This window comes from Pseudomonas synxantha (assembly GCF_900105675.1).
In the GTDB taxonomy this organism is placed as follows: domain Bacteria; phylum Pseudomonadota; class Gammaproteobacteria; order Pseudomonadales; family Pseudomonadaceae; genus Aquipseudomonas; species Aquipseudomonas synxantha.
Genome location: NZ_LT629786.1, coordinates 2,493,908 through 2,609,250 on the forward strand (window position 1 = coordinate 2,493,908; position 115,343 = coordinate 2,609,250).

At 60.5% G+C, this 115,343-nt stretch carries 86 protein-coding genes, 1 pseudogene and 2 riboswitches (2 of these 89 running past the window's edge); of the genes and pseudogenes, 42 read left to right on the plus strand and 45 right to left on the minus strand.

Features of this window, described 5'->3' with window-relative positions; genetic code table 11:
• Positions 1–4,987, plus strand: the 3' portion of a protein-coding gene (locus BLU48_RS11820) for a dermonecrotic toxin domain-containing protein (protein ID WP_057022491.1). Its footprint begins 152 nt before the window's first position; the window shows 4,987 of its 5,139 coding nt (coding positions 153–5,139); its start codon lies beyond the left edge, outside the window; the stop codon is at positions 4,985–4,987.
• Between the two features lie 20 nt (positions 4,988–5,007).
• Here the strand turns inward: BLU48_RS11820 and BLU48_RS11825 are convergent, their stop codons facing one another.
• Positions 5,008–5,277 (minus strand): PepSY domain-containing protein, encoded by a 270-nt coding sequence (locus BLU48_RS11825; RefSeq protein WP_057011113.1) that lies wholly within the window; start codon positions 5,275–5,277, stop codon positions 5,008–5,010.
• A 152-nt stretch (positions 5,278–5,429) separates the two neighbouring features.
• Here BLU48_RS11825 and BLU48_RS11830 point away from each other — a divergent pair, with 152 nt between their 5' ends.
• The 7 genes from BLU48_RS11830 to BLU48_RS11860 all read left to right on the plus strand — a co-directional run bounded on the left by BLU48_RS11830 (position 5,430) and on the right by BLU48_RS11860 (position 11,421).
• A complete protein-coding gene (locus BLU48_RS11830) occupies positions 5,430–6,425 on the plus strand; it encodes a FecR family protein (RefSeq protein ID WP_057022492.1) in 996 nt (331 codons plus the stop codon).
• A 338-nt stretch (positions 6,426–6,763) separates the two neighbouring features.
• Positions 6,764–7,192, plus strand: coding sequence for a hypothetical protein (locus BLU48_RS11835; protein ID WP_232923755.1), 429 nt, complete (start codon positions 6,764–6,766; stop codon positions 7,190–7,192).
• Complete coding sequence (locus BLU48_RS11840) at positions 7,192–7,743, plus strand: hypothetical protein (RefSeq protein ID WP_057022494.1); 552 nt, start codon at positions 7,192–7,194, stop codon at positions 7,741–7,743. The genes BLU48_RS11835 and BLU48_RS11840 overlap by 1 nt, the downstream gene beginning before the upstream one ends.
• Positions 7,744–7,811: 68 nt before the next feature.
• Entirely contained in the window at positions 7,812–8,549 is a 738-nt protein-coding gene (locus tag BLU48_RS11845; RefSeq protein WP_057022495.1) for a hypothetical protein, read from the plus strand.
• A gap of 61 nt (positions 8,550–8,610) precedes the next feature.
• Positions 8,611–9,291, plus strand: a complete 681-nt coding sequence (locus BLU48_RS11850; protein WP_057022496.1) for a C39 family peptidase — start codon at positions 8,611–8,613, stop codon at positions 9,289–9,291.
• A gap of 37 nt (positions 9,292–9,328) precedes the next feature.
• Positions 9,329–10,072 carry a hypothetical protein gene (locus tag BLU48_RS11855; protein WP_057022497.1) on the plus strand — a complete coding sequence of 248 codons (744 nt, stop codon included), beginning with the start codon at positions 9,329–9,331 and terminating at the stop codon, positions 10,070–10,072.
• Between the two features lie 50 nt (positions 10,073–10,122).
• Positions 10,123–11,421, plus strand: coding sequence for a coiled-coil domain-containing protein (locus BLU48_RS11860; RefSeq protein ID WP_057022498.1), 1,299 nt, complete (start codon positions 10,123–10,125; stop codon positions 11,419–11,421).
• Between the two features lie 232 nt (positions 11,422–11,653).
• Here BLU48_RS11860 and BLU48_RS11865 read toward each other — a convergent pair whose 3' ends face one another.
• Positions 11,654–12,976: a sigma-54 dependent transcriptional regulator gene (locus BLU48_RS11865; RefSeq protein WP_057022499.1), complete on the minus strand. Its 1,323-nt coding sequence runs from the start codon at positions 12,974–12,976 to the stop codon at positions 11,654–11,656.
• Positions 12,977–13,310: 334 nt separating this feature from the next.
• Here BLU48_RS11865 and BLU48_RS11870 point away from each other — a divergent pair, with 334 nt between their 5' ends.
• Positions 13,311–13,571, plus strand: coding sequence for a hypothetical protein (locus tag BLU48_RS11870; RefSeq protein WP_043051608.1), 261 nt, complete (start codon positions 13,311–13,313; stop codon positions 13,569–13,571).
• A 65-nt stretch (positions 13,572–13,636) separates the two neighbouring features.
• Here the strand turns inward: BLU48_RS11870 and BLU48_RS11875 are convergent, their stop codons facing one another.
• From BLU48_RS11875 to gnd, 3 genes are read right to left on the minus strand one after another with little or no spacing between them, the layout of a single operon-like run.
• The gene (locus BLU48_RS11875) at positions 13,637–14,461 is read right to left on the minus strand and encodes a Cof-type HAD-IIB family hydrolase (RefSeq protein WP_057022500.1); all 825 of its coding nucleotides are present in this window, start codon (positions 14,459–14,461) and stop codon (positions 13,637–13,639) included.
• Positions 14,458–15,981: a glucose-6-phosphate dehydrogenase gene (gene zwf, locus BLU48_RS11880; protein WP_057022501.1), complete on the minus strand. Its 1,524-nt coding sequence runs from the start codon at positions 15,979–15,981 to the stop codon at positions 14,458–14,460. Before zwf ends, BLU48_RS11875 begins: the two co-directional genes overlap by 4 nt.
• Complete coding sequence (gene gnd, locus BLU48_RS11885) at positions 15,978–16,961, minus strand: phosphogluconate dehydrogenase (NAD(+)-dependent, decarboxylating) (RefSeq protein ID WP_046072353.1); 984 nt, start codon at positions 16,959–16,961, stop codon at positions 15,978–15,980. Before gnd ends, zwf begins: the two co-directional genes overlap by 4 nt.
• 274 nt (positions 16,962–17,235) lie before the next feature.
• Here gnd and BLU48_RS31705 point away from each other — a divergent pair, with 274 nt between their 5' ends.
• The 3 genes from BLU48_RS31705 to BLU48_RS11895 all read left to right on the plus strand — a co-directional run bounded on the left by BLU48_RS31705 (position 17,236) and on the right by BLU48_RS11895 (position 19,737).
• Positions 17,236–17,397: a DUF6026 family protein gene (locus tag BLU48_RS31705; RefSeq protein ID WP_231984824.1), complete on the plus strand. Its 162-nt coding sequence runs from the start codon at positions 17,236–17,238 to the stop codon at positions 17,395–17,397.
• Positions 17,398–17,554: 157 nt separating this feature from the next.
• Positions 17,555–19,297 (plus strand): phosphoethanolamine transferase CptA, encoded by a 1,743-nt coding sequence (locus BLU48_RS11890; protein ID WP_057022502.1) that lies wholly within the window; start codon positions 17,555–17,557, stop codon positions 19,295–19,297.
• A 227-nt stretch (positions 19,298–19,524) separates the two neighbouring features.
• The gene (locus BLU48_RS11895) at positions 19,525–19,737 is read left to right on the plus strand and encodes a hypothetical protein (protein ID WP_057011126.1); all 213 of its coding nucleotides are present in this window, start codon (positions 19,525–19,527) and stop codon (positions 19,735–19,737) included.
• Between the two features lie 100 nt (positions 19,738–19,837).
• On the opposite strand, the gene BLU48_RS11900 is transcribed toward BLU48_RS11895, so the two are convergent.
• The 4 genes from BLU48_RS11900 to BLU48_RS11915 form a co-directional block, all read right to left on the minus strand.
• Complete coding sequence (locus BLU48_RS11900; protein ID WP_057022503.1) at positions 19,838–20,329, minus strand: GNAT family N-acetyltransferase; 492 nt, start codon at positions 20,327–20,329, stop codon at positions 19,838–19,840.
• 165 nt (positions 20,330–20,494) lie between these two features.
• The gene (gene zapE / locus BLU48_RS11905; RefSeq protein ID WP_057022504.1) at positions 20,495–21,601 is read right to left on the minus strand and encodes a cell division protein ZapE; all 1,107 of its coding nucleotides are present in this window, start codon (positions 21,599–21,601) and stop codon (positions 20,495–20,497) included.
• 15 nt (positions 21,602–21,616) lie between these two features.
• Positions 21,617–21,952 (minus strand): nuclear transport factor 2 family protein, encoded by a 336-nt coding sequence (locus BLU48_RS11910; protein ID WP_057022505.1) that lies wholly within the window; start codon positions 21,950–21,952, stop codon positions 21,617–21,619.
• A 53-nt stretch (positions 21,953–22,005) separates the two neighbouring features.
• Entirely contained in the window at positions 22,006–22,722 is a 717-nt protein-coding gene (locus BLU48_RS11915) for a helix-turn-helix transcriptional regulator (RefSeq protein ID WP_057022506.1), read from the minus strand.
• A 508-nt stretch (positions 22,723–23,230) separates the two neighbouring features.
• Between BLU48_RS11915 and BLU48_RS11925 the strand changes: the two are divergent.
• Positions 23,231–23,716, plus strand: a pseudogene (locus BLU48_RS11925) (IS110 family RNA-guided transposase); the annotation flags it as partial.
• A 359-nt stretch (positions 23,717–24,075) separates the two neighbouring features.
• Here BLU48_RS11925 and pepN read toward each other — a convergent pair.
• The 6 genes from pepN to BLU48_RS11955 are packed head-to-tail and all read right to left on the minus strand — an operon-like array spanning position 24,076 to position 30,576.
• Entirely contained in the window at positions 24,076–26,733 is a 2,658-nt protein-coding gene (pepN, locus tag BLU48_RS11930) for an aminopeptidase N (protein ID WP_057022507.1), read from the minus strand.
• 13 nt (positions 26,734–26,746) lie between these two features.
• Positions 26,747–27,577 carry a DUF2797 domain-containing protein gene (locus BLU48_RS11935; protein ID WP_057022508.1) on the minus strand — a complete coding sequence of 277 codons (831 nt, stop codon included), beginning with the start codon at positions 27,575–27,577 and terminating at the stop codon, positions 26,747–26,749.
• A complete protein-coding gene (locus BLU48_RS11940) occupies positions 27,574–27,834 on the minus strand; it encodes a YeaC family protein (RefSeq protein WP_043051201.1) in 261 nt (86 codons plus the stop codon). Before BLU48_RS11940 ends, BLU48_RS11935 begins: the two co-directional genes overlap by 4 nt.
• A gap of 14 nt (positions 27,835–27,848) precedes the next feature.
• Positions 27,849–28,718: a rhomboid family intramembrane serine protease gene (locus tag BLU48_RS11945; RefSeq protein ID WP_057011131.1), complete on the minus strand. Its 870-nt coding sequence runs from the start codon at positions 28,716–28,718 to the stop codon at positions 27,849–27,851.
• The gene (locus BLU48_RS11950) at positions 28,715–29,689 is read right to left on the minus strand and encodes a metallophosphoesterase (protein ID WP_162252748.1); all 975 of its coding nucleotides are present in this window, start codon (positions 29,687–29,689) and stop codon (positions 28,715–28,717) included. Before BLU48_RS11950 ends, BLU48_RS11945 begins: the two co-directional genes overlap by 4 nt.
• Positions 29,686–30,576 carry an NAD(+) kinase gene (locus BLU48_RS11955; RefSeq protein ID WP_003217892.1) on the minus strand — a complete coding sequence of 297 codons (891 nt, stop codon included), beginning with the start codon at positions 30,574–30,576 and terminating at the stop codon, positions 29,686–29,688. The genes BLU48_RS11950 and BLU48_RS11955 overlap by 4 nt, the downstream gene beginning before the upstream one ends.
• 146 nt (positions 30,577–30,722) lie before the next feature.
• Between BLU48_RS11955 and BLU48_RS11960 the strand changes: the two genes are divergently transcribed.
• Positions 30,723–31,670, plus strand: a complete 948-nt coding sequence (locus tag BLU48_RS11960; RefSeq protein ID WP_057022509.1) for a DUF1853 family protein — start codon at positions 30,723–30,725, stop codon at positions 31,668–31,670.
• 113 nt (positions 31,671–31,783) lie between these two features.
• Here the strand turns inward: BLU48_RS11960 and BLU48_RS11965 are convergent, their stop codons facing one another.
• The 5 genes from BLU48_RS11965 to BLU48_RS11985 form a co-directional block, all read right to left on the minus strand.
• Positions 31,784–32,386, minus strand: a complete 603-nt coding sequence (locus tag BLU48_RS11965) for a vWA domain-containing protein (RefSeq protein ID WP_057022689.1) — start codon at positions 32,384–32,386, stop codon at positions 31,784–31,786.
• 53 nt (positions 32,387–32,439) lie between these two features.
• Positions 32,440–33,438 (minus strand): ATP-binding protein, encoded by a 999-nt coding sequence (locus BLU48_RS11970; protein ID WP_057022510.1) that lies wholly within the window; start codon positions 33,436–33,438, stop codon positions 32,440–32,442.
• Positions 33,435–37,199 carry a cobaltochelatase subunit CobN gene (gene cobN / locus BLU48_RS11975; RefSeq protein ID WP_057022511.1) on the minus strand — a complete coding sequence of 1,255 codons (3,765 nt, stop codon included), beginning with the start codon at positions 37,197–37,199 and terminating at the stop codon, positions 33,435–33,437. Before cobN ends, BLU48_RS11970 begins: the two co-directional genes overlap by 4 nt.
• 2 nt (positions 37,200–37,201) lie before the next feature.
• Positions 37,202–38,263: a cobalamin biosynthesis protein CobW gene (gene cobW, locus BLU48_RS11980; RefSeq protein WP_057022512.1), complete on the minus strand. Its 1,062-nt coding sequence runs from the start codon at positions 38,261–38,263 to the stop codon at positions 37,202–37,204.
• A gap of 93 nt (positions 38,264–38,356) precedes the next feature.
• A riboswitch (cobalamin riboswitch) is annotated at positions 38,357–38,556 on the minus strand.
• Positions 38,557–38,679: 123 nt separating this feature from the next.
• Positions 38,680–40,068 carry a M10 family metallopeptidase C-terminal domain-containing protein gene (locus BLU48_RS11985; RefSeq protein ID WP_057022690.1) on the minus strand — a complete coding sequence of 463 codons (1,389 nt, stop codon included), beginning with the start codon at positions 40,066–40,068 and terminating at the stop codon, positions 38,680–38,682.
• Between the two features lie 411 nt (positions 40,069–40,479).
• Positions 40,480–40,693, plus strand: a riboswitch (cobalamin riboswitch).
• Between the two features lie 98 nt (positions 40,694–40,791).
• On the opposite strand from BLU48_RS11985, the gene BLU48_RS11990 reads away from it, so the two are divergent.
• The 4 genes from BLU48_RS11990 to cobM all read left to right on the plus strand — a co-directional run bounded on the left by BLU48_RS11990 (position 40,792) and on the right by cobM (position 42,898).
• On the plus strand, positions 40,792–40,980 hold the full coding sequence (locus tag BLU48_RS11990; RefSeq protein WP_057022513.1) for a CbtB domain-containing protein: 189 nt from the start codon (positions 40,792–40,794) through the stop codon (positions 40,978–40,980).
• An 11-nt stretch (positions 40,981–40,991) separates the two neighbouring features.
• Positions 40,992–41,693 (plus strand): CbtA family protein, encoded by a 702-nt coding sequence (locus BLU48_RS11995; protein WP_057022514.1) that lies wholly within the window; start codon positions 40,992–40,994, stop codon positions 41,691–41,693.
• Positions 41,690–42,082: a cobalamin biosynthesis protein gene (locus BLU48_RS12000; protein ID WP_057022515.1), complete on the plus strand. Its 393-nt coding sequence runs from the start codon at positions 41,690–41,692 to the stop codon at positions 42,080–42,082. The genes BLU48_RS11995 and BLU48_RS12000 overlap by 4 nt, the downstream gene beginning before the upstream one ends.
• Positions 42,083–42,151: 69 nt before the next feature.
• Positions 42,152–42,898, plus strand: a complete 747-nt coding sequence (cobM, locus tag BLU48_RS12005; RefSeq protein ID WP_057022691.1) for a precorrin-4 C(11)-methyltransferase — start codon at positions 42,152–42,154, stop codon at positions 42,896–42,898.
• Positions 42,899–43,497: 599 nt separating this feature from the next.
• On the opposite strand, the gene nfuA is transcribed toward cobM, so the two are convergent.
• The 3 genes from nfuA to BLU48_RS12025 all read right to left on the minus strand — a co-directional run bounded on the left by nfuA (position 43,498) and on the right by BLU48_RS12025 (position 47,546).
• The gene (gene nfuA / locus BLU48_RS12015) at positions 43,498–44,082 is read right to left on the minus strand and encodes a Fe-S biogenesis protein NfuA (protein WP_003190728.1); all 585 of its coding nucleotides are present in this window, start codon (positions 44,080–44,082) and stop codon (positions 43,498–43,500) included.
• Positions 44,083–44,141: 59 nt separating this feature from the next.
• Positions 44,142–45,167 (minus strand): acyltransferase family protein, encoded by a 1,026-nt coding sequence (locus BLU48_RS12020; RefSeq protein ID WP_057022692.1) that lies wholly within the window; start codon positions 45,165–45,167, stop codon positions 44,142–44,144.
• Between the two features lie 87 nt (positions 45,168–45,254).
• A complete protein-coding gene (locus BLU48_RS12025; RefSeq protein ID WP_057022516.1) occupies positions 45,255–47,546 on the minus strand; it encodes a fatty acid cis/trans isomerase in 2,292 nt (763 codons plus the stop codon).
• Between the two features lie 162 nt (positions 47,547–47,708).
• Here BLU48_RS12025 and metH point away from each other — a divergent pair, with 162 nt between their 5' ends.
• Entirely contained in the window at positions 47,709–51,419 is a 3,711-nt protein-coding gene (gene metH / locus BLU48_RS12030) for a methionine synthase (protein ID WP_057022517.1), read from the plus strand.
• A 136-nt stretch (positions 51,420–51,555) separates the two neighbouring features.
• Positions 51,556–56,346, plus strand: coding sequence for a hypothetical protein (locus BLU48_RS12035; RefSeq protein WP_057022518.1), 4,791 nt, complete (start codon positions 51,556–51,558; stop codon positions 56,344–56,346).
• A gap of 59 nt (positions 56,347–56,405) precedes the next feature.
• On the opposite strand, the gene BLU48_RS12040 is transcribed toward BLU48_RS12035, so the two are convergent.
• The gene (locus tag BLU48_RS12040) at positions 56,406–63,626 is read right to left on the minus strand and encodes an NEL-type E3 ubiquitin ligase domain-containing protein (protein WP_057022519.1); all 7,221 of its coding nucleotides are present in this window, start codon (positions 63,624–63,626) and stop codon (positions 56,406–56,408) included.
• A gap of 158 nt (positions 63,627–63,784) precedes the next feature.
• Here BLU48_RS12040 and BLU48_RS12045 point away from each other — a divergent pair, with 158 nt between their 5' ends.
• Complete coding sequence (locus tag BLU48_RS12045) at positions 63,785–64,003, plus strand: DUF2970 domain-containing protein (RefSeq protein WP_057022520.1); 219 nt, start codon at positions 63,785–63,787, stop codon at positions 64,001–64,003.
• Here the strand turns inward: BLU48_RS12045 and BLU48_RS12050 are convergent.
• Entirely contained in the window at positions 64,000–65,067 is a 1,068-nt protein-coding gene (locus tag BLU48_RS12050; RefSeq protein ID WP_057022521.1) for an ABC transporter substrate-binding protein, read from the minus strand. The genes BLU48_RS12045 and BLU48_RS12050 overlap by 4 nt on opposite strands.
• Before the next feature lie 425 nt (positions 65,068–65,492).
• On the opposite strand from BLU48_RS12050, the gene BLU48_RS12055 reads away from it, so the two are divergent.
• Together BLU48_RS12055 and BLU48_RS12060 are read left to right on the plus strand one after the other, a co-directional pair.
• Positions 65,493–67,151 (plus strand): nitrite/sulfite reductase, encoded by a 1,659-nt coding sequence (locus BLU48_RS12055; protein ID WP_046072328.1) that lies wholly within the window; start codon positions 65,493–65,495, stop codon positions 67,149–67,151.
• The gene (locus tag BLU48_RS12060; protein ID WP_057022522.1) at positions 67,135–67,629 is read left to right on the plus strand and encodes a DUF934 domain-containing protein; all 495 of its coding nucleotides are present in this window, start codon (positions 67,135–67,137) and stop codon (positions 67,627–67,629) included. Before BLU48_RS12055 ends, BLU48_RS12060 begins: the two co-directional genes overlap by 17 nt.
• A gap of 102 nt (positions 67,630–67,731) precedes the next feature.
• Here BLU48_RS12060 and BLU48_RS12065 read toward each other — a convergent pair whose 3' ends face one another.
• Positions 67,732–68,136, minus strand: coding sequence for a MerR family transcriptional regulator (locus BLU48_RS12065; RefSeq protein ID WP_057022523.1), 405 nt, complete (start codon positions 68,134–68,136; stop codon positions 67,732–67,734).
• Between the two features lie 71 nt (positions 68,137–68,207).
• On the opposite strand from BLU48_RS12065, the gene BLU48_RS12070 reads away from it, so the two are divergent.
• From BLU48_RS12070 to poxB, 6 genes are all read left to right on the plus strand, one after another.
• A complete protein-coding gene (locus tag BLU48_RS12070) occupies positions 68,208–69,431 on the plus strand; it encodes an NADH:flavin oxidoreductase/NADH oxidase family protein (protein ID WP_057022524.1) in 1,224 nt (407 codons plus the stop codon).
• Between the two features lie 288 nt (positions 69,432–69,719).
• Positions 69,720–70,436 (plus strand): type IVB secretion system protein IcmH/DotU, encoded by a 717-nt coding sequence (gene icmH / locus BLU48_RS12075; RefSeq protein ID WP_371851104.1) that lies wholly within the window; start codon positions 69,720–69,722, stop codon positions 70,434–70,436.
• A 35-nt stretch (positions 70,437–70,471) separates the two neighbouring features.
• Positions 70,472–72,838 (plus strand): type VI secretion system Vgr family protein, encoded by a 2,367-nt coding sequence (locus BLU48_RS12080; RefSeq protein WP_057022525.1) that lies wholly within the window; start codon positions 70,472–70,474, stop codon positions 72,836–72,838.
• The gene (locus BLU48_RS12085; RefSeq protein ID WP_057022526.1) at positions 72,838–73,716 is read left to right on the plus strand and encodes a hypothetical protein; all 879 of its coding nucleotides are present in this window, start codon (positions 72,838–72,840) and stop codon (positions 73,714–73,716) included. Before BLU48_RS12080 ends, BLU48_RS12085 begins: the two co-directional genes overlap by 1 nt.
• Before the next feature lie 2 nt (positions 73,717–73,718).
• Entirely contained in the window at positions 73,719–75,272 is a 1,554-nt protein-coding gene (locus tag BLU48_RS12090; RefSeq protein WP_057022527.1) for a type VI immunity family protein, read from the plus strand.
• 118 nt (positions 75,273–75,390) lie between these two features.
• A complete protein-coding gene (gene poxB, locus BLU48_RS12095; RefSeq protein WP_057022528.1) occupies positions 75,391–77,115 on the plus strand; it encodes a ubiquinone-dependent pyruvate dehydrogenase in 1,725 nt (574 codons plus the stop codon).
• 112 nt (positions 77,116–77,227) lie between these two features.
• Here the strand turns inward: poxB and BLU48_RS12100 are convergent, their stop codons facing one another.
• Positions 77,228–77,785 (minus strand): NADPH-dependent FMN reductase, encoded by a 558-nt coding sequence (locus BLU48_RS12100; protein ID WP_057022529.1) that lies wholly within the window; start codon positions 77,783–77,785, stop codon positions 77,228–77,230.
• 228 nt (positions 77,786–78,013) lie between these two features.
• Between BLU48_RS12100 and BLU48_RS12105 the strand changes: the two genes are divergently transcribed.
• The gene (locus BLU48_RS12105) at positions 78,014–78,250 is read left to right on the plus strand and encodes a hypothetical protein (protein ID WP_057022530.1); all 237 of its coding nucleotides are present in this window, start codon (positions 78,014–78,016) and stop codon (positions 78,248–78,250) included.
• Between the two features lie 60 nt (positions 78,251–78,310).
• On the opposite strand, the gene BLU48_RS12110 is transcribed toward BLU48_RS12105, so the two are convergent.
• Positions 78,311–78,649 carry a hypothetical protein gene (locus BLU48_RS12110; protein WP_057022531.1) on the minus strand — a complete coding sequence of 113 codons (339 nt, stop codon included), beginning with the start codon at positions 78,647–78,649 and terminating at the stop codon, positions 78,311–78,313.
• A gap of 184 nt (positions 78,650–78,833) precedes the next feature.
• Between BLU48_RS12110 and BLU48_RS12115 the strand changes: the two genes are divergently transcribed.
• Both BLU48_RS12115 and BLU48_RS12120 read left to right on the plus strand, forming a co-directional pair.
• Positions 78,834–79,751: a LysR substrate-binding domain-containing protein gene (locus tag BLU48_RS12115; RefSeq protein ID WP_057022532.1), complete on the plus strand. Its 918-nt coding sequence runs from the start codon at positions 78,834–78,836 to the stop codon at positions 79,749–79,751.
• A gap of 153 nt (positions 79,752–79,904) precedes the next feature.
• Positions 79,905–84,140: a glycosyltransferase family 32 protein gene (locus BLU48_RS12120; protein WP_057022533.1), complete on the plus strand. Its 4,236-nt coding sequence runs from the start codon at positions 79,905–79,907 to the stop codon at positions 84,138–84,140.
• A gap of 10 nt (positions 84,141–84,150) precedes the next feature.
• Here BLU48_RS12120 and BLU48_RS12125 read toward each other — a convergent pair whose 3' ends face one another.
• The 5 genes from BLU48_RS12125 to BLU48_RS12145 form a co-directional block, all read right to left on the minus strand.
• The gene (locus BLU48_RS12125; RefSeq protein WP_057022534.1) at positions 84,151–84,732 is read right to left on the minus strand and encodes a GNAT family N-acetyltransferase; all 582 of its coding nucleotides are present in this window, start codon (positions 84,730–84,732) and stop codon (positions 84,151–84,153) included.
• 8 nt (positions 84,733–84,740) lie between these two features.
• Complete coding sequence (locus BLU48_RS12130; protein WP_057022535.1) at positions 84,741–86,996, minus strand: Orn/Lys/Arg family decarboxylase; 2,256 nt, start codon at positions 86,994–86,996, stop codon at positions 84,741–84,743.
• A 182-nt stretch (positions 86,997–87,178) separates the two neighbouring features.
• Positions 87,179–87,937: a DNA polymerase III subunit epsilon gene (dnaQ, locus tag BLU48_RS12135; RefSeq protein WP_164484850.1), complete on the minus strand. Its 759-nt coding sequence runs from the start codon at positions 87,935–87,937 to the stop codon at positions 87,179–87,181.
• 70 nt (positions 87,938–88,007) lie between these two features.
• Positions 88,008–88,460 carry a ribonuclease HI gene (gene rnhA / locus BLU48_RS12140; protein WP_003173571.1) on the minus strand — a complete coding sequence of 151 codons (453 nt, stop codon included), beginning with the start codon at positions 88,458–88,460 and terminating at the stop codon, positions 88,008–88,010.
• 85 nt (positions 88,461–88,545) lie between these two features.
• Complete coding sequence (locus BLU48_RS12145; RefSeq protein WP_057011155.1) at positions 88,546–89,304, minus strand: class I SAM-dependent methyltransferase; 759 nt, start codon at positions 89,302–89,304, stop codon at positions 88,546–88,548.
• A 65-nt stretch (positions 89,305–89,369) separates the two neighbouring features.
• On the opposite strand from BLU48_RS12145, the gene gloB reads away from it, so the two are divergent.
• The 9 genes from gloB (at position 89,370) to BLU48_RS12190 (ending at position 103,863) form a co-directional block, all read left to right on the plus strand.
• A complete protein-coding gene (gene gloB / locus BLU48_RS12150) occupies positions 89,370–90,137 on the plus strand; it encodes a hydroxyacylglutathione hydrolase (RefSeq protein WP_057022537.1) in 768 nt (255 codons plus the stop codon).
• A gap of 98 nt (positions 90,138–90,235) precedes the next feature.
• Positions 90,236–91,636: a transglycosylase SLT domain-containing protein gene (locus BLU48_RS12155; protein ID WP_057011157.1), complete on the plus strand. Its 1,401-nt coding sequence runs from the start codon at positions 90,236–90,238 to the stop codon at positions 91,634–91,636.
• A gap of 207 nt (positions 91,637–91,843) precedes the next feature.
• Positions 91,844–93,679, plus strand: coding sequence for an extracellular solute-binding protein (locus BLU48_RS12160; RefSeq protein WP_057022538.1), 1,836 nt, complete (start codon positions 91,844–91,846; stop codon positions 93,677–93,679).
• The gene (locus tag BLU48_RS12165) at positions 93,676–95,514 is read left to right on the plus strand and encodes an extracellular solute-binding protein (protein ID WP_057022539.1); all 1,839 of its coding nucleotides are present in this window, start codon (positions 93,676–93,678) and stop codon (positions 95,512–95,514) included. The genes BLU48_RS12160 and BLU48_RS12165 overlap by 4 nt, the downstream gene beginning before the upstream one ends.
• Positions 95,515–96,588, plus strand: coding sequence for a microcin C ABC transporter permease YejB (locus BLU48_RS12170; protein WP_046072314.1), 1,074 nt, complete (start codon positions 95,515–95,517; stop codon positions 96,586–96,588).
• Between the two features lies 1 nt (position 96,589).
• Positions 96,590–97,609 (plus strand): ABC transporter permease, encoded by a 1,020-nt coding sequence (locus tag BLU48_RS12175; protein ID WP_057022540.1) that lies wholly within the window; start codon positions 96,590–96,592, stop codon positions 97,607–97,609.
• A gap of 1 nt (position 97,610) precedes the next feature.
• On the plus strand, positions 97,611–99,212 hold the full coding sequence (locus tag BLU48_RS12180; RefSeq protein ID WP_057022541.1) for an ABC transporter ATP-binding protein: 1,602 nt from the start codon (positions 97,611–97,613) through the stop codon (positions 99,210–99,212).
• Positions 99,213–99,429: 217 nt separating this feature from the next.
• On the plus strand, positions 99,430–102,918 hold the full coding sequence (locus BLU48_RS12185) for a hypothetical protein (protein WP_057022542.1): 3,489 nt from the start codon (positions 99,430–99,432) through the stop codon (positions 102,916–102,918).
• A gap of 69 nt (positions 102,919–102,987) precedes the next feature.
• Entirely contained in the window at positions 102,988–103,863 is an 876-nt protein-coding gene (locus BLU48_RS12190) for a helix-turn-helix transcriptional regulator (protein WP_057022543.1), read from the plus strand.
• On the opposite strand, the gene BLU48_RS12195 is transcribed toward BLU48_RS12190, so the two are convergent.
• From BLU48_RS12195 to BLU48_RS12205, 3 genes are all read right to left on the minus strand, one after another.
• Positions 103,805–104,392, minus strand: a complete 588-nt coding sequence (locus BLU48_RS12195) for a LysE family translocator (RefSeq protein WP_057022544.1) — start codon at positions 104,390–104,392, stop codon at positions 103,805–103,807. The genes BLU48_RS12190 and BLU48_RS12195 overlap by 59 nt on opposite strands.
• 117 nt (positions 104,393–104,509) lie before the next feature.
• Complete coding sequence (locus tag BLU48_RS12200) at positions 104,510–105,139, minus strand: ribonuclease T2 family protein (RefSeq protein ID WP_057022545.1); 630 nt, start codon at positions 105,137–105,139, stop codon at positions 104,510–104,512.
• 46 nt (positions 105,140–105,185) lie between these two features.
• Entirely contained in the window at positions 105,186–106,163 is a 978-nt protein-coding gene (locus tag BLU48_RS12205) for a Gfo/Idh/MocA family protein (protein ID WP_057022546.1), read from the minus strand.
• 128 nt (positions 106,164–106,291) lie between these two features.
• Here BLU48_RS12205 and BLU48_RS12210 point away from each other — a divergent pair, with 128 nt between their 5' ends.
• Positions 106,292–106,654 carry an NUDIX hydrolase gene (locus tag BLU48_RS12210; RefSeq protein ID WP_057022694.1) on the plus strand — a complete coding sequence of 121 codons (363 nt, stop codon included), beginning with the start codon at positions 106,292–106,294 and terminating at the stop codon, positions 106,652–106,654.
• A 303-nt stretch (positions 106,655–106,957) separates the two neighbouring features.
• On the opposite strand, the gene BLU48_RS12215 is transcribed toward BLU48_RS12210, so the two are convergent.
• The 9 genes from BLU48_RS12215 to BLU48_RS12255 all read right to left on the minus strand — a co-directional run.
• The gene (locus BLU48_RS12215) at positions 106,958–107,218 is read right to left on the minus strand and encodes a hypothetical protein (protein ID WP_057022547.1); all 261 of its coding nucleotides are present in this window, start codon (positions 107,216–107,218) and stop codon (positions 106,958–106,960) included.
• 3 nt (positions 107,219–107,221) lie between these two features.
• Complete coding sequence (locus tag BLU48_RS12220) at positions 107,222–107,668, minus strand: GNAT family N-acetyltransferase (protein ID WP_057022548.1); 447 nt, start codon at positions 107,666–107,668, stop codon at positions 107,222–107,224.
• A gap of 89 nt (positions 107,669–107,757) precedes the next feature.
• The gene (locus tag BLU48_RS12225) at positions 107,758–108,087 is read right to left on the minus strand and encodes a hypothetical protein (RefSeq protein WP_057022695.1); all 330 of its coding nucleotides are present in this window, start codon (positions 108,085–108,087) and stop codon (positions 107,758–107,760) included.
• 120 nt (positions 108,088–108,207) lie between these two features.
• Complete coding sequence (locus BLU48_RS12230; protein ID WP_057022549.1) at positions 108,208–109,281, minus strand: class I SAM-dependent methyltransferase; 1,074 nt, start codon at positions 109,279–109,281, stop codon at positions 108,208–108,210.
• Positions 109,282–109,318: 37 nt separating this feature from the next.
• Entirely contained in the window at positions 109,319–110,767 is a 1,449-nt protein-coding gene (locus tag BLU48_RS12235) for a class-II fumarase/aspartase family protein (protein ID WP_057022550.1), read from the minus strand.
• A complete protein-coding gene (purB, locus tag BLU48_RS12240) occupies positions 110,767–112,185 on the minus strand; it encodes an adenylosuccinate lyase (protein ID WP_057022551.1) in 1,419 nt (472 codons plus the stop codon). The genes BLU48_RS12235 and purB overlap by 1 nt, the downstream gene beginning before the upstream one ends.
• A gap of 30 nt (positions 112,186–112,215) precedes the next feature.
• Positions 112,216–113,202, minus strand: coding sequence for an HOASN domain-containing protein (locus BLU48_RS12245; protein WP_043051409.1), 987 nt, complete (start codon positions 113,200–113,202; stop codon positions 112,216–112,218).
• 40 nt (positions 113,203–113,242) lie between these two features.
• Positions 113,243–114,238 carry an HOASN domain-containing protein gene (locus tag BLU48_RS12250; RefSeq protein ID WP_057022552.1) on the minus strand — a complete coding sequence of 332 codons (996 nt, stop codon included), beginning with the start codon at positions 114,236–114,238 and terminating at the stop codon, positions 113,243–113,245.
• A 261-nt stretch (positions 114,239–114,499) separates the two neighbouring features.
• Positions 114,500–115,343 carry the 3' portion of an efflux transporter outer membrane subunit gene (locus tag BLU48_RS12255; protein ID WP_057022553.1) on the minus strand. 608 nt of this gene lie beyond the right edge of the window, so 844 of the gene's 1,452 nt are visible here — the last part of the coding sequence; its start codon lies off the right edge, out of view; its stop codon occupies positions 114,500–114,502.

A 115,343-nucleotide genomic window follows, 5' to 3' on the forward strand; every position in this document is an offset into this window, starting at 1 on the left:
GGATACGCGTCTGCAAAGCCACCCCATGCGTGTCGAAAAACTGCTGGTTACGGTAACGGGCAAAGCCGCGATCCCACTGGCCGGCGCGTTCCTGATGAGCCCCAGCCCGGACGGTAAAAAAGCCCTGTTGTATACGCCCTACGGCGGTATCCAGGTGTACGACAACCATGCAGCACTGCTTGCCGAGGTCAGCCAGGCACTGGCCGACCCGGTGCAGCGCGTGGATTTGCTCAGTTTCCTGTCGATCGCCCAGCGCAACAGCCTGCCGGCGGGTACGGCCATGACGCTGACGACCACGCTGGTCGAAGGTGCCGTCATGGAGGACCAGGAACAAACCCTGCAGGCCTGCCAGCAGGCCAACGTACACGCCATGCTGGCGCACTTGCAGAAAACCCCGACCCTGTCCGGTATGCTCGACACACTGCTCGGCATCATGGCCCACCCGTACTTCCCCGGCCTGGATCAACGGGACACGCGGGTCAATTGCTTTATGCAAAGCCCGATGGATACCGACCGGCGCTGGATCGACTCGCTGCCGCTACGTGAAGCGCTCCTGCTGTTCTACGTGAAACACGCCTGGCCTGCGGGGCAAACCCGCGAATTCTTCAACCCCAAGCATGTCACCACCGACTTCACCCCGACCCAGTTGCAACAAGACCGGGAACACTGGGAACGCCTCGTCGAACAAACCTCCGGTACGCTGTCCAAACTGCTCGACAGCCTGCTGCAGACCTACTGGAACGAGGACATCGACGGTGGCACCTCGCGCCTGGAACTGTTTGCGCAAGTCATGGCCGACAAATTTCGCCTTGATGTACTGCTCAAGCGCCAGGCCGGCATCCTCAGCGCCGACGAGAGTCATATGCTCCAGGCCATGTTCCTCAGCGACCAGGGTGCTCGCAGCGCCTACGCCGCCAACCTGAGCGTGGAAAAAGTGCGTGTCTATGCGCCCTACCAGCACTACGTGGAACTGGCCAGTACCCTGATGCTGCATGAAACCCACGCCTATCTTTACACCCAGTCCCGTGGCCTGCAGGTACTCGAAGACCTGGATGATCTCAAAGACACGCTGTTGAGCATGCTCAAGGCTGCCGGGCACGAAGACGAATTGCTCAACTTCCTGTCCTTGGACGAGCGCAACACTTTTATAGGTCTTGATCAGGTAAATATTGCCGCGCATCCCGTCACCGGGCATGTGTTTACCGGCATGATCGAAGACATTGCCGCCAAACAGATCAGTAATATGAACCACGCCCTGGGCCTCTATCGCAGCAGCGCCGGCCAGGTGGACGCGGATGCCTTGCTCGATTACGCCCTGGACGTGCGCACCATGCTCGACAGCCGCCTGGGCGACCTGGAAACCGACGGGCGCTGGAGCGTGCACCCCGTGACCAGCGGTAATGGCCGCCCCTCCACCGTGCAGGCCGAGCTGGCCAGGTTGCACCTGCAGCGCCTGCAAGCTGCCGAGCAAGGGCTGAACATCGAACGTGTCCGACACCCCACATTGCGCAGCATGGTTGCCCTGGCCATGGACACGGAGCTGCAAAAGCAACGCCTGGATCTCAAGGCCGATGAGGTTTATGTCAATACCTATGCCTCCCGTGCCCAGCAACGCGAAGAGCGCCTGCCCCTTTCGTCCCTGAGCATGACTGAACACTTCATCGAACGCCTGGCCCGGGAAAGCGGCCCGCTGCCGGTGTCGTCCAGGACCGGCTTCTACAAAAAACGCGACCAAGGGGTGGCCCAACAGCTCAATAACATCAGCCAGAAAATCTTTAACAGCCTCATCGAACAGGTGTTGAATTACTTTGCCGGCCACGAGATGCGTGAGCTCCCCCGCCTGTTCCTGGAAAACACCCGGGATAAACATGCGCACTCGATGCTGCTCGGCCTGCGCAGCGAGGCTGAACTGCGACTGCTGGGCAAGACTCTGCCGGCGCGCGGCCACGCTATCCTTGACGCGGTATTGCGCACCGACAGCCTGGTACGCCTGACCCGTCACGGAATCAACGGCTTTCTCCCGGATGCGTTTGCAGTGGCCTTGCATCAGGGTACATCCCAGGCGCTGCTGGCACTGCCCAACCTGTTTGTACTGACCGAACGTGGCGGCCTCGACACCAGAAACTCGGGCCAGGTCACCCTATGGACGCCCCGGCGTGGTCATGAGGTGTTCCCCTCGGTCACGGCCCTGCGCGAGGCGCTCACCCAGCGCCTGGCGCATCCGATCAAGCGCCTCTCGCTGCTGGAGAACCTGCCGTTTTCCCAGCGCGTGCCTCACCAGGTGTATCGCCTGGCCCCCCTGCAACGCATTGACGATAACCTGCTGGACAATCGCCTGAACAGCTACGGCGACTTCGTGATGGATGCGGTGGATCATCTGCTGGCCATGGACTTGCCGGCACGTGCGGTGCAGGACCGCCTGGATGCGTTGCTGGAGACCCCGGCGCCGACCAACCTGGCACGTGCCAAGGCGCTGGCCGAGGCCATGGTCAACCAGCAGGTCCTGCCTGTCTGGCTGGCAATGGCGCCGGCGAAGGAGCAGATCCACCATGCCGAACTGTTGGAGCAATACCACAACAGCGCCCCGGAGGAAGAAGACTACCTGCATGGCATCCCCACCATTGGCGAGCACACCTTTGCCGCCCTGCTGGAGCTGCTCCAGGCACGCTTTCCAAAGCAGACCATCAGCCCCGATGATGTACTGATCCCCGTACACCAGGCCCTCGACATCCACGACTACAGCCTGACCGACTTTGCGTTGCGCCACTGGCCGGACCTGAACAGCCAGATTATCCGCCCGCGCTCACGCACCGCCCAACGCCTGCCGGACACTCTGGATGCCAACGCGGTGATCCAGATGGTGCGGCAACTGGACTTGAAATCGGTCTATCAGAAGCAGTTGCAAACCGCGCTGGACACCAGCACCGAGGCAGGCCGCATACGCCGGCGCCGGTTCTGCCAGCAATTGCCTTGGCAGGTGCTGCAATTGGCCCACGAGCAACAGCTGCAAGAACGCCTGTCGAGCCAGGCCCTGGGCTTGGTCCGGCAGGTATTCGACATGCCTGACGCCCTGGCACGCGCGGCGCTGCAGGGCGCGTCGGCGCTGATCCGGCCGGTGGAACTGGTGGCGACCGAAGGTGCCACTGCCGCCAAGGTACTGGGCATGTACCTGATCAGCGCTGAAAGCCAGGATGCCGGGCCCGTGGTGTTATATACGCCCTACAGTGAACACCATGTGCTCAAGCAATACGCCAGCGAACAAGCGCTGCTGGACGAATTGGAGCGACCGGGCGAACTGCAGGACTGGGTCCTCCAGCACCTGGAAGACCCGCACCAGGCCATTTACCGCAACTTGCTGCAAAATAACCGTCATCGTCCGTCAGATCTCCAACTGGCTTTCTCTCCAATCACCGGCAACCTGCTGCACTACCTGTTCAGTGAAAACACGCTGATCCTGCTCAAGATGCTCGCCTGCCAATTCGAACACGGCACCCAGCTGCTCTGGGACAAGGTGGTCGGCCTACTCGGCAAGGGTATTCCCACGGCGGTGCACTTCATGGCAGGCAAGCTCGCCTATCCGCTGGTGGTGTGGCGCAGCTACAAGCTGGTCAAACGCTCGATGGAAGCACTGCAACTGCACCATTGGAAAGCCGCGATGAAGTACTTCATCCTGGCCGTGGTGCAAATGGCCTCGCTGTACAGCGAGCTTGACGGCAGCGAAACCCCGCCGCCCGATGAGGCAGAGGTGGTCGACCTGCCTGAGGGCAAACTGCCGGCGGCCACCACCCTCGACACCCTGGACATCACCGCCGCTTCACGTACGCGGTTGCAGCCTTTCGAGACCCACGACGTCGCCCTGCAGGACCTTGCGCTGGACACGTCCACCCATGTCTACACGGACAAGACCAACGTCGATGGCTATGTGCCGATGGCCGGCAAGGTATACCCGGTGAAGAAAGCCAAGGACCAGTGGCGCCTGGACAGCGACGATCAACAGGGCCCCTATGTTGGCCGCAACTCGGAGGGCAGATGGGTGTTGGACCTGAGCGTGCATAAACCGCGCTTCGGCCAAGCCTGGACGCGCCACAAGACACTACGGGCCGAACGACGCGACATCAACATTCAAGCACGGGGCATAAGGGAGATTGCCGCCGTGTCCAGCTGGAAAGCCCAGGCTATCGACGAAGCCTTGAATGTGGCGACGTACTACGCCGTCAACTGCAAGCGCAACCTCCAGCAGTTTGCCGCCCTGCGCTCCCCTGAGAGCCGGGTCGGCCTGTTTTTGTGCGAGCTGTTCGGCGCTGTCAACCTGAACCCGGATCACGTCAAGAAAATCGACAACATCATCGACGGGATACTCGATGAGTTAAGTGATCCCACGTTGACCGGCCCTGACTCGATGCGCTTCGTCAGCGGGGACAGCCTGACGGATGCCATAAATGAATACGCCATGGTTCTGGTCAACGACAGCGAACGCAAAGTGTATTTGTTCGAGCGTTTCTTCGATCCGAACCTGACCGATTACGTGGACAAGCTGAGCGTACCCTTCGACATGATGGCCCACGCCAGGGCCGCTACCCTGATTCATGAGCTGACGCACCTGCGTTTCAAGACGGCAGACATCGCCTACCTGCACAGCTTCGAGCCGTTCCGCGACCTGATCGACACGGCCAAGCCCGGCGCCCAGGCAGTGAAGACCCGCCAGGATGATTTGCAAACCACCGCGCTGTCCACCCTGACGCCCGAACGGATGCTGTTCAAGACCTGGGATGACGTTTCGGAAACCTGGGAGGATTACGGCTTTTTCACCACGACCCATTACCTCAAGCGCAAAGTACTGAGTACCACCGGGGCCAAAACCCTGGTTGAGGCGCGTCAGATTTTCATGAGTAATATCGACAAACGCATCGACGTCATTCTCTCCAACGCCGATTCAGTCACGTACTTGATTACACACCTGGGACGCATGCTGGATGTGGGAGCCTGAGCAGGCCCCCAGCGGGCAAATCAGTCTTTCTGGTCGCGCAGGACATTGCCGGAGGCGCCGTCGATACGGGCTTCATAGACAGTGCCGTCGGACTTGCGACCTTTGACTTCCCAGTAACCGTCATTGTCGGCTTCAGCCGAATAGACCTCGATATACCCAGCCTTGGTCTTCGCCACTTCAATGGCCTTCTCAATAGGGATCCAGCCGGCGCCCGGCTTATCGGCCAGGGCGGCGCCAGCGCTGAGCAGCGCGGTGGTTGCACACAGGGCGACTAAGGTTTTCTTCAACATATTCGTACTCCATTGTGGGAATGCCGGACACTTGTCCTGATATTTTAGGTATTACCAAATAAGAATAAGTTCCAATTGATGTGCAATCGCCATGATGGCGGTTCTCGCCGCCTGCCTCGGGGGGTTAGAATGCGGCAAACCAGGATGAGTCAATGAGCGAAAAGCCCCTTTCAGACGCCGAATACGATGCGATCACCGACGCCGCCGCGCATTGGTGCATGCGCCTGCACGCCGCCGATTGCACGGCGAGCGAACGTCAGGCTTTTACGCAATGGCACGACGCCCATCCGCTGCACGCCTTCGAATATGCGGCCATGCTGGAAATCTGGGAGGTGGCCGAGCACCTGCCCCGCCTCCCACCTGCCCCAACGGTGGCCCCCGTCAAGCCACGCAGCCGGTTACGCAACTACGCAGTGGCCGCAGCGGTCTGCCTTGGCGCATTGCCGCTTGCGGCCTTTACCGGCTGGGAAGCCGGTTGGTTGCCCAGTTCTTATGAACATTTCGAAGCAACCAATGGCCTGGAAAAAATCACCCTCGGCGATGGCAGCCAAGTGGAGTTGAACCTGGGCACCGAGCTGGTCTACAGCCACTACAAGGACCAGCGCCGGGTCACCTTGAAAAAGGGCGAAGCGTTCTTCAAGGTGACCCACGACCGCGAACACCCGTTTATCGTGCGGGCCGGCGAAGGCCAGGTGCGGGTAACCGGCACCCAGTTCAACGTCTGGGAATACGACGAACAGGTACGGGTGATATTGCTGGAAGGCTCGGTGCAGGTTTCCAGCGACGCGGAGCACGCCAGTGTACCGCTGAGCCCAGGCATGCAGGCCAGCTTTCGCCAGGGTGACGACACCCCGCAAGTCACCGCCATCAGCCCCGATGACAGCGCGCTGGCATGGCGCCACGGCAAGCTGGTGCTCGACAACCTGCCCCTGGCGGATGCGCTGCCGCTGATCAACCGTTACCTGAAAACGCCGGTCATGCTGGCAGACGCCGGTACCGGCAAGATCCGCATCGGCGGTATCTACAATATCAACGAAGTCAGCAACCTCGTTCCCTCCCTGCCCAAGGTGCTGCCGGTCTACCTGACCCAGAACCAGGACGGCAACCCCGTACTCAATTCCATCCCAGGTAAAACGCCCAAGGGTTGAGCCCTCATGCGGGCGTGGGTTCGCTCACGCCCGCAGTCTCAGTTTTGAAACACCTCACGCCCCTGAATCGCCCGCTTTGTGCGGATTCATCTATTTGTCATGGGCGGTGTTACATCGCTGAGACAGTGCGAGGTGAGGATGGGCCTGTCTCAAGCACCGGGGGACTGTTTCAATGTTGAAACAGCGTTGCCATCACTTTGCCTGGCTCTAAACACAACCCACTGTAAATCAACAAAAAATCAAAAGCGGCACGGCTTCTGCTCTTTCCCTCACAACGCTGTTTAGGGTCAGCGTGAAGCATAAGGACTGCCGCCGTGAACACACTTGCTCAAGGTTCGATGACCGCACTGCTGGTCAGCTGTGTACTCAGCGCCGGTATCAGTATTCCGAGCTTTGCCGGTGACGGCGTTATCGTCACGGGTCGTAACGTGCAGGGGCATATGGTCGGCCGCCCGGCATTCGGCCCCGACCCCTACCCCACTACCGCCAATGCCAATCCCAGCAAAGAGATTATCAACGCCCTGTCCGGCGAACTCAGCGACGCGGATATAGGCGGTATCAGCAGCGGCGCAAGCCTCGCCCGCTCCATCCAGCCCAATGCCAGTTTGTCTGGTCTTGGCACCACACAGCACGGCATGTCGACACTGGGCACTGGCGCAGCCGCCGGCCATGGTGCGGGCAACAGCATGGGCGGGCAGATCAGCGACTCGATCCAGCGCGGCATGGCGCCCTTGAACAACCTCGGCAACATGCTGGGGGGCAAGTGATGAATCGCGCCCTGTTGATTTTCGCCCTGTTGGGCAGCGCCTCGGCCATGGCCGACAACACCGCGGTGATCAACAACAGCGGCCAGCAGTACGAAGGTGTGCTGTCGATCAACCAGGCAGCCGGCACCCAGCAACAAACGTCCAACAGCCGCGCCATTGCGCTCGGTGGCCAGGCCACCACCGTCGACATCCAGAAGCTCAATGGCAAGGTCGACCCGGCCCTGAACGCCAAGGCGGCGATCCAGGGCACTTCTTTTATCAATGGCAACGGTGTGCTGGGCATCAACCAGTCGGCCGGCGCCAATAACCAATCGATCAATGCGGTGCGGATCAGCCTCAACCCTGGCCCGCAAAGCATCGATGACAGCGTCCTGTTGCAACAGAACACGACGACGCTGGCAACTGACTCAGGGCTCACCCCCACCACTGGCAGCCGCCAGGTCGTTACCAGCGACCAGGCCTTCACCGGCAGCCGAGGTGTGATTCAGGTGAACCAGAGTGCCGGGGTGGGGAACCGAGTGGCTAACACCCTGGGCATCACTATCAAGTGACCGCTTGATAGACGTTCGTTAGGCCGTACCAACACTTAACCAACTAATCAGAAGCAAGGAGAAACACCATGAAACCTCAAATGGCGCTCAAACCACTGGTTTTCGCTCTCGCCGCACTCATGGCTGCTGCTGCTCAAGCGGGTGGCTGGCATCCAACCCCTCAACCCACCGGCACTGTTGCCGCTGTCGTCACCGATGTACAAAAAAGCGAACACAACAAATTCGACGACACCAACACCGAAAACAACGCCTCGGCCGATAACTCGGTCAACAGCAACAGCGGTAACGTCGGGGTCAACGCGCAATCGGGGTCCGGTAACCTGGCTGACAACGCCGGTGCCATCTCCAGTGCTAAAGGTGACTTTGCGACGGTGTTTGCGGTGATCGATGTGGATCAAGGCAGTGCGGGCAATAACTTCGTCAACAAAGGAACGCAAAACAACGCCTCTCTTGATGGTTCCATCACTGGTAACTCCGGCAACGTGGGTTACAACGGCCAGGCCGGGCAAGGCAACCAAGGTAAAAACAACCTGGCAATCACTACTGCCGATGGCAAGAACATCGCAGCGGCCTCCAACACCGAGCAAAACTCGCTCAACAACAGCTACCTCAATGCGGCTGCCAGCAGCCATGGTTATGGTGGCAAGCCGCAATACGTGTCCAACAACGCAAGCCTCGACAACTCGGTTAACCGCAACTCCGGCAACGTAGGCGTCAACCTGCAATCCGGTGCGGGCAACCAAGGCAGCAACAGCCTGGCGATCGGCCAAGGTTGCAGCGTCTGCAGCAGCAGCGTGCGCTTCTGATCCAACGGGGCCTTGGCAACAAGGCCCCTTCTTATTCCAGTGTCCAGCAGGTGATCCGATCATGCGCCTCGCGATTCTCACCCTCCTGATGTTGCTCACCGGCACGACCTGGGCAGGCACCATGGCGATCTCCGCCATGCCCGGCGGCGCGGTGATCTACAAGAAGGTCGAGAGTATCCGTGAGCGCCGCTTCGCCAACCTGGTGGAACAGAAAACCGATTTCAGCTGCGGTGCGGCGGCGCTCGCCACCATACTGCGCCAGGCCTATTGGCTGGATGTCGACGAAGCCCACATCATCAAAGGCATGCTGGTCACTGCCGACCAGGACCTGGTACGAACCCAGGGCTTTTCCATGCTGGACATGAAGCGCTACCTCGAAAGCATCGGCATGCGTGCCCGCGGCTACAAGATCGCGCCGGATACCTTGCTGACCGTGAAAATCCCCGTGGTGGTGCTGCTGGAAATCCGCGGCTACAAGCACTTCGTGGTGATGCAGCGGGCCGACAAGGACTGGGTATATATCGGCGATCCCGTACTCGGCCACAAGCGCTATTCCCGCGACGACTTCGTCAAAGGTTGGAATGGCATTGTCTTCGCCGTACTGGGTGAAGGTTACGACAAGGCCAATGTCTTGCTCGACCCGCCCATGCCGCTGACCGCCAAGAGCCAGATGAATGAGTTCAGGCCGGTGGGCGATGCAGAGCTGATGGATTTCGGTTTTATCCAGAGCGACTTCTTCTAGAAGCGCAATAAGAGGCAGGAAGCCTCAGGAGCCGCAGATGAACACTTACCGTTGGCTGACGCTGTTGTGCGTGGCAGCCTCAATGCCCGCTTATGCGTCATCGGGGTTCAAGCCCATCGAACTCAAGGACGCGGAAATGGCCGAGCTGCGTGGCCGCTATGTGATGCCGGGGCGCATCATCAGCTTCGGCATCGTCATGAGCAGCACGTGGACCAATGCCGTCGGTGACAGCATCACCGGCACGGCCAACATGCAGATCGACAAGACCACTATCACCCCGCAGTTCTATGTGCAAACCACCGGTTCGACCGGTACCGGCACGCCTCCAACCACCGGCACCGGCAACGTGGTCGGGGGGGCGGGCCTGGGCAGCGGCCAGGGCGTGACCCAAAGTGTGCGCACGGCCGGCGATGGCAACACCGCCTACAACAACGTCGGCATCAATGTTGAGAACGGCGTTGCCCCCGCCAATAACCTCCAATCCGGACAGGTGCTGATGGCCGGAGGTACTGTGAGCGGTGACAGCGCAGCGGGCCGCATCAGCGTATCGGCCAACAATGGCGGCGTGCAGATGGCGATCCAGGCCAACCACAACCAAGGCAGCAGCCTGCAGCAGATCGGTGGCGGCAACGTGCTGCAGGGTACGGTGCTGACCGGCAATACCAACCTTGTCAAAAATATCACTCAGATCAATGTGGTGATGAACAACAACGGCTTGAATAACGCCGCGTTGAACTGCAATTTGGATCAGCTCAAAGGCCTACGTACGCTCGGTTATTGAACTACGCTGACCCTTCGACACTTACGCATTAGTAAAGGACGGCTTATTTCATGCATCGATCGTTATCGCTACGTGCGGTGATTTGTTTAAGTACGCTCTTGCCCGCATCGCTATTGTATGCCGCGCCAGACGCCGATATCGAAGCCCTGAAGAGGGAACTCCTGGAACTCAAGCAACGTTATGACGTGCAGCAAAAAGCCTTGGCTGTGCTGGAACAACGGGTACGTCAGGTAGAGGATCAACCGGCGACGCCCGCCCCCAGGCGCCTGGCCAAGTCACCTGCCGACTTCAAGAATGGCGGTAACGCTGTTGCGACCACGGGGACTGGAGCCACAGCCGCCTCGGGGGGGGCAGGCAGTTCCTACGGCCAATCCCTCAAGGACGATTCGGCCCCCGCGCAAAGTGTGAGCAACCTCTACAACGAGGCCAGTGGTTTCTTCGGCAATGGCAAGTTCAGCGTTGAAACCGGCATCACCTATGCCCGTTATGATGCGCGCCAATTGACCCTCAATGGCTTCCTCGCACTGGACTCGATCTTCCTCGGCAACATCAACCTGGACCGGATCAAGTCCGACAGCTGGACCCTGGACCTCACCGGGCGCTACAACGTCGACAACCGTTGGCAGTTCGACCTGAACGTACCGGTGGTGTACCGCGACTCGACCTACCAGTCGGCCGGCGCCGGCAACGACGCCACCGCCACCTCGGAAGGCTCGGTAACCCGCGACCCGACCATTGGCGATGTCAACTTTGGCGTGGCCTACAAGTTCCTCGACGAAACCCCGACCTTGCCGGATGCCGTGGTATCTGTACGGGTCAAGGCGCCCACGGGTAAAGAGCCTTTCGGCATCAAGCTGGTCAGGCAACCCACCAACGACAACCTCTATCTGCCGGAAAGCCTGCCAACAGGCAACGGGGTCTGGTCGGTTACCCCGGGCATTTCCCTGGTCAAGACCTTCGACCCGGCAGTGTTGTTTGGCTCGCTGTCGTATACCCACAACTTTGAAGATTCGTTTGACGATATCAGCAGCGACGTCAACCAGAAAGTCGGCGGTAAAGTCCGCCTGGGCGACAGCTTCCAGTTCGGCGTCGGCGTAGCCTTCGCGCTCAACGAAAAGATGAGCATGTCGTTCTCGGTCTCCGACCTGGTGCAGCGCAAGAGCAAGCTCAAGCCGGACGGCGGCGACTGGCAATCGGTGGTGTCCAGCGATGCCAATGCCGGTTACTTCAACGTGGGCATGACCATTGCCGCCTCGGATAACCTGACCATCGTGCCGAACCTGGCGATCGGCATGACCGATGATGCACCGGACTTTACGTTCAGCCTGAAATTTCCGTATTACTTCTGACTACACCCCCGATAGCGGTGGCTCAGCTACAGGTAAGTGACTGACAGCCTGCTATCGGGAGCAAGCCCCCTCCCACATTTTGATATGGGTCAGTCTGATGGGTTTGGTAGTGACGAGCCGCCGCAGTCAGGCGCAGTAGTGTTCAACTGAAGGAATGTTGCCCAAATGTGGGAGGGGGCTTGCCCCCGATAGCAGGGTGTCAGCCAGCTTATCTATAGCTGATACACCGCCATCAGCGAATCTGGTGTTTATGCAGCAACCGGTAGAACGTCGGCCGGGAAATCCCCAGCACACGGGCGGCGACACTCAGGTTGTCGCTGTGCCGGTTGAGCACATCGCACAGCGCCTGGCGCTCGGCGCGGTGCTTGTAGTCTTCCAGTGTCGCCATCGGCGCCGAAAGCGCCTGTGGGCCTTGCAAGCCCAGATCAACGGCTTCGATCTGGCGCCCTTCGGCCAACACCAGGCCGCGGCGCACGCGGTTGGCCAGTTCCCGCACATTGCCCGGCCAAGGGTGTTGCCCCATCGCCACCAGCGCGTCCTCGCTGAAACTGCGCGGGCGCCGGCCGGTTTCCCGGCTATAGAAACGCGAAAAGTGGTTGGCCAGCATCGCCACGTCGCCATGGCGTTCGCGCAAAGGCGCGGTGACCACTTGCAGGACATTCAGGCGGTAATACAGGTCTTCGCGAAAGGTGCCCTTCTCCACCGCAGCTTCGAGGTTGACATGGGTCGCGGCAAGCACCCGCACATCCACCGGGATCGGCTGACTGCCGCCGACGCGCTCGATGTGTTTTTCCTGCAGGAAACGCAAAAGGTTGGCTTGCAGCTCCAGCGGTAGGTCACCGATTTCATCCAGGAACAGCGTGCCACCGTTGGCGGCCTCAATGCGCCCCACCTTGCGCTGATGAGCGCCGGTGAACGCGCCTTTTTCGTGACCGAACAGTTCGGATTGGATCAGGTGTTCAGGGATAGCACCGCAATTGATCGCCACGAACGGTTTAGCGTGCCGTTGGGATTGCCGGTGCAAGGTCTTGGCCACCAGCTCTTTACCGGTGCCGCTGTCGCCGCGGATCAACACAGGGGATTCAGTGGGGGCCAACTTGGCCAACAATTTGCGCAGTTCACGAATGGGGCGGCTGTCGCCCAACAGCTCGTGGGGCTCATCTACAGGCGCGTAACCCTTGCCACGCAGGCGCGCCATGCCGAACGCACGGCCGATAGTCACCTGGACCCGGGATACATCGAACGGCAACGTATGGAAGTCGAAGAACCATTCACAGACAAAATCAGCGACGTTCTGCAGGCGTAATACATCCTGGCTGAGGACAGCAATCCACTCGGTGCCGCTGCGGCCAATCAATTCCTTGACCGCTTCGGGGCGCTCCAGATGGCTGGGCTGCAAGCGCAACAGGCCCACATCGCAGGAGCGCTCACCTACCGCCTGCAAGGCACAACTGTCCACTTCCCAGCCGGCCGTGCGCAAGCCAGGTAATAGGTCGTGGCAGTCGTCACAGGGGTCGACCACCAGCAAGCGGCGTTGGACGGGTGTCACAAGCATGACGATTCCTTGGCGCCAGAATTATTAAAGTTATTTAGAAACAAGGGTTTGTGGCGACCGGTTGTAACCCTAGCAAGATATTGACGCCTGGCTTGTACCATTTCGCTATAAGTGCGGGCAAAAAGCCATGTAGCCCTCGCAAGTTGCCGGCGGCGCAAACTTTCATTCCGCTTTCAAAACAGGCATTTAGATGATGTTAATCAGGGAAAGTTAAAATTTCTTGCTCTAGCATGTGACCCGCACCCCATCATCGTGCATCAGTACAAGTAACCCACCGCACGGTCAGCCCAACCGCCGGTACTCACTTGAATGGGCATACAGAGAGAAGACCCAAATGAACGCTCCGCTGCGCATCAACGAAGCTCTTTTGATTGCAGACCGTGCCTTCCAACCCTTCCAGTGCGTGGCCTGGCACGATGGCAATGGCGCCCTCAGCCTGAGCGTCATCGACCGTACCAACACCCGTATCGGCAGCAAACAGCTGTCATCGAAGACTTATACCGATCCAGCGCAATTGGAAAACCTGTTGTTGCAGGCTCGCGCCGAACTCGATAAAGATGGCTACCAGTTGCAGCACTGGGCAATGCCGAAGTAATTCACTACAACAACTTCCAACCTTTGGGAAACACAGGCTGGAAGTTGTGCAGCGAGACTTCAGGTTTAACGTGCCGCGAGAATAAACCGCTCGAACGCCTCGGCAGCGCCGTCGTCGATATTGCTGCCGGTCACCACATTGGCCTGGCGTTTGACGGTTTCTTCGGCCTGGCCCATGGCAATCGATAAGCCGGCCACATGAAACATCGCCGGATCGTTGCCGCCGTCGCCGATGGCTGCGGTCTGCTCAAGCGGCACCCCAAGGTGCGCGGCCAGGGTCTTCAAGGCTTCGCCCTTGTTGGCCAGCATCGCCGTCACGTCCAGGTACACCGGTTGCGAACGTGACACCTGGGCCAACCCTTGCACCTTCGGCTGTAATTGCGCCTCCAGCTCCACCAGCAACTGAGTGTTGTTACTGGCGGCGACAATCTTGTCGACGCGATCCAGGTAGGGCTCAAAACTTTCCACCACCACTGGTCCATAGCCCAAGCCATCGGCTTCGCGCTGTACCATCGGCCCTGACGGGTCACGGCGCAGCCAGTCGCCGTCGGCAAACACCCAGACCTCCACGTCCGGCTCGGCCGAAAACAGCGCCAGGGTGACCAGCGCCGCCTCTGCCGGCAGATGATGAGCAACCAGGATGCTGCCATCCGGGTTGACCAACGTGCCGCCGTTGAAGCCGGCGACCGGCACGTCGATGCCAAAGGTCTCCATCAGATGCAGCATGGCCTTGGGCGGCCGCCCGCTGGCCAGGCTGAAAAGCACCCCGTTTTCACGCATCGCACGAATCGCGTCGGCAGTACGCTGACTGAGGCTGTGGTCGGGATGCAATAAGGTCCCGTCCACATCGCTGAGAACAAATCGAATGGGTTGGATCGCCGCGTCACTCATCCGAGGCTATGCCAGGCGCGGCCGTCACGGGCCAGCAACACATCGGCCGCCGCAGGGCCGTCTTCACCGGCCTTGTACGCCTGGATACCGTCATCTTCCTTCCAGGCATCGAGGAACGGCTGCACAGCGCGCCAACCGTTCTCGATATTGTCGGCACGCTGGAACAAGGTCTGGTCGCCAGTCATGCAGTCGTAGATCAGGGTTTCGTAGCCTGTCGACGGTTGCATCTCGAAGAAGTCCTTGTAGTCAAAACCCAGCTCGATATTGGCCATCTCCAGGGTCGGCCCAGGCTTCTTGGCCAGCAGGTCGAACCACATGCCTTCGTTCGGCTGGATCTGGATCTTCAGGTAGGTGGGCTTGAGCTCATCGACTTCGGTGTCGCGGAACTGCGCATAGGGCGCGTGCTTGAAGCAGATGACGATCTCGGTATCACGAATGCTCATGCGCTTGCCGGTTCGCAGGTAGAACGGCACGCCAACCCAGCGCCAGTTGTCGATCATCACCTTGAGGGCGACGAAGGTCTCGGTGCTGCTGTCAGGCGCAACGTTGGCTTCCTCGCGATAGCCTGGCAGCGCCTTGCCGGCGATTTCGCCGGCGGTGTACTGGCCGCGAACCGAGTTGGCTCGGGCATCCTCCAAAGACCAGGGGCGGATCGCACCGACCACCTTGGCCTTCTCGCCACGCACCGCATCGGCGCCAAAGGCGGCCGGCGGTTCCATGGCGACCATCGCCAGCAACTGGAACAGGTGGTTAGGCACCATGTCGCGCAGGGTGCCGGTTTTCTCGAAGAAATTGCCCCGGGTTTCCACACCGACCGTTTCGGCGGCGGTGATTTGCACGTGGTCGATGTAGTGGTTGTTCCAGAACGCTTCGAACAGCACGTTGGAGAAACGGCTGATCAAGATGTTCTGCACCGTTTCCTTGCCCAGGTAATGGTCGATGCGGTAGATCTGCTTCTCGCTCATTACCTTGAGCAGGCACGCATTCAGCGCCTCGGCGGTGGCCAGGTCGGAGCCGAACGGCTTTTCGATGACCACGCGGCGAAAGCCCTCATCCGTTTCGTTCAGCAAGCCGGCGCTGCCCAGGCGCTGCACCACTTCACTGAAGAAGCGCGGAGCGGTAGCCAGGTAGAACACCGCGTTGGCGGTGCCGCTGTCGGCGATCTTCTGCGCGATATCCGCGTAGGTGCTGTCGTCGAGAAAGTCGCCCTCGACGTAGCTGATGCCCTTGGCCAATTTTGCCCACATTGCCGGGTCGAGGGCATTTTCGGCATTGCCGCGCACCTTGCTGGCGGCCTCGGTGCGAATGAAGTCCTCAAGCTTCTTGGCGAAGTCGGCATCGCTGATGGCGTTGTGATCAACGCCGACAATGCGCAGGCCATCGCCCAGCAGCCCGTCACGGCTCAGGTTATACAGCGCCGGCATGAGCAGGCGCTTGACCAGGTCGCCATGGGCGCCAAACAGAAACAGGGTGGTGGGGGGTGCGGGTTCGGCCTTGGGTTTCTTGCCGTTGGCGGTCATTTTTTTGAAGTCTCCACATGGCCACCAAAGCCGAAGCGCATGGCAGACAGCATTTTGTCACCGTAGGTGCTCTGCTGGCGGGAACGGAAACGCGCAAACAACGACGTCGACAGCACCGGTACCGGCACCGCTTGCTCCATGGCCGCTTCGATGGTCCAGCGACCTTCACCGCTATCGGCCACGGAACCTGAGTAGCCATCGAGCTTCGGATCGGTGGCCAGGGCGTCGGCGGTCAGGTCCAGCAACCAGGACGACACCACGCTGCCACGGCGCCAGACTTCGGCGATATCGGCAACGTTGAGGTCGAAACGCTGGTCTTCCGGCAGGTTTTCCGAGTTCTTGGTCTTGAGGATGTCAAAACCTTCGGCAAACGCCTGCATCATTCCGTACTCGATGCCGTTATGGATCATCTTGACGAAGTGACCGGAGCCCGCTGGGCCGGCATGGATATAACCGTGCTCGGCACGCGGGTCGGCAGACGGCGAACGGTCCTTGGTGCGCGGGATGTTGCCCATGCCCGGCGCCAGGCTCTTGAAGATCGGGTCCAGGCGCTGCACGGTCTCGACGTCGCCACCGATCATCATGCAGTAGCCGCGCTCCAGGCCCCAGACGCCGCCCGAGGTGCCGACATCGACATAGTGCAGGCCCTTTTCCGCCAGGGCCTTGCCGCGACGCACGTCGTCCTTGTAGTTGGTGTTGCCGCCGTCGATGATCACATCACCGTTTTCGAGCAACTCGCTAAGCGCGTTGATGGTGTCTTCAGTGGGCGCGCCCGCCGGCAACATTACCCACACAGCACGGGGCTTTTGCAGGCCGGCCACCAGGGCTTTCAAGTCGGCGACACCGGTAGCGCCCTCCTCGCTCAAGCCTTTGACAAAGGCTTCGTTACGGTCGTATACAACGGTGGTATGCCCATTGAGCATCAGGCGCCGCGCAATGTTACCGCCCATGCGGCCTAGTCCGATAATCCCCAGTTGCATGTGCTGATGCTCCTAACTGCTAAAAAATGTGTGACATAGTTTATAGCGCAATGAGGCTATTGAGGGTTAGTCCAGAGCGGATCCGTGTAGTTTCATGGCAAAAAAATTGCCATCGTTTCACCATCACCCTCGAAAAAGTCACACGACCGTAAAAAATAAAAAAGTTCCCTTGTCTCGCAAAAGAATTCAAACTTGCTCCCGACTGTTGCCGGAAACCTGTTCCGGCACCGCGATCTACCGGCTATTTGCGAGGTAAGCAATGAGCACAGCACAGATGACCCGCCCGCCACAGACCCTCTACGTCAGCATCCGTCGCGATGAATTGCGTCAGTTGAAAGACGAGCGTGATCAGTTGCAGCAGGAAGTCCTGCGCCTGCGCCTGCACCTTCAAGCCCAGCTGGAGCAAGCGTCTGATGCCAAGCCCTTACTCTGCTGAGTAGGTGCCTGAGCGCGCTGTAAGGTAATACCTACAGAAAACTCACAAAGTTTTCACATTCCACTCCCGATACTCCCGTTCCGCGATGCCGCTCACTTCCTGGGCGGCCCGATGTCGCGCGCCTGTGCGCGACAATCATTCTCTGATGGGGCGCTGGATGGCGATGTTCAAACGCAGCACGACGACTGCGAAAGGCTTTGATTGGGCCGGCCTTGGCTGGTTGTTTCTGTTTTTCTGGTATTTCTCGGGTATTACCCAACTGCTAATCCAACTGACCGGCACCTCCGGCTTCAGTGGTTTCCGCCAAGCCTTCTTCATGAGTGCGCTATGGCTGGCGCCGATGTTGTTGTTCCCGCGTCGTACGCGCCTGCTTGCCGCTCTGATCGGCGTGGTGCTGTGGGCCTGCTCCATGGCGAGCCTGGGTTATTTCTTCATTTACCAGCAGGAATTCTCCCAAAGCGTCATCTTCATCATGTTCGAATCGAACATCTCTGAAGCCGGCGAATACGCGACCCAATATTTTGCCTGGTGGATCGTGCTGGCATTTATTGCCCACACCGCCTTTGCCGTTTTCCTCTGGACACGCCTGCGCCCTGTTTACCTGCCGCGCGGCCAGTCGATCGTGGCAGCGGTGGCCATCGTCCTGGCGGTTGTGGGCTACCCGCTGGTCAAGCAGATCGCTACCAGCGAAACCATGGAATTGGCCATCGACCGTTTCGAAACCCGTATCGAACCGGCCGTGCCTTGGCAGATGATCGTCGCCTACCGTCGCTACACCGAGCAGCTGGACAATATGCAAGGCATGCTGACCAGTGCCAGCCAGATCCCGCCATTGAAGAACCTCAAGGACAGCATGGCCGGCCAGCCGTCCACCCTGGTGCTGGTGATCGGCGAGTCCACCAACCGCCAACGCATGAGCCTTTACGGTTACCCGCGCAATACCACGCCGGAACTGGACAAGCTGCGCGACCAACTGGCCGTGTTCGATAACGTCATCACCCCGCGCCCCTACACTATTGAAGCGCTGCAACAGGTGCTGACCTTTGCCGACGAAGAAAACCCGGACCTGTACCTCAAGACGCCGTCGATTGTCAGCGTAATGAAGCAGGCCGGCTACAAGACTTTCTGGATCACCAACCAGCAGACCATGACCAAACGCAACACCATGCTCACGACCTTTTCCGAACAGGCTGACGAGCAGGTGTACTTGAATAACAACCGCAACCAGAACGCCCGTCAGTACGACGGCGATGTGCTGGCGCCGTTCTCCAAGGCCCTTGCCGATACCGCCGAGCGCAAGTTCATCGTGGTGCACCTGTTGGGCACCCACATGAGCTACCAGTACCGCTACCCGCAGACCTTTGACAAGTTCACCGACCGCCAGGGCGTGCCCGCAGGTGTCAGCGATGCACAGTTGCCGACGTACAACAGCTACGACAACGCCGTGCTGTACAACGACTTCGTGGTCTCCAGCCTGATCAAGGACTACGCCAAGACCGACCCCAATGGTTTCCTGCTGTACCTCTCGGACCACGGCGAAGACGTGTTCGATTCTGCCGGCCACGACACCTTGGGCCGCAACGAAGGCAAGCCGACCGCACCGATGTACACCATTCCGTTCATGGCCTACGCCTCGCCCAAATGGCGCGAAAGCCACGACTGGAGCTTCGCCGGCGACCTGCAGCGGCCTTACAGCAGCTCGCAGCTGATTCACACCTGGGCCGACATGGCCGGCTTGAGTTTTGACGAGCTGGACCATAGCAAGAGCCTGGTCAGCGACAGCTTCAAACCGCGTCCATTGTTGATCGGCAACCCTTACGAAACCAAGCAAAAGGCGTTGATCGACTTCAGCCTGATCAAGCCGAAGAAGGCCGATGGCAGTGAAGTGGTGTTGAAGTAAACCTGGCTCGGCGACAGAACGATACAATCATTCTCGTCCAGGCCTGACGTCCTTCATCCCCAGGCGTCTTTGAACCCTGTCCTGTTCAGTGCCTGCGAAGTTAACAAAACTGTTAACTTCGCAGGCACTTTGCGTTAACTCCCACTTAATAAGATACGGCCATAGTCGCTCCATGATTCTGATCAAGGAACGGCCAGACACCTATCACTCTTAATGGGAATACCGCGATGAAACTCTCGACCTTGATGCTTGCCAGCCTGATGACACTGACTTCCGCCGCCGCCTTCGCAGAAGGCGGTTCAGAGCGTTCGAAGGAGTTCTACCAGAACTTCAGCTTCATTCAGCAACAAACTCATGGCGCAGCTGAACAGCGAATGGCTTCCGCCGACGGCAAGACCTTGAAGGTCGACACCGTCAACGAGGAACAACCGAACAGTTGATTTAATGTTTATTTAATCTGCAACACCCTGCGCCATACTGCTCCGTTGGCAAAGTGTATTGGGCGCCATTTAATGGCGCCTTTTTTTTGCAAGGTATTTATTAAAGCGACTTGCTCCAGAACAACATGCGCCCATGATTCGGATCAAAAACTGAATCATCGAAACCAAACTTTCGGTACGCCGACTGTGCCAGTTCATTACCTTCGAGCACTTCCAGGGTGATCTTGCAGCAGCCGCGCTGCCGAGCGATTTCCTCGACCTTCTGCAGCATTTTCTGACTCAACCCCAAGCCACGAAACCTATCCATCACCACCACGTCGTGGACGTTGACCAGCGGGCGGCAGGCAAAGGTTGAGAAACCTTCAAAACAATTGACCAACCCCGCCGGTTCGCCACCGATAAACGCCAGGACGCTGAACGCGTGTGGGCGCTTGGCCAACTCGGCAGGCAGCTGCTGCAACAGATCGGCCGGCAAGGTGTGGCCGCCGCCCATCGAATCTTCAGCATAATGATTGAGCAACAGGCCAATGGCATCGGCATGCACGGCGTTGGTGTAGCTGGCTTGCAGCACCAGGATGTCTGGGGTGTCCATTTCCTTCCTCGATAACGACAACCAGGGATTCGTTTCCCTTTGAGAGCTGCGATTGTAAGCGCGGAGTCGGCAACAGATGAAGGAGATTAACTACAAATGCCCGACAGAAATCGCGAAGGTTGAACGCGTCAAAACCTGCAAACATCCCTGAAACGGCGATTTTTCCTAGACGGCGAAGCGTTGCAACTGCATCGCCTGCAAACGGCTCAGGGTGCGACGGAAAGGAAACTCCAGGTAGCCTTCGGTGTAAAGACTATCCAACGGCACCCCGGCGTCGATAAAGAGCGGCACCTTGCGGTCGTAGCATTCGTCCACCAACGCGATAAAGCGTCGCACGCTGTCATCGTGTACCGACAGCTGCGGCAATTCGCGATCCCCCGCCACCACACGTTCGACACCGTCCTCGGTGCCACGAGCAATCCGCCCCGCACGCCTTTGTGCGCTGAGGTTGGGGACGTCACCCAACAGGATGGCTTGGTAGCGATCACACAGCAGCATGAAGTCCATGGCAGCCAGGGGTTGCTCGCACAGCTCGGCATAACGACACCAGAGCACCCTGTCACTGGCCTGTACCGCCACGATAGAACGGTGACCTACACTCACTGCCCCGCTGATCACACGCTGCCCCAGGCTTAATTGCTTGAACACCGCAGCCAGCGCAGCCGGTTGGTTCACCCAGTATCGCTGCATGCCAGCACCGGGATGCAAGCGATGGTCCTCGCCGCCATCCACTGCCACCACCTGCATGTGCCGCTGGAGTGCAACGATGCCCGGCAGGAAACGCTCGCGATTGAAGCCATCGGCGTATAGCTGATCGGGCGGCTGGTTAGAGGTGCACACCATCACCACGCCCTGCTCGAACATCACCTGGAACAGGCGACCGAGGATGATCGCGTCACCAATGTCATTCACAAACAGCTCATCGAAGCACAGCACCCGCACCTCCCGACTCAACTCCCGAGCCAACGCCCGCAACGGATCCTGGGTGCCCGTGAGCTGGAACAAACGTTGGTGCACCCACCCCATGAAGTGATGAAAATGCTGGCGTCGTGCGGGAATACGCAGGCTTTGGTAGAAATGGTCCATCAGCCAGGTCTTGCCGCGGCCTACCGGCCCCCATAGGTAAACCCCGGTCACCGGCGAGCGGCCTTGGTGCAGAGCCCCATGGCAGGTCTGCAGGGCTTGCACCGCCCGGCGCTGGGCGTCGTCGGGAACGAAACCTTGCTGGGCGATGGCATGTTGGTAGGCGGCGAGTGGCGAGTCGAAAGTCATGCCCGCCAGTATGACTTACGCGCAGATATCCAGCCGTGAAATCTTGCCCTGTTCGTTCAGCCGAAAGGTGTAGCGCAGCTCCAGCGGACTGCCGGGGAAATTACCGGAGACAATATTGCTGACCAGCACTTTGCCGGTGCGTTGCTGCACGCTGAGCACCTCGACCCGTGGCTGGTAGCGGCGGCCGGTGTCTTCCATCCAGCGTGCAATGGCGGCCGTGCCCACCTGATGTTCGCCTTCATCGAATACATTGGCGTCGTCGGCGAAACACTGGTCGATCGCGGTAATGTCGCCGGTATTGGTTGCTGCAATATAAGCCACGATGGCCGGGGCCAACTCGGGAAAAGACATGGCACAACTCCTTGCCTGAATGATTTGTGATGCCATGCTAAGCCACGGATGTGTCAGTTTTTGTCAGGAGTAAACGGCGCGGACTCTTGCTGCTCCATCAGCTTGCGCCAGCCTCGCAACAGGTCGCTGCGCCTTCCGGGGTAACGCTCACCCTGGGCATCGGCGCTGGCCACGCGATCGGTGCGAAAGGTGCGATAGGCACCGCGCAACTCGCACCACGCCACGATCACCCGCGCTTCATTGAGAAAGCCCAGGGCCAGCGGCCAGATCAGGCGTTGGCTCTGGGTCTGGCTGGCGTCGGCGTAGTTGATATGCAGCTTGGCCTGATGGCCAATAGCATCGCGGAACACGTTGAGCGGGACGCGGTTTTCCGGGTAACCGAAGCCGGGAGGTCCAGGGAGCAGCGTCGGGTTACGCAACGCCTCTTGAGCCGCAGGGTCCAACACATCGGCGATCTTCGCCAGGGCGTTGGCGGCGGCGCGACTCAATACGTCATCGCCGCGCTGGTCTACATAACGCAAGCCCAGCACGACCGCTTCGGTTTCTTCGGCGTTGAGCATCAGGGGCGGCAGAAACAGGCCGCTGCGCAATACATAACCGACCCCAGCCTCGCCAAAAATCGGCGCGCCCAGGGCGGTCAATTCAGCGATATCGCGGTACAGCGTGCGTTCCGAGACTTCCAGTTGCGCCGCGAGAATGGCGGCGGTGACCGGGCGTTTTCTGCCCCGCAGGGCCTGGAGCAACGTTAATAGACGAGTGGTGCGCGACACGTTGATGTCACCAGAACTGGGGCTAGAGGTGCAGCAGCTTAGCAGAGGCTCCTGTCAGCAAATGTCAGTAGTACGGGCTCGATAGCGACCTTCGAGCCGACCGCTTTCAAAACCTCTAACTCCGTCAGAAATGCCATGAATGTGGGAAAGGGCTTGCCCCCGCTGAGCATAGATATCTACACAACTTCGTAGCAGCCGACGGTAACCACGATGCGCAGCGAGCCGCTCTTGATCTGCTTTTGATCTTAGGCGCCCGGTTAAACCACGCTGGCCGGAATTCGACAGGGATTTGGGGGGGGCAAACCGGCAGGAATGCCGGTTTAGCCGCCCCGCGCCATGGATGGCGCGTGGCGGCGCCCCCCCCCCCAAATCCCTGTCGGATTACGGGCACACCGAGCCTAAGCGAGGTGCCGAGTGGTGGGGCAAGAGCCCTAATGAGATGGTCAGCCCGGCGAGAACCTCAGGTCCACACTACTGAGGTTCTCACTTTTCCTGAGGAGGCTTTCTCATGAACAGCGTAACGCTTCTAGGCATCGACATTGGCAAGAACAGCTTCCACTTGCACGGCCAAGACGCACAAGGCCATCAAGTGCTGCGCAAGAAGCTCAATCGCCGACAGTTGCTGCCATTACTTGCACAAATGCCCCCCTGCAAAGTTGCCATGGAATCCTGTGGCGGATCACAGTTTCTTGCCAGAGAAATCACCAAGCTCGGTCATCAGGTCCAACTGATTGCGCCGCAGCATGTGAAAGCTTACGTCACCGGCAACAAGAACGACTTCATTGATGCCGAGGCTATTTGCGAAGCCGCATCACGTCCCAGAACGCGATCTGTACAGGTGAAATCAGTTGACCAGCAGGTGCTGTCGACCGTGCATAAACTGCGTAAATCACTGGTGAGTCGACGCACTGGAGTGATCAACCAGGTGCACGGATTCTTACTGGAGTTTGGCGTTATCTTTCCCGCCGGCTATGCCGCGTTGGAGCGGGTTCCTGCAGGGCCGAGCGTGTACACGCGCTCACAAGGAGCCCGGATACATTAGCGCAAGCCTGATTTACCGTTCATCGTGACTGGATAGCAAAAGGTGGGCTGACCATACATTTGGTTACTTTGGGGCTCTTTTCCAAAGTGACCCGCTGTAAAAGCGGAACCTTAAGTGGCCGTTACCGCAGCAATGGATATGCACTCGGCCTAATCCAACATGCTGGTCGGCTGTCAGGCCGCCATCGGGGGCAAGCCCCCTCCCACATTGGATCAGGGCGCTGGTTAGATAGCGGTCGGCTGCAAGACCAAGCCCCACATTTGGATGGAAGCCCCCGCTCAATAGCCGCCTGCAGTCACCCTGCCCCCAACTTACGCCAGGCTCTTGCTGACCACCTCGAACACATCACTGGACAGCTCGCCGGAGGCAAGAATGCGCTCCAGTTCCGCTTTCATCAGCGCCTGCCGTGCGTTGTCGTATTTGCGCCAGCGCGTCAGCGGCGCCAGTTGGCGCGAGGCGATCTGAGGGTTCAGGGTATTGAGCTGTATCACCAGGTCCGCCAGGAAGCGATAACCCGAGCCGTCCGCGGCATGGAAGTTGACCAGGTTCTGCCCGGCAAATGCACCGATCAGCGCACGCACCTTGTTCGGGTTCTTGATGGTGAATGCCGGGTGCTCCATCAGTGCCTTGACCCGTGCCAGCCCGCCCGGCAAGGTGCTGCCGGCCTGGACGCTGAACCACTGGTCCATCACCAACGGGTTGTCCTTGAAGTTCTCGGCAAACACCGCCAGGGCCTGGGCTTTTTCCGCCTCGAACGGCGAGTTCACCAGTACCGCCAGGGCGGTCAGGCGCTCGGTCATGTTGTCGGCAGTATCGAACTGATCCAGGGTGGCCGCGAGTACTTGCGGCTTGCCGCTGAGCATCAGGTACGACAACGCGATGTTTTGCAGGGCGCGACGGGCAAAGTGCTCGGCCTCCGCCACGTACGGCGTCTGCTTGGACAGGTCGCGGTTGGCCTGGTAACGCAGCCACAATCCTTCGAACAGGTTGTCGGCCAATTGCTTGCGGGCATACTCACGGGCGGCGTGAATGGCATCCACATCCGCCACGTCGCTGATTTCTGCCAGGTAGGCTTCGCTCGGCAGCGAGAGCATTTCCGCGACCATGGCCTGGTCCAGGCTTTCATCGCTCAAGACAGTGCGCAGCGCGTCGATCAGGCGCTGATCCAGCTTCAGCGGCTGACCCGCCTGATGCCGGCCGATCAGTTCCTGCAGCACCTGCACCGACAGTTGCTGGCCGGCATCCCAACGGTTGAAGCCGTCACTGTCGTGCTGCATCAGGAACATCAGCTGGTCACGGTCGTAAGGGAAGCTCAGTTTCACCGGCGCCGAGAAGCCACGCAGCAGCGAAGGCAAGGGTTTTTCGGCTATGTCGACGAAGGTGAACGTCTGCTCGGCTTCAGTCACCGAGATCACCCGGGAAGTGCCGCCAGCCGTCGCCTCACCGGCCAGTCGCAAGGCAATACCCGCGCCCTGCCCGTCCAGCAAGCCGAGCGCCACCGGAATCACGAACGGCAGTTTCTCGACCTTGTCCGGGGTGGCCGGGCAGCTCTGGCGGAAAGTCAGGCTGTAGGTCCTGGCCGCAGCGTCATACGACTCGCTGACCGCCAGACGTGGCGTACCGGCCTGGCTGTACCAGCGTTTGAACTGGCTGAGGTCGGCGCCATTGGCGTCTTCCATGGCCTTGATGAAGTCATCGCAGGTCACGGCCTGGCCGTCATGGCGCTCGAAGTAAAGGTCGCTGCCTTTGCGGAAACCGTCGGCGCCAAGCAAGGTATGGAGCATGCCGACTACTTCCGAGCCCTTTTCGTACACGGTCAGGGTGTAGAAGTTGGAGATCTCGATAAAGCTGTCCGGGCGCACCGCGTGGGCCATGGGCCCGGCGTCTTCGGCGAACTGGTGGGTACGCAGGTAGGCCACATCCTGGATGCGCTTGACCGTGGCCGAGTTCATGTCGGCGGAGAAGCCCGAGTCACGGAACACGGTGAAGCCTTCCTTGAGCGACAGCTGGAACCAGTCGCGGCAGGTCACGCGATTGCCCGACCAGTTATGGAAGTACTCGTGGGCGACGATGGCCTCGACCCGCTGGTGGGCGGCGTCGGTGGCGGTTTCGGCGCGAGCCAGCACGGCGCTGGAGTTGAAGATATTGAGGCCCTTGTTCTCCATGGCACCCATGTTGAAGTCGTTGACCGCCACGATCATGAAGATGTCGAGGTCGTACTCGCGGCCGTAGGTTTCTTCGTCCCAACGCATGGATTTTTTCAGGCTGGTCATGGCGTGCTGGCACTTGTCGATGTTTTCCGGTTCGACGTAGATGCGCAGCGCCACTTCACGGTTGGTCATGGTGGTGAAGCTGTCTTCCACGCACCACAAATCACCGGCCACCAGCGCGAACAGGTAGGCCGGCTTCTTGAACGGGTCTTCCCAGGTCGCCCAATGCCGGCCGTCTTCGCCGGGGCCGCTGGCAATCGGGTTGCCGTTGGACAGCAACACCGGGTAGCTGTGCTGTTCGGCGATCACTGTGGTAGTGAAGACGCTCATCACGTCCGGACGGTCGAGGTAGTAAGTGATCTTGCGGAAGCCTTCGGCTTCGCACTGGGTGCAGAACATGCTGCCGGATTTGTACAGCCCTTCGAGGGCAGTGTTGGTTTCCGGGTGGACCTTGACGGTGGTGTCGAGGGTGAAGGTTGCACTCTTGGGCTGCACGGTCAGGTGGCTGTCGGTCAGCTGGTAGTCAGCGTCCGTCAGTTCCTGGTCAGCCAGGTTCACACTCAATAGCTCCAGTTGCTGGCCATCGAGCACCAGCGGCGGCAGGCCGGCACCGCGCTCGGGGTTGCGGCGCATCACCAATTGCGCGTGGACCAGGCTGTGGTCCTCGAACAACTCGAAGGTCAGGTGCGTCTCGTCAATCAGGTAGTCCGGCGCCTGATAGTCCTTAAGGTAGATCATCTTCGGTTGTTCGGTGCGCATGCTTGGGATCCTTCTACTGATGCACGGCGAGCTGGTAGGCCGTGTATTTACGAATATTGATAACGCCGGTGTCGAAGATCAGGTATTGGCCCTTGATCCCCAGCAGCGTGCCTTCGGCAATCGGGTTCTTGTCCAGGTTGAAGCTGACGATCTTGGTCGGATACTGCTCGACCGGGTAGCGGATTTCAATCGGCTCGATGTCGGCAATGGTTTGGATGGCTTGCAGGCCAAAGCGTTCCTGCAAACCCAGCAAGCCTTCGGCACAGGAAGCAAACAGCTCATCGCGCACCTGCTTGAGGTCCACTGCTGCCGCGTCGCCCTTAAGCAAGGCGCGCCAGTTGGTCTTGTCGGCCACCTGGCTGCGGAACAGGTCTTCGACGAAGCCGGACTGCTGGCGCGTGGCGACACGCATGATCGGCAGCGCCTGGCTGGCGCCCTGGTCGAGCCAGCGGGTGGGCAATTGGGTGGCGCGGGTGATGCCGACCTTGATCCCCGACGAATTGGCCAGGTACACCACGTGGTCGGTCATGCAGAACGTTTCGCCCCAGCCGGGATCACGGCAGGTGCCGGCGTCGTAATGGCAGCGCTCGGGGCTCATGATGCACAGGTCGCACTGGGCCAGCTTGGTCATGCACGGGTAGCAATAGCCCTGGCTGAAGCTGGTCTTGGTCTTGCGCCCGCAGTGGCTGCAATGAATGGCACCCAGGTATTCGAGGCGCACATGGGTGCCGATCAGAGGGTTGACCGGCACCTCGACATCGCCCAGGCGAAAGGCGTATTGAACGGTCGGCTCACCGAGTTGCGCCGACATTTTGCTGACTGCACCGCGACCAATTTCAATCAATGGATCGCATCCGACTTGAACAGGATGTTCGGCACCGGCGCCGACTTGGAGGCGCATTCCTGTGGCCCCATGTAGCCGGTGCGCTGCTCTTCGGGCAGGTTCTGGATTTCCCAGGCGATCACTGCCTGCAAGGACAGCTCGCGCTGCTCGGCGGTGAGCTTGCGGCCGTCAGACCATTTGCCGATTTCCACGGCGAGCTTGAGGCTCTCGTAGATGTCCGGAGTGATGTTTTCGATCATTGCAGCAAAAGAGGACATAAGGCTCTTCCTTATCAAATAGACGCTTTGCGACGGTTGTACAAACCACCGAGCAAACCCGTCAGGCAACCGATGACCAAGCCGCCCACATGGGCCGCGTTGGCGATTTCGCCGAAGCCGATCATCGAGACCAGCCCCGACAGGCAAAGCAGCAGCCACACCAGCATCATCACCAGCACTCCACGGGGCAGGCGATAGGCGGGGTTGGGTGACAATAATTGAAAGATCCAGCAATGCCCGAGCAGGCCATACAGCACGCCGGACAAACCGCCAAACAGGCCGGGGCCGCCATAGGCATATTGAGCGTAGTTGGAGACCAGGCTGAACAACAGGGTCAGGCCCAGCAGGTTGATACTGCCCTGGCGTGCTTCAATGCGCCGGCCCAGCTCCCAGTACCACATGCCGTTCATGGCCAGGTGCAGGATGCCGAAGTGAATCAGCATCGGCGTGACCAGGCGCCACCACTGCCCCGAAGCCAGCGTGTCGGCAAGCGGCGTGAACTGGATGTACTCGCCCAGCACCCGGAACGGCAGGAAGGTCAGCCAGGCCATGGCTTGCAGGTTTTCGCCGAGCAGAGTCACTGCACCGACGATAAGGCTGGCCAGCAGCACCAGCGCGGTGACCGGGCTATGGCGTACTTGCTGGACAAAGCCTGGCCGAGCAACCGGTGCCTGTTCGGGAATATCCAACTGCTGGTCCGGGTCGCCGGCGGGGAAGCGCTGATACAACACGCGCACGTCATCGCTGATGGTTTCGGGCACCCACAACACTTGCTCGCCCGCCTCTTCACTGACGCGATGGGGCACTTGCATGCGTTGCAGCAACTTGACGAAACCACCCAGGTCGACGCTCAGGGGCAAGCGCAATACAGCTACGGTACTCATGGAATGGCCTCTGGTCGCTCAACGTCGACCCATACGAATTTACGTGGATCCAGCTGGGTTTCCTGGTCCAGTCGATACGCTACCAGCTTGCCGTACAACACCGCGCTGTAGTCCAGGCAGGCCAGGTTCGGGCGGATCGGCGCCGGTTTGCCGCTGCGCCAGTAGTGGCCGACGAACAACAGCGGTTCATCGACGCCGTAGCGCAGCAACGAATTCTTTTGCTTGGAAGACAACGGCGTGCGCGCCACCGGCTCAGGCAGTGCATCGGGCTGGAACACGATGTCGCCGTAGGTCTTGGGGTCGTCTTCCCAGAACTTGGTGCGAAAGAACGAGCGCGTCAGGCCATCGCCACCGGTCAGGGTCAAGCCGTCGGGCAAGCGCATATCGGTGCCGCGCAGCAGCCGGTCGAAGGCGTTGCAGGCAAAACTGCCCGGCACGGCGGCGGCCTGCAGGAAGTGCTGGTCGATACAGCCATCCGGGAAGGTCGCGCGCAGCGGCTGGATAAAGCCCTCGTCCCAGCACGCGTGCACCACGCGGAAACGCCCGGCATCGACAAACAGCGGCATGTCGTAGAACCAGCCGAGGAAGTCGTGCCAGTCGGCCGGGTGGTGTTCGAATTGGGTCAGGGTCTCTTGGATCAAACGCGCATGCCGTGGGTTGTGCTCGCGCACGAACTGCTTGCCGCTGCCAGGTGGAGCCGGCGTGGTCCAGCCCAGCGCGTTGAACTCATGGTTGCCCATGATGCAAAGCGCCTGCCCGGCCTCGGTCATATCGTGGACGATATGCAGCGCCTCGCGGATGCGCGGGCCACGGTCGATGATATCGCCGAGGAACACCGCCATGCGTGACGGATGGCGCCAGGTGCCACCCTGCTTGTGGTAACCCAATTGGTCGAGCAAGTGCTCAAGGGTATGAGCGCAACCGTGCACGTCACCAATCAGGTCATAACTACGCGCGGGATCGAGCATCAGTCGCCTCCACCCCCCAAGCGGCTGCCCCAGCCCAGCTTGGTACGGCACACTTCGTAGTAGTTGTGATCCAGCGGGTGGATCAAGCGCAACTTCTGTGCCTTCTTGCTCACGGTGATGGTGTCACCGGGGGCGCAGGTGAAATGATTTTGCCCGTCGCAGGAGACTTGCGGGTAAATCTGCATGTCTTTGGACACCACGATTTTCAACTCACTGTTGCCATCGACCACAATCGGTCTGCTGGACAACATATGGGGGTACATCGGCACGATCACAATGGCATCGAGCTTGGGATGCATGATCGGACCGCCTGCCGACAGCGCGTAGGCGGTCGAGCCGGTGGGGGTGGCGACGATCAGGCCGTCGGCCTTCTGGCTGCACACGAACTGACCGTCGATGTACAACTCGAACTCGATCATCCGCGTGGACTTGCCCGGATGCAGCACTACATCGTTGAGGGCATCGCCCTGGCCAATGGCCTCGCCGTGGCGGCGCACTTCGGCTTGCAGCAGGAAGCGGTTCTCCACCAGGTAATGGCCGTCGAGCACCTTGGCCACTTCGACTTCCAACTCATCGGGGCGGATATCGGTCAGAAACCCCAGGCTGCCGCGGTTGATCCCCAGCACCGGCACGTTATGCCGCGCCAGCGCACGAGCGGCGCCGAGCAGGCTGCCATCGCCGCCGACCACAATGACCATGTCGCAGACTTCGCCGAGCATCTTGCGCGACGAGGTTTGCAGGCCGTGGCCTGGGAGGATTTCAGCGATGGTGTCTTCGAGGATCACATGCAGGTGGCGCTCGAGCAGAAACTTCTTCAGTCGGCGGACGGTGTCCAACACCTGGGTACTGCCCAGGCGACCGATAATGCCGATATTGCGAAATTGCTCCATGGGGCTCCTGCGGGGTGTGGGGTGCGACCAAAAAGAACGATTATGGGCGAAAGGCCGTCTCAGGCAAAATCCTTTGTCGCCGCAGAGCCTTGATGACAATGGTTCTCAGGCACCTTGCGCACGTCTGAAAAGGCTATGCTCGGACCATGACAGTGTTCCCTGACTTGCACGCCCTGCCCCGTCAATTGCGCCACCCCGAGGTGCGCGACCTGGCGTGGGTGATACTCGCCCCGCCGATGCTCGCGCAGACACCATGGCCGCAGCGCCATCCGTTGGCCGGCAGTGACTGGGTGCAGGCGCCCCACTTGCTCGAAGCCTGGCTGCGTGACCTGGACCGTGACAGCAGTGCCTTGCAGCAATGGCTGAGCCTGTCACGCACGCGGCGCCTGGGCCTCTATTACGAACGCCTGTGGCAGTTCGCGGTGCAACATGCGCCGGGCGTGGAATTGCTGGCCGCCAACCTGCCGATCCGGCGCGCCGGGCATACCCTGGGCGAGCTGGACATGCTGCTGCGCGACCGCGATGGCGTGCACCACCTGGAACTGGCGATCAAGCTCTACCTGGGCCCTCAGGACGGCGATGGCCAAGACACCGCGCAATGGCTTGGCCCTGGCTGCCATGACCGGCTCGACCGCAAGTTGGCACACCTTGCCCAGCACCAGTTGCCGATCTCGGCACGTGCCGAGAGCCGCGAAGCCTTGGCGGCGCTGGATATCCAACAGTTCGATGCGCATTTGTGGCTGGGCGGTTATCTGCTCTATCCCTGGCCCGGCGCGGCGCAATCCCCCCTTGGCGCTCACCCGCAGCATTTGCGCGGGCGCTGGCTGCATCAACGCGACTGGCGGGACTTTGTCAGCACCACCCCGCCCGGCCGCTGGCAGCCCTTACCCCGCCATGCCTGGCTGGCACCGGCGCATTACCCGGCGGATGAGGTGTGGAGTGAAGAACAGATTCAAGGCTGGCTGGCGGACCTGGACTCGATGGCCCCGGCGCAGTTGCTGGTGCGGATGGTGCAGAGCGGTGAGGAGTGGGAGGAAGCGGAACGGTTGTTTCTGGTGGCGGATCTTTGGCCGAATGTGCCGGGGGCGGGCTGATGAAGCTGTGGTGTATTTAAAGGCCTCATCGGGGGCAAGCCCCCTCCCACATTTTGAGCACACCGCATTCCCCTGTGGGAGGGGGCTTGCTCCCGATGGCGATGGCCAAGGCACTACAAACCATCGATATGCCGATACTCCAACTGCAACCCCATCGCCAGCTCTTGAGCCCTCCCCAACCTGATCGGCCCACGCTCAATATCGATCAGCAATCCCGGGCACTCCAATCGCGGCAATGCGTCAATTGCCTTGAGCCGCCCATCGGTCATCACCAGCAACTTCTGTTGCTCCACCGGATAGCGCTTGCGCCGCGCCGCGAGCCACTCCCCGGCCTCGGCCAGTGCCGCCAGCAATGGCGTGCCGCCGCCGGCACCGAGTTGTTCCAGCCAACCCGCCAGTCCTTTGGCAGCCTTCAGGCCTTGCACCTGCCACTTCGGCGATGCGCCGCTTGCCGTCAGCAAGGCCATGCGCGCCCGTTGCCGGTAAGCATCGTCAAACAGCTGGGCCAACAACCCCTTGGCATCGGTCAACGCGCGATGGCGCCGAGTCGACGCCGAGGCATCGACGATCACCAACCACAATTCAGGCGCTGAACGACTACGCAGGTGAAACAGCAAATCGTCCCGGGATTGCGGCCGGCCGTCGAGCAAAGTGCCCGGCCAATTGATCGTGCCCTGCTGTGCGCTGCGCGCCTTGCCCTGCCTGCCGTTGTCCAGGCTGCCCGCCTGGGGCCGGGCATCCGCCCCCGCGTCAGGTCGGGGGCGGATGCCTAGGGCTTTTTTGGCCAGGCCGGCACATCGCGGCGTGCGCCGGTGGGCAAGGCCGGTGCGGGCATATCGCCCCATTGGCCCTGGCCAGGGGAGGTCTCAGACGGCTTCGACGATTGCCCTTCATTCGGCGGCGCGGCCGGTGGCGTTTGCGGCTGACGGCGATGGCGCAAGGCAAACTCGGCCACTGCATCTATGTCTTCTTCGGCGATGACTGACGCGCCACGCCAAGCCGCATGAGCCCGGGCGCCACGCAGCCAGACCAGGTCAGCGCGCAGGCCATCGACGCCTTCAGCAAAGCAGCGTTCGGTGATCCGGGCCAATGCCTGATCATCCAACGGGATGCTGTCGAGCCGTGCCCGCGCCTGGGTGCAGCGCTCGCGCAAGGCGGCCTGAGGTTCAGCCCACTGCGCGCAGAACGCCGCTGGATCGGTGTCGAAATCCAGGCGACGACGGATGATCTGCCCGCGCTCGGCAGGCAAGGTCTGCCCGCTCAGCGCCACATTGAAGCCGAAGCGGTCGAGCAGTTGCGGGCGCAACTCACCCTCCTCCGGGTTCATGGTGCCGATCAGCACAAAGCGCGCCGAATGGCGATGGGAAATGCCGTCACGTTCGATCAGGTTGGTGCCGCTGGCGGCCACGTCCAGCAGCAGGTCCACCAAGTGGTCTGCCAACAGGTTGACCTCATCCACATACAGCACACCGCCATCCGCCTTGGCCAACACGCCGGGGGAAAACTGCGCACGGCCTTCGCCCAGTGCTGCATCCAGGTCCAAGGTGCCGACCAGCCGCTCCTCGGTCGCGCCCAAAGGCAAGGTGACGAACTGCCCGCTGGCCAGCAGGTCCGCCAGGCCACGGGCCAGGGTCGACTTGGCCATGCCCCGCGGCCCTTCGATCAGCACGCCGCCGATCCTCGGGTCGATGGCAGTCAGGCACAGCGCCAGTTTCAGCTCGTCGGCGCCGACCACGGCGGACAGCGGGAAATGGGGAGTCTCAGTCATCGGCTGTCTTCTTCTATATCCAGCAACAGGTTTTCCAACGCCTCGCGATACGCCCCCGGCTCCTGCCACATGCCCCGCTGCTGGGCTTCGAGCATACGCTCGGTCATGTCCCGCAGGGCGTCGGGGTTGTGTTGCTGCACAAAGGCGCGGGTGTCAGGGTCGAGCAGGTAGGCATCGGCCAGCAGCGCGTATTGATGATCGTCGATCAGCGCGGTGGTGGCGTCGAAAGCGAACAGGTTGTCCACGGTCGCGGCCATTTCGAACGCGCCCTTATAGCCATGGCGCTTGACGCCTTCGATCCACTTGGGGTTGGCGGCGCGGGCGCGGATAACCCGGTTCAGCTCTTCCTTCAAGGTACGGATTCTGGGCAGGTCCGGCTGGCTATGGTCACCATGATAGCTGGCGGCCTTGTCACCGCTCAGGGTTTCCACGGCGGCAAGCATGCCGCCCTGGAATTGGTAGTAGTCATTGGAGTCGAGCAGGTCATGCTCGCGATTGTCCTGGTTCTGCAATACCGCCTGCACCTGGCTCAAGCGCTGGGCAAATTGCTCGCGGGCGGCGGTGCCCTCGTCGGACCCACCGTAGGCATAACCGCCCCAGTTCAGGTAGATCTCAGCCAAGTCTTCACGGCTCTGCCACAGGCGTCCGTCAATCGCGCCCTGCACACCTGCGCCATAGGCACCGGGCTTGGCGCCGAAGATGCGCCAGCCGGCCTGCTTCGCCGCGGCCTCTAAGTCCAGGCCCGACGCCTGCAACGCCTGGCGCTCGCTGCGCACCTTGGCGGCCAGCGGGTTCATGTCATCCGGTTCATCGAGGGCCGCTACCGCCTGCACCGCCGCATCGAACAGGCGAATCAGGTTGGCGAAGGCATCGCGGAAGAACCCGGACACACGCAGGGTCACGTCGACACGCGGGCGGTCCAGCAGGCTGATCGGCAGTATTTCAAAATCGTCCACCCGCTGGCTGCCGGTAGCCCATACCGGGCGCACGCCCATCAGCGCCATGGCCTGGGCGATATCGTCGCCCCCCGTACGCATGGTGGCGGTGCCCCACACCGACAAGCCAAGCTGGCGCAGGTGGTCGCCGTGATCTTGCAGATGTCGCTCAAGCATCAGGTTGGCCGACTGGAAACCGATGCGCCAGGCCGTGGTGGTCGGCAGGTTGCGCACATCCACGGTGAAGAAGTTACGCCCCGTCGGCAGTACATCCAGGCGACCGCGACTGGGCGCACCGCTGGGCCCTGCCGGTACAAACCGCCCGCCCAGGGCATCCAGCAAGCCGCGCATTTCCGCTGGGCCACAGGCGTCCAGGCGTGGCGCGACCACGATGCGCAGGCTTTCTATCACCGACTTCACGTCCTGCCAGCCGGGCTCTTCCAACTGCTCGAGGGGACCTTCCAGCGCCTGCTCGATCAGCCGCGCTGCGTACAGCTCCAGGCGTTCGCGGGTATCGCCGGCGGTGCGCCATAACTGCCCGTCGATCTTCTGCAACACGGGCGGACGCCGTCCCGTCCAGGGCTCGGCCAAGGCGCAATCGAGCGGATCAAAGCCCAGGTCGAATGCCTTGGCCAGTACCCGCAGCAGGCTCGATTGCGGGCCACGGCCGTCGCCACGGGGAATTCGCAACAAGGCCAGCAAGGTGTCGATGCGCAAGCGGCCCTCGGGTGATTCGCCAAAAACATGCAGACCGTCGCGGATCTGCGATTCCTTCAAGTCACACAGGTAGGTGTCCAGGCGCGGCAGCCAGATGTCGGCGTCAGCCTCGCTGTCCAGCTCCAGCTCCTGGTCGATGCGGGTTTCGCGCACCAGCTTGAGAATGTCTTTTTGCAGCTCAAGGGCGCGGCGCGGGTCGAGCAATTGCGCCTCGTAGTACTCGTCGGCCAACAGCTCCAGGTTACGCAACGGGCCGTAGGTTTCGGCGCGGGTCAGCGGTGGCATCAGGTGGTCGATGATCACCGCTTGGGTACGCCGCTTGGCCTGGGCGCCCTCGCCTGGGTCGTTGACAATAAACGGATAGATATTCGGCAGCGGCCCGAGCAATGCATCCGGCCAGCAGTTTTCCGACAGGCCTACGCCTTTGCCCGGCAGCCATTCCAGGTTGCCGTGCTTGCCCACATGGATCACGCCATGGGCGCCGTAGGTGTGGCGCAACCAGAAATAGAACGCCAGGTAGCCATGGGGCGGCACCAGGTCCGGGTCGTGGTACACGGCACTGGCGTCCACCTGGTAACCCCGTGCCGGCTGGATGCCGACGAAGGTCAGGCCCAGGCGCAAGCCGGCGATCATCATGCGGCCGTCGCGAAACATGGGATCGTCTTGCGCGGCGCCCCAACGTTCCAGCACAGCCTGACGATTGGACGCCGGCAAGCGATCGAACATCGCCTGGTAATCCCCCAGACCCAGGCTTTGGTGGCACGGGCGCAGGTCGAGGCTGTCCAGGTCGTTGGTGACTCCACCGAGCAGCGCATGGATCAATGCGGTGCCGCTCTCGGGAAGCACCTCTGCCACCGGGTAGCCTTCAGATTGCAAGGCACGCAGGATATTCAACGCCGCCGCCGGGGTGTCCAGGCCCACGCCATTACCAATACGCCCATCTCGGGTCGGGTAGTTGGCGAGGATCAGAGCAATGCGCTTATCGGCATTCGGCACCCGGGCCAAGTCGACCCAGCGCCGCGCCAATTCAGCGACAAAGTCCATGCGTTCAGGGACTGCGCGATAGCACACCACGTCCGACTGGCTGCGCTCGCTGCGCCAGGCCAGGTCCTTGAAGCTGATCGGCCGACTGATGATGCGCCCATCCAGCTCCGGCAAGGCAATATGCATCGCCAGGTCGCGGGGACCGAGCCCCTGTTCGCTGGCCTGCCAGCCGGGCTGGTTGTCCTGGGCGCAGATCGCCTGGATCACCGGGATATTGCGACGAAACGGGCGCAGGTGCGGGGCTTCGGGGCTGGACTGGGCAAAGCCGGTGGTGTTGAGGATTACCGCGGCTTGCACGTCGTCCAGCAGGTCCTCGACCGCCGTGAGGCAGCCGGGCTCTTTCAAGCTGGCCACCGCGATGGGCAACGGGTTGAGGCCCGCAGCCTGCAAGCGCTGGCAGAACACATCAATAAAGCCGGTATTGGCCGCCTGCAAGTGGGAGCGATAGAACAGCACGGCGGCCACGGGGAGGTCAGCGCGCCAATCCACCTGCCAGTCATTGAGGCGGGCATTGGCTTTACCAGGGTGATAGATCGCCGTACGCGGCAAGGTTTGCGGCTCGGCCCATATATAGTCGCGACCCAGATGGGCGCTGGCCAGGCAATGATAAAAATCCAGCGCGTTACCCAGGCCACCCTGGCGCAGGAAATGCCACAGGCGCTCGCGCTGTTCGGCATCAACGGTGCTCAGGCAGCTGAGCTCCGGGTCGGGGCGGTCATCCCCCGGCACCAAAATCAGCGTGACGCCGCGCTCGGCCAGTTCCACCAGGCGCTCTATGCCGTAGCGCCAGTAACCAATGCCGCCATGCAAGGAAATCAGAATCACCTTGGCGTGCCGCAACACCTCATCGACGTACAGGTCGACGGAGGCATGGTTTTGCACCTGCATCGGATTGGCCAGGCGCAGACTCGGGTAATCCTCGGGCAACTGCTGGGCTGCTTCGGCGAGCAGCGCCAGGCTGGAGTCGCCGCTGCACAGGATCACCAGTTCAGCAGGGGTTTGGCCAAGGTCGGCAATATTGTCGTCCGCGACGAAACCACCGGGTTGGGTCCTGAGCAGGTGCATGGTTAAACGCTGAGGGCAGCGCGCAATTGCGCTTCAAGGCCGGCGGCGTCCAGCTCCTGGCCGATCAGCACCAGGCGCGTGGTACGTGCTTCTTCCAAGCCCCAGGCACGGTCGAAGTGTTTGTCGAAGCGCGTGCCCACGCCCTGGATCAACAGGCGCATCGGTTTGTTCGGGATCGCGGCGAAACCTTTGACGCGCAGGATGCCGTGCTGCACCACCAATTGAGCCAGGGCGTCGAGCAACAGCGCTTCTTCGGCTTGGGGCAGGTCGATGGAGATCGAGTCAAAGGCATCGTGATCGTGATCGTCTTCACCTTCATGATGATGATCGTGATGGCTGTGGCGAGCGTCAATGTGCTCCTCGGAGCCTGCGCCCAGGCCAATCAGCACGTCCAACGGCAGGCGACCGCTGCTGGCTTCGATGACCTTCACTGCTGGCGGCAGCTCCTCGGCGACTTCCAGGCGCACGCGGGCCAGGTCTTCGGCGCTGATCAGGTCGGCTTTGTTGAGGATCACCAGGTCGGCGCTGGCCAGTTGATCGGCGAACAGTTCATGCAATGGCGACTCGTGGTCCAGGTTCGGGTCGAGTTTGCGCTGGGCGTCGACTTGATCCGGGAACGCGGCGAAGGTGCCGGCGGCCACGGCCGGGCTGTCGACCACGGTGATCACTGCGTCGACAGTGCAGGCGCTGCGGATTTCCGGCCACTGGAAGGCTTGCACCAGTGGCTTTGGCAGGGCCAGGCCCGAGGTTTCGATGAGGATATGGTCAAGGTCGCCGCGGCGGGCAACCAGTTCGCGCATCACCGGGAAGAACTCTTCCTGCACGGTGCAGCACAGGCAACCGTTGGCGAGTTCGTACACGCGGCCATTGGCTTCTTCTTCGGTACAACCGATGGCGCACTGCTTGAGGATTTCACCGTCAATGCCCAGCTCGCCGAATTCGTTGACGATCACCGCAATACGACGGCCCTGGGCGTTGTCGAGCATATGACGCAACAAGGTGGTCTTACCCGAGCCAAGGAAGCCGGTAACGATGGTGACAGGGAGTTTGGCCAGTGTTTTCATCGGATGCCCTTTGGGGCGGGCATACGGGACGACAGGCCCTGCGGCGGCGCGCAGCAGCGGATTTCGTCACCGGATCACCCCGCCCGGTTGAATTGGAAAATCAGTGACGAGGCAGGTCTCCTGGCTTGGGGCGTACAGGTCTTGCGACCAACGCTGACTGCGCCTTCCCGCCGTCTCGGCAGTGGCGTGGCAGTCAACTGAACCCTTCACAGTTGCGGGGGCAGCCGCGGCTTGAACCGCGTTCCCTTCTTAGCTTCGGCCTGGGCCGAAGAACCTCGAACGGGCAAGGCTACGCAGTGCGGGAGAACGGGTCAATGTTGATCGCTCATCCGACATCGAGAAACGCCGAAACCACACAGGCAGCGGCCGGCCTGTTGAAGCGACTACTCCCTAGCCGCTGGCATGCTGCTTCTTTTTTAGGAATAGGCCCACTTAACCGGAACATTACTAATGATGTCGGGTGTATTTATCGGACCGTGGCTTTTGAGAAAAAAGTCAAAACGGCCGTTGCCCGTCAGATCAATAGCCAACCTCGACTGGTTGGTGTGGCGGTTGTAACCCAGAACAGCTTGACCAGGTTCGCCCGATAGCCGCCTTACAAACGTCAAGGCGCCAATACCGGCGTTTTTCAACAAGACCGAAATGTCGATTTTGTCGGTGCCACTCTCAAAGTCCATGATCAGGTCAGGATTTTCCAACGTGGAATCGCTGGCGTGGTCATAAGCAAAGGTATCCGCCCCCCCTGCCCCCCTCAGCCAATCGGCGCCCGCTGCCCCCTTGAGCACATTGTCCGCATCGTTCCCGATGATCGCATCATGACCAGAACCGCCGATTGCGTTTTCAACCGTAACGCCTTTGGCAATAGAAACATTCCCCCGTAACCCTCCAACATCGGAATAGGATTCAGCGTTGAGGTTGACGGTCTGGTTTTGGCGATATCTGGAAAAATCCAATGTGTCGTTACCTCCACCGTCCCACACGCAGAATAATGCCGTATTCCTGGGATGATCGAGTTGATAATAGTCTCGACCCGAATTGGAGTTAAAACCGTAGGTGGTGTCTGAATTACGTGTTCTATAGTTGGCACCATATACCCGCTGGGCAGCAGCAATATCACCCATCAATGGTGCAGCAGAGTACCTTCCCTTAAGGTTCTGACCACTTAAGTTGGCATCGAAGTAGCTCATGACAGTATGGCCACGAGTATCCTGGGCATAGACGGCGTCGCGATAGTAACTGGGGTAGGTGGAATCGCCGCTATTGTCATAGTCCGCTGGATGCAAAAGCCCCAGTCCATGCCCTATTTCATGGGTAAGCGTATATCGGCCGTGATTGTTAAGTGCAGGCGCAGCATTCGTGCCAAAACGGGGATTCATGAGGACTTTACCGTCTCCACCTGGCAATTGGGCGAATGCAACCCGGGGCACCTCACTGTTGGAAAAAGCCAGGTGCCCTTCCCCACGGCCAGTACGCTCTTCGAAAGACACGTTCGCCACATCGGCCCAGGACTGCATGGACAGTCTGGCCTGGCTTTTCTGGGTGGCATTGAACGCTGTCTCCCCTTGCCCGTGGGTATCGAATGTATAGGAGACTTGCGTGACGCCATCACCATTGCTGTCATTCCATTTCCGGCCGTCCCGGGTGAGGTGCTGGGCGATCTGGTCCACGGTAAAAACCGGCTTATCAAGACCCGGTATTGGCCTCAAATGCGGGTCGAACTTACGCAACGTGGGATCGGAAGAGCTGTTTTGTTGAGCCTCTACGGACGGGTTATAGGAGCGTTGCACGCTGTTGGTTATCTGCACAATGGGCACCATCAATTTTGACTATTCAAGGGAGACAAAACCACAACCACGAGCATCAGTAGGGAGAAACGCAAAAAGCGTTCCCGGACAGCTTGCCCAACGATTCAACGCCTGCATCACTCTAAATAACCAAGCTCCGAATGGAGCATTAGTTCACTGAACATACCGCCTCAACAACCTATTGAAAAGTAAGTAAAAGCCCGAACAACCCACTTACACCCATACAATATATTTTTATATTTCGGCAACAGAAAGAATAACCTTTCTTCCTTTTGAAACATGTAAAAGCTCATGTTCCGCTGCATTCGCTAACGACAAGTAAATAAAGATTGTGGACGCGTACAGGGCCACCTCTCTCGTTGCCTTGGCAGCGCATTCCGCCATTTGACGTAAGCGCTCGCCGCATGCTCTCCTACACATCTTGTTTCGGGTGCCCTTCACAGGGTGAAACGGGAAACCGGTGCGCCATAGACCTATGGCAAGTCCGGTGCTGCCCCCGCAACGGTAAGCGAGCGAAGCGTCAAATCCACTGTGCTGTGCATGGGAAGGAGACGCTTATCAGGTGGAACTCTTCCAAGAGCCGCCCCTCGCAAGCCCGGAGACCGGCCCGAAAAAATCAGATAACAAACCCGCGGTGGGCGGGCGCTGTTCAAAACCCTGCGTGCCCTGGCTCGCATGGTTTGCATGCGCTCGTTTCACCCTGACACCTGATAGGGACGCGCCATGTCGATCACCACCAGCACCTCGCACACCGCCAGCAGCACTGCCACCTTGAGCCAACGCCTGACCGCCGCAATCGGTGCGTCGATCCTTGGCGCGTGCCTGGTGTATTTCGCCGGTTTCTCCCATATCGAGGCGGTGCACAACGCGGCCCACGATACCCGCCACAGCGCTGCGTTTCCGTGCCACTGAGAGCTGCCGACATGATCAAACGCATTGCCCGGACCGCAGGGTTCACCGGCTTGTTCGCCGCCCTGCTGCTGACCCTGCTGCAAAGCTTGTGGGTTGCACCGTTGATTTTGCAGGCGGAGACCTATGAAAAGCCGCCGGCAACCACCGAAGTCACCCATGAGCATGCCAGCGCCGCTGCGCACACCCACGACGCCGAGGCCTGGGAGCCGGAAGATGGCTGGCAGCGGGTGCTCTCCACCACCGGTGGCAACCTGGTGGTTGCCGTTGGATTTGCACTGATGCTCGCCGGCCTGTACACCCTGCGTGCACCGACCCGCACCGGCCATGGCTTGCTGTGGGGCCTGGCGGGTTACGCGACCTTCGTGCTGGCGCCCACCCTGGGCCTGCCACCGGAATTGCCCGGCACGGCAGCAGCTGACCTGGCGCTGCGCCAGGCCTGGTGGATCGGCACCGCCGCCTCCACCGCCGCCGGGATTGCGCTGATCGTGTTCGGCCGCAACTGGCTGTTGAAAGTGCTGGGCGTGGCGATCCTTGCCGTGCCCCACGTGATCGGCGCACCGCAGCCGCAGGTGCACTCGATGCTGGCCCCGGAGGCTCTCGAGGCACAATTCCAGATTGCCTCGCAATTGACCAACGTGGCGTTCTGGCTGGCCCTCGGCCTGATCAGCGCCTGGTTATTCCGCCGCCACCGCGACGATCGATACTCGGCATGATCCTGGTGGTCGGCCTGGGGTGCCAGCGCGGTTGTGATGTTCACGCCCTTCTGGACCTGTTTGACGCCGCCCTCGCCGAGGGCGGTATTGAACGCCAGCGCATCACCGCCCTGGCGAGCCTTGATCGCAAGCAGGATGAGCCCGGTTTATTGGCCCTCGCTCACCAGCTGGGCCTGACGCTACAGTGCTTCGACGCCGAACAACTGGCAGGTTATGAACAGCGCTTGAGCCATAAGTCAGCGGTCGCTTTTGCCCATGTCGGCTGTTATGGCGTGGCCGAAAGCGCTGCCCTGGCCCTGGCCGAACACCTCTCTGGCAACCCTGCCCGTCTGCTGATTACCCGCAGGAAAACCAACCAGGCCACCTTTGCGTTAGCCTGCGCCGGTTAAAATCCCGATAATTGTCGTTATCGATCATGAATAATCTTCATGCTCACCCGTTTTCAACAGGAATTTCCCATGACCGTCTACTTCATCGGCGCAGGCCCCGGCGACCCGGAACTGATCACCGTCAAGGGCCAGCGGCTGATCCGCAGTTGCCCGGTGATCATCTACGCCGGCTCGCTGGTGCCCGCGGCGGTGCTGGAGGGCCATCAGGCGCAACAGCTGGTCAACAGTGCCGAACTGCACCTGGAGCAGATCATCGACTTGATCAAGACCGCCCATGGACAAGGCCAGGATGTGGCACGCGTGCACTCCGGCGACCCAAGCCTGTATGGGGCGATTGGCGAGCAGATCCGTCACTTGCGTGAGCTGGGCATTCCCTTCCAGATCATTCCCGGGGTCACGGCCATAGCCGCTTGCGCGGCGCTGCTGGAAACCGAGCTGACCCTGCCGGACATTGCCCAGAGCGTGATCCTGACCCGCTATGCCGATAAAACCAGCATGCCTGCCGGCGAGAATTTCGACAGCCTGGCCCGGCACGGCACGACCATGGCGATTCACCTGGGGGTCAATCATCTGGAGAAGATCGTCGCCGAGTTACTGCCGCACTATGGCGCCGATTGCCCGATAGCCGTGGTACACCGTGCAACCTGGCCGGATCAGGATTGGGCGGTGGGCACCTTGGCGGATATTGCCGAAAAGGTCGCGGCCAAGGGGTTCCGGCGTACGGCGTTGATTGTGGTGGGCCGGGTGCTGGCCAATGACACTTTCAGCGAGTCGTCACTGTATCGGGCGGGACATGCGCACCTGTACAGACCTTGATTTTTTACTTCACAAAATCAAACCAACCCGTTGATTTAAATGAATAAACATAGAACAGAATGTGGGAGGGGGCTTGCCCCCGATGGCGGCCTTAGAGCCGACCGGGGTCTTGGTTTTAGACCGAGTACATATCCATTGTTTAGGTAACGGCGACTATTGGTTCCGCTCTTACAGCGGGTCACTTTTGAAAAGAGCCCAAAAGTAACCAAAAGGCTCTTGCCCCACCACTCGGCACCTCGCCTAGGCTCGGTGTGCCCGTAATCCGACATGGATTTGGGGGGCCGCCGCCACGCGCCATCCATGGCGCGGGGCGGCTAAACCGGCATCCCTGCCGGTTTACCCCCCAAATCCCTGTCGAATTCCGGCCAGCGTGGTTTAACGGGGCGCCCAAGATCAAAAGCAAGATCAAGAGCGGCTCGCTGCGCATCGTGGTTACCGTTGGCTGTTCCACAGTTGTGTAGATACCCATGGCTATCGCGGGCAAGCCCCTCCAACACTTAATCCTTATTATTAGATAGATATCATAAGCCAATGAATTTTAAGCAAAAAAAAAACGGCGCTCACGGGGCGCCGTTTTTTCTTCGCAGTGAACACCTTACTTAGTAGTAGGCATTTTCTTTCTGCGTGTGGTCAGTCACATCACGTACGCCCTTGAGCTCCGGAATGCGCTCAAGCAAAGTGCGCTCGATGCCTTCACGCAGGGTCACGTCTGCCTGGCCGCAGCCCTGGCAGCCGCCGCCGAATTTCAATACGGCGATGCCGTCATCCACTACGTCGATCAAGCTCACCTGGCCGCCATGGCTGGCCAGCCCTGGGTTGATCTCGGTTTGCAGGTAGTAGTTGATGCGCTCGTTGACCGGGCTATCAGCGTTGACGTTCGGCACCTTGGCGTTGGGGGCCTTGATGGTCAACTGGCCGCCCATGCGATCGGTGGCGTAGTCGACCACGGCGTCATCGAGGAAGGCTTCGCTGAAGGCATCGATGTAGGCGGTGAAGCTTTTCAGCCCCAGGGCGGTGTCTTCAGGTTTCTCTTCACCCGGCTTGCAGTAGGCGATGCACGTCTCGGCGTACTGGGTACCGGGCTGGGTGATAAAGACGCGGATACCAATACCCGGGGTGTTCTGCTTGGACAGCAGGTCAGCCAGGTAATCATGGGCGGCGTCGGTAATGGTTATGGCAGTCATGGAAACTCCTCACAGGCTTGCCGGCAGTTTACGCCAAATCATTACAGAGGTACAAAGTCCTAGTATTTTTGTCGGGAAATAATTGCCTGGTCCTCGACAGCCAGCCAACGCTTGAGCGGGCGATAGGTTGCCCTCTCCAGCCATTGGTAGCTGACGTATGCGCCCAGCGCCGTCACTACGATGCAAACCGGCAGGATTGTGTAGGGATCTATTGCGTTTCGCTCAGCAATCCATCGCCCGGCGGCCAGCGCCAGCACGTGGATCAGGTATACCGAATAAGAGCAATCGCCGAGAATTTTCAAAATGCGCGAGCCTTGGAAGTAAGGCTCCAGCGTTACACAGCTGATAACCAATATCGCGCTGGGCACGCCCCACTCAAGCGCACGGGGTACATCTGCCCCGTGATAAATCGCCGCCAGGGCCACCGCGATCCCGGATAACGGCAGCCACGCCCTGGCCCGGCACAGACCACGGCGGTACAGCATGCCGATCACGATACCCATCAGAAACTCAAGCACGATGTCGTTATGGTAAAAACCGCTGGCCAGGTCCAGGGCGGGGCTGAGGGCACAGCACACCAGGTACAACAAACCTGCCACCACCCACAACCGATATGAACGGCCAACCAGCAAGGCCACGGCAAACAGAACGTAGAAGAGCATCTCGAAGTTCAGGGTCCAGCCAGCATCCAGCAGCGGATAGACCCCATACCCTCCCGGGTTCTCAGCAGGAATAAACAGCAGCGACAGCAGCACATGGCCCAGCGCCAGCTCAGCATCGGGAAACATCGACGGCACTGTCAGGACCAGCACAGCCATGAGCAGCGTATAGAACCAATACGCTGGAGCGATCCGCGCCAGGCGCATCAGCATGAATTGCCACGGCGTGAGCGCCTTATCTGCGGTGGCGAGGAAAATCACCAGGCCGCTGATGACGAAGAATATGTCCACCCCGATGCCGCCCTTGTCGGCAAACAGATAAGCCAGTGGGTTATGCACCTCGAATTCAAAAAACACTTGGGTGAAGTGGTGCCCGAACACCACCCACGCCGCCAGCGCCCGTAGCGCCTGCACTGAAATCAACATCATCGGAATACCTTTTCCAATCCCGCAAGGCAACCATCCGACCGCTTCAGCACCTGCTCAAGGCGATGACTGGATCACTGACTACCGTTATAGGTTCTCATAGCGGTTCATGTCCAATACGCCCTCTTCCACCGGCGTGGTTTCATGAATGTATCGCGACAAGTCGTGGAAATACTGCCAGAACAACGGATGGCTGCGGCGCACGCCCCAGCGCTCGACAATCTGCTCAAACCCCTTGGCATCCTGGGCCTGCTGCATGCGTGCGACAAATTCAGACACTTCCCGGGCCGGAATATTGAACATGAAGTTCGGATAACTGCTCATCACCCCAGGGTAGATGGTCAGCGTGTCCAACCCCGGCTGGTAGCGATAGGCCTCACCCAGCAGGAACGCCACGTTACTGTGGGCGCGGTTGCGCAGCATGCTGTAGACCACACGCTGGCCGCTGGCGGTCTCGATGCGCAGCATCGTGGCTTCGGGCAACTGATAGATCACCTTGAGCCCCGCCGCAGGCCGCGACGTCAGGCGGCTGAGCGCCTGTTCGGCATCCTGCAGGTCTGGGTCGATAGCGGTGCGCGAGCAATAAGCCCCCGTGCAGCGGTTGATCGGATCCGGGCTGGCGTTCAAATCGCCGTAACGCGCCAACAGCTGATTGGCGAAGTCACGCTTGGGATCCTTTTCGTCCAGATGCAAGCCCGTGGGCTTATCGTCATCAATGGCTTCATAGTCCAGCCACAGCTTGAGCTTGCCGCTGTTCTGGTACCAGTCATCGAGGAAATCCTCGCGGGTGTCAGCCGGCATCAGGCGCAGGAAGTTCTGCTCGGCGCCATTACGGATCAGGTCAAAGTACAAGCGCGTCTGGGCCTGGTGCGATACGTTGCCGAACACGTCGAAATTCACCGTCAACTGGTAATAGGTACGCTCCAGCAGCGGGTAATCAAACAGCCACATCGTCTGCGGCACCTCGCCGATCAGGCCCTTGGTGACCGAGGCGCTGTCGAAATGACGAAAAATCGTCAGCAAGGCATTGTCATTGCCCGCCCACAGGCTCGACCAGCTCGGTGGCGGCACGTCTGCATAGCTGTCACGGCGCAGGGCTTCGTATTGGTTGCGCTTGTCGCGATAGGCCAGCCACAGGCTCAGCACGCTGCCGACGTCATCGTTCTGTCCCGGCATCGCCAGCAACGGCGTGGTCTGCCCACGGTAGCGCGCATCAGTGATGTAGAGGTCGTGGTCCGGGTCCTGAAACAGGGCCCAGAAGTTATCGCGGATCACATCCGTGGCAATCTGCCCACGACACACCGGCCCGCGGATAAAGGTGCGCACGAAGTATTCGGCGTTATCCAGCATGAACTGGTAGCGGGCCTTGGCCGGGATGGCTTCGAAGGTTTCGAACGGATTGGCGCGGCGCCCGGGGCCGTAGCCCGGCAATGCGCTCGCTTGCCAGTCACCGGTATAGAACAGCGCCTTGATCCGCGCCATTTTCGCCGCGCTGAACGGGTAAGTGATGTGGGTTTTATGCACGATCACGCCCTGCACCGGCCACAGACGGTAATAGACTTTAGTACCGGGGTCATCATTGGGACGGCGGGTGGCGATCAGGTCGATGGGCTGGCCGCTTGGCGTACGCGAACGGACCCACTGGAAGAAATGCCCCGGCTCGCCGTTCTCAAAGTAGATATGGGCCAGGAACAGATGCTCGTACAACCAGCGCGCCACCAGGCTTTGCCGGGCACCGGGCTGGTTGAACAGGTTTTCCCACTGCTGCACCTGCAGGGCCTCCTTGGCGCTGGGTGCCAGGCCTTGTTCGTCAATCGGTGCGCCGGAGGCCAGCCAGCGTTGCAAAGTCTTGTATTGCTGGTCGGTCAGGCCGGTGACGGCCAGCGGCATGCCTTCCTTGGGATGGGCGCCTGCATAAGCGTTGAACTCGCCAGGCGTCGCACACATGTTTTCGCGGCTCAGGCCCAGAACGATGCCTTCCGGCAGCTTGGCATTGGGCTGCAACGGCGCGTTGTGCCCCAGCTCCAGCATGCGCGCCATCAGCGCGGCCTGGCTGCCCTGGGCATCGAGTACCGAATAGAAGCCCTTCTGCTGCCAGGCCTGCTGGCCGAAAGCGTCGTAGAACAAGCGGGTGGTCGGTGCCGCCCGGCTCCGCTCGCCGTCGTATACCGGCACCTTGCTCGCACCACGGGCCGCACCCTCGGCACTCCCCAGGTTAAGCTGGCAGGCGGAGTCGTAGCAGGCATGGCAGGCGACGCACTTCTCGGTGAAGATCGGCTGGATGTCGCGAGTATAAGAGATCGCCGCAACGGGACCTTGTGCCTGGGCGGTACAGGCGACCAGTGCCAGGAAGGCGCTGGCGAAAAAGCGAAGTGACATGTCCGGTCCCGATTCAATGCGTGCGCTAAAAGTGCCGGCGATTCTACCGGGCCACGGCCGCCCTCAACATGAACGATATTCATGCAAAACCGGCACATGCTCCAAATCGGCACAGGTTTGCTATGATCCATGCCCTCCGTAATGCCTGACCAGAGTAGTCCCATGCCCGATCGTAGCGCTCGCCTGCAAGCCCTTCACCAAGCCCTCAAGGAACGTATCCTGATCCTCGATGGCGGCATGGGCACGATGATCCAGAGCTATAAGCTCGAGGAGCAGGACTACCGTGGCAAACGCTTCGCCGACTGGCCAAGCGACGTCAAGGGTAACAACGACCTGCTGGTGCTCACTCGCCCGGACGTCATCGGTGGGATCGAGAAGGCCTACCTGGACGCCGGTGCGGACATCCTCGAGACCAACACCTTCAACGCCACGCGCATCTCCATGGCCGACTACGGCATGGAAGAACTCGCCTATGAACTGAACGTGGAAGGCGCACGCCTGGCGCGCAGTATCGCCGATGCCAAGACGGCCGAGAACCCGACCAAGCCGCGCTTCGTCGCCGGCGTGCTCGGCCCGACCAGCCGTACCTGCTCGCTGTCGCCGGACGTGAACAACCCCGGCTACCGCAACGTGACCTTCGATGAACTGGTGGAAAACTATACCGAGGCCACTAAGGGCCTGATCGAGGGTGGCGCCGACCTGATCCTGATCGAGACCATCTTCGACACCCTCAACGCCAAGGCCGCGATCTTCGCCGTGCAAGGCGTGTTCGAAGCACTGGGCATCGAGTTGCCGATCATGATTTCCGGCACCATCACCGATGCTTCCGGCCGTACCCTGTCGGGCCAGACCACCGAAGCGTTCTGGAACTCCGTGGCCCACGCCAAGCCGATCTCCGTAGGCTTGAACTGCGCCCTTGGCGCCAGCGAGTTGCGCCCCTACCTGGAAGAGCTGTCGAACAAAGCCAATACCCATGTATCTGCGCACCCCAACGCCGGGCTGCCCAACGAATTCGGCGAGTACGACGAACTGCCGGCGCAAACCGCCAAGGTCATTGAAGAATTCGCCCAGAGCGGTTTCCTCAATATCGTCGGCGGTTGCTGCGGCACCACCCCGGGCCATATCGAAGCTATCGCCAAGGCCGTGGCCGGTTACGCGCCGCGCGCGATCCCGGACATTCCCAAAGCCTGCCGCCTGTCGGGCCTGGAGCCGTTCACCATCGATCGCAGCTCGTTGTTCGTCAACGTCGGCGAGCGCACCAACATCACAGGCTCGGCCAAGTTCGCCCGGCTGATCCGCGAAGACAACTACACCGAAGCCCTGGAAGTCGCCCTGCAACAGGTGGAAGCCGGTGCCCAGGTGATCGACATCAACATGGACGAGGGCATGCTCGATTCGAAGAAGGCCATGGTGACCTTCCTCAATCTGATTGCCGGCGAGCCCGATATCTCCCGGGTGCCGATCATGATCGACTCCTCCAAGTGGGAAGTGATCGAGGCCGGCCTCAAGTGCATCCAGGGCAAGGGCATCGTCAACTCCATCAGCATGAAGGAAGGCGTCGAGCAATTCATTCACCACGCCAAGCTGTGCAAGCGCTACGGCGCCGCCGTGGTGGTGATGGCGTTCGACGAAGACGGCCAGGCCGACACCGAAGCGCGCAAGAAAGAAATCTGCAAGCGCTCCTACGACATCCTGGTCAATGAAGTCGGCTTCCCGCCGGAAGACATCATTTTCGACCCGAACATCTTCGCCGTCGCCACCGGTATCGAAGAGCACAACAACTACGCCGTCGATTTCATCAATGCCTGTGCGTATATCCGCGACGAGCTGCCCTACGCACTGACCTCCGGCGGCGTGTCCAACGTGTCGTTCTCGTTCCGCGGCAACAACCCGGTGCGCGAGGCGATCCACTCGGTGTTCCTGCTGTATGCGATCCGCAGCGGGCTGACCATGGGGATCGTCAATGCCGGCCAACTGGAGATCTACGACCAGATCCCGGCCGAACTGCGTGACGCGGTGGAAGACGTGGTGCTCAACCGCACCCCGGAGGGCACCGACGCCCTCCTCGCCATCGCCGACAAGTACAAGGGCGACGGCAGCGTCAAGGAAGCCGAAACCGAGGAGTGGCGTGGCTGGGAAGTCAACAAGCGCCTGGAACACGCGCTGGTCAAGGGCATCACCACCCATATCGTCGAAGACACCGAGGAGTCCCGGCAGTCGTTCGCACGCCCGATCGAAGTGATCGAAGGCCCGCTGATGTCCGGCATGAACATCGTCGGCGACCTGTTTGGCGCCGGCAAGATGTTCCTGCCCCAGGTGGTGAAATCCGCCCGGGTAATGAAGCAGGCCGTGGCCCACTTGATCCCGTTCATCGAGCTGGAAAAAGGCGACAAACCCGAAGCAAAGGGCAAGATTCTCATGGCCACGGTCAAGGGCGACGTGCACGACATCGGCAAGAACATCGTCGGCGTGGTGCTCGGTTGCAACGGCTATGACATTGTCGACCTGGGCGTAATGGTACCGGCAGAGAAGATCCTGCAGGTGGCCAAGGAACAGAAGTGCGACATCATCGGCCTGTCCGGGCTCATCACTCCATCGTTGGACGAGATGGTGCACGTAGCCCGAGAGATGCAGCGCCAGGACTTCCACCTGCCGCTGATGATCGGCGGCGCGACTACCTCCAAGGCGCACACGGCGGTGAAGATCGAACCCAAGTACAGCAACGACGCGGTGATCTACGTCACCGACGCCTCCCGTGCCGTGGGTGTGGCTACGCAGCTGCTGTCCAAGGAGTTGAAGGCCGGCTTCGTCGAGAAGACCCGCCTGGAATACATCGACGTGCGTGAACGCACCTCCAACCGCAGTGCACGCACCGAGCGCCTGAGCTACCCGGCGGCCATCGCCAAGAAGCCTCAGTTCGACTGGAGCACCTACATTCCGGTCAAGCCGACCTTTACCGGCGCCAAGGTGCTGGACAATATCGACCTCAACGTCTTGGCCGAATACATCGACTGGACGCCGTTCTTTATCTCCTGGGACCTGGCCGGCAAGTTCCCGCGCATCCTCAAAGACGAGGTGGTCGGTGAAGCCGCCACTGCGCTGTACGCCGACGCCCAGGAAATGCTCAGAAAGCTGATCGACGAAAAACTCATCAGCGCCCGCGCCGTGTTCGGCTTCTGGCCGACCAACCAGGTGCAGGACGATGACCTGGAAGTCTACGGCGACGACGGCCAGCCGATTGCCAGGCTGCATCACCTGCGCCAGCAGATCATCAAGACCGACGGCAAGCCGAACTTCTCCCTGGCCGACTTCGTCGCGCCCAAGGACAGCGGCGTGACCGACTACATCGGCGGCTTTATCACCACCGCCGGCATCGGCGCCGAAGAAGTCGCCAAGGCCTATCAGGACGCCGGCGACGACTACAACTCGATCATGGTCAAGGCCCTGGCTGATCGCCTGGCCGAAGCCTGCGCCGAGTGGCTGCACCAACAGGTACGTAAAGAACACTGGGGCTACGCCAAGGACGAGCAACTGGACAACGAGGCACTGATCAAGGAGCAGTACAGCGGTATCCGCCCGGCCCCGGGTTACCCGGCGTGCCCGGACCACACCGAGAAAGCCCAGCTGTTTCAACTGCTCGACCCCGAGGCTCGCGAAATGCACGCAGGGCGCAGCGGTGTATTCCTAACCGAGCACTACGCGATGTTCCCGGCGGCGGCGGTCAGTGGCTGGTACTTCGCCCACCCGCAGGCGCAGTATTTTGCCGTGGGCAAGGTCGACAAGGACCAGGTGGCCAGCTACACCGCACGCAAACATCAGGACCTGGCCGTGACCGAGCGCTGGCTGGCGCCTAACCTGGGGTACGACAATTAGGCCATTGGCCAAAGGTTGCGGTATCCCGATGCCGCACCCGTGACCACAAAATCCGTTTTCCTGTGCAGGACCGATCCTCGGTCCGCTGACCCGGCAGCCCGTCCAGCCGGATTCACACAGGAAAAAGGATTTCATCATGTCCGACTCACCTACGGCCCTGGGCCAATTGCCCAGCCAAGCCGTCCACGCCCATTTCGCTACGCGCCCAGCGTTGTTTTCAGTGGTGTTCAAGGCCCTGCGTACGGGCATCAGCGAGCGCTACCCGAACCTGCAATTGGACCTGCTCACGCTCAAGCTCGCCAGCCCTACCCCCAGTGGCGGCTATGCCTTTCCCTTGCTGGCCCATGTCGCCCTCGCCCATGTCCTCAAGCCCCGACCGCTCGACCTGAGCCCACGGGGTGAACTGCCGTATTACTTGTCGCCCGCCCCCGGCAGTGGCCTGGCCGACGTCGACATGCAGGTGATTGCGCAAATTATCGACGAGTTGCGCGCCTCGCTGTATCTGTCTTTCCAGCAGGACCTGGCTGAATATTGGAGCCAGGCCGATAGTCATGGCCGCAGTCGCTGGCAATGGCTGGGGGAATTTCTCCAGGGCCAGATGACCGCCGCCGCCGCTACCACCTCGGCCCTGAGCGACACCCAGCGGGACATGCTGGCGGTCGCCGCGGCCTGGCCGGTGCGTCTCGAACGCCTGCCGCGCTCCACACCCACCACCTATGCGTATTTCATCGAAACCACACTGGCCAGGGCCACACAGGAAGTGCGCCTGCTGACCCCGGACCTGCTGCTGGTACGCGACAGACAGGTGCTGCTGTGCAGCGTGGCCGGGGCGGTTGAGGCGTTTGACTCCCTGGATGCCTTTGGCCAGGCCTGGAGCCTGCGCCTGCAACGCCAGTTCCAGTTCGACAGCCTGACCTGGCGGCGCAATGAACCGGACAGCAACCTGTTTGAACAACAGGCCGGGCTAATCCTCAATCAGCAACTCGAAGACCTTGCGGCCGTGGACCTGCGCGGCCCCAGCGAAGCCGAGGTTGACCGACGCCTGGACCGGCTCACGGATCCGGCGATGCTGTTCATACCAGCGCCCGCAGGTGACCCGGTACTGCTGCAGAAAATTGAAGCGCAGCTGCCCGGCTGGCTCAAGCAGGCGCATGCCGATGACCGTTTCGCCTACCACCTGCACCTACAGCAGATGGCCCCGGTGCTGCGGCTTAACCAGGGACGCTCCTACAATGAGGGCATCGAAAACCTTCATGATTTCAGCCGCACAACCCTGCGCAAGCAGATGCAGGCCGACCATGGCGATTACGACCCTGACGATGTGCTGCTGGACTTCGCCGTGGCCGCCGGTTACCCAGGTGGCGCGGGCATTATCGACCACGTCAGGATGTCGCTGACCGAGCTGGCGGTAAAAAACCTCGCCGGCAAACCCAAAGGCACGCTGACGCTGTCATCCAAAAGTGGCGGCGCGCTGCCGCCGTGGCTGACTGACGATTACGTGTTGGGCTCCTCGGGCCTGATCCAGCGGGTCGACATCGGTACGGCTTACCCCCAGACGATCAAGGACCTGCTGCTGTCCGACAGTGTCGATGCGCGTCGCCGGGAACAGCTCTTTACCCGCGAACTCAAGGTGCAACTGCCGCGAATGGCATTGGAATTCGCGATCAGGCAGCAATACGGCGTCACCACCCTGGGCTACCGCTATGTAAACGCCCTGATGGGCGAGGCACCCATCGACCGGATTGTCGATGGCCAGGAGATCGTCCTGCGGCCCCTGGCCCTGTGCCGCAAGCCCGGCGCCACTGCGGACACGGTCAACAATTGCTTCGTGATCGAACCTCGGGATGCCAGCATCGGCCCGCACTTGCTGTATCGCCCTTTGTACAAAGACGCTTTGTATCAGTACCCAACGCGCCAGGCCCTGCTGGACGCGCTGGCGGCCCCCGGTGACCTGCAGGACAGCGTGCTTACCTGGCTGAGTGACAAGGCGCGACCGATCTACGCTCACGGCGGTATCAAGGAGCCGCACATCATTCGCTTTCTGGCCGGAGATGAGTTCGCGGTTCCTGAAAAGCCCGCTCCCGCAACCCTGGCGGTGGATGAAGGCGCCGAAGAATGGCTGCAATCGCAAGTCAATGGGCAACTGCCCAGCCACTTGTTCGGCAGCACCGCACGGGCCCTGGTGGAGTTGGCGGACCGCGAATCGGTGTCCAACAGCGAAAGCCGCTGGGCCATCGTGATGGAGGGTGCCTGGTTGCTGTTCAACACCCTGCTGCTGCCGTTGACCCGCGGCCCGGCGATGCTGGCCGGCTGGTTCCTGGTGATGGTCAGCAGCCTGGAGCAGGACCTGGCAGGCCTGGACAGCAGCGACCCGACCACCCGCGAGCTAGCCATGATCGACCTGTTGCTCAACACCGCCATGGTGCTGTTGCACGCCGCCAGCCCGTCGCCGCGCACCCCACCGCAGGCACATGAGGACGCCGCACTGGCGCTGGCCGCCTGGCGCCGCCCTGCGCATCAGATCCAAGAGCCCGCCGCGCCCCAGGTACTTCATGGCGAGGTAGCGCTGCCGGGTGAACCGCCGGCCACCGGGCTTACCCCGCTGGATTTCAGCCGCTCGATTGCCAGCCCCCAGGCCGCTGCGAAATTGTTGAAATTATTGCTCGAGCTGCATGTGCCTTGGCCCGACCCGTTGCCCACCGCCCAGGCCAGTGGCCCGTTCAAGGGTTTGTACCGCATTGGCGAAACCTGGCACGCCAGCCTCGGCGGGCTGTTGTTCCAGGTCAGCGTAGTGCCGGGTTTCGGCGAGGTCTACCTGGTGGATCCCCAGCACCCGCTGCGCCCTGGCATCAAGCTGACCAGCGACGGCCAGGGGCATTGGCGGCTGGAGCGCAAGGCGCGACTGGAGGGCGGCATGCCCAGGGAACGCCGGGAAAGATGGCAGAGCCAGCATCGCAAGCGCTTGGAGAGACTGGAGGCCGACCTTGCGCGGCTCAACCTGGAGTTCCTGCCCCAGGCGCTGGCCTCGCTACCGCTCAAGACCGCGCTGGACAGAACGCGTGTCGAGTTGGTCAATCAAAAAAAGAAGCTGCGCGAAGACTGGTTGAGGCTGCGCACCGCGAGCGAGATTCCTGGCCTGCAAGACAAGCTCGTTGCCCGTCATGAAGAACGCCGCGCAATGGTGGCCAAAGCCAGGATGGAATGGGAGATCGCCTTCGAGCGTTACCGGCAAAACGCCGAGACGGGCAATGCGACCATGCAACAGATCCAGGACAAGGGCGGCGAACTGATGGAGGCCGACAACGCCGACGCAAGACACAAGAAAACCCGCAATGTCGCGGCTAAATCCCTCTATGACTACTGGGGCTCAGTGTTCGAGACCCGGCTGCAAAAGTTTACCGACATCCTTGAAACCGACCAGGGCGAAAATGCCGAAGAGCTGTTTGACCGGGTCAACCGTGAACTGCCCGAAGGCATTCCTTATGCCTACCAAACGTTCCTGGACACCCGGAAACGGCAGATCGAAACGCTGCGAGAGATGCTCGAACCGGCCGAAAAAATCGAAGCCGTCCTCAAGCAGGCTGACCCGGAACTACGCGAGTTCCTGCTCAAGGATCATCCCGAGGACCAGCACTTGTCCGTGGTCACCGTTGAACAAAACATCCTGATGTTTCTTGCCGAGCTGGTGCTGGATCGCACCCATACTTCGCGAAGCCCGGCAGAGTTGCCTTTTATCGTGGAACTCACCAAACCCGAGAACACTACCCGAATCCTGGCGCATACCGAGATGCGGACCACGAGCGGCTACTCCACCACCGAACAGATCGACGTACTCAAGGGCGCACTCGAACGCTATGAGCGCATGGAGAACGCCGTCAATTCACTCACGGAAATGGGTTCAGGCTTTGTGCGCGAGGCCTATCGCACCGAGTTCCTCGACCAACTGGTCATTGCCCGCACCAGCCTGGAAGCGCAACTGGCCGATGTGATTCTCACCGAAGAAGGTTTCGCCCACGTGCCCAGCGTGGCTGCACCCAGCCGGCCGAAACCCGCCAGTCGCAAGGTGATCAAGACGCGTAAACAAGCGACCCTGGTGGGCGACCTGCGCCCAGCAGACGCAACAACGCCCGGCAGTTTTGTCGATATCAAAGACCCGCTGACAGGCCAAACGGTCGCCACCTACCATGAGCATGCCAATCAAAGGGAGTGGGTGGAAGTGGAGGTCGCAAAGCCGTCCACGCCGACACCTGCAGTGAAGGTCCGCGCGCTCAAGATCATCAAGCAAAACGCCGGCACCCTGATTGCCCAACGGGCAGGTATCGAACGCACGATTCGCGCCCAGCAGAAAAAACTTCAAGACCCGGCCCGACGCGAAACCCTGAGCCCCCTGGACTGGGATGACATGCTGAGCCAGCATGCGAGCAAAGTCACAGCACTGGCCGATGAAATCCAACGCGATCACTCCGGCCAGGCCGGCGCCGCCGCATTGATCAAGCAATACCGGGGCGAGGCCGCCTCGGCGCAAAAGCTCGCACGTGAGATGTGCGCCGAGGGCTACAAGCAACAGTTGCCCAAGGCGTCCAATGTTGCCTATCTATGGCGCCATGGCTTTGTCGATATCAACCTGGCCAAGAGCCGCGAGCCGCTGGCAGCCGGGGATTTTCTCAGCGAATACGCGGTGTACGAAAAAGGCACTCTCCATGTCTTGTGGTATGCGCATTTCCACTACCCCGCCGTCCAAACGCCGACTGCGCAGTACAGCTTCGGCCACCTGAAGCTTCCGGCAGACCAGTTGTTCACGCGCAAACAGCTGATCGAAAAGGCCGCCGCCGAAAACCGCGCCGTGGTCAACCTGGATAAAGCCACGATCAGGCCGCCTCTGGACAAGGAACTGTTCCTTGACCTGGAACCTGCCCGGGCTGAGTGACACCGCGACACAACCGGCCATCCGCACCGCGAATACGCGGTGCGGATACAAACCGATATTCAATGACGCGAGGATGGGCCGGGCTGCGGTGACGCCGGCCGCGGTGTCGGCGCCGCCCCCGCCGACACCTCCTGTACTTCCTGGCGGGACAGCTCGAGCAGCTTCTGCGCACGGGCGCTGCCCAATTCAATCTCCAACAGGTTCAACGCCACTTCGTAGCGCTCCTGGCTCTCAGTACCCGATTGCCTGGCGCTGTATTCGTCTTCCAGGGCCTCCTGGCGCCTGCGCGCGTTTTCTTCAAGCGCCTCGAAGGCCTGGCCATGCCGTTCGCGCAAATAGCTGAGCCAATAATCACGGGCAAGCAGACTTTCATAAAAGGCCTCGGACGCTTCCGCCGCGAGTATCTCGGTCCGGGCCTGCAATAGCTCTGGCCCGCTGATCGGTGTTGCAAAGGCCATATAGGAAGGTTGCCCCGGCAGTTCCAGGCCGTCGGGCCAACTTCGGGTCATGCCAACCCGGTAGTGCAAGCGCACTTCGGCGCGGTCCATGCCTTTGGCATTGGCTTCGGCCAAGCTGTCGACGCGATCGAGGCGGAACAGTTGCCGTGACAGGTTCAACAAGCGCTGGCCGCGTAGCCTGAGCTCATCGCCCGGGACGCCCCGTAGCACATTTTCTTCGAACACCAGCACTTCCATGGCACTGAAGGTGAGGATGCGCCCGTCGATACAGGTGGCGTGGGTCTGGGAGGCGACGAACAGCGGCTCTCGCTGTTGCGCGCTGCTGACCGCCGCATCGATCACTGCCCACACCCGACGGGTGAAATCGGCTCGGGTGTACTCATATTCGGGGGTATGGCGCAGTTGCGCGAGCAGATGAAAAAATGGCGCATGGCCGGGCTCCTGGCTCAGCTGTACCCAGACCTCGCGCCGGGCCGCGGCCAACGGCTCGGGAACATTCACCAGCCAAGTCGCCAGTGCCGCTTCGCTGGTATCTGCGGCCGGGTCAAGAATGATTTCCAACGGCGCGTAGGCATCATCGCCACTGTCGCCAGAGTCACCGTCCGAATCGGAATCAGAACCGCTGCTCGAACCCGAACCACTATCGGAATCGCTTTCGAGCGCGGCAATCCTGGTGTCGATTTCCTCCCGCGTAAGCCCCATCACGCCCCCACCGCCCAAGTGGCTATCGCTGTAGGCACGCATGAGTCTGAGGGCGTTGAGTGAAAGCTGGTGATTATCGACAAGGTCGGTGCCGGTGACCAACTCCTCGTGGCGTCCATCGAGCAAGCTGTACGCAAAGCTCGTCAGCGCATTGCCACTCAGGTCCAACGTATGCAGGGCCGGAGCGGTCAACGCCGCACTGGGCCAGTTGGCCACCGTATTGTAATTGAGATACAGGGCCTCCAGCCGCCCGAAGGTACTGGGGTTGAACATTCTCAAGCTGTTGTGGCTCAGATCCAGCCGGCGCAAACCTTCATTACCCAGCAAGGGATACAGCGGCTCGGGGTCGCTGAGCGCATTCGCGGCCAGTTCCAGCTGTTCAAGCTGGTTGAGACGTTGCACGGCCAAGGGCAGCGTCGTCAGTTGGTTGCCGCTCAGGACCAATCGGCGCAAGGCCGGGAAACTGTCGAGGAAACCTTCGGCGCTTTGCTCCGAGAAGCGCACACCGGTCAAATCGAGGGTATGGACGTGGTACAGCGGTGTGCTCAACCTGGGTAGGTCGTTGACCTGAAGGCCATGCAGGCTCAACTCGGTACCTGCATCGTCTGACAGGCCGTTTTGCCAGGCCTGCCTGATCTTGAGCGCCACCAGACGCCGCTCTTGCGCCACCGCGCTCAAGTCCTGCCCCCGGAGCTCGCGGGTGTACAGCCAACCATTGAGCTGACGGAGCAACGTGTCATGCGCCTGGTGCCATGCCGTCAGTTGAGCGTCGACCTGTGACTCCCCCATGCCGGCACTGCGCAGTTGTGCGAGCCGTTGCAGCGCTAACTCTTCAGTCAGTGCCGGGTTCAGCCGTTGCAAGCGTGCGGTGTAACCCGGCGCGCCTGCAGGCCCCGCGAAAGGCCGGGGCATGGGCAACAGATAACCTGCCATCGACACGCTGGCATGCGGTGGCGCAAAAGCTTGCGACCTGCCTTGCTGTTCAAACCGGGCCAACGCGCCCGCGGGCAGCCCCTGGGTGTTCTCGACCCGCTGGCGCGCCGACTGCAGGCTATCCTCCCCCGTTGGCGTAAAGCGGTTACCTGCCAGGTCAAGCTTCATCAGCACCGCGTCGTTCTCCAATACCCGGATCGGCAGGGTTGGCAGTTGATTGTCTCGCAGGTCGAGCCAGGCCAATTGCGGCAAACCTTCGGCGCCGGTCGGCCACGCCTGCAACTGCGTGGCCCGCAGGTTCAGCGCCTTGAGCCGCGTCAAGGCGCTGACATCCAGTTGGTTGAGCGGGTTGTGGCTCAAGTCCAACAGCTCCAGGTTCTGAAGAGCATTGAGTTGCGCCAGCACCTGCGGCCCGCCTTCGAGCTGATTGAAGGACAGGTCCAGTTGGGTCAAGGCCGGAAGATCGCCTTGGGCAATGGGTATTTCGTTCAACCGATGGGATTTGAGCTCCAGGGTCTGCGTACCGCTGAAAGCACGGATAAAACCGCGTGTCTGCTCGGCGGATTGGCCGGACCAACGCAAGCGCAGGGTGCGCACATGCTCGAAGCTACCGGCAGGCAAAGGCGGCAGCTCAATGGGGGTTCCCGGTGGCACGCTGTAGGTGTCCGCACCGGGCAGCTCCAGCACCGACACGTTGGCGGGCAAGCCATAACGCTGCGCCACTGCCCCCCACCAATTGGCCTCCAGGACATTGACCAGTTCGGCAGCCGGCCCCACTTGCCAGGACGCCGAGCGCAGCCTGAAGCTTTGCGTGGCACTGACCGGCGGATAATAGAACGACTCGAACACCCGGTCGTACTCGGCGCTGAGTTTTTCGATCGCGGCAAACCGCGCTTGCGGCGTCGGCGCACTGGCGAGTAGTTTTTCATGCAACGCCAGGGTGATCGGCTGGTTTTTTCTAGCCATGGCGCCCAACTGGCCCTTGATGTAGTCGCTGACCATCTGTTGCAAATCCATCAAGTTCCCCTGCTCGCCTTGGTAGTCCTTGATGTATTCATAGGCGGGCTTGAATGCCTGGGGGGGGAACTTGGCCCAGTCCAGCGACAGGCCAGCCCACAAGCGTTCATGCCCACTGTACAGGCTGGGCGGCAAGGCGCTGATCGCGGTGTTGCTCAAATCCAGACGTTCAAGCCTGGGTAACTGCTCGACGTAGGCCGGCCAACGCGAGAGCGCATGGGGGGCGTCGAATTTCAGTTGCTTGAGCTGCACCAGTGCGGACAGGTCCAGGTTATTGAGTGCCGTCGGCGAGAAGCCGGCGCAATCGATATGCAGCTCCTCCAGTGCCGTCAGGGCCTGGAGCTTGGAGGCGAAGTCCGGAGCCAGCGACAACGCATCAGTCTTGAACTTCAACCTACTGAGTTGACGCATTTCACTCACCGCCTGGGGCAGGCTCGTCAACGCCGGCTTGCCGTCGGCAGTGGGGCCCCAGAAGCGGCCGTTTTCACCAATCGACAGGGTTCGCACATTGGGAAAGCGCGTCAGAAACGCGTTCGAATTGGCATCCGTCATACCGCGACCACCCACCGATAACTCACGAATATGGGAAAAATCCGCGGTCAATGGCGGCAAGGGGTCATTGATGACAAGGGACAGACGATCCGCGTGTTGCACCTCCCCGACCAGCGGCGCCCGCGCCCAAATGGCCTTCAACAGTTGCGCGACCTGGGCCCTGTGCAGGTACGCGGTATTGTCAGGGGCGGTGCTCCAAGAGGCATAGGTCGTAGGAGCCTGGCCTACCCATTGATCGAGCGTAGATGCCAACTGCTGGTATTCACGCTCGCAGTTTTGCAGGGCGTTGAAGATATCCCGGTCGCTCTTGCCCGCCTGGCGCAAACGACGAATATAAGCCGCGGCCTGGTCGCCGCTCAGCTCCGGATAGAGCGTGCGCGCCCGGGCCTCCAGGTTCAAGCGCAAATCCAGCGGCCGGCCGCTGGCGGGGTAGCCCAGCAGCTTGGCATTGACCCGCACAGGCGGCCTGAACCAGCGGCCCTGGGGTTCCAGCAGCAGGGGCGTTTCACTGCGATAGCGGTCGGCAAACTCAATGAGTTTATCTTGCAGCGAGGCACTCTGGCCGACCTGCGGCACACCCAACCCGCGCCGAGCTTCATCGGGCAACGCATGCATTAACGAAGCGTAGAAGTTGTCGCCTTCCCTGGACACGCTGTTGAGTGCTTCACCGCGCTCATTGAAGGCCTGAAAATGTGGACCTTTTTTCACCAGGTACTTGAGCTGCACTGCCGTCGCGCTGCCGATACTGTCCAGCAACGAACCGCTGGGACTGGCGTCGCGAACCTCCAGGCGCAGGTCGTCGGGCCAGCCCGGCAGCTTTTGCAGGCAATGCAGGGCCAGGCGCCGGCTGTCTGCCGAGGCCATGGTGTCGCTGCGCAAACCGGCATACGCCCGGGTCTGACGGCCCTGGCGTGCATACCAGCGCGCCTCTTCCAACAGGGTCAGGGGCACCCGGTGGGCTTCGTCCAGTTGCTTGAGCTCAGGAGGGCCTGCATGGGCCAGCACTTGCTCGGCGGCGGCCTCGCTGAGGCCGGGACAGTTGCGCTGCAGCACGCGAACCCGAGGTGGTAATGGTTCGGTCCCGGTATAGATGCTGTCGAAGATGGCCGGTTTGCGGGTTTGGGCGTACTCATTGAGTTGCTTGCTGAACTCCAGGGGCCTTGCCTCTTTGACCCGCGCGCCCTGCGCGCCCAGCATCCCGACAATTTCCTGCTCGTCGAGCGCCGCCAGGACACGCTCAGGTAGCTTGCCGTCGAGCACATCGGCACGGCTGATCTTGATCGACGCCTTCTGGGTGGCGCCAACACGCAGGCGTTCGGAACCGTACTTAACCGACCTCCCGGACAGCTCAGGGCCCTCGAACACCTCTAGCAGACGAGCCCTGGGCCAGCCGGGCAGTTCGGTGACCAGGGGCAGCGCATACAGATACCGCTGGTCAATGGCCTGGGTGCCGCGCAATTGCTCGATCACTTGGCCGGCGTCGGTGTCGGCCTTGAACAAGCGCAGTGCATCGCTCAGTTGCGCAGGTGGCGCCGCGTGGTCCACGTGCATTTTGCGCAGTGCGTTGTCGCTGATCCCACTGACATCCGCCACCTTGATCAACTCGGTATCGGAAAAACCCTCGGTGACCGGCCCCATGCGCCGCAGCAGGGTAAGGCGATCCCACTCCAGCGGCCGCTCGAGGCTGTGGCGCCAGGCACCGCGGCCGTTGCTCTGCAGAATCGGCTGGTAAGCATCGACGTCGCTCGGATGCTTGATGCGCCACTGCTTGATCGACTCATCGAATACCTGCTCGTAGGGTTTATTGCCCAGGCGGATATAGGTCTTGCCTTCCACGAGGTACTGGCCCAACGCATTGGGTGGCGTGTTGGCACCAAGCGTGACGGCGCTTTCATAACCATCGAGGTCAGGCTTCCACAGGCGGGTTTGACCATTGGGCAAGGTGACTGGGCTCAGGCGCTCAATCACGGGTTCCAGCCGCGCCGCCTTGAACCTGCGCACACCCGCCCCTACCCCGGCCATCACGGCGAGTTGGGCGAGGTTCTCGGCCACGTCGATCAGGTGCGCCTTGGCGGCACGCTTGTCGCCCTCGGCCCACTCGATCGAGCCCTCAAAGGTCTCATACAACAACTGCGCGGCCATCACCCCCAACATGACTTCGCCCAACACCGGCACGAACATCGACACCAGGTTCAAGCCCAGCAGGCCGACTTGCAGCAGGTGCGCCAGCTTCGCATCCCGCGCCTTGGCGTCTACTTCGGCGGTGGGTACCGCGTGGCTGCGGGCATCGGCCAGCACTTTGTCGCGGTGCCGGTCAAACAGGTAGGCCCACAGGTCGACATTGTCCGCCCACGGGCCACGACCTTTGCGCGTGAGGGTCGACGGCGCGATGTACGGGTCGGCCGCCGGTTCCAGTTTCGCCGCACGCGCTGGGGGCAGTTCCTTGATCTGGGTAACCGGCGACGCCGCGCTGATCGTTTCGATGATCGTGCGCCACGGTGACGTCAACGGGCCGCCGGGAGAGTCGGCGGTCTCCTGGGTGAATTGGCTGAAGTAGTAGCTGCGTTCGACATAGGCTACGAACTGGCTGAAAAACCGCTGGTAGGCCGTGGGGCTTGGATCGCCGGGCTGCAGGCCGTCGCGGGCGGTGAACAGGCGCTTGAACTGCGCGCGCATCTGCTCGGCGGTATAACGTTTGAGCGGATGCGCCGGGTCGTGAGGGACGTAGAGGATCACCTCGTCGTTGTAGCGGTACTTCTTGCAGATCACGAAGGCCACGCAGCCGGTCATGCGCTTTCTCATCAAGCCCATGTCGTTGAACCACACCTGTTTATCGCTCATCCACGGGTGGATCTCGCCGTTGATCACCGAGACAATCATCTCGTGGTCCGCAGGCTCGATGTCACCGCTCACCAGCGCCTGGTCGGCGGCAGCGCGCAGGGTAGCTTTCTGGCTGGAGACGAAGGCGTCACGCAGGGTGCCATCGGCGGACGCGAAGAACCCCTTGAGGTAATCCTGATACTTGGCCCCCACATCCAGACTGCGGCACAGGCTGAGGAACTCACTGACCGTCAGCGCCAAGGTGGCAGGCTCGAAGGTGTCAGGGCTCGACGTCTGCACCACAAAGCCGGAACTGGCGTGATAGGCGCCGTCGCGACATTCCCAGGCTTCGAAGTTATGCAAGGCGGCTTGCAGCATCGGTAACTTGAGCACCTCGAAGGATGCTACCTCCACCTGGAACACGGTTACCTCCAGCGGACGACGCAGGCACAGCAAGGTCTTGTCGACGTCAACCTCGACCTGGAACTGCGCTTTCAACGCCTCGAGCAGCAAGGGCCGGGCAAAGGTGTCGACGTCCTGGAAGGTCGCCATGCGCTGGTCCAGTCGCACCTGGGCGATGGCGCTGGCCTTGACGCTGGCATGCATGGATTTACGTTGTTCCAGCGTGGCGCTGGTGTACCAATCCGGCAGCGAGGTGGCCTGTACCAACGCCGCCCTGCGAGCGGGTGTGGCATCGACCAGCCACCGGGGCACGGCCTTTTCAAGGAAATCGCCGTGAATACTCAGGGTGGCTGCTGGAGGCTTGCCAGCGACGGAAAGTGGGGATGAATCGGACATGCGGTCACTCCTTTGAATTGAAGTGACAGCACATCACCGCGGGGTCCATGGACGGTGGTGCATACATAAGAGTGCAACCGGCTACAGCAGGCATGCAACGCCACCCTGCCCCAGGCATTGTCTATGCTCTAGAGAACGCTGCACCTGACGAGGTTCTCATGAGCGATCCAGTCGACAACAAACCACCGACCTTCTGGCAAATGCTCCACAGTGTCATGGCCGCCGCCTTCGGCGTGCAAAGCGGCAAGAACCGCGCCCGCGACTTTACCCATGGCAAACCCAGCCATTTTGTGGTGCTGGGCATCCTGTTCACCGTGATATTTGCCTTGACGCTGTTCGGCATCGTCAAGCTGGTGCTGCACCTGGCCGGCGTTTAGCGCAGCAGCAGTTGCAGGCTGAACGGGTAACGGTAGGACGCCGGCTTACCGACGGCCGACAGTGCGCGAAAATCCACGGGGAGCGTGGGCGCCAACAAGCGTTTTGCCTGGTCGGTATCAATCAGCTGGAACAACGCTTGCTGGCGGTCGCGCCCACCGTGGGCGTCGATAGCGACGCCCTTGGCATCGTCATGGATCAGCACCATGGCCCAGCCGCCAAGGGTGAAATGGCCTGCGACCAAGGTGGTGAGTCGCCCCTGCAGGCGTGCCTGCAAAATATCCGGCGAGCTGTTGACCGCGCTGAACAACACCGCCTGGCCCGGCACCCGCCCACTGTCGTGCAGCGCCCGCATGGCACCCAACGCCATCTCATCGTTGGCCGACCACACCAGCGCCGCCTGCGGGTAGCGCTTGAACAGTTGCGTGGCTTGCTCGAAGGCGCGTTGGCGGCTCCATTCCCCGTAGACCAACTGGCGCAGGCGGACTTCAGGATGCTCGGCCAAGGCCCGGTACAAGCCTTGTTCACGCAACCGTGCAGCGGGGGTGTTCTTGGCCCCGGAAAAAGCCAGCAGATCGAGGGATTGACCCGGCGCCACCGGGCCGTGTTGACGCAGCAGGTCGGTGAGCATCAGGTAGCCGGCCTGTTCGTCGTCCGCCACGAGGCTGGCGACCCAACCGCTATCAGCCCGCGCATCCAGCAGTTGCTTTTGATCGGCGGTCAACGCGTTATTCACGATCACCAGCTTGACCCCACTGCCCTGGGCCATGCGCAAAATCTGCGGGGCAACGTATTGCTCGTTGACCAGCACCAGGTAGTCGGGCCGCTCGCTGCCTTGCAACGCTTCGCGAGCCTGTGCCAACGTGTTAAAGGCCTCGCGCTCGGAATAACGCACGCGCAAATCCAGGCCGAGGTCCTTGGCAGCGGCCTGCATGAATTGCGCATAGCTGACCCAGAAGGTTTCGGTAGACGTGCCTGGGTTGAGAAACACCACCGACGCCGCCTGGGCCATCGCCCCGTGCGCCGATACTGCCAGCCACGCACACGCAATCAACACCTTCAACATGGTTGTTCGAGCCTGAAAAATGGATCGCTATGATAGTGGCAATCCGACAGCCGATCGAGGCTCAATCGACCCTCTTTGTTACTGGTGGCTGACCCAGAACACGGCGGTCCCGACTACCAGGATGATCAGGAATAGAATGGCCCAGGCATCCACGGTACTGTCAGGTTTACGGGCTTTGGTGGAATTGCTCATTGCATCGCCTCTTGTCGGTTTTATAGGTGACGGCACTAAGACTCGACCACAGTAAAGATCATGATTGCCCGCATGACAAATGTGGGTATCACGATAACAGTTCTCATTAGTCAGTTTGGTTATTTACATATACCCAAACATCACTTTTGCGCATATACGCAAACTGGTATCGTGCGCCGGCTCCGTTGGGAGTGCGCGGCCGTGCGCGCAGATTTGCCGAGAACAGGACCTATATGTACGTATACGACGAATACGATCAGCGCATCATCGAGGACCGCGTCAAGCAGTTCCGTGATCAGACCCGACGCTACTTAGCAGGTGAACTGAGCGAAGAAGAGTTCCGCCCTCTGCGCCTGCAAAATGGCCTTTATGTCCAGCGTTTTGCGCCGATGCTGCGGGTCGCCGTGCCCTATGGCCAACTGACTTCGCGCCAGGCGCGAATGATGGCCAAGATCGCCCGCGACTTCGACAAAGGCTACGCCCACATCAGTACCCGCCAGAACGTGCAGTTCAACTGGCCTGCCCTGGAGGACGTGCCGGACATTCTGGCTGAACTGGCCACCGTGCAGATGCACGCCATTCAGACCAGCGGTAACTGCCTGCGCAACGTGACCACCGACCAGTTTGCCGGCGTCGCTGCCGACGAACTGATCGACCCACGGCCCTGGTGTGAAATCGTGCGCCAGTGGACCACCTTCCACCCGGAATTCGCCTACCTGCCGCGCAAGTTCAAGATCGCCATCAACGGCTCGACCTCCGACCGTGCGGCCATCGAAGTGCACGATATCGGCCTGGAGCCGGTGCACAACGCAGCCGGCGAGCTGGGTTTCCGCGTGTTGGTGGGGGGCGGCCTCGGACGTACCCCGGTGGTCGGCGCGTTTATCAACGAGTTCCTGCCGTGGCAGGACCTGTTGAGCTACCTGGATGCGATTTTGCGGGTCTACAACCGCTATGGCCGTCGCGACAACAAATACAAGGCCCGGATCAAGATCCTGGTCAAGGCGCTGACCCCTGAGGTATTCGCCCAGAAAGTCGACGCCGAGATGGAACACCTGCGCGGCGGCCAGACCACCCTGACCGAAGCCGAAGTGCACCGCGTGGCCAAGCATTTCGTCGACCCTGAGTACAAGGCCCTGGCCAACCAGGATGCCGAGCTGGCCGCACTCGACCAGCAGCACCCAGGCTTCGCCCGCTGGCGCACGCGCAATACACTGGCGCACAAGAAGCCGGGCTACGTCGCCGTGACGCTGTCACTGAAACCCACCGGCGTTGCCCCTGGGGATATCACCGATAAGCAACTGGATGCCGTCGCTGACCTCGCCGAGCGCTACAGCTTCGGCCAGCTGCGCACCTCCCACGAGCAGAACATCATTCTCGCGGACGTTGAACAAAGCCAACTGTTCACCCTATGGGGCGAGTTGCGCGAAGGCGGTTTCGCCACGCCGAACATTGGCCTATTGACCGATATCATCTGCTGCCCGGGCGGCGACTTCTGCTCCCTGGCCAACGCCAAGTCGATCCCGATTGCCGAATCGATCCAGCGCCGTTTCGACGACCTGGACTACCTGTTCGACATCGGCGAGCTGGACCTGAACATCTCCGGTTGCATGAACGCCTGTGGTCACCACCACGTCGGCCACATCGGCATCCTGGGCGTGGACAAGAAAGGCGAGGAATTCTACCAAGTGTCCCTGGGTGGCAGCGCCAGCCGCGATGCGAGCCTGGGCAAGATCCTCGGCCCATCCTTTGCCCAGGAAGCCATGCCGGAGGTGATCGGCAAGCTGATCGACGTGTACATCGAACAGCGCACCGAAGATGAGCGTTTCATCGACACCTACCAACGCATCGGCATCGACCTGTTCAAGGAGCGCGTCTATGCAGCGAATCATTAAGAACAACGAAGTCGTCGACGAAACCTGGCACCTGCTGCCCAAGGACGCGAGCTTCGACGGCATCTCCAACTGCGACGACCTGATCGTGCCGTTGGCCCTGTGGCGCGAACACGGCCACGCTCTCAAGGCCCGCGACGGCGGCCTGGGCGTGTGGCTGGACGCCGATGAAGAAGCCGAGGAAATCGGTGACGATGTGGAACACTTCCAGGTCATCGCCCTGAACTTCCCGGCCTTCACCGACGGGCGCAACTACTCCAACGCCCGCCTGCTGCGTGACCGTTATGGCTACAAGGGTGAATTGCGCGCGATTGGCGACGTGTTGCGTGACCAGCTGTTCTACCTGCGCCGTTGCGGGTTCGATGCCTTCGCCTTGCGCGCCGACAAAGACCCGTATGAAGCCTTGGAAAGCCTCAAGGACTTCTCGGTGACCTATCAGGCCGCCACCGACGAGCCGCGGCCGCTGTTCCGCCGACGCTGAGTATCAAATTGTGGGAGGGGGCTTGCCCCCGATGACGGAGTACCAGTCAACAGATTCGTTGGCTGATCCACCGCTATCGGGGGCAAGCCCCCTCCGACATGTTCAGGAGCCGGTTTGGATCGATTCCAGCACCCGCTTGTGCCCCATCGAGCAGGGCACACCTTCCGGCTGCGCCCGCACCGCATCGATCACCCCCAGCAACTGTGCCTTGCTGTGGGCCAATTGCGTCTGCATCACCTCGATCTGCGCCACCTTGCGCTCCAATGCCTCAATCAACTCATCGCGCTTGTGCGCCCCCGGCGCGGGCATCAATGCCTTGAGCTCCTGCAAGGTAAACCCGGCCTGCTGCGCGCTCTGGATCAGTTGCAAGGTCTGCAATGCCTCGGGGGCGTAGCGCCGATAACCGTTGGCCTGACGCCCGACCTGGCTAATCAACCCTTGAGCCTCATAAAAACGGATACGCGAGGCCGCCAACCCGCTCTGCTTCGCCAACTCACCAATATTCATCACAGCGCCCGCTTGACATTAAAGTTAACTTTAAGCTTAGCCTGAGGCCTCCCCTGCTCAGGAGTCAACTCATGTCACCTTTTGAAGCCTTGCAACTGCCCAACGGTCAGGTCATCGCCAATCGCATCGCCAAGGCCGCAATGGAGGAGAATATGGCGGATACCGATCAGGCGCCGTCCCGCGAATTGAAGCAGTTGTACACGGCCTGGGCGGATGGCCTGCCCGGTCTGCTATTGACCGGCAACGTGATGATCGACCGCCGCGCGATGACCGGCCCCGGCGGCGTGGTCCTGGAAGACGAACAACATCTGGACCGTTTTCGCGAATGGGCCGATGTGGCACGAAATAAAGATGTGCACTTTTGGGTACAGCTCAGCCATCCGGGGCGCCAGACTCCCGCCAACCTGCGCCAGCAAGCCCTGGCGCCTTCCGCTGTCGCACTCGATCTGGGTGGCTTTTCGAGGATGTTCGCCAAACCCAAGGCCATGACCGAGGCCGACATCGAGGAGGTGATCCAGCGCTTCGCCATCAGCGCACGCCTGGTCGAGAAAGCCGGGTTTACCGGGGTGCAGATCCACGGTGCCCACGGCTACTTGCTGAGTCAGTTTCTCTCGCCGCTGAGCAACCAACGCACCGACCGTTGGGGCGGCCCGCTGGAAAACCGCGCGCGCTTACTGCTGGAGGTGGTCCAGGCCGTGCGCGACAGCGTCAGCCCTGCCTTTTGCGTGGCGGTAAAGCTCAATTCAGCGGACTTCCAGTGTGGCGGCTTTGATGAAACCGATGCCCGCGCGGTGGTGGAGATGCTCAATACACTGCCCATCGATTTGCTCGAACTGTCCGGCGGCAGCTACGAAGCACCGGCCATGCAGGGTGAAGCGCGGGACGGTCGCACCCTGGCCCGTGAAGCGTACTTCCTGGAATTTGCCAGCGAAATCGCCGCCATCGCGACCATGCCGGTGATGGTCACTGGCGGCATTCGGCGCCTGCCAGTAGTGCAGCAGGTGCTCGACAGCGGCATCGCCATGGCTGGCATCGCCACAGCCCTGACGCTGGAGCCGCAGTTGATTCAACATTGGCGCCAAGGTCGCGACCCCAACCCGCAACTCAAGCCGACCAGCTGGAAACGCAAGCCCCTGGCCGCCCTTGCGACCCTGGCCGTGGTACGTGACCAGATGCGCCGCCTGAGCCGTGAACGCCTGCCCAACCCAAAGGCCGCGCCCTGGCTGGCGTTGGCATGCGACCAATGGTTTCTTGCCCGGCGTACGCGGCAATACCGTGCTTCTGTCAAGTTGTAGCGAGTAAGCAAAACTGTGCTGTCTGACTCTCCCAGAGACATCACTGAAACTTCATTCAACGAAATCCAGTTAAACGCATTGCAAAAGAGATATTTCTTACATCCAAGAACCACGAAACGTGGCGAACCCGTCCGACATGACATCGCATAACCCTGAAGTTTCTAATAGCAGTACTTTTAGAGCAGGGTTTGCCCAATGTCTGAAACACAGAATCCCCACCCCTCACAACCCCTTACCCCGCCCCCGCAGGTAACCAGGTCGGAGACTCCGGCCTCGGTTGACGACCTCGTGCTGTTATTGGATCCCGAATTCGACATGCGTGGCGTGGCATGGAATCCGTTGTGCGGCGCGGCTACGCCCTTGATCGGGCTGGTCATCCGCCTGCGCTATCTGGATCAACATGACAATGTCCCTGCGCTGTACCAAGCCGTGCGCAACCATATCACCGCAATCATGGAGGAGGTCAGTCAACTCGACTACGACGCCGGCATGCTCAAGGCTTACTCCTACAGCCTTTGCTTGTTAGTAGATGAAGTGGTGATGGGCACTCCATGGGGGAGATCTTCAGAGTGGAGCCAAGACTCGCTCCTCAACGCGTTTCATCAGGAAACCTGGGGTGGGGAGCGATTCTTCACTGTTATGAACAACATGATTCCCGAAGCGGCCAGATACCAGCATGTGCTGGAGTTCATGTACCAGTGCCTGATCACCGGTCTCAAGGGCAAATACGGCGCCCAGGCCAAGGGCGATGATGAAATACAGAAGATCATTGATCACTTGCATGGTCTGTTGCGCCCCTTGCGCGGCGAAACGCCCAAGCGTCTGACAGACCCATTGGCCAACGTTGCGCCGCGCAACTATCGGATCAAACGCTCCTGGCCATTGTGGACGCCGTGGGCCATGGCAGTCGTTGTGCTGACGGTCGCCTACACCATTTACTCCATGCGCCTGAACGCCATTACACAGGAGGTGCTCACATCGCTGAACAAAATCCTCGCGATGTAGGCCTTGTTCATAAATAGCCGATCAGGAGGGTCGCCATGCCCCGCCAAAATGACCTGCGTTTTACCTTCGAGCCCTTGAAAGGCGATGCCTTCGACATAATTTCCTTTAGCCTTCAAGAAGGCCTGTCCCAGCCCTTCAAGCTCACACTGGAACTGGCGAGCTTCGACGCCGCCATCGACTTCAACCGAGTGCTGGACCTGGCAGGGCTGTTCACCCTATGGCGCGGCGAAATCCCGGTACGTTATGTCCACGGTCTGGTCAGCCTGTTTACCCAGGCCGACACCGGTTTTCGTCGCACCCGCTACACCGCCGTGATCGAACCGACCCTGGCGCGTTTCGACCTGAGGTCCAACTGGCGCATCTTCCAGGGCCAAACCGTGCCCGACATCATTACCAGTATGCTCGCAGAGCAACGACTGACCGATGTACGCAGCGAAATCTGCTTCGAACACCGCCCGCGTGAGTACTGCGTGCAGGCTGGTGAAACCGACCTCGCGTTCATCACTCGCCTCGCCGCCGAAGAGGGCCTGCTCTACTCATTCGAACACCGCGCCGACGGTCATACCCTGATCCTTACCGACCGCGTGGGCGGCCTAGGCACCATCGGCACGCACAAACATTGCCCGGTGATCTACCAACCCATGGGGGGTGGCGCCGCCACGGAACCGGCACTGACCCGCTTCCACTACACCGAACAAGTGCGCACCGCACGCCAGGTGCAACGCGACTACACCTTCACTCATCCGTACTACAACCAGCAGCACACCGCCACCGGCGACCAGGACCTGAACCACCAACACAAGGACTACGAGCGCTACGACTACCCCGGCCGCTACAAGCGTGATATCGCGGGTAAACCTTTTACCAAAACGCGCCTCACCGCCCTGCGCAACGACGCCAAGCTGGCGCATGTGGCCGGTGATGACGCACGCCTGCAACCCGGGCTGGCGTTCGACCTCAACGAGCATCCCCGTGAGGACTTCAATGATCGTTGGCGCACCATTGCCGTCACGCACACAGGCAAACAACACAGCAGCCTGGAGGAAGAAGCCTTCGGCAGTGACAGCGGTACGTTCTACGAAATGAAAGCCAGCGCAATCCACTGGATGTCTGACTGGAAAGCCCCGCTGTGCGCCAAACCCTGCATCGACGGCCCGCAGATCGCTACGGTAGTCGGGCCGCCGGGCGAAGAGATCTATTGCGATAAGTGGGGTCGGGTCAAGGTGCAGTTTCCGTGGGATCGCTCGGACAAAAACAACGACCAGAGTTCGTGCTGGATTCGTGTGTCCCAGGGTTGGGCCGGTGCGACCTGGGGCGCCATGGCCGTGCCGCGGGTGAATCAGGAGCTGATTATCAGCTTCCTGGATGGTGATCCTGACCAGCCGATTGCCACGGGCCGCACCTACCGCCAGACCAACCTGCCGCCTTATGAACTGCCTAAACACAAAACGCGGATGACCATCAAAAGCCGCACTCATAAGGGCTCTGGCTTCAATGAGCTGCGCTTTGAGGATGAACGGGGCCAGGAAGAAGTCTTTATCCATGCTGAAAAAGACAAGAACGTCCACATCAAGCACAACAACACGACCTTCGTGGGTAACGACCGAAGCGAAAAGGTCGAGCATGACGAACAGATTGAAATAGGTCATGACCGCAGCGAGCAAGTGGGCAACGATGAGCACCTGGTTATCGTTCAGGACCAGTATCTGGAAGTGGGCCGCGATCGAACACACAAACTGGGGCGTAACCATCACATCAGCATCGGCGGAGACCGAGTCGAAGAAATTGCCAACAATCGGCATGATCGGATTGCTGCTGATCATGACGTCCAGATTGGCGGCAATGTTGAGCAATCAGTGCGCAACAGTTACCACCTCTCAACAGGCCAACGCATCGAGCAAAAAACGCGCGTATTCGATGTTGCATCGGGCGAGCGCCTGGTGCTCAGAGCGCCTGGCGGCAGCATCACTATCGATGGCAGTGGCATTACGCTTGACGGGCTGGCCATCAGAATCAAAGGCCCTGTGAGCACAGATTCGATCGGTACGGGTAATCCACTTGGCACCCCATCGCTGTCGGCGATACCGCCGGGGGCCTTCCTGGGGCGCTACACATTGCTCAAGAACGATCAACGCGTTTTCGCAGGTTACCGCTATCGCATCACTGATGGCGCAGCACTTCTTGCCGAAGGCCTGACCTGCCCCTTGGGTGGAACTGAGTGGACGGTGACAGAGACATCCAGACCCGTGCAGGCCCATAAGGCAATCATGCGCGACGATCAGCAAATCCGTGAAAGCTGGCAGCCCTATCTGATGGCCCTCGATGATCAAGGCTCCCCCGTCGAGGCCAAGGCTATTTTTCCCGACGGTTTTCTGGATCAACACAGTGGAGACCTCGACTGATGCCCGGTCCTCTAGCCCCCGTTGTCGCTCGTATTATCGACGGTGCTTATCGAGCCTACCGAGCAAACCAGGCGCTTGAAAACACCAAAACCGCCGCCGAATTGGCCCAACTCGCTGCGGAGATTGCCGAGCGCCGACAACAGATCAAGAACATCCTTCGCGCCACCATCGACGCAATGGCCCGCGAAATCGAGGTCAAGAGCTCGACCTTTGCCGTGGTGGATCGCGGCGGCAACAGTACCGTCTCGCGGCGAGGCCAGGAGAACATTACGTTCAAGGAATACATCGAGCGCAAGGTGCCTTTTCGCCCGGCGATCAGCCAAGTCTGCACCGTTGCCTTGCAGATGCCGATCAAGGCGCCACGGCGGATTCGCAGGAAGATTGTCGGCGATATGGTGCAGACCACCATAGAAATTGCACTTAAGCAGTTCACCGCCTCGTTGTTTTTTGAGGCCGTGGACGAGGCGCTGGAGTGGCGCAGCCCGCTCAAGGCAGAACCCAACTACAACGGCAACAGCAAGAAGGCGCTGCTGGGAGACCCGGCTACGCGGCCCAAACGCTTTGGAAGTGCAGTCCAGCCTTTTTGGCCACGGCCTAAGGGCTTGTTGGCACCGGACCTGGTCGTCGTTGAGTACCGACAGGAGCCGTTTGAAACCGAGAATGTGTTTGCGGCGGTGGAGATCAAGTTTCCGGGTGATTGGGCGGATTCAAAACAAATGAAAAAGTACGTGACCCTCATGACCCCCGAGACAGGAATAAACCCGGAGAAAATCGGCAAGGAAAAAGTAGCCCTGCTTCGGGTGCCGGAAGACTGTGTCGGTACCGAAGCGGATGAGAAAAAAAACCACACCATTGAGCAGACAAGGAAGAAGAAATAATCATGAGCACAACTCATCAGATGTTTACCGTCAAAGAACGGGACCTCTTTATCGAGCTGCTGAAGGAATGGCCAAACTCCGAATCAGGCACCGAGCAAGCCTCGCACAGCGTCAGCCCCTTCACCAGTTTCTACTTCCCCCCCACCTCCGACAACCAGCGTGATATCGCTTTGCTAATGGTGGATATCCATGAAGCTTTCGAACAACTGCTTGGGCACCCCTACACCATGACCATGCACGAGGATGCAGAACGCCCTCATCCATACCCCGAGGAAGAGCCTGATCTTCGCATGCAAGCGATGGATGTCTATCCAAACGATTACTTTGTATTTTGGTTTACCGACGAAGCAAACCACGCATCCTCCCCGACGACGGCAGGTCATTTCTGGCGCAGTCGGTTCCAAGCTAACGGAACCACTCCTGCTTACTCTTGGATAGTTTTCCATTACCGCTGGCAATGGTGGCTCGACAACCGCGATGCCTGGCGCCAGTTCGTCCTCAAGACCATCGACCTGCTCAAGGCCCATCAGGTCTACAGCGGTTTCGCCATGGCCAACCCCATGGAATATGGCACGCGAGCAGAAGTCACCACCTGGGAAAGAGCCCTCGCTCCGGCTTTCTACGGGCTTGACATCGAATATGCCTATGGCATGGACGACGAATTGCCCAACGGCATCCGCCCTCCCACCTGGGCTTTCCTGCTCGCCGACCACTGGCGCAAAAAACTCGACCTGACCCGCGAACAGGTACGCGAAGCACTCGCTCACCCCCGCATCAACATCACCGAACTGCATAGCGGCCAGTGGATCGAGCTGGGCGAACAGCCTGAGCTGCACCCTGTTGAACACGGCGTGCCCGAACTGCCCATGCTCTTGAACAAATTGCTCAAGCCCATCCGCTACGACGACCTGGGTTTGTTGGGCTTCGGCCAATGGGACGGTGACCCGAATGAACGTTTTACCGATGCCGACAGCCGACGCTGGATGGCACGTTTCGATGCCGACAGCGATTGGCCTACGCCGGCCGTGCGGTTGATCAAGCCAAAGCCGCCTGCTCACGCTCAAGTTTCTCAGCCCCTAGGCATGGTTGCAGGCATGACCTGTACCCAAGCCGGATGGTGGCTTGTGCCCGGCTTGGCGGGCTCTCGACGCGAATTCAACCAGGGGGATGTTTTGCCGACGCTCGAATACGGGCCAGCTGATCACCTGCTGATCTGGCAACGCGATCCAGATCAAACACCTGCGGAACCCGCTCGCCATGCCCATAGCCATCAACCGGCACCACGCGCCGGTCGCTGGGAAATGGAATCGAATCGCTGCGTGGAGTGCACCGTCCAGTTGAATGAACGCCTGCCCCTGCATGAAGGCCAGAACGTACGCTGGCTATGGACCGTCAGCGGCATGCGTGCGCGCAGCGGCGAAACCTGCCCTTATCCGGGAAAGTGGGTATGCGATTACAAGCCGGGCAGCGAGCGGCTATTCGATTACGCAGCCCTGATGCCCCGGGTTGATGAAGAGAAAGTCGTCTGGCGTTGGTTGGGGCTGGTGCAATCTTGAATGGCTGATACTGCGCAACCATGAAGCAATCTTCACACTAAAGGCGGAGCATTCGCCGTGATCGAACTGTCCTCTACTGATCAGCAGCTTTTAACCTCACTGACGATTGGAGTTCTTCATGGCGAAAATCAACTTGGCCCAGCAGCTGGCGACCACCCTTGAACAGGCGGGCATCAAGCGCATCTGGGGCCTGACCGGCGACAGCCTCAATGGCCTGACCGACGCGCTGCGCAACATGGACAGCATCGAGTGGATGCACGTGCGCCACGAGGAAGTCGCCGCCTTCGCCGCCGGTGCCGAAGCCGCTGCCACCGGTGAGTTGACTGTGTGCGCCGGCAGCTGCGGGCCGGGCAACCTGCATTTGATCAATGGCTTGTTCGATTGCCATCGCAACCATGTGCCAGTGTTGGCGATTGCCGCGCAAATTCCGTCGTCGGAGATCGGCCTGAATTACTTCCAGGAAACCCATCCCCAGGAACTGTTCAAGGAGTGCAGCCACTTTATCGAGCTGGTGAGCAACCCCGAGCAAATGCCTCAGGTGCTGCACCGCGCCATGCGTTCGGCGATCCTCAATCGCGGCGTGGCGGTGGTGGTGATTCCAGGGGATGTTTCACTTTTGGAAGTCGAAGACAAACTCAAGCCCTGGCCGGCCCTGCACGCACCTCGAACCTTGCCGGCGGAACAGGACCTGCAACGCCTCAGCGAGATTCTGCAGGGCAGCGAGAAAGTCACCCTGCTGTGCGGCAGTGGTTGTGCCGGTGCCCACGACCAGGTCGTGGCCTTGGCCGACGCCCTCGGCGCACCAGTGGTGCACGCGTTGCGGGGCAAGGAGCATGTGGAATGGGATAACCCGTTCGACGTCGGCATGACCGGCCTGATTGGTTTCAGCTCCGGTTACCACGCCATGCTCGACTGCGACACCTTGATCATGCTCGGCACCGACTTCCCTTATCGGCAGTTCTACCCGACCGACGCGAAGATCATCCAGGTCGACCGCGACCCGCAGGCTCTTGGGCGCCGCGCCACCCTGGACCTGGGCATAGCCGCCGATGTCAGTGAAACCATCGACGCCCTGCTGCCGCGCCTGACCCGCAAGACCGATCGCAGCTTCCTCGAAACCTCGCTGAAGCACTACGAAAAAGCCCGCCAGGGCCTGGATGACCTGGCGCAACCGTCCAAGGCCGATCGGCCGATCCATCCCCAGTACGTGGCGCGATTGCTCAGCGAACTGGCCGACGATGACGCGATCTTCACCGCCGACGTGGGCTCACCGACCGTGTGGGCGGCGCGCTACCTGAAAATGAACGGCAAGCGTCGCCTGATCGGCTCGTTCAACCATGGTTCGATGGCCAACGCCATGCCCCAGGCCATCGGCGCCCAGGCGGCATTCCCCGGGCGCCAGGTGATCTCGATGTCTGGCGACGGTGGCTTCACCATGCTGATGGGGGATTTCATTTCACTGGCGCAACTGAATCTGCCGGTGAAACTCATTGTGTTCAACAATGCGTCCCTGGGTTTTGTCGCCATGGAGATGAAGGCCGCCGGTTACCTGGACACCGGCACCGAGCTGAAAAACCCGGACTTTGCGGCCATGTCCAATGCCATGGGCATTTTAGGTATACGCGTGGAGCAATCCGAAGACCTCGAGCCGGCCCTGCGCCGGGCCCTGGCCCATGACGGCCCTGTGCTGGTGGACGTGGTGACCGCCACCCAGGAGTTGGTGATGCCGCCGAGCATCAAAATGGAGCAGGCCAAAGGGTTCAGCCTGTATATGCTCAAGGCGGTGATGAGCGGGCGTGGGGATGAAGTGATAGAGCTGGCGCGGACTAACTGGCTGCGATAGACAAATGTGAGAGGGGGCTTGCTCCCGATAGCGGTGGGCCAGTCGACCTCCTCGTGACTGACACTCCGCCATCGGGGGCAAGCCCCCTCCCACATTGGAGTTCATTGCCAAATCAGGCGTGCTCTTTTTCCACCCACTTGCCGTACGCATCAATAAAGGCCTGCAGAAACGGCTTGGTCTTTTCCGAGACCTTCCCCGCTTCATCGAACACAGTGCCCGCCCCACCTAAGTAGGCTTCCGGCTGCTGCATACACCACACGTCGAGGAATACCAGGGACTGGCGCAGGTGATGGTTGGCGCCAAAGCCGCCGATGGCGCCCGGGGACACGCTGATGACCGCCCCTGGCTTGCCGCCCCACACGCTTTGCCCGTAAGGACGCGAACCCACGTCAATAGCGTTCTTCAACGGAGCGGGTACGGAGCGGTTGTATTCGGGGGTCACGAACAGCACTGCGTCGGATGAACTCACCTGTTTGCGGAAAGTACTGTAGGCTGCGGGCGGTGTTGCTCCCTCGAGGTCTTCGTTGTAGAGCGGCAAATCGCCGATTTCAACAATGTTCAACTTGAGATTGGCGGGGGCCAGCTCGGCCAGGGCCAGGGCGACCTTGCGGTTGATCGACTCTTTTCTCAAGCTGCCCACCAGGACGGCGATCGTGTAGACCTTGCTCATTGAGGTTTTCCCGACTTCTGAATAAAGGAGCTGGTAGTTATAGAGGCTTCGCGGCGTGTTCACCAGAGGTTCCCGGTGATTTTCCCGGCGTTTTCTTTGCAATCAATTGCGTAGGAAGCGTCTGAAAACATCAGCGAATAGTATTTTTTTCTTATAGGTAAACTACCCCGCTCCCTGACGGTCTACAGAACCGCAAATCGAGTGTTTATCTCCAGAGGTTCTAAACAGATGGCAGCAGTACTAGTCGGACAGTTCCATGCCAGAGACGCGGAAGGTCGCGTGTATTCGGTGCATGAGTTCCAGGAATCCAACCCGGCGCAAGGCGACCTGGTTGGCTCGACGCCCTCCACTACCTACAAGCTGGCCATTGGCGACCGTGTAGAAAAACTGGAAGGCGATGAATTCAAGTTGATCCAGTCGGGGACCATTATCGTCCGCGAGTCGCAAACCACCCTCGCCTCATAAGATCCCGCCTTATCCACCCGCCCAGTCCCAGCGCGTGCTGGCAGCGACTGGGCCGGAGGATCAGGGTTTGCGGATATCTGTCACTTCAATTCCCTGCTCGCCTTGCTTGAGCGTCACCACGAGTTGCCCTCCCTCCCCCTCGACGGCGTACATGGAGCGCTTGTAGCCAGACGCGTTATAGGCGGGATAGGCCTCCACCTGCCGGATCAAGGTAATGCCCAGCACCGCACCCACCTGTTCACCTACCTGTTCCTGGGAACGGATAAAGGTTTCCAGTGCGAGGTTTTCCGGCGTGGGTTCTGCGTGATCATTGAAGAGGTAAGCCGCCACGCATCCCAGGGTCACCAGGACCAGGAGTTGCTTGGCCGTCACCCCGAAGAATGTCGAGGGTAGAGGCATTTTGAGACCAGACCTGTTTTTTGTTTTAAGTACCGGAACGCCGGCATTGGTCGTTACTGATCAGATGCGCCATTTTAGTGAGGTCGTGGCCGAACGCCATAGGCCAGGACGACCCGTGCAGTCTTTTTTGCGCACAACGCCTTGCACCATTGAATCCCCATCGCGCTGCACATAGACTCCGGCCATGCGTTTACGTCATATCGAAGTGATTCAGGCCATCTTGCAGACCGGGCACCTCGGCACGGCCGCCGAGTGGTTGCAACTCCCCGTGGGCGAGGTAGACGCCACCCTCAAGGATGCCGAGTTGCAATTGGGGTTCATGTTGTTCGCCAGTGTACGCGGCCGCCTGCAAGCGACGCGCGAGACCCTGGAGCTGCAGGCGCATATTGGCCCGCTGTACGAAGCGCTCGAACCAGTACAACGCCTGGCCAGCCGTTTGAAACACCATCATGCCCCGACACTGCGCGCCCTGTGCACCCCGCCGCTGGCCAACCAACTGTTGCCGCAAAGCATTGCCATGCTGCGCCGACGCTTCCAGGACACCCCGTGCAACCTGTCGAGCCAGCCGACCCGCGAGATCGTCAGGAGCCTGCTGCTGCACGAAGCCGATGTGGGCCTGAGCCTACATGACCCGGAACATGCGCAAATCCAAAGCACCGTACTGGCCCAGGGCAAATTGCAATTGCTCGCGCCCCATGGCTGGCTCAAACCCAAACAAAAGTACATTGCATTGCAGGACCTGGCCGGGCAGGCACTGATCGGGCTTGAGGGGCATGACCCGCTCAGCCGCTTGCTGGACGCCAAGCTGCAAGCCCTGCGCCCGTTGCCGGTGGTGCAGACGCGGGTGCAGACTTACCAGATGATGCGCAGCATGGTGGAAGCCGGGGAAAGCTTGGCGATTGTCGACTCGTTCACCGCAGCTGGCGCGCGGGAATCCGGGCTGGATAGCTGCCCGTTATCTCCTCCCATCCCTGTGATCCTTTACGCACTGACTTTGAAGAACGCGTCATCCACGCCGGCGCTAAACGCGCTGCTGGAGATTGTCATGCACAAGGCCGAAGCCTTGCTAACCGGCGCTTCGCTTGGCATGCCCGCACCCTGACGCTCCTCCCACACCTTCTTTTCTCGTGCTGTACCCGACACATCCGGTAGAGATGTGACGGGAACCTCGTCCGAAGTTTTTTACACCCAATCGCTGCAAGGAAGCGCCAACCCGCTTCCTATCGGACGAATATGAAACTAAGGAACGGTTTCCATGAATAATCTTAATCCTGTGCTTACCCACCTGCCTGCCACGGCCCTGATCGGGCACGACTCTCCATCAGCCGCCACGGTTCTCACCGGGGTTCCGTCCAAGCCCCTCGACAACCGGCCCGATGCCTCGGCCAACGATCCAAGCCCTGACGAGTTCGACAACCCAGCAGCCCTTAAAAAAGCCTTTGCTGAATACTGCAACTGGAAAGAGCTGGCTGCAAAACTGCTGCCGCTCCTTGAAGAACTGACCGGAGCCTTCCCGGGTGACTTGTCCAGCGCACAGCAAAGCCGCCTTGAGAAACAACTGGCAGCACAGTTGAACAGCCTTTCACTGCCAGTCTGTGAACTCTCCAGCTATTACGAGAAACACAACCTGACCCCAACCAGCGTCGTCAAGCTTCACACCTTCCTCAGCGGCAGCGGCTTGAACGTACCGAAAACCCTGGATGAGTTGCTCGCGCTGTATCAGCGCGCTATCGAACATGTGCACACCCACCCGTTGGGTAATTTCAGCGGGGCGCTGTCATGGCCGACTCCGCTGGCAACGCAGGACAAACAAACCATCATCGACCTGCTCAATGCACCCGGCTCGACAGTGCCCGGACTGCCATTGGCCGACAAACAAAAAGGGGTACTGGGCTATCTGCTGTCAGCCGCGAACCTCTCCAACGATGACTTCAAATACCCCAGCTCAGCGATGGAAACGCTGCTGGGCTCGGCCAAGGCACAAGCATTGGGGCAGGCTATACAAACCCAGTTGGGGGGCATTGCGACAGATACCAGCAGCAATGACTACTTGCTGGCGGCAATCCATCTTGGCCTGGATCCGGAATCCCTGGGTACCCCGGCTCGCAACAGCGTCGCCGGCTTTGACCTGGGGCAGCGACAATACTGGAATAAGCCGGCTGCGCTGGTGATTGACGGCTTGAGCCGCTATCTGGTGGCCGAGGGGCGAGCCACCCCGCAATCGGCCGACCTTGCAGCCCGCATGCTGCTGGCACGGGTCGCACCTGAATACCGGGTCAAGGACATTCCGGCCAACGTGACATACGGCAGTATCCCATGGACACAACTGGCAATCGCGGCGGCCAAGCTGGAGGCCAAATTCCCAGGGCGCGTACTCACGATGAGCTACAGCCAGGTGCTCGCCGCCGCCGAGGCTATCGATGTTGGCGCCCCGCTCACCCACCGTATCCAGCATAAAGCCTTGAGCAATTGGGGAGTCGTCCATGGACTGTTGAGAGCCGGTGACATCGCGCCCACCCAGATTGAAATGCAGGCAGTGCAAAACGCATTCAATGCCCAGCAGAGCGCATTGCAAGCCACGTCCACAGCGCTTGCAACGTCCATCCCCAGCCGTGAAACGATGGCGCTGGAGCTGCTCCGCGCAGAGTTCCCAGGAGTCCCGGACAGCGTTTTCAAGGCAAGAAACATCCTCAAAGCCAGCTTGACCCCAGGACGGCCCACTCGCTTCCCCGGCAACCATTCAATGCTGGATATCGTCATGCAGGGTGACAAGGTCAAGCATGACGACAAAGAACATTGGCTGACTCAAGACAAGCGAATTCCCATTAATGAGTTCTGCGAAAAGTCCGCAAGCGGCAAACTGACGGTGGCAGATACCTTTACCGAGCGTTATAACCAGGCCATAACGGAACTGGAAAAAGGCCACACAGGCCTGACCCAGTACCTCATCTCGAACCTGCCGCCAGAGGACAAGCAGAACTTCGAGTACGGTCAGCTCGAGTTTTTCCATACCAATGAATATAAAATAGGCACCGACTTCGGGACGAAGACCCTGACCAAGCGAGGCCATACGCTGGATGTGAAAACCACCCGCGACGGTCAGGTCAACATTTATCGCATTGATACCAGCGCAGGCACTGTTTCAAAGCACAACTACCTCATCGGAAAATATTCGCCGCCTTACGGCATGCTCGATAGAAGAGACGCCAACAGGCTGTATAGAACCGTCCAGTTCAATCCGTTCGAAGACGAGCACGCTAAGCAGTCCACGGAAAAAGCGACGGTCTCGCAAACACCGCAAGTATTCAATTCCGAACGCACAAACTACATCGCCAAAGTATTCGCCAAGTCCCTCGACCTGCACAACGATGACCTGCTTGAACATGCCAGCGGCACGACCTCCTATGACAAAAGTGCAGCTGCCGACGATGCCATCGGCAATTTTTTCCTCAACCTGATTCCGTTCAGGTCGGCGATTGTCAATTTTATGAAAGGTGACGTTGGCGAAGGTTTGTTCGACCTTGGCCTTGACGTGGTTGGGCTGGTCACGCTGGGCGTCGGCAAGGCCGCCCAGGCGGGCAAGGTCTTGGCCAAGGGCGTGACCAGCCTGAAGGCCGCATCGAAAACCGTGCGATTCCTTGGCGGCGCCGCGCTGGAGGCGCTCAACCCGCTGGGTGGTGTGGGTGACCTGCTCAAGGGCGCCAGCCGCCTGGTGTGGTCCAAGGGAAAGTCAGCGGTTAATTTCCTCCGGGGGGCCAGCGGCAGCTACGATGTACTCAAGGAGGCGGGCAAGCAGCATGCCGTGGTTGCCGTGGGCACCTACAAGCTCCTCGACCATGCCGAGGAAACGGGAGCAGCGTTGCGCAACGGCAACTGGTACGACTATGACGTGGCGAAGGGGCAGCCCTATGGGAAGCCGCTGAAGGATTTCAGACCTAGCGTGGTGGCGGCTGCAGATGAGTTCAAAGTGCTCAACCCGCCCGCACTGCGGGACTATGCGGTGGACATCTCGCCTGACCGGCTGCAGGTGAAAGGCCTCCAATCAAATATTTATAAGGACCACAACGGTAAGGAATTCATAAAAATTGACCACCGGTTTTATCAGTCCAAACTCAAGGATGGTCAACGCGTTATCCAGCACCCCAACGCAGGCCATCCCGACCTTGCCATCAGGGACTTGGGCGGCAGGGGATGGGAGCTTTCGGCAACAGCGAATCGCTTACTCGGTGGTGAGTCCTTGCCTGCCTGGAAGCTCAACGAAAACACCTACATCGTGCCGGTAGACGACATAAATATACAGACAGGCTCTCCGTACCCCTACGTCATCAACTACCAAGGCATGAATTACGCCACCACTTTTGACACCAAGGTGGGTGCCTGGTCAGCGGGGGTGGGCAATACCAAAGGGACAATGCCTGAATATTTCTGGAGAAGCGCGAAGAACAAATGGCAGAGGGGCTCACTGGAAAACTATCAAAATGCCAAAAAGATAGCCGATCACAACTTCAGGTTTATAGAAGCACCCGCGCCGGCCATATTGCAGATGCCCAGGAACATCCGCCCCATCCCCCAAGACATTCACTATTTCTGGGCCGGTGGCGAAATACCGGACAGGTTGACCAAGAATATCGCGGCCAACACCGACAAAATGCCTGGGTTCAAATCCATCGTGCATATCGACGCCGATACCCCGGAGCTATTCCAGGCAATCAAGCTCAAGCTGGCAAAAGACGCCCCCGGTGTCACAGCCATGAACTTGCATGAAGAAGAGTTCTTCCAGCCATTGAAAAATACAGAGCTGTATTCATATTTCCGCAAGGGTCAGGGCAAGAACCTCGCTGCGACTTCCGATGTAGCCCGCTATCCGCTGATGAATAAATACGGAGGCATTTATCTCGACACCGATGACGCGATCAAAGGCGCGGTCGGATCGGCAGGCTTAAATGCGGGCGACTCGGATATTCTGGTCAGTCGACCTGTCGCTCACAAAGTGACTGACTACAAGCCATTTTTTAATACGAGTAACTTCGCCACGCACCCGAATAATCCGGTCATAGCTGAAATGATCACCGAGATGAATCATCGCTTCACCAAAAACAAAGCCTATTTTGAGGCCAATCGACCGACCATCACCAAAAATTCCAAGGGTGGATTCGATTACACCTCGGACTTTCTGGAGTACGAAGGCAAGGTTTTTGAAACCGTAGGCCCGAACATGTTTGACGATGTACTGAAATCCAAACGACCTGACATTTACGATGCGGGTTTTGATGGAATGAGCAAAGAAAAAATGCAGCAAGGCAATCACGGGCTCACGCCAGGAAAACCGTTCAACATTGAGGACGACACCCGCCAGTATTACGCAAGCAAAGGTCTGACAGAGCCCGATGGGCTCAAACAAAGTGTACAGGAGGCCAAGAAGCACTACCGTGCTTACCGTGATCAACTGCAGATCAGCGTCGGTGCCGAACATTCGTGGATCAATTCATAGACTGTCCCGCTCAGCCGGCATCCCGCTCGGACATGAACAACCGATACCAGAAAATCGCCACCTCGCGGGTTTGCGGATCAATGCCGCGATAACGCAGGTGGTCGATCCCGCCCAACACATAACCACAGCGCTCGTACAAGCGACAGGCTCCCAGGTTATTGTTCTGGGTTTCCAGCATCATGCCCGGCAGGTTTTTCTTGCGGGCCCAGAACTGCGCCACATCCAGCAACGCCTTGGCTACACCATGGCGTCGCGCAGGCAACACCACCGCCAGCTCATCGACGTGGGCAAAACCGTTCCAGTTGGTGCTGACCACCACATGACCCACCGCGCGGTCGTCCAGGTAAGCCATGAAGATCGCGCTGTCGGTGGCATCGCGAAAGCTGGCGAACTCTTCCGGGTCAATGCCGTAGCACTTGCGGTACGGCAGGACGCGCTCCACAGGCCACTGATCGACACGCTGGCCCATCTGCGGCACACCATAGGCGCTGACCTCGAAGCTGAAGTCATTGCCCCAAACATAGGGGTCGAAACCTTCATCGGCGACCCGCACACTGAGCCCTGGGTACTTCGGGTTCATTACAGCTTGCATAAACATCCTTAGCCCTTGATGCAATCGACGGTGTAACAACGGCCACTGCCGTCATCTTCGTGTTGCAGCCCATGAACATCCGCGACAAAACCGGGGAAGCTGCTATCGAACGTACGGGCAAACGCCAGGTAGTCGATGATTGAACGGGTTGACTCGGTAAAGCGTTCACCGGGCATGATCAACGGAATACCGGGCGGATAAGGCACCAGCATCACGGCCGCGACACGCCCTGGCAAGGCATCGATAGAGACTGCCTCCACCTCGCCCCTCACCAACTGGTCGTAGGCATCGGCGGGTTTCATCGCGATTTCCGGCAACACCGTATACATGCGCTTGAGATGCTTGGCAGTAGCGTTGCTACGGTAACAGCTGTGCAACTGGTCGCAAAGGTCGCGCAGCCCCATGCCCTGATAACGCGCAGGACCTTGGGCATACACCGATGGCAGACAACTGGCCAGGCTGGCATTGGCGTCATAGCTGCGCTTGAACTCCAGCAATTCGGTGAGCAAGGTGCTCCATTTGCCCTTGGTGATGCCCATGGAAAACAACACAAGGAACGAATACAACCCGGTTTTTTCCACCACCAGGCCGCGCTCCCAGAGAAACTTGCTGACTACCGCAGCGGGAATCCCGCAATCGCTCAGGGCGCCCCCGGCGTTGAGGCCAGGCATCACCAGCGTCACCTTGATCGGGTCGAGTAATACGTAGTCTTCGGCAACGTCGCCAAAACCATGCCACTCATCCTGAGGGTGCAACAGCCAATCCGCGGTGACGACCCGGTCGATACCGGCGACCGAGGGCGGCTGCCAGATGGAAAACCACCAGTCTTCGGAAGCAATATGCTGGCGCAGGTTGGCCAGGGCACGACGAAAACTCAGGGCCTCGTCAAACATTTCCTGTAGCAGCGAGCGCCCGGCCGGGCCTTCCATCATCGCCGAGGCCACGTCCAGCGAGGCGATGATGCTGTATTGGGGCGAGGTCGAGATATGCATCATGAAGGCTTCGTTGAACCGATCACGGTCCAGTTGCCGGGCGCCGCCGTCCTGCACATGGATCATCGATGCCTGGCTGAAGGCGGCCAGCAACTTGTGCGTGCTGTGGGTGGTGAAGACCAAGGGGCTGTCCGGGGTGCGCGAGGTGCCCATGCCATAGCGCCCGGCGAAAAACTCGTGGAAGGCGGCGTAGGCGTACCAGGCTTCATCAAAGTGCAGCACCTCGACACTGTTGCCCAGTTGCTGCTTGATCAATTCGGCGTTGTAGCACAGGCCGTCGTAGGTGGAGTTGGTCACCACCGCCAGCTTCACTTTCGCAAGCCGGCCACGGGTCAGGGGGCTGGCGTCGATCTTGGCGCGAATCGACTCAGGGCTGAATTCGCTCAGGGGAATCGGGCCGATGATTCCCAGTTCGTTGCGCTCAGGGCACAGATACAGCGGGATCGCGCCGGTCATGATGATCGAGTGCAACACCGATTTGTGGCAATTGCGATCCACCAGCACCAGATCGTCGCGGCCGACCATGGAATGCCAGACGATCTTGTTGGCGGTGGACGTGCCGTTGATCACAAAGAACGTATGGTCGGCGCCAAAGTTGCGGGCGGCGCGGGCTTCGGCTTCGGCCAAGGGCCCGGTGTGATCGAGCAGCGAACCCAGTTCGGGAACCGAAACAGACAGGTCCGAACGTAGGGTGTTTTCTCCGAAGAACTGATGAAACGCCTGCCCCACCGGGCTTTTGCGATAGGCCACGCCACCGCCATGGCCGGGGGTGTGCCAGGAGTAATTGGAGTCGGCGGTGTGTTGCACCAGGGCCTTGAAGAACGGCGGCAACAGGGCATCCAGATAGGTGCGTGCAGAGCGGGCGACTTGGCGCGCCAGAAACGGCACGGTGTCTTCAAACAGGTAGAGAATCCCGCGCAGTTGGTTGAGCTCGCTCATGGCATCGGCGGGGGCATTTTCCAGGGTGACTTGCTCGCCCAGGGCAAAGATCGGCAGATTGGGCGCCCTCACCCGCGCCAGGCGGATCAGCTCAACCATGTTTTGCAGCAGATGGGTATTTTCCCCGGCACCTTCAGCGGCGATCAGCATGCACGCCAGACCATGGTGGGTGGAAGCCACCAGACGTGCTTCGGCATAGTCCACCGCTTCAATGATACTGAAGCCCTCTTGTTCCAACTCCCTGGCAATGCCTCGAACCCGGTCGCCGGCAACGGTGTCGGCCTTGATGTCACGGTGCACGATCAGCACGGGGAACTTCAGGTCTTTGTACATGAGCGCTCTTACTCCGGAGGCTTTGCACTCAAGGGTAGAAGCTGGGAGCGAATGTGGCGAATGAAGATTTTGCAGGCGATGAAGATCAACTGTGGGAGGGGGCTTGCCCCCGATGGCGGTGTGCCGGCTGATAAATGCATGGCTGATGCACCACTATCGGGGGCAAGTCTCCTCCCACATTTTTACTGCATTGAGCTGGGTGATTGTTGGGTCAACTGGGTCCACAACGCCGGCGCACCCGCCGACTTGGCAATCGCTTCCAACCGCGCCGCATGCTCGGCCAAATCCTGCTCGCTGGCCCGGATAATCGGCGTAGGCCTGCGATCAGCCGGCAGACGGCGGATTTCCGAAGGGCGATTGCCGGAGCCTTCCGCCGATCCGGCGCCATCAGAGGCATTGCCGGCCAGGGACAGGCTGGTCTGCCCGCCGGTCATGGTCAGGTAGACGTCGGCCAGGATCTCGGAGTCGAGCAAGGCGCCGTGCAGTTCACGGCCAGAGTTATCGACGCCATAACGCTTGCACAGGGCATCGAGGCTGTTGCGTTGGCCCGGGTGACGCTCGCGGGCCATCATCAGGGTATCGAGGATCGTGCAGTGCTGGGAGATGTCCGCACGGTCCATCTGCCCCATCAGGGCAAATTCGTTGTTGATAAAGCCGATGTCGAACGCCGCGTTATGGATGATCAACTGGGCGCCGTTGATAAACTCGAAGAACTCATCGGCCACTTCGGCAAAACGCGGCTTGCCCTTGAGGAATTCGTCGGTGATGCCGTGAACGCCAATCGCGCCTTCGTCACTGTCGCGGTCCGGTTGCAGGTAGACGTGGAAGTGGCGGCCGGTCAGGCGGCGGCCCATCAGTTCGACACAGCCGATTTCGATGATCCGGTGACCATCGGTCACCGGCATGCCGGTGGTTTCGGTATCGAGTACAACAGATCGGATGGCCATCAGGGTTCAGCTCTCAACGGTGTGGTGTGAATCAAAGGGCGCGATGTTAACACGTGAGCTGGTTTCAGCTCTGCTTGTAGCCGCGTACTTCGTCCACCCCACGGTTGGCCAACTGGTCGGCGCGCTCGTTGCCAGGGTGGCCGATGTGCCCACGCACCCATTTCCAGGTGATGTCGTGACGGTTGCATTGCTCGTCGAGCAATTGCCACAGGTCGGCGTTCTTGACCGGCTCCTTGGCCGCAGTCTTCCAGCCGCGTTTTTTCCAGTTGACCATCCACTCGTTGATGCCCTTCATCACATATTGCGAGTCGGTCACCAGCAGGACATTGCAACGACGCTTGAGCTCTTCGAGGCCGCGAATGGCGCCCATCAGTTCCATGCGGTTATTGGTGGTGTTGGCTTCGCCGCCCCACAGTTCCTTCTCCACGCCCTTGCACACCAGCAGGGCACCCCAGCCACCCGGGCCGGGGTTGCCCTTGCAGGCGCCGTCGGTGAAGAGTTCTACGCTATCGGTCATCGGTTGCATCCATCAAGACGGGCTGGCGGTAATGGACCGACAGTATCCCGAGGCCGGGCAGCCCGGCCTGAAATCAATAAAGGGGTTAGGGTTCGCTTTGCTTGCGGTTGACCTTGGCCATCGGCATCGGTACCAGCTTGCCCATGGGTTGGCGCAGTACCTGGCGCACCGGCCGCAGCCCGACCACGATCTTGCGCGCCACCAATAAATAGAAGCCGCCACCCGAGAGTTGCCAGGCCCCCGCCCGGCGTTCCCAACCGGCCAGGCGGCCTTGCCACTTGGCCGTCGCCAGCGGCGGACGATAGCACCCGAAGCGGCGTTTCTCCAGCGCAAAGCCCAGCAGGTTCAGCCAGTCACCTACCCGCGACGGCGAGATGCAGCGCGCCTGGCGCAGGCCGTCATGGGCGAACACACGGCGCAGGCCCCAACTGCTCCAGGGGTTGATGCCGACAATCAGCAAATGGCCACCAGGGCGCACGCTGCTCGCCGCTTCGCGCAGCAAGCCATGGGGCGACAGGCAAAAATCCAGCCCATGCTGCAGCACCACCACATCGGCGGCGTGCTCGCTCAAGGGCCAGGCCTGTTCCTCGCAGACGATTTCCACCCCCGGCAGCGGCGCGCCCAAGCGCACATTGCGTTGCACCTGGGGTGCCGATGGCGGGGTTTCGGCCGACGGCCCGTAATGCACCAGGTAGCCACCAAAGAACCGGCCCAGTTCGTCATCGAGCATGCGTCGTTCTTCATCCAGCAGAAATTGCCCAATCGGCCCGGACAACCATTCGCGGGCCGCACTGATCAGGGCCAGCCACTCAGGATCGGCCTGGGCGAACGCTTTATCGGTCATTGCATTCTCCAACTCGCCTAGACGTTCTAAGATGCACCAATGTGTTCAGCTTGGCGAATCGAAGAATGATACAGATCAGTGCCCTACCCGCCTTCACCGACAACTACATCTGGTTGTTGCAAGACCCCGCCACCCGGCGCTGCGTCGTGGTCGACCCGGGCGATGCCGCGCCAGTGCTGGCCTGGCTCCAGCAGAACGCGGAGTGGACCCTCAGCGACATTCTGGTCACCCACCATCACCATGATCACGTGGGCGGCGTCGAGCAACTGAAACGGCTGACCGGCGCCAAGGTCTACGGCCCGGCCAACGAAAAGATCCCGGCGCGGGACGTGGCGCTGCAGGACAATGACCGTATCAACGTGCTGGGCTGGGACTTCGACGTCTACGCCGTGCCGGGGCATACCCTGGGCCATATCGCCTTTTATCACGAAGGGGTGCTGTTGTGTGGCGATACCTTGTTCGCCGCCGGTTGCGGGCGCCTGTTCGAGGGCACGCCGGAGCAGATGCATGCCTCCCTGGAACGCCTGGCCGCCCTGCCGGCCGATACGCTGGTGTATTGCACCCATGAATACACACAAAGCAATCTCAAGTTTGCCCAGGCCGTGGAACCCCACAACGCCGACATTGCCGAACGAGTAGAGAACGTTGCTCGACTGCGGGCTCGCGGCGAGATGACGCTGCCTTCCAATCTGGCCCTGGAAAAACGTACCAACCCTTTCCTGCGTACCGCTGAAACATCCGTTAAACAAAAAGCGGACGAACGGAATGGCCGCGGCAACCGCTCTGGGGCCGAGGTGTTTGCTAGCTTGAGGGCTTGGAAAGATAAGTTCTAAGAGGACGTATTCTGATACGTAATTTCTGAATGGTTGACCGGAACCGAAGCGCTTTCTAGAATCGCCCGACATTTTTGCCCGGAACTTACTTCCAGCCAATGTCGTCATCTATTCGTAAATCCATTTCTTCAGACGCATTGACCCGCCTGGCTCAAGCCGTGGCGGTGGCTGTCTCCGCGACTCTGGCGGGCTGCCAATCGACCCATTACGCTGCACAATCCACCGTGCAACCCAAACCCAATCTTGCTGCCAAGATCAAGCAAAAACCTATTTGGCTATCAGAGAAGCCTAGCCCCGAAGTGCCCCAGGATGTCTGGGAACGCATGCGTCGGGGCTTTCAATTGCAGGACGGCGTCGGCGTCAACCCGCGCATCGAGCAACAGCGCCTGTGGTTCGCCAGCAACCCGTCCTTCCTCGAGAACGCCGGCGAACGCGGCAGCCTCTACATTCATTACATCGTCGAACGCCTTGAAGAACGCAACATGCCCCTGGAGCTGGCGCTGCTGCCAGTGATTGAAAGTGCCTACAACCCAATGGCCTATTCGCGCAGCGATGCAGTCGGCTTGTGGCAGTTCATTCCCTCCACAGGGCGCTACTTCAACCTGCGCCAGACCCGTGCCTACGACGGCCGTCGCGACATTACCGCCTCCACCACCGCCGCCCTGGACTACCTGACGCGTCTGCATGACATGTTCAACGGCGACTGGCTGCTGGCCCTGGCGGCCTATAACGCCGGTGAGGGCACGGTCAGCCGGGCCATCGAGCGCAACGAAAAGCTCGGCCTGCCCACCGATTACTGGAACCTGCCCCTGCCCCAGGAAACCAAGGACTACGTGCCCAAGTTCCTGGCCCTGTCCCAGGTGGTACTGGCGCCTGAGGCCTACGGTGTCAACCTGAACCCGATTGCCAACACGCCGTACTTCGAAGTGGTTGAAGTCAAGCAGAGCATGGACCTGTCAAGGGTTGCCGCGCTGGCCGAGATCGACGAAGACGAACTGTTCCAGCTCAACCCGGCCTTGAAGCAGCGCACCACCCTGGACGGCCCCCAGCATTTGCTGGTGCCGACGTCCAAGGCCCAGTTGCTGACCAGCACCCTTTCGACGATGAAGCCCGAAGAATTGCTGAGTATGCGTCCGAAAAAGCCGGTGTTCGACGAAGTCGAGACCAAGTCGGTGGCCGGGCGCACCCGCAGCTACAAGGTGCGCAGTGGCGACAACCTCACCTTGATCGCCAAGGCCAACAAGGTCGATGTGCATGACCTGCAACGCTGGAACAAGCTCAACGGCCAGGCCCTCAAGGTCGGCCAGACCCTGGTGATGCAGGACACTCGTAAAGCCGCGGCGAAAAAACCGGTGCAGTACAAGGTCAAGAAAGGCGACTCGCTGTACATGGTCGCCAAGCGCTTCAACGTCGAGATGCAACATCTCAAGCGTTGGAACCCGCGCACCGGCCAGGCCTTGAAGCCTGGGCAGATGCTGGTCGTTTCCGGGCCAAGATAAAGCCTCAAGAACACCGGGAGGCTCATGTGGGAGGGGGCTTGCTCCCGATAGCAGTGGGTCAGTCAGCCTGGTATTGACTGACACACCGCTATCGGGAGGCTCCCTCCCACATTGAGTCTCCAGTGCTCTCAGCAGCCTTTTTCCAACCGGAACAAGCTGTTACTGTACCGATCATAAAGCCCAAGCCGCCTGGATCGGATCTCTGACTTGAAGCGTCCTCTCCTTCTACTAATAAGTCTGGCCTTGAGCTTTGCGGCGAACGCGACGATTACCGAGAGCCACGGTTACGCGCAGTTCGGCTCACTCAAGTACCCGGCCAAATTCACCCATTACGATTGGGTAAATCCTGCAGCGCCCAAAGGCGGAACCCTGCGGATCATGGGATTTGGCACCTTCGATACCCTCAACCCTTATACTTTCAAGGGTACCAGCCCGGTGGCCACCGGCAATTTCCTGCAATACGGCGTCAATGAGCTGAACGAACCCTTGATGGTCGGCACCGGCCAATACGCGCCATCCGGCGACGAGCCCACCTCCAGCTACGGCCTGATTGCCCAGTCAGTGGAATACAGCGAAGACCGCAGCTGGGTGGTCTTCAACTTGCGCCCCGAGGCGCGCTTTCACGATGGCAAGCCGATCACTGCCGATGACGTGGCATTTTCCTATCGCACCCTGCTGACCGAAGGCCACCCCCAATACCGCACCAACCTGCAGGAAGTGGCGCGGGTGGATATCCTCAACCGGCACCGCATCCGCTTTGTATTCAAGCGTGCCGGCAACCCATTGCTGATCCTGCGCCTGGGCGAGCTTCCGGTGCTGCCCATGCACTACTGGAAGAACCGCGATTTCAAGGCCACCACCTTCGAGCCGCCGCTGGGCAGCGGGCCTTATCGCATCACCAAGGTCACCCCTGGCCGGCAACTGGTGTTCGAGCGGGTCAAGGATTACTGGGGCAAGGACCTGCCGGTCAACCGCGGCTTCTATAACTACGACAAAGTCGAAGTGGAGTTCTATCGCGACAGCGACGTGGCCTTTGAAGCCTTCAAGGCCGGCGAATTCGACATCTATATCGAACACCAGGCCAAGAACTGGGCCACGGGCTACAACTTCCCGGCGGTCAATCGCGGTGACGTGATCAAGGCGCAGATTGCCCATCAGATTCCCACCCAGAGCCAGGGGCTGTTCATGAACACCCGGCGTCCCGCGTTCAGCCAGGCCAAGGTGCGCGAAGCCCTGGGGTTGATGTTCGATTTCGAATGGACCAACCGCACCCTGTTCAGCAACGCCTATAAGCGTTCGGTGAGCTATTACCCCAATAGCGAATTCTCGGCCAGCGGCCTGCCGACCGGGCATGAGTGGTTGATGCTTTCCCCTTACCGCGACCAATTGCCAGCCGCCCTCTTCACCCAACCCTTCAACCTGCCGCAAACCGACGGTCGCGGCATCCCCCGCGACACCCTGCGCCGCGCCCTGGCCTTGCTCGGCGACGCCGGCTGGAAGCTGTCGGGACAAGGGCAGCGCCTGCTCAACAAGGACGGGCAACCGTTGCGCCTGGAGATCCTGTTGGTCAACCCGAACCTGGAGCGCATCCTGCAACCTTATGTCGAAAATCTGACCCGCATCGGCATCGACGCCCGCTTGCGCACGGTCGACCGTGCACAGTACAAACAGCGCCTCGATCAATTCGATTTCGACATGATTCTGATGACCCTCAACCAGACCTTAAGCCCCGGTCTTGAACAGTGGCAGTACTTCCACTCCAGCCAGGCCGCGATCAAGGGCAGCAAGAATTACGCGGGTATCGCCAACCCGGTGGTCGATCACCTGCTGGACCAACTGCTGGCGGCGCAGACCCGCGAAGAACAACTGGCCGCCGGCCGTGCCCTGGACCGTGTGCTGCTGTGGCAGCACTACAGCATTCCCAACTGGTACCTCAACTATCATCGCCTGGCGTACCGCAACCGGTTCGCCTTCGTCACCACGCCGCCCTATAGCCTGGGCCTGAGCGCGTGGTGGCTGAAAGCTTCGGAGAAAGCCCAATGATGTCTTTGCGTACTACCCTGCTCGCCAGCCTGTTGCTGTGCACCGCGGCCCAAGCCGCCCCGCAACATGCGCTGACCCTCTACAACGAGCCACCCAAGTACCCCGCCGACTTCAAGCATTTTGACTACGTAAACCCCGACGCCCCCAAGGGCGGCACCTTCCGTGAATCGGCCATGGGCGGTTTCGACAGCCTCAACCTCTACATCAGCAAGGGCGTGCCGGCGGATAACCTGCAGTTGATCTACGACACCCTGGCCGTGCAAAGCCTGGATGAGCCCATTACCGAATACGGCCTGGTGGCCGGCAAGATCGAAAAGGCCCCGGACAACAGCTGGGTGCGTTTCTACCTGCGCCCCGAGGCGCGCTTCCACGATGGCCACCCGATCCGCGCCGAAGACGTGGTATTCACCTTCCAGACCCTGATCAAGGACGGCAACCCGCTGTACCGCAACTACTACGCCGACGTCGATGAAGTGGTGGCCGAAGACCCGCTACGTGTGTTGTTCAAGTTCAAGCGTACCAACAACCGTGAATTGCCGCTGATCCTCGGGCAATTGCCGGTACTGCCCAAGCACTGGTGGGCGACCCGCGATTTTTCCAAGGGCAACCTGGAAATTCCCCTGGGCAGCGGGCCGTACCAGGTGGCAGAGGTCAAGCCCGGACGCATGATCCGCTACGAGCGGGTCAAGGACTACTGGGCCAAGGACCTGCCGGTGACCAAGGGCTTCTACAATTTCGATACCCGCATTACCGACTACTACCGCGACAGTACCGTGTCCCTGGAGGCCTTGAAGGCCGGGCAGTTCGACTACTGGCTGGAGTTCAGCGCGAAGAACTGGGCCAATGCCTACAATATTCCGGCAGTGACCCAGGGCCGCTTGATCAAGGAAGAAATCCCCAACGGCAATCCCACCGGGATGCAGGGCTTCGTGTTCAACACACGCAAGCCGATGTTCCAGGATGTAAGGGTGCGCAAGGCCATCAGCCTGTTGCTGGATTTCGAATGGAGCAACAAGCAGCTGTTCAATGGCGCCTACACCCGCACGCGCAGCTACTTTGAAAATTCGGAAATGGCCGCCACCGGTTTACCCGGCCCGGATGAGCTGGCGATCCTTGAACCCTTGCGCGACAAGATCCCTGCCGAAGTCTTCACCCAGGCTTTCGAGCCGTCCAGAACCGACGGCAGCGGCATGATCCGCACCCAGCAGCGCGAGGCTTACCAACTGCTGCAAGAGGCCGGCTGGAAGATCGTCGATGACAAGATGGTCGACACCACCGGCAAGCCGGTGACCATCGAGTTCCTGCTGGCCCAGACCGAGTTCGAACGCATCCTGCTGCCGTTCAAGCGCAACCTGGCGGACCTGGGCATCGATCTGGTGATTCGTCGGGTGGATGTCTCGCAGTTCATTAACCGTCTGCGCTCGCGGGACTTCGACATGCTGGTGGGCAGCTTTCCGCAATCCACTTCGCCGGGTAACGAACAGCGCGAATTCTGGAAATCCTCCAGCGCCGACAAGCCCGGCAGTCGCAACTACATGGGCCTCAAGGACCCCGCCGTCGACCAGTTGGTGGAAGAGCTGATCGACGCCGGTTCGCGCCAAAGCCTGATAGCCCACGCCAGGGCGCTGGATCGCGTACTCCAGTTTGGTTACTACGTAATTCCCAACTGGCACATCAAGACCTTCCGCGTGGCGTACTGGGACCATTTGGGCCATCCGAAGGTCTCACCACGCTACGACGTGGGCACGGCCACCTGGTGGGCCAAACCCGACGTCAAACCGGCGGTCTCCCTGGACACCACGCAAAACGCCGATACGGCGAGCGGAGGCAATTGAATGCTGGCCTATATTGTTCGCCGCCTGTTGCTGATCATCCCCACGCTGTTCGGGATCTTGCTGATCAACTTCGTCATTATCCAGGCGGCCCCCGGGGGCCCAGTGGAGCAGATGATCGCCAAGCTCGAAGGTTTTGACGGCGCCACCAGCCGCATCGCCGGCGGCGGTGCCGAAGTCGCGGTGGCCGGTTCCAGCTACCGTGGTGCCCAGGGCCTGGACCCGGCGCTGATCCAGGAAATCGAAAAGATGTACGGCTTCGACAAATCGGCGCCGGAACGTTTGTGGATCATGGTCAAGAACTACGCCCAGCTGGATTTCGGCGACAGCTTCTTCCGTGACGCCAAGGTCATCGACCTGATCAAGGAAAAGATGCCGGTGTCCATCTCCCTCGGGCTATGGAGCACCCTGATCATGTACCTGGTGTCGATCCCCCTGGGGATCGCCAAGGCTACACGCCACGGTAGCCACTTCGATGTGTGGACCAGCTCGGCGATCATCGTCGGCTATGCGATCCCGGCGTTCCTGTTTGCAATCCTGCTGATCGTAGTGTTTGCCGGAGGCAGCTACCTGGACTGGTTCCCGTTGCGCGGCCTGACCTCCAACAACTTCGATGAGTTGAGTTGGAGCGGCAAGATCCTCGATTACTTCTGGCACCTGGCGCTGCCTGTCACCGCGCTGGTGATCGGCAACTTCGCAACCATGACCCTGCTGACCAAAAACAGCTTTCTTGACGAGATCAACAAGCAATACGTGGTCACCGCCAAGGCCAAGGGGTTGACCAACCACCGCGTGCTCTATGGCCACGTGTTCCGCAACGCCATGCTGCTGGTAATCGCCGGTTTCCCTTCGGCCTTCATCGGCATCTTCTTTACCGGCTCGTTGCTGGTGGAAGTGATCTTCTCCCTCGACGGCCTGGGCCTGATGAGCTTTGAAGCGGCGATCAACCGCGATTATCCGGTGGTGTTCGGCACGCTGTTTATCTTCACCCTGCTGGGGCTGGTCGTGAAACTGATCGGTGACCTCACCTATACCCTGGTCGATCCGCGTATCGACTTCGCCAGCCGGGAGCATTGAGATGAACCTGTCCCCCCTCAATCGCCGCCGGTTCGAGCGGTTCAAGGCCAACAAGCGTGGCTGGTGGTCGCTGTGGCTGTTCCTGGTCCTGTTCGTACTGAGCCTGGGCGCCGAGTTGATCGCCAACGATAAGCCCCTGGCCGTACACTTCGATGGCGGCTGGTACTTCCCGGCGCTCAAGCGCTACCCGGAGACCACCTTCGGCGGCGAGTTCCCCCTGGAAGCCAACTACAAGAGCCCGTACATCCAGGAGTTACTCAAGGCCAAGGACGCCTGGACGCTCTGGGCGCCAATCCCGTTCAGCTACCAAAGCATCAACTACGACCTGAAGGTCCCCGCCCCCGCGCCCCCCTCGAGCACCAACCTGCTGGGCACCGATGATCAGGGCCGTGATGTGCTGGCGCGAGTAATCTATGGTTTTCGCGTATCGGTGCTGTTTGCCCTGACCCTGACCGTGCTCAGTTCGATCATCGGCGTGATTGCCGGTGCCTTGCAGGGCTTCTACGGCGGCTGGGTCGACCTGGCCGGCCAGCGCTTTCTGGAGATCTGGTCGGGGCTGCCGGTGCTCTACCTGCTGATAATCCTCGCCAGCTTCGTGCAGCCCAACTTCTGGTGGCTGCTGGGGATCATGCTGTTGTTTTCGTGGATGAGCCTGGTGGACGTGGTGCGTGCCGAGTTCCTGCGTGGGCGCAACCTCGAATACGTGCGTGCGGCACGGGCGTTGGGCATGCAGAACGGCGCGATCATGTTCCGTCATATCCTGCCCAATGCGATGGTCTCGACCATGACCTTCCTGCCGTTCATCCTCACCGGCGCCATCGGCACCCTCACCGCCCTGGACTTCCTTGGCTTTGGCCTGCCGGCCGGTTCGCCATCACTGGGTGAGCTGGTGGCCCAGGGCAAATCCAACCTGCAGGCGCCGTGGCTGGGCATGAGTGCCTTCGCGGTACTGGCGATCATGTTGAGTTTGCTGGTGTTTATCGGCGAGTCCGCTCGCGATGCGTTCGACCCGAGGAAATGAGATGACTCAGGACAATCTGATCGAAATCCGCGACCTGAGTGTCGAGTTCGTCACGGGTGAGCAACACCATCGCGTGGTCAATCACGTCAGCTTCGACATCAAGCGTGGCGAAACCCTGGCGTTGGTAGGTGAAAGCGGTTCCGGCAAATCGGTGACGGCCCATTCGATCCTGCGCCTGCTGCCCTACCCGTTGGCAAGGCACCCGTCCGGCACCATCGAATATGCCGGGCAAGACCTGCTGACCCTGAAAGAAAAAACCCTGCGGCATATTCGCGGCAACCGTATCGCAATGATCTTCCAGGAGCCGATGACCTCGTTGAATCCGTTGCATTGCATCGAGAAACAGATCAACGAAGTGCTCGGCTTGCACAAGGGCCTCACCGGTAAGGTCGCCACCCTGCGCACCCTGGAGTTGCTGGAACTGGTGGGCATCCCCGAGCCGCACAAGCGCCTAAAGGCCCTGCCCCACGAATTGTCCGGCGGCCAGCGCCAGCGGGTGATGATCGCCATGGCCCTGGCCAACGAGCCGGAACTGCTGATTGCCGATGAGCCGACCACGGCCCTCGACGTCACTGTGCAGTTGAAGATCCTCGAACTACTAAAGGAGTTGCAGGCCCGGCTGGGCATGGCGCTGCTGCTGATCAGCCACGACCTCAACCTGGTGCGACGCATCGCCCACCGCGTGTGCGTGATGCAACAGGGCTGCATCGTCGAGCAGGCCGATTGCGAGACGCTGTTCCAGTCACCCCAGCATCCCTACACCCAGGAGTTGCTGGCGGCGGAGCCCAGCGGTGGGCCGGCCAACAACGCGGTAGGGCCAGCGTTGTTGGAAGTCGACAACCTGAAAGTCTGGTTTCCGATCAAGAAAGGTTTCTTGCGCAACACCGTCGACTACGTCAAGGCCGTGGACGGGATCAACTTCAGCCTGCCCCAGGGGCAGACCCTGGGCATTGTGGGTGAAAGCGGCTCGGGCAAGTCCACCCTGGGACTGGCCATCTTGCGCTTGATCGGCAGCCAAGGCGGGATTCGCTTCGAAGGCCAGCAACTGGACAAGCTCAGCCAGCAACAGGTGCGCCCATTGCGCCGGGAAATGCAGGTGGTGTTCCAGGATCCGTTCGGCAGCCTGAGCCCACGTATGTGCGTCAGCGAGATCGTCGGCGAGGGCCTGCGCATCCACAAGATGGGCACACCTGCCGAGCAGGAAGCAGCGATCATCGCGGCGCTCAAGGAGGTGGGCCTGGATCCCGAATCCCGCCATCGTTACCCCCATGAATTCTCCGGCGGCCAACGCCAGCGCATCGCCATCGCCCGCGCCCTGGTGCTCAAGCCGCGCCTGATCCTGCTGGACGAACCCACCTCGGCCCTGGACCGCACGGTACAACGCCAGGTGGTGGAATTGCTGCGCGGCCTGCAGGCCAAGTACAACCTGACCTACCTGTTTATCAGCCATGACCTGGCGGTGGTGAACGCGCTGAGTCACCAGTTGATGGTGGTCAAGCAAGGCCAGGTGGTGGAGCAAGGTGATGCGCGAGATATTTTTGCTGCCCCGCAGCACGCCTACACGCGGCAGTTGCTCAAGGCGGCCTTCCTCGTGCCTGCCTGACGGAACACGGGGCGAAATATGGCAATGGCTTGCTCTCTTATTTGGGAGGGGGCTTGCCCCCGTCAGTTGGATACTCAGCGGCTGCCAGGCCGCCCCACGCCGCGATGGCGGGCAGCCCTGGCTGATACAAGCCACGGCCTTACCGGAAGCCCCCGCTACTGGGACGCCGACCGCCCATGTGAACATCCGGGTTTACCCTCAACCCGGAACCGCATTCATGGAAGACTTTCGCACCCTCGCCCTGACCTGGGACGCCTTGCCCAGCGATACCGCCTTGCCGGTCACGCTCAAACCTTCGACGAACTTTGTGAGTGAACGCCAGGCCCTGCGCATGGAGGGTGACCGCAGCCTGATCGAACAATTGACCGGCGTGCTTGCCATTGCGGCGAGCCAGGCCCTGGCGCCACCTTCGCAGCCGGTGACGATTGCCGCTGGCTCCTTACTGGGCCAATGGAGCGCAGCCTTCGGCAAAGCCATCAACGGCAAGGCATTCAGGGCCTGGGTCGATGCCCTGGAAGGCTTTGATCACGAGAGCCTGCGGGTCCACAACAGCACCCTGAGTGCCACCGTGGGCGGCCAGCACAGAGTCTTCAAGCTGGCCGACGCGTCCGGCTGGTGGATGCACGCCAACCCGATTATTTTCATCAGCCAACTGATCGACCCGATTGAACTGGGCATGCCCCCTATCGACCCACAGCCGCAAGCGCAAGCCCTGACGCTGCCGTTGAACATGGCGCTGGCCTTCCATGGTTTACCGATGCCGGCCAACCATTTACAGGCCGGGACGATTGTCGAAGAGCTGGAAGCCTTGGGTGGTTTTCCTGGGTTTGACGACAACGGGCGCAGCAAGTCGGTGATCTACGCTGAATTAACCGAGCAGGCCCGGGACCGCCAACAACTGGCCGATGCCCTGGAGCGGCTTGCTCAGGACAGCGAAGCTTTTTCGGCCCTGGATATTTACCGCACCCGCCTGCAATTGAAGTCCGATTCGCGACTGGCCAGGACCTTGAAGGATGCAGCGGGCCTGCTGCAGGCGATCATGGACGAAAACGACCTGAGCGCGACCACGGGCACATTGGCTTGCGTGTACTTCGACTGCCAGCGCCAACAGCTGGCAGTACCCACAGCCGGCGATGAGCAGGCGTTGAGCTTTCTCGTCCCGGCCAATCGCGATGAGCGCTGGAACAAACTGCTGTCATTCGGCAACCAGTTGGGCATTGATCTTTACCCGGACCACAGCCTCAGCGTCGCCGCGGCCTTGCAGGCATACGCCTTCGAACGGCCCTGGAGCGCGTCGGCCATCAATGCCCTGGTCGGGCGCTTGCGCCAGATGCCCGCCCCGACAATACCGGTGGTGCTCAATGCCAGACGTTCCTTTGCTGAGCTGTATCGTTACCAGCAGTATGTCGGCCTGTTGAACGATCGCCATATGTTGCGCACCGCGTTGGCCAAGGTCATCGACGCGGGTGCACTGCAAGGGGCCGACGGCCTTGAGATGCCCTTCAGCGGTGACCCGGATGCGCTCCAGGCCACCGTGAAAAAAGCCCATGGGCAATTGCGCGTGCTGACCGACGACCCTGCCTTCCTGGCCCTGCGTCTTCGCGAACGCATTGATCCCTCCAGCCCTGTGGTACTGAGCGCCGCCGGCAGCCTCGGCGCATCCGACCTGGACGGCAACTGGGCATCCCTGACCGATGCCGTACAGGAACAACCCAGGCTGGCGGCGCTGGTAAGCCAACTGCGGGACGTGGCCGCCAAGGCCGGTGGCTACCTGCGCACCGACACCACCGTCACCCTCGCCCAGGCGTTGAAACTGTATCAATTGAGTCCGCCCCGCACACTGGAAGAAGCCCGCGTCATCCTGCAGCGCCTGGAAGTCAGCCAGCCTCTGGCAGCCAGCGATCGTGCTTGGTGGCGGGCGTTGAAACCGTCGACCGGCTGGCAGCCGACGGCGTGGCAATTGTCGACGCTGGAACGCCAGCAGGTCTTGGACATCAGCCAGGCATTCATGGCGAACAGGGACGGCGCGCTGTTTGAAGCGTTGGGGGAAGCCGGCCTGGCCGGAAAATCGGTGGCCGACGTGCGCGCCGAAGCGGACTTTCTCCTGGTCCGTTTGCTGGCGTCCCCCCTGGCCCAGCAACTGGGCGAGAATCTCTCGAACACCTTGCACTGGCATGGTGGCCATGCGAGTGAGCGCACCGAAAGCGGCAGTCGCAACGCGCTGATCCTGGCGGCATTGATCTTGAGCCTGGATCCCGAGCCGCACCTGCACCCCACCCGCATCAGCTACATCGACTGGCACGATGACTACTACTGGGGTGAGTCCGTGTCTTTCGTCCGCCACCAGATCGAAGTCAGCCTGCAAGGGCTCAGCGCACCGGTAGCAGCCCTCGCCGCCCATCTGCTGCTCTGCGCAAAAAGCCCGCACTTGCTGGTTCGCGACATTCCCGAATCCACACCTTGCCTGAGTTCCCAGGCCTGGGTGCTGTTCCGCCAGTACGTGAGTTATATGGAAAAAGTCGTGACAGGGTCGTCCCGTCAGTTGAGCTACCCGCAGATCATGACCCTGGCCTACCTGAACCCGGAAGGTGGCTGGAAAAGCTTCCTGGCCAGCACCGAAGCGGTCGGCCCGATCCTGGACTGGGCCGAGGCCAACGGCGTGCTGCCTGCCCAGTCACGCAGCGGTGCGCAAGCGTTGAACAGCGCAAGCCAGGCGCTCAACTTCCAACGTGCACGCCTGGCCTCAACGCTGCGGGCGTTTGCCCAGCCCATCGTCACTTTGCGCCAGACCGCCCTGGAGGATCTGCGCAAGGTCTACCCTGACAATGCGTTGCTTGAGACGCGCGTGTTGATGTGGCTGCCGCAAGACTCGCCATTTTCCGAAGAAGGGCGCTTTGAGGATGTGCATACCGGGCCTAAGTATTCCTTCGTCGACCTGCACATGGCCGGCGCCCTGGACACCACCTCTCGCCGTTGGCATTCCTCAAACCCGGCGATCAAATACCGGGAAATGGCCAAGCACTTTCATCTGCTGGGGCGGATCAATACAGTATTTGCCATCGCCTTTGACCTGAAGCTCCAGCAGTTGAAGGCTGCTTATGGAGAATCCATTCGTTATTGGCTGTCGCACCTGACTTTGCCGCGGCGTGAAGCCCTGGAGTATGGCAACGTGCAGTTTTTCAGCGTGAGCCGGCGGGGGCCGCAGGGCTCCACAGAGGTGGGTCGATTCGGTGTGCTGGTGTATGTCGCGTATTTCACTGACCGGCACTTCTATGAATTCTTCCCCAGGCAGGTGCTGATTCGCCCACGACGCGATCTGGATTACTCCCAGGTCATACAAGCTGTCGACAATGCCACCCACCCAGCTTGGATGCGCTTCGACTGGCAAGCGTATGCACGCGGAACCCCACCGGCCAAGGTAGCGCTGACGCTAGTCGATACCGGCCTGGTACTCAACAAGCTCGACCATGATCTGCCCACGGCGGACACCATTCCCGCACCGGACAGCCTGGAGCGGCGCGTTCCTCGCACCTTGGACTCGCCGCGCAGCTATGCGCTGACGCAGGTGATTGTCGAACAGCACCTGCTGCACGACAGCCTGGCCTTGCGTCAACAAGCCAGGTTGCCGATCAGCCTGCAGGCCGCCGCGAGCGGCAGCGACCCCTGGGCCGACTACCTGCGCGGCCTGGCACTTGTACATCGTTGAGGCTTGAACAAACCCGGGTTTTGTATAAGGCTGCTTGCTCGATTGATTGCCACCCGGGAGCGCCTGCCCATGACCGCCGCTACAGCACCGCTTTTCTGGCGTGACGAACGCTTGCCGTTCATTGAGGCGCGGACCATCGCCGACGGGCGCAAGGTCACTTACACCCGGCATGCCCACGAGCATTTTTCCATTGGCGCGATCACCACCGGGCGCAGTTATTACCACTACGGCGCCCAGACCTTCGAGATCAGCGCCGGCACGGTGGTGCTGATGAACCCAGGCGATGTGCATGCGTGCAACCCTATCCATGACCAACCCTGGTCCTATCACATGCTGTACCTCGACACGCCGTGGCTGACCGACCTGCAATACCAGCTGGGTTTCAGCACCGAGCAGGGTTACCGGCCTTTCGATACGCCCCATACCCGTGACACGCGGCTGTACCTCGGCTTGTTGGATCTGTACCGGATACTCCTGGATGAACAGGCCGAAATGCTGCAAAAACAGAGCGCGCTGGTGAGCTATTTCACCGAGGTGCAACAGCGCCTGAATCCGTCGCTGACCCCAGTGCGTGAGGTCAACCACAAGCTGGAACGTGCCGCCGAGTACATCCGCGCCCACTGTACCCTGGCGTTGAGACTCGAAGACATTTGCCAGGCGGCCGAGCTGTCGCCGTCCTATCTGATCCGCGCATTCAAGCAGTATTACGGGTTGACGCCCCACGCGTTCATGGTCAACCGACGCATCCAGTTTGCCCGCAGCCAATTGCGCAATGGTGCACTGATTGCCGATGTCGCCCTGGCCGCAGGCTTTGCCGACCAGGCGCATTTCCAGCGCACCTTCAAACAGCACTTTGCCGCCACGCCGGGGCAGTACCGCGAAAACCTCAAGCCATCAGCAAATAACCCACACTGGCCACCAGCAACGCGGCCATTGAGCGGTTGAACAGGCGCACGCCCCGGGGGTGGCTCAAGTAGCGGCGCAAAAATGTCCCGGCATACGCCCAGCACGCCACCGACAGGTAGCAGATCACCAGGTACAGCGCCGCAAACAACCACACCTGCCCAGCGTCGCCATCAGCCGCAAACAACCCCATGCCTGCCACACAGGCCAGCCAGGCCTTCGGATTAAGCCACTGCATGATTGCGCCGTACAACATCGACGGCGCGGTTGCCGTACCGTCGGCGTCCAGGCGACCATCGTCCACCGCCAGCTTCCAGGCCATGTACAGCAGGAAGGCGACCCCACCCCACTGGATCAGTTGGGTCAGGATCGGCCAGCGCGCCAGCACTTCATGCAGGCCCAGGCCGATCAGCACCAGCAACAAGGTGAAGCCGACGGCGGCGCCGAACACATGCTTCTGGCTGGCGGCAAAACCGAAGCGCGCGCCGCTGCTCAGGGCGACGACATTGACCGGCCCGGGGGTGATGGAAGTGGCCAGGGCAAAGGCGGCCATGGAAATGATCAAGCTCATTGCAGTTCCTTCTTGTGATGCCAAACGAGGTTGAGATCACGGTAACGCGCGCAACGATCAAGGTATTGAACAAAATGCCCCTTTGCCCTGCTCCATACCCACTGCTGGAATTGGCATTCAGCGCTGGGCAGGAATACGAATATCACCGTCTCGGCACTGGCTTTTCACACTGCGCGGGCAACCGGCAAACGCCAGGTCCTTGGTCAGACACACACGCACCTCCGAGAGCACCTTGCCCTTGCAGATCACCGCCAGCCCGTGGTTGCCCATGCGTGGGTTGCTCTCGCGAAACAGCGCTTCGATCTCCTGTGCCGGCAGCGATGGCGGTGTATTGAACGGCTGCAGCTGTTGCGGGATGACCACCACGCCAAGCGCCGTGTCGGTCCTTTGCAGATACTCCAGCGGCTCAAGCCCGCTGCAGGTGCCATGCTTGGCCCACTCATGCTTGAGCAACGCACGGGTCGGAAACAGCGTCGCGCCCTTGTCCATCTCCTCGTCGCTCAGGCGCGACTGCGGCGCACACGAGGCCGGCCAACCACCTCGTGCGTATTGCGGCCACAAGCCGTGCAGCACAAAGCCATAGCCTTTGCCCGAGCATTGTTCATTGCTTGGGTGCGTCAAGCAAAACGTCGGTGACCATGACAGTGACAGCACATAAAAATCAAACTCCCCCGCCCGCCCTTGGTTGCGCGAAGCCGCCGTTGCACCTGTAGCGATCAGCAGCCACAACACCATCCAGTATTTCATCCCGGTATTCCTTTGAAAAAAATGAAGCCTCACGCTATTGCAACGGCTAGGGATGCTGGGAGTAACGCTGTAGCACCTTGTCCAGGATGATATCGGTCTTCAACGCCTCGATCGCCAGCGACGGATGCTCGGCCTCCCCGCGAATATGGGCGTTCATGTTCAGTAGGTGGTGCCACTGGATATGGGCATGACATGGCACTTCCAATACTTCGGTGGTCTCGCCTTCAAGGCGCAGTGGCTGGTCCTCGAACACTGAGAACTGGATGCGCCCCAGGCTACCGATCAACTCGACACGATCCTCACGGCGGTCCGCCACGAAGTTCCAGCAACCCATGCCCAACGCACCGCTGGCAAAGGTCCAGCAGGCGGTTACCGCATCTTCTGCTGCATAGCGTCCGGCCTGTCGCGCGGTATAGCCCGAGACCTCGACAATATCGCCAGCCAGGTACTGGAAAAGATCGAAGCCGTGGCTGGCCAGGTCAGCGAAATAGCCGCCACCGGCAATCGCCGGATCAGTGCGCCAATTGGCGGCGTTGCTGTCAGCCGCAGCAGCCGGCTTGCACAGGGTCCAGGTCAGGTGGCGCAATGCACCGATACGACCTTCCTGCAACCAGGTACGCACTTGCTGGAAGCGGGGCAACGAGCGCCGATAATAGGAAACAAACAGATGCAGCCCGGCGCGTTCGAAGGTGCGCTGCATCAACGCACTCTGTTCGGCATTCAGCGACATGGGTTTTTCGACGCAACAATGCTTGCCGGCCGCCGCCACCATCAAGCTGTATTCAAGGTGGCTGTCGGGCGGCGTGGCGATGTATACCGCATCCACTTCGGGGTCATCGATCAGTGCCTGGGCGTCGGTATAGAAACGGGCAATACCATGTCGCGCCGCATAATCGCGCACTGCATCCAGACGCCGCCCCATCACCGCCACCAGTGCCGAACCTGGCGCTTTATAGAAAGCCGGTCCACTCTTCAACTCAGTGACATTGCCACAGCCGATCATGCCCCAGCGTATGGTCTTCATTGAATGTCCTCGCTCGTATTCGTCAAACCGGCAGTATCCACATACAGGCCCCGGCACGCCATAACCACTTAGCATGACAATTGCATTACACTTTTATGACATTGATTGCGTTGCGGGAGGTACAGGCATTGAAAATACGTGCAACGGTCATTTGCGCACATGAGGAGCATATTCTCTTCGTGCGCAAGGCCCGGTCCAAATGGGCGTTGCCAGGCGGCAAGGTCGAGCCCGACGAGCGCCCGGTCGGCGCGGCGGAACGCGAGTTGGAAGAAGAAACCGGATTAAACGTGGACGGCTTGCTGTATTTACAGGAACTCAAGACCCGCGACACCCTGCACCATGTGTTCGAAGCCTCGGTGGTGAATATCGACCAGGCACGACCCTGCAATGAGATCGTGGACTGCCAGTGGTACGCCTATGGGGCACTGGACGAGCTGGATACCACCGATACCACCCGCCACATCGTCAAATCCTTCCTGCGTCGTCTCTGACGCCAGATGAAATATTCTGAAATTCGTTCCCCAGGTCAAATTGCAGGCAAAAAAAATCCCAAGTAGCTGATGGAAACTTGGGATTTAAAAATGCATAAACCGTGGGAGGTGAACGCCCGACTATAGTAGCGACTGTAAAAACCTGTAACAACAATATTTTAATCCTTTCGTCGGATTACATATTGCGTAAGTCATTCAATAACCACATGTTTTTTAAGGTAAGGAACAATACGAGTGCCACTTTTTGGTGCAAGTAGCGCAGATATTCCTGAAACAATCCCGCTTATAAAAAAGGGTTATTAATCAATCTGACGGCGCCCGCTTGAATAACTGCTCGCTCAGTTGCGCGCACGTTCGACGAAGCTCGTCGTTACGCGAAGAGGTCCCACCCGCGACCCGTTCCAGATGACGACACAGCGCAAGGCGTTCGGCGGCCTCTTCACGCTGGCGGTCTGCCTTGGCGTTGATTTGAACGAAATAGAACCCCAATAGCACCGCGACGCACAGCACGCCAACCGCGAGATAACGCAGGCTGTTGGACGCTGGCGGCTGCGGCGCATCCATGGTCTACCGCGCCCTGCCCTTTTCATAACGAACGTCGTCGCCCTCGACACGGCCCACAACGGACCAGCCCAGGCGCTGGTAGAAGCCATTGGCGCGGATGTCATCGCGCCCGTCGGTGACCAGGTACAGCTTGTCGTGGTGTTCAAACAATGCCGCCTCGGCCAACGCCATCAGCTGGCGCCCCAGCCCAAGGTTTTCATAGGTGGGCAACACGAACATCGCGAACACTTCGCCTTCGGCCAGGTCAACCATGGAAAACCCGGCCGCCTGGCCATCCACTTCCGCGATCCAGGCGCAGGGGGCCGCACTCAGGGTATCGACCAGTACCTGTGGGGTAATGCCAAGGTCGGCCATCTGCTCAAGGCTCAGATGGTTTTGCACCACCGAAGTGCGGATAGCACAAAGCGTGTCAACGTCATCGGCTGTTGCCGCTCGGATAAGCACTTGCATACAGGCCTCCATGAAGAAGTGCGTGATTGTATGCAAATACCTACATTGAGTTTGTCGTGGATTTGTAAGCGCCAGTGCGTGGCACGCAGTTATTTACGCGCCACCTTATACCGCAAACAATCCTGATAAAAGCTCTTGCGAATCGCCTCCGGCTTAAGCCGTGAACGACTGTCATAGGTCTGTTCGGTAATGCCCATGGCCATCATGCGCATCCACGATTTGTTGAACTTGATGCTTTGGATCTTCTGCCGAGCGGCGTACAGCGACACCCCGGAGAGCTTGAGTTCCTGGGCCCTGGCGGCAGTGCCCGCGCCCCAGCTGCACATGTACTTGTCGCCCTCGCGCAATTCCCGGGCCTGCACGGCAGCCACGCCGCCGGCCAGGGAGCAGGCAATCAGCATCATTCCCACAGTGCGCATTTGCATCCTCGCCTAACCACCTGAAAATAAAAGCGATTTTGGCGAGGATTTAGTTACAAAGGGGCCACTAATTTGCCTTACTGTACGAACTTCAGGCAGCCGTCGCAGGCATGGCCCACGTCAGGGCTTGAGTTCGAACAACGCCGGCATCGGCGGCCACTCCGAAGGCACTTTGCGGAAGTGGCTGAACCCGGCCTCTTGCGCCATCTGGCGGGCGCGCTTCTCGCCCATGAACGCTCCCAGGCCTGCCCCGCCATGGGACAGCGAGCAGGTCATGCAATAGAGGGTGCTCTGCGGGTACATCACCCGGCCAAACAGGTTCATGTTCTCGTGCAGCTCTTCGGACAGGTTGAGTTCGACCATCAGGTAGGTGCCGTCTGCGGCCGTGGCTGCGCGCAGGTCCTTGAGCATTTGCTGGGGGTCGGTGGCGTCGTGGATCACCACGAAGGTGGTCACGAAGTCGAATTGCTGGCCGCGCAGCGCATCGGAATCGTTCACCTCGAACTGCACCCGGTCGCCCACGCCGGCCGCCTCGGCGTTGGCCCGCGCCAACTCGATAGAGGGCAAGTGGAAGTCGCAGCCGACAATCCGCGCCTCGGGGTAGGCCTTGGCCATGGTGATCGCCGCCAGGCCGGCGCCGCAGCCGAAGTCGAGCACACTGCCGCCAGTCTTGAGTTTCTCTTCCACGCCGTCCAGGGAGGGGATCCAGTGCTGCACCAGGTAGTGCTTGTACCAGGGCATGGTCATGCGCTCCATGCCTTTCCAGGTCTCCAGCGGGAACGCCTCTTCGGCGCAGCCGCCGCCATTACGGAACGCTTCGATGACCTTGGGCGCCATGCTCACGAACGGCACGCTCAACTGAATGATGCCGCCGGCGAAATACGGCGAGTCTTCATCGGCGAGCACCGGCACGAACTCCGCAGGCATCTGGTAACGGCGGGTGGGCGCGTCGTAGGTCACATAGCTGCCGGTGACCATGCTGCCCAGCCATTCACGCAGGTAGCGGGCGTTGTAGCCGGTCTTCTGCGCCAGCTCCTCCAGGGTCACCGCCTCGCCGTCGGCCAGGGCCTTGAACAAGCCGAGCTGGTCGCCGATATAGAGCATGGCGCCGCGCAGGGTGTTGCCGTAGTCCTCCATGATGCGCGCCGAAAACTGTTGAACCTTGGCTTTATCAACTGCCATAACGTTTGACATGTGTCGCTCCTTGATAAGTCTGTGGGGTGATCAATGCTTAGCGGGCCGCCAGTTTGGACAGCACGTTGTCGACGATACGGTCGGACATGCCCAGGTGGGTCCTGGGCTCGAACAGCCGAGCCAGTGCGCCGGTGTCCATGGCGGCAACCACCCGCGCATCAGCCTCGATCGCGGTGCGGATCGACACGTGATTGCGCTGGCTCGCCTGGGACACTTCAAAGATGATTTCGTAGGCGCTGCTCTTGCCCAGCTTGCGCGCCATTTCGAACACCACGGCTTCGGTGCAGATGGCATCGCCGTAGGCGTGGGCGGTGCACTCCATCTTCTGCACGTTCACAGTGAGCCCCTCGATGGTGTCGGTGAGGATCGACAGCGCCATCAGCGCATAGTGGGAAACATCCGCGACCGCGCACCACTCCAGGCGGGTGCCGCGGTAATCGCGCTCGTGTTCGAGGATCATCGCGTCCAGCGCGAGCATGACCTGGGCCTTGGCCAGCCGCGCCAGCACCACCACCTGCTCGCAGCCTTCCGGGTTGCGTTTGTGCGGCATGGTGCTGCTGCCGATCTGCTGATCGCTCCAGCCCACTTCCACTTCAGCGATTTCCCAGCGATTGAGCGTACGGATTTCATCGGCTACCCGAGCCAACGAGGCCGTGACCATGGCCAGGGTGCTGACGAACTCCGCGACCCGGTCACGGGACACGTGCCAGCCGGTCAAGGGCACCTGCAATGACAAGCGCTCGGCAAAACGCTCCAGCATCGGTATCGCCTCCGGACCGAACGCGGCCATGGTGCCGACCCCGCCGAACAGTTGCACCACCAGCACGCGCTGGCGTGCCTCGGCCAGGCGCTGGCGATGGCGCAGCAGCTCGTCGATCCAGCCGGCGACCTTCAGCCCGAAGGTGGTCGGCAACGCCGGGATCGAGTGCGTCCTGGCGACCATCAGCGAATCACGGTGCGCATCGGCCAGCGTCGACAATTTGCCCAGCAAGGTTTCCAGGGCCTGGTCCATGGCGTCGAGGACATCGCGCATTTCCAGGGACTGGGCGGTGTCCTGGATGTCCTGGGTGGTGGCGCCGTAGTGCACGTATTCGCGGGCACTCGGGCTGCAGTTCTTTTGCAGGGCGCTGAGCAATGGCATCAGCGAATGACCGGTAGCCGCCACGCCATCGGCCAACTGGCGCACATTGATGCCCGACAGCAACGCGGCTTTTTCGATGTCCAGGGCCGCCTCACGCGGGATGATATTGACATCGGCCTGGGCCATGGCCAGTGCGGCTTCAACATCCAGCCAGCGTTGCAGGCGGCAATGGCTGCAGAAGATCTTGCGGCTCTGCGGGCCGGCATAGCCTGAACCGTGGGTTTTCGAGTCGAGGATGTGGCTGTGTTCATGCCGGCACTGTTCGCCGTCATGACCCAGGCCCGGGTGTTCCGAACGTGCGGTGCAAGACGCACGGGCTGCCATTTCCAACGTTTGCGCATCCATCACATACCCTCCATTGCGTACTGGGACTGACCGGTATTGCCTTGGGTTTCTACTAACCCTTCAAGACGGGGTATCGCTTTATTCGCCACCAGGTCGACCATGTCTGCCGCCAGCCCGGTGTAGGCCGCCGGGTCAAGCAGGTCGTCCAGCACTTGGCGACTGAAACAGCCGTGCAGGCGCGAGTCGTTGAGCAGGGCTTCGCGAAAAGGACGACCCTCGACCTGGGCCTGCTGGGCTATTTCGTGGACCAGCTGATGAGCCGTCTGCTTGCCGAACCGTGGCGCCAGCGCGAGCATGATGCGCTCCGACAGAATCAGCCCGCCGAGCATGTCGAGGTTGCTGCGCATGCGCGTTTCGCGCACATCCAGCCCGGCCAGCAGGACACCCTCCATACGGGCGAGCAAGGCGCCGGCGTAGATGAACAGCTCCGGCAAAGCCGCCCATTCAATGCGCCACGTGGTGCCGTCGCGCTCATGCAACTGGAACGCCGCATCAGTCAGCGCAAGCATCTGCGCGCGCACCAGCCGCGACAGCGCACTGATCAGGTCCACCGTCGACGGGTTCTGCTTGTGGGGCATGGTGCTGCTCCCCACCTGCCCTGCCCGGCGGCCTTCACGCACCTCATCGATCTCGGTGCGTTGCAGGTGGTAGATCTCATTGGCGACGCGGCCCAGGGTCGCCGACGCCTGGACCAGCAGCCACGCCGCCTCCAGGATGCGGTCGCGGGCGCTGTGCCAACTGCTCAACGGTGCCCCCAGGCCGAGACTTTCCAGGGTGCGGCGCTGCACCTCCAAACCCTGCGGGCCAAGCGCCGCCAGGGTGCCCACGGCGCCGGTCAGGTTGCCCACCATGACACGGGCATACGCCTCGTCGAAGCGCTCGAGGTGGCGATCGATCTCATCGACCCACACCGCGACCTTGTAGCCAAACGTGGTGGGCAATGCTTGTTGCCCATGGGTGCGGGCGACCATCGGCGTGTGCTTGTGCCGCAGGGCGAGCGTGAGCAAATGCCCACGGATCGCGTGCAAGCGCTGCAACACCAGGCCCCAGGCATCGCGCACTTGCAGGATCAGCCCAGTGTCGAGGATGTCCTGGGTGGTCACGCCGTAATGCACGTACTCACCCCAGCCATCGGCGCACAAGGCCTCGAGGGCGCGAAGGGTCGGCACCAGGATATGCCCGGTCTCCATGCTCTGGCGCCCCAGGGCGTCGAGGTCCAGCAGTTCCACGCTGGCCACACGGGCGATTTCCCGCGCAGCTTCGTGAGGGATGATGCCCATCTGCGCCTGGGTGGCCGCCAGCGCTGTTTCTACATCGAGCCACTTCTGCACCTGACTGGCATCAGAGAAGATCGCGGCAAATTCCGGGGACGAGTAAGCGCCCCCGTGGATACGGGATTCAGTGATATGACTCGGCATGTCGGGTTACTCGCGTTGTCCTAAGGAGGGCTACTTCACGCGCTGCATTGCTTCCCAGACCGCGTCGTAATAGGCCCGCTCCAGCCGGAAGTGTTCCGCCAGGGACGTGAGGAACGCGTTCTGGAAACCCAGGTCCGGGATACGCCGTGCAATCAGTGCCCATTCACGCTTGGCCCGGGGTGGCACCAGGCTGATATGCACTTCGTAGTACTCCGCGTCGTCCTGGCTCAAGCCCGCATTGCGCAAGGCGTTGTACAACTTGCCGTGGTTGCCGGGCACCACCAGCTCGGTGATGTAGAACACCGCCAGGCCCCAGCCGACATCGGGGTTGCGGAAACAGCGGGCACGGTTGTTCAGGTAGGCGATTTCCTCGGGCATCGTCGAGATGGCCTCGAAATCCGCGGTCAGGCCTATGGCAGCGAGAAGCTTGGCCAACAGCCGCGGATGGGAGCGCTGTTCGTCCTCTTCGCCCAGCTCACCGTAGAGATAACGGCCAAGGGCGGCCGCCTCGTCAACATCGGTCAGGTTGACCAACAGGTCGGCGGCATCCCGGTACAGGCGATAGGTGCGGAACCATTGGTGGCGCAGGAACACCTGCAGTTGCTCGCGGGACGCCTTGCCCTCAAACACATACTGCGACATCGGGTGGTTTTCCCGTGACTGCGCGGCAATCTGCTCTTCCAGGCGTTGCTGAAACGCGGCCTCGGACAACGGCGAGGCCAGGTCCGCAGACGGCATGAAACGCTCTTGCACGCTATAGATGGCATTGGCCAGCCAGCGTCGGGTCGAGGCGGTGGCGACGTCATCGCTCAGCGACAGGATGTACAGCAATTGCTGGCACTGCGCCGCGTTCGCGGCATCGCCGCGCTGGCCCGACTCACACAGGGCACGCAGCATATTGGCGGCAATTTCGATGCGATTGAACGTCGCATCCGGCTTCAGCGCTTCGGCCAACAGGCGGGCTTCAGCGGTGTGGATATTCTGCAATTGAGGCTGCGAGAAATTACGTGGGCTCATCATGTGCTCCATTATTGTTGTTTTAGGATCGCTGGGCGGTTCAGGCGTGCAGGCGCTGCGCCTGCATCTGCTGCCACAAGCTGTCGAAATAGGCCTTGTTGATTTCGAAGTGACGCTTGAGCGCGCGCATGAACGTGCGCTGAAAGCCCTCATCGCCGGCGAACTTGGCAATCAGCGCCCACATTTCCTCGGTGTCGATCTCATCCTGGGTGCCGTGCAGGCGGTGGAATTCGCTGGGCTGCTCTGGAACGTCGAGGCGCTGCAACAGCTCGTAGATGCGCCGGTGGTTGACGCAACTGACAGACTCCACCGCATAGAGCAGCGCAAGGCCCCAGGCGACATCGGTGTGGCGCACGCAGCGAATGCGATTATTCAGGTAGGCTTTTTCCAGGGGATGCAACGCAGGAAAGTCGATGGCCAGCGGAATATCGAAATACTCCATCAGATGGGCCAGCATCGCCGGGTGCGAACGCTGCGGAGTCTCGGCCCCCGCTTCACCGTAAAGGTTGCGGTAGAACACCGAGGCATCCTCGATGGCCTCGAAGCGAAAGGCCAGCTCTGCCAGCAGGCTGTAAAAGTTGTAGGAGCGGGTCCAGTGGTGTTCCAGGAAGAAACGTACGTCTTGCACAGGCGGCGTACCTTGGAACAGGTGCACCGACATGGGGTGGTTGACCCGGCTGCGAGCGGCGATTTCAGCGTCAACCAACTGTCGGAACTCATCCACCGGCAACGCGGTGAAGCCCGGCAGGTCGGCGGCGAACTCATCTTCGGCGCGGTAGACCTCACTGGCCATCCAACGGCGGGTCGGCTCAGTGCGTGGATCGCCCGGAATGTGCAGTTGCAGCAGGGCTGCCTGGTAGTGGGCGTAGGCATCGGCATCCCCCGACAAGCCTTGCCGGGTCAGCGCGAGCAGTGCTTCCAGCGCGCGGGTGACCTGGGCGTAGTGGGCACCGGGTTCCAGGGCATTGACCATCAGCGTCGAGGCCGTGGTGAACAGATCGGAATCCGGGCGTTGTTGCAGGGCAGCAGTATCCATTGATAACCCCTCGATTCTTGTTTTTGTGATTTGGCGTACTCGAAGAAAAGGCTAAAGGTTCCTCTAGTGGCAAGGTCAATACCTGTAGGAAATTTCTTTTCCCAATGGACATTTACCTGGCGTGTGGAGAGCAAAATGTGGGAGGGGGCTTGCTCCCGATGGCAGTGGGTCAGTGCCAGATGTACTGACTGACCCGCCGCCATCGGGAGCAAGCCCCCTCCCACATTTGCACTGCCGTGCTGTGTTTTTGCTCGGCTGGGGCTAACGCAGCGCCGCAGCCCCACTGCAAGCCTGCCCCGCCTGCTCACAAATCTGCCAGCCACCGCCCAGCGCCTTGTAGATCCCGACCACCGCCAAGCGCTGCTGGGTGCGCGCCGCCGTTAACGCACGGCGGCTGGTGAAGTCGGCACGTTCGGCCTCAAGCACATCCAGATACATGCCCTCGCCTTCGGCAAACCGCGTGCGCGCAAACCTGGCCGCTTCGCGGTTGGCTGCCGCCTCCAGCAGCCGCAAGCCCAGGGTGCTGCCTGCGGCACTGTTGGCCTGGAACGCATCGTCGGTTTCCTGCAGGGCACGCAATACGGTCTGGTCGTAGGCGATCAACGCAGCCTGGGCACGCGCCTCGCTGGCGGCGATCCGCGCGCGCACGCGTCCAGTGTCCAGCAGCGACCAGCGAATCACCGGGGCGATAAAGTTCGACTGCATGCCTGCATCGCCCAGGGAGCCGAGGCTTCCGGCCAGTAGCCCGATGGAGCCCTGCACCTGGATATCGGGATACAAACCAGCGGTTTCTACACCTATTTGTGCGGTCTCAGCCGCCAGGGTGCGTTCGGCCGCGGCAATATCGGCGCGCCGGGCCAACAAGCCGGCCGGGTCACCGACTTGCAGGGTGCGCAGGCTCAAAGTCTCACGACCGGGTCTGGCCTGCGGTGGCTTGAATCCTTGCGGCGCCTGCCCCAGCAGCACCGCCAACGCGTTGGTGGAGGTTGCGCGACGCCGCTCAAGGTCGGGCGCTACCGCCTCGACATTGCGCAGCAAAGCCTCGGCACGCAGCCGGTCGAACTCGGTGGCAGCGCCGACGCTGACCAGATGCTGCACCAGGCCC

Coding starts and splice junctions, on each gene's coding strand:
- BLU48_RS11825 (WP_057011113.1), bottom strand. CDS start 5,277: ATGTTGAAGAAAACCTTAGTCGCCCTGTGTGCAACCACCGCGCTGCTC.
- BLU48_RS11830 (WP_057022492.1), top strand. CDS start 5,430: ATGAGCGAAAAGCCCCTTTCAGACGCCGAATACGATGCGATCACCGAC.
- BLU48_RS11835 (WP_232923755.1), top strand. CDS start 6,764: ATGACCGCACTGCTGGTCAGCTGTGTACTCAGCGCCGGTATCAGTATT.
- BLU48_RS11840 (WP_057022494.1), top strand. CDS start 7,192: ATGAATCGCGCCCTGTTGATTTTCGCCCTGTTGGGCAGCGCCTCGGCC.
- BLU48_RS11845 (WP_057022495.1), top strand. CDS start 7,812: ATGAAACCTCAAATGGCGCTCAAACCACTGGTTTTCGCTCTCGCCGCA.
- BLU48_RS11850 (WP_057022496.1), top strand. CDS start 8,611: ATGCGCCTCGCGATTCTCACCCTCCTGATGTTGCTCACCGGCACGACC.
- BLU48_RS11855 (WP_057022497.1), top strand. CDS start 9,329: ATGAACACTTACCGTTGGCTGACGCTGTTGTGCGTGGCAGCCTCAATG.
- BLU48_RS11860 (WP_057022498.1), top strand. CDS start 10,123: ATGCATCGATCGTTATCGCTACGTGCGGTGATTTGTTTAAGTACGCTC.
- BLU48_RS11865 (WP_057022499.1), bottom strand. CDS start 12,976: ATGCTTGTGACACCCGTCCAACGCCGCTTGCTGGTGGTCGACCCCTGT.
- BLU48_RS11870 (WP_043051608.1), top strand. CDS start 13,311: ATGAACGCTCCGCTGCGCATCAACGAAGCTCTTTTGATTGCAGACCGT.
- BLU48_RS11875 (WP_057022500.1), bottom strand. CDS start 14,461: ATGAGTGACGCGGCGATCCAACCCATTCGATTTGTTCTCAGCGATGTG.
- zwf (WP_057022501.1), bottom strand. CDS start 15,981: ATGACCGCCAACGGCAAGAAACCCAAGGCCGAACCCGCACCCCCCACC.
- gnd (WP_046072353.1), bottom strand. CDS start 16,961: ATGCAACTGGGGATTATCGGACTAGGCCGCATGGGCGGTAACATTGCG.
- BLU48_RS31705 (WP_231984824.1), top strand. CDS start 17,236: ATGACCCGCCCGCCACAGACCCTCTACGTCAGCATCCGTCGCGATGAA.
- BLU48_RS11890 (WP_057022502.1), top strand. CDS start 17,555: ATGGCGATGTTCAAACGCAGCACGACGACTGCGAAAGGCTTTGATTGG.
- BLU48_RS11895 (WP_057011126.1), top strand. CDS start 19,525: ATGAAACTCTCGACCTTGATGCTTGCCAGCCTGATGACACTGACTTCC.
- BLU48_RS11900 (WP_057022503.1), bottom strand. CDS start 20,329: ATGGACACCCCAGACATCCTGGTGCTGCAAGCCAGCTACACCAACGCC.
- zapE (WP_057022504.1), bottom strand. CDS start 21,601: ATGACTTTCGACTCGCCACTCGCCGCCTACCAACATGCCATCGCCCAG.
- BLU48_RS11910 (WP_057022505.1), bottom strand. CDS start 21,952: ATGTCTTTTCCCGAGTTGGCCCCGGCCATCGTGGCTTATATTGCAGCA.
- pepN (WP_057022507.1), bottom strand. CDS start 26,733: ATGCGCACCGAACAACCGAAGATGATCTACCTTAAGGACTATCAGGCG.
- BLU48_RS11940 (WP_043051201.1), bottom strand. CDS start 27,834: ATGTCCTCTTTTGCTGCAATGATCGAAAACATCACTCCGGACATCTAC.
- BLU48_RS11945 (WP_057011131.1), bottom strand. CDS start 28,718: ATGAGTACCGTAGCTGTATTGCGCTTGCCCCTGAGCGTCGACCTGGGT.
- BLU48_RS11955 (WP_003217892.1), bottom strand. CDS start 30,576: ATGGAGCAATTTCGCAATATCGGCATTATCGGTCGCCTGGGCAGTACC.
- BLU48_RS11960 (WP_057022509.1), top strand. CDS start 30,723: ATGACAGTGTTCCCTGACTTGCACGCCCTGCCCCGTCAATTGCGCCAC.
- BLU48_RS11970 (WP_057022510.1), bottom strand. CDS start 33,438: ATGACTGAGACTCCCCATTTCCCGCTGTCCGCCGTGGTCGGCGCCGAC.
- cobN (WP_057022511.1), bottom strand. CDS start 37,199: ATGCACCTGCTCAGGACCCAACCCGGTGGTTTCGTCGCGGACGACAAT.
- cobW (WP_057022512.1), bottom strand. CDS start 38,263: ATGAAAACACTGGCCAAACTCCCTGTCACCATCGTTACCGGCTTCCTT.
- BLU48_RS11990 (WP_057022513.1), top strand. CDS start 40,792: ATGTCGATCACCACCAGCACCTCGCACACCGCCAGCAGCACTGCCACC.
- BLU48_RS11995 (WP_057022514.1), top strand. CDS start 40,992: ATGATCAAACGCATTGCCCGGACCGCAGGGTTCACCGGCTTGTTCGCC.
- BLU48_RS12000 (WP_057022515.1), top strand. CDS start 41,690: ATGATCCTGGTGGTCGGCCTGGGGTGCCAGCGCGGTTGTGATGTTCAC.
- cobM (WP_057022691.1), top strand. CDS start 42,152: ATGACCGTCTACTTCATCGGCGCAGGCCCCGGCGACCCGGAACTGATC.
- nfuA (WP_003190728.1), bottom strand. CDS start 44,082: ATGACTGCCATAACCATTACCGACGCCGCCCATGATTACCTGGCTGAC.
- BLU48_RS12020 (WP_057022692.1), bottom strand. CDS start 45,167: ATGTTGATTTCAGTGCAGGCGCTACGGGCGCTGGCGGCGTGGGTGGTG.
- BLU48_RS12025 (WP_057022516.1), bottom strand. CDS start 47,546: ATGTCACTTCGCTTTTTCGCCAGCGCCTTCCTGGCACTGGTCGCCTGT.
- metH (WP_057022517.1), top strand. CDS start 47,709: ATGCCCGATCGTAGCGCTCGCCTGCAAGCCCTTCACCAAGCCCTCAAG.
- BLU48_RS12035 (WP_057022518.1), top strand. CDS start 51,556: ATGTCCGACTCACCTACGGCCCTGGGCCAATTGCCCAGCCAAGCCGTC.
- BLU48_RS12040 (WP_057022519.1), bottom strand. CDS start 63,626: ATGTCCGATTCATCCCCACTTTCCGTCGCTGGCAAGCCTCCAGCAGCC.
- BLU48_RS12045 (WP_057022520.1), top strand. CDS start 63,785: ATGAGCGATCCAGTCGACAACAAACCACCGACCTTCTGGCAAATGCTC.
- BLU48_RS12050 (WP_057022521.1), bottom strand. CDS start 65,067: ATGTTGAAGGTGTTGATTGCGTGTGCGTGGCTGGCAGTATCGGCGCAC.
- BLU48_RS12055 (WP_046072328.1), top strand. CDS start 65,493: ATGTACGTATACGACGAATACGATCAGCGCATCATCGAGGACCGCGTC.
- BLU48_RS12060 (WP_057022522.1), top strand. CDS start 67,135: ATGCAGCGAATCATTAAGAACAACGAAGTCGTCGACGAAACCTGGCAC.
- BLU48_RS12065 (WP_057022523.1), bottom strand. CDS start 68,136: ATGAATATTGGTGAGTTGGCGAAGCAGAGCGGGTTGGCGGCCTCGCGT.
- BLU48_RS12070 (WP_057022524.1), top strand. CDS start 68,208: ATGTCACCTTTTGAAGCCTTGCAACTGCCCAACGGTCAGGTCATCGCC.
- BLU48_RS12080 (WP_057022525.1), top strand. CDS start 70,472: ATGCCCCGCCAAAATGACCTGCGTTTTACCTTCGAGCCCTTGAAAGGC.
- BLU48_RS12085 (WP_057022526.1), top strand. CDS start 72,838: ATGCCCGGTCCTCTAGCCCCCGTTGTCGCTCGTATTATCGACGGTGCT.
- BLU48_RS12090 (WP_057022527.1), top strand. CDS start 73,719: ATGAGCACAACTCATCAGATGTTTACCGTCAAAGAACGGGACCTCTTT.
- poxB (WP_057022528.1), top strand. CDS start 75,391: ATGGCGAAAATCAACTTGGCCCAGCAGCTGGCGACCACCCTTGAACAG.
- BLU48_RS12100 (WP_057022529.1), bottom strand. CDS start 77,785: ATGAGCAAGGTCTACACGATCGCCGTCCTGGTGGGCAGCTTGAGAAAA.
- BLU48_RS12105 (WP_057022530.1), top strand. CDS start 78,014: ATGGCAGCAGTACTAGTCGGACAGTTCCATGCCAGAGACGCGGAAGGT.
- BLU48_RS12110 (WP_057022531.1), bottom strand. CDS start 78,649: ATGCCTCTACCCTCGACATTCTTCGGGGTGACGGCCAAGCAACTCCTG.
- BLU48_RS12115 (WP_057022532.1), top strand. CDS start 78,834: ATGCGTTTACGTCATATCGAAGTGATTCAGGCCATCTTGCAGACCGGG.
- BLU48_RS12120 (WP_057022533.1), top strand. CDS start 79,905: ATGAATAATCTTAATCCTGTGCTTACCCACCTGCCTGCCACGGCCCTG.
- BLU48_RS12125 (WP_057022534.1), bottom strand. CDS start 84,732: ATGCAAGCTGTAATGAACCCGAAGTACCCAGGGCTCAGTGTGCGGGTC.
- BLU48_RS12130 (WP_057022535.1), bottom strand. CDS start 86,996: ATGTACAAAGACCTGAAGTTCCCCGTGCTGATCGTGCACCGTGACATC.
- rnhA (WP_003173571.1), bottom strand. CDS start 88,460: ATGACCGATAGCGTAGAACTCTTCACCGACGGCGCCTGCAAGGGCAAC.
- BLU48_RS12145 (WP_057011155.1), bottom strand. CDS start 89,304: ATGACCGATAAAGCGTTCGCCCAGGCCGATCCTGAGTGGCTGGCCCTG.
- gloB (WP_057022537.1), top strand. CDS start 89,370: ATGATACAGATCAGTGCCCTACCCGCCTTCACCGACAACTACATCTGG.
- BLU48_RS12155 (WP_057011157.1), top strand. CDS start 90,236: ATGTCGTCATCTATTCGTAAATCCATTTCTTCAGACGCATTGACCCGC.
- BLU48_RS12165 (WP_057022539.1), top strand. CDS start 93,676: ATGATGTCTTTGCGTACTACCCTGCTCGCCAGCCTGTTGCTGTGCACC.
- BLU48_RS12170 (WP_046072314.1), top strand. CDS start 95,515: ATGCTGGCCTATATTGTTCGCCGCCTGTTGCTGATCATCCCCACGCTG.
- BLU48_RS12175 (WP_057022540.1), top strand. CDS start 96,590: ATGAACCTGTCCCCCCTCAATCGCCGCCGGTTCGAGCGGTTCAAGGCC.
- BLU48_RS12180 (WP_057022541.1), top strand. CDS start 97,611: ATGACTCAGGACAATCTGATCGAAATCCGCGACCTGAGTGTCGAGTTC.
- BLU48_RS12185 (WP_057022542.1), top strand. CDS start 99,430: ATGGAAGACTTTCGCACCCTCGCCCTGACCTGGGACGCCTTGCCCAGC.
- BLU48_RS12190 (WP_057022543.1), top strand. CDS start 102,988: ATGACCGCCGCTACAGCACCGCTTTTCTGGCGTGACGAACGCTTGCCG.
- BLU48_RS12195 (WP_057022544.1), bottom strand. CDS start 104,392: ATGAGCTTGATCATTTCCATGGCCGCCTTTGCCCTGGCCACTTCCATC.
- BLU48_RS12200 (WP_057022545.1), bottom strand. CDS start 105,139: ATGAAATACTGGATGGTGTTGTGGCTGCTGATCGCTACAGGTGCAACG.
- BLU48_RS12205 (WP_057022546.1), bottom strand. CDS start 106,163: ATGAAGACCATACGCTGGGGCATGATCGGCTGTGGCAATGTCACTGAG.
- BLU48_RS12215 (WP_057022547.1), bottom strand. CDS start 107,218: ATGGATGCGCCGCAGCCGCCAGCGTCCAACAGCCTGCGTTATCTCGCG.
- BLU48_RS12220 (WP_057022548.1), bottom strand. CDS start 107,668: ATGCAAGTGCTTATCCGAGCGGCAACAGCCGATGACGTTGACACGCTT.
- BLU48_RS12225 (WP_057022695.1), bottom strand. CDS start 108,087: ATGCGCACTGTGGGAATGATGCTGATTGCCTGCTCCCTGGCCGGCGGC.
- BLU48_RS12230 (WP_057022549.1), bottom strand. CDS start 109,281: ATGTCAAACGTTATGGCAGTTGATAAAGCCAAGGTTCAACAGTTTTCG.
- BLU48_RS12235 (WP_057022550.1), bottom strand. CDS start 110,767: ATGGATGCGCAAACGTTGGAAATGGCAGCCCGTGCGTCTTGCACCGCA.
- purB (WP_057022551.1), bottom strand. CDS start 112,185: ATGCCGAGTCATATCACTGAATCCCGTATCCACGGGGGCGCTTACTCG.
- BLU48_RS12245 (WP_043051409.1), bottom strand. CDS start 113,202: ATGAGCCCACGTAATTTCTCGCAGCCTCAATTGCAGAATATCCACACC.
- BLU48_RS12250 (WP_057022552.1), bottom strand. CDS start 114,238: ATGGATACTGCTGCCCTGCAACAACGCCCGGATTCCGATCTGTTCACC.